This is a genomic window from Microbacterium oxydans, assembly GCF_006540085.1.
Lineage (GTDB): Bacteria > Actinomycetota > Actinomycetes > Actinomycetales > Microbacteriaceae > Microbacterium > Microbacterium oxydans.
This window is the reverse complement of the sequence record NZ_BJOG01000002.1, coordinates 1-111,950: the sequence shown is the minus strand read 5'-3', so window position 1 is coordinate 111,950 and position 111,950 is coordinate 1. Positions and strand designations below refer to the sequence as shown.

Below are 111,950 nucleotides of genomic sequence, written 5' to 3'. Positions count from 1 at the left end.
CTTCTCAAGGGCACGGACCGTTTTCTCGTCATCCGTAGCTGGGTCTACCCTCCGCAGCTGTGCCCATCTGACCGTGGCGTCGATCCGGTGGCGTTGTTTCGGAGTGAGCCGAATGATGAGGTCGCGGGACCACGGCGGCGCGTCGATCACTTCTATCGCGTCTTCCGATATCTTGAAGCGCCCATCCATGATGCGGGCTTCGCGGCCACATCTTGGGCAGCTCTCAGCGTTGCCTACCAGCGTGACCCCTGCGCTCCCGGGTCCGCTGATCGCAAGGCCCTGGGACTCGAAGTCGTGACCACAACTGTCGCAATGCGCATAGACCGGCATCCCTGGATTATAGTGCTCACACCGAAAACGACCCCGCCCAGCAGAAGCCGGGTGGGGTCGTATGCCAGCGTTCGAGTGCGCTCACTCGTACTAGGCAGAGTTCGTGAGGTGATTATGGAAATAATCAGTTGGCGTCGTCGCCTTCTGTGACCGCAATAGCCCACATATTCGAGTTCTCCGCGGTGCCGCGCACGGTAACCTCTTCTGGGTTGAGCACTTGAATCTGATTTCGGGTGCCCGGATCCGTTTCGTCGGTCAAGCATTGTTGAGTCATCTTTGCCGATCCAACCACGTCGACGGTGACGACGCCTGTGCCGTAGCACTTGATATAGACCACCACATAGCTGGCCGTGGTCGAGACTGGGCCGATTTCGTCGGCTCCTCTCACGGAGGACAACGCCCCGAGTGGCTTTTCGGCACTGGCCCACATTGCGTCTACCGTTGCAGGCGGAGTTGCGGGCGCCGCGGGTTCTGCAGCGGGAGGAGTGGACGGTGCGGACGTCGGCTGCGGGGTGGGCGTGCCGCCTCCTAAGGTGCACCCGCTCAGCGCAACCGCCAAGACTCCGACGAGAGCGACACCACGTGTACGACTCACGCGGGGCTCGTGCTTGTGTCCCAACCCACCCGGAACGCAGCCCGAACCAGGGACGCGTTCTTCCTCTCGGTGATGTTGCATACCGTGCCAATTCCTTGCCAGTACTGTTCTTCGCCTCGGATCGATGAGTTCCAGATCCCGTACTCACCGTATCCGTATGACCGTGGAGGCACGGTGATCTCGATCGTGTTGCCGATGCCGGCCGTTACGCTCCCTTGGAAAGTCACGCCGTACTCCGCGCTCGCGGAAGCGAGTTTGGCATCGATGCCAACATTGAAAGAGCCGCCGGCGATCGCTGTCATCGTTGCTTCCGCCGTTGAAGTGAAGGTCACCTTGGCGGGAGCGTCCGTGCCGTTGTGGTTGAACTGCATCGGCCCGACAGGGAGCCACCCGTCCACCACCTCGCGCTCGAGTGGCAGCCAGCGCCATCCGCTCGAACAAACCCCCTGTCGGTTTTCTGTTTGATCATCAGTTACGCTATCTTCCGCAAGTGCGGGCACGGCGCCGCTCAGGCTCACTATTGCAGCGATAACTCCAGCGGCTAAAATATTGGACTTCTTCACAGTATTTCCATTCGTCGATGAATATCACGACGAGAGAATTCCAAGCTGTCAGATGCTGACACTTTGAAGAACCTCGTCACTTCGACGCTATCGACGGCTCCCCGACCTGTCTGTAGGCCGTTCGGGGGACAACTTCTTACAACAAGCGCGAAATGCAGCGCGGCCGAACGACGAAAACCCCACCCAGCCTGGCGGCTGGGTAGGTTTGTTCCACGAACATTTGCGGTCAGATGACCGTGGGCGAGGTGCGCTGTTCGAGCTCGGTCGCGCTGTTCTTCGTGATGAGCGCGTAGCTAACCTGAGCGACGACGATCGCGAGCATTACGAGCGCCGGCCACGTGGGTACGGTGTCGCCGGTGTAGACGAAGTAGAAGGCGAGCACGATGGCAGTGAGCACGATCGGGATGAAGATGGCGAGGATCCTCTTGACCGTCGGCGACCACTTCGGACGCCGGATGAGCGCCTGCACGTAGGGTGCCGCGAGCGCGAGCAGCACGAGCACGCCGGAGGGGATGGTGGGCAGTTCGATGTTTACGACTTCTCCGTGTTGGTGATCGCATCGGTCAGCCGACCGATGTCCTTTCTGAGGCCACGCACGTCCGCGCACCTCGCCTATTTCGAGCCGCCCCGCCTGTACGTCTCTTGCGAGCGAGAGCTCGGGCTGCGGCGACGGCGGCAGAGTGTCGCGCGCGCGGATGCGGAGCATTCTTGATCGAGCGCTCGAGCGCTCGAGCGCATCGGCGACACTCTCGTCAGCGAAACTCGCCATGCCTGTCACCTCCTATACGCGCGCGACCCCCTATCGCCGAGTCCGGGGAGAGAGGAACCGACCGCGCGGGGGGTGTTCCGGGCGCAGCAATAGCTAGAAACTCAACCGTCCCTTCCCCTCCCTTTGGAACTCTTGTGCCAGGGAAACTAGGACGGCATGCATACGGACATGTCACTTTGGCCCGCGTGGATGCGCTACACATCGGAGAAAGCTCGACACCCGGACTTCGCATCGCAAGGAGCGAACACTCACGTCGATGCGGCATCGGATGTCATGACGGCGATTGCTGGGATTACTCTGCGTGGCCCGAAGGAAGGCGTCGTCTGGCGCGGACAGGCTGACGAAGCCTGGCGGCTGGTGTCGAAGGCCGGCCGCGAAGGCCTCCCGTCTACACAAATTTACGACAACGAGCGAGCCATGATTCGAAAGGCTCGTCGACTGGGTATCGACGGAGCCCAGCGGATGGGAGATTGGGAGATACTCGCTCGGCTGAGGCACCACGGTGCGATCACGCGTCTCATCGATTGTTCGACTGACCCGTTCGTAGCGCTTTGGTTCCTGTGCGATGACGACTCAAGCGATAACCAAGGCCGAAGCGTCAGAGAAGTCGACGGGGTCTTACTGGCGATGAAGCGTTCGCAATTCACGGAGATCGATCGTCCGTATAGCGCTGACACGTATGAGGCTGCGTTTGATAACTCGCATCACCCGGCGCGGATGCTCTACGCAACACCACCGATAGATGCTCGGATCGCGGCGCAACGAGGCGTGTTTGCCTTCTACAGTGCGCCGGAGTCATCGTCCGTATGGCCTGAATCCGAGCTCGGACCGCTTTCTCTGCCCTCGCAGAAGTGGGGCGAATCGCCTCACCGTCGTCTCGAGAAACTCTGCGGCCCGTCTGGCCTCGCCAACGAGCGCGGGCGGCGTCAGACCGTTTTCCCGGACGTTATAGCCGTTACCGTGCGAGCAGAGGTGAAGCCGATTTTGCTGGCCATGCTCGAGCAGAACTTCGGCTTCACACGAGACACGATGTTTCCTGATTTCGCTGGGATGGGACAGTACTCTTCTGCCGTGGGGGTCTAACCACCGGCCCAAGCGCGCTTTTCAGCTCTCACGTCCATGCCTGGCTCGGGATACCGAGGCCAGGGCGAGGCGGTCCGTTCGACCGGGCGTTGTTGCACCCGTGCGCGGACGGGCGGAAGTTCGCAGGGTCCTCCTGCAACTCCTCATGTGTCGACACCGGGTAGAAGTGATCGAGCTCGAAGCGGTCATCGTTCGCGTAATCGTCGTGTGGGGCTTCGTAGTCGATGTGATCCTGACCGCACAGCCAGCACGACGCGCGTTCCGCCCGGCACTGCTCACGGAACTCGTCACGCAGCTTGATGAAGCGACGCGTGATCTTCCGCTTGCCTGCCACTACGGCTCCGATCAAGAGTGTCCGGCCCCCTCAGGCTGCGCGCGAAGTAGGTGCACCACAGCGAAGGCAGGCCGGAAAGATGAACAAGCGCCCGACGCGAGCTGGCGTAATACGATCGGCGGCATGCTGGCACTTCTAGCGGCCATCGTGCCGATCGTCGCGTCCATCTACGCGGGCCTGTCGTTCATGGCGGAGGTCGCCGACCAAGCTCGGATAGTGCGTGCTTACGAACGCGTCGAGGCCTGGTATCGCCCCCGCTACAGCGCTTTGATGGCGGAAGCTCGTGACCCCGAACGCCACGGAGGTGCGGACCTCATCATGCGTCGAACCAACGAACTCAACGCTCGTCGCGGGATGCTGCTCGGGTACAACGGGATCAACCCATCGACCAACACGTGTGGGCACCTGAACAGGTTGATGACACCAGCCGCCGCTCCACGAGGCGAAGTGCGGCGCCAATGGGCGATTCTCTTCGGTGCTATCGCTGGCGTGATCCTGCTAGCGCTCGACGCGCTCACCGAGCTTTGAAAACTGTGCCCCGCCGCCCACCGCCGCTCGAGTGTGCGCATCATGCGACCAGCCCAGTGCTGCTCACGCGACGGCTCCCGAACTCATGTCGGCAGCGTGAGGTCATGGCTAGCGGCGGTCGCTCTGCAGAGGGATGTGAGCGTGTGGCGGCGGGACTCACCCGAGAACGACGAAAGCCCCGCCAGATCGGCGAGGCTTCGGGTCATACTTCAGGCGCGAGCACGGCTTAACACGATTGGGAGAAGGCATGGAAACTACTAGATTTCGGCAGCGTCCTCGAGATCCTCCGTGAGGTGCGCGAACACCGTGTCAAGCTTCTCTGCCGCCTGCACGAAGTTGGAGGTTAGCGAGGCACTGATGTTGATGTTCTCGACCTCATGCGCGAGCTCGTTACGCAGGCGCTGGAGACTCCGCGCAATCTCGGCGCTCTCGTGACTGATGAGCTTGCGGTCGAGCAGGCCTGCGCTAAGCACTCCGAGGTTTCTCGCGGAGCTCGGCGGGAGACCGATGAGCATCCCGAGCTTCGTTGCTCTCGCTTCGAGGTGCGCCCAGGCAAGCATCATGCGGCCATACCTCTCGGGGTGGCGGTCGTCGTCGGGGTAGACCAAGCCCAGCCGCGCAGCCGTTTCTGGGTTCGACTCCCAAAAGTTGCGAATCGCCGCAGGACTCCAGACCCGCTTGAGCTCAGCCATGGGATCCGGGATTTCTTCTCTCGATGGCGTCTCGGGCTCTTTGAGTTCTGGTGTGTCGGCCGAGGGGTCGACCGACTCGCGCGTCTCGGCTACGAGCTCAGGCAGGTTCGCCTCATTCAATGACCGAGCGCTCTGCTCAAACCCCTTCTCGAGTTCTACCGTCGCGCCAAAGCCCGCCGCTTTGTGCAGACGGCGCAACACCTCGATGAGTGGCTTCCTGTACACCAGCGCGAGGATAAGGACCACAGCAGGCCAGGCGAATACCTTAAGGTATTCGAGCACCGTGTCGAGCCAGTCCTGTAGTTCCATCAGGTCAGTATGCCCGAACGCCTGCATCGCGACCGGAGAAGGCGGCCCATGCGCGCATCACTCCCCCGGACCCGGCGGACAGGGCCGAGAACTCGTCCTGCGGCTCGGCACCGAGCAAATCGAACACCCAGCGGCAGAACACCGCCGGCTTTGCCCCAGTGACCCGGCTGGGGTCCGTCGAGCGGACACCAGGCCGATAGGTGAGCACGTCGACGCGTCGCGCGGATCCAGACGACGCATCCGTAACGCCGGCACCAGAGCAGCGCATGCTGGAAGAGATCGGTGACTGGTTCGACGGACGCGCCACCGCTGCAGATATCTGCAGAGCCGCCACTGACCGGTTCTGAAGGCTCATCGGTGAACTCCGTACTGCGTGGCGATCGCGCGGTTGATGTTGAGCATCGAGTTCACCTTGGTGTGTAGCGCGCGCTCGGTGCCCTCGGCGTAGTGGTACTCGGCCTTGACGTTGTGCCAGGTCTCGAGTTTGGCCCGGGCGTCGGTGTTCGGCCATCGCGCGGGCGAAGGTCGCGGGGACGTTGTTACGTCCGTAGTGGGCGAGCTGCCGCCCCTGGACCGCTTCATCACCTCGCTGACGAGGTCGTCCGGCGCAGGGTCGACGACGACTGCCCACGTGGTGCTTCGTGGAATGTTCACTCTCGCCGCGCGTCACGGCGCCGTGCGCCCCAGCCCCATGACAGACGTGCCCGCACGGGAGAAGGCGAGGCGAGTTGCGAAGCGCGCCGCGCCAAATCTCGACGTCGTGCGCTCGATGCGTGCTCGGTTCGAAGAATGGGACGCAGGCACTGAGCCACGGTCAGCAGACGATCGGCGGCGTCGGCGTCCGCGCGCGAACGAGCTGCTCAACACGACAGACATGATCATCGGCACAGGCGTACGCACCGGTGAGCTGCTCGCGCTGCAATGGGACCAGCTCGACCTCGACGCGAAGCGCGTCACGGTCCGGCAGACGATCGCGCAGGACCGCGGCGGGAAGCTCTTCGTCCAGGGGTTCACGAAGTCGGATGCCGGCTACCGTGAGCTTGAGCTTCCCGACCACGTTGTCGACATGCTGCTGCGTCGCCGCGTCGCGTCGTACTCCGCGTTCGTGTTCGCGTCGAGCGTCGGCACCTTCCGCCACCCGAACAACTACCGCACCTCCTGGCGCGAAGCGCTTCGCGATACGCCGTGGAAGGGGACGACCCCGAAGAGCTTCCGCAAGACTGTCGCGACGGTCATGCGGGATGAGCTCGGCATCCAGGCAGCGAAGGAGCAGCTCGGGCACGAAGACGAGCGCACCACGCGGTTGCACTACGCCGACGAGGTGCACCGCGGACCCGCAGCCGGACTTGTTCTGGCGAAGCTGTTCATCTGAAAACCATGGATAAACAACGAATCGCCCCGACTCCGTGAAGAAGTCGGGGCGATTTTCTTTGTTTTGATCTGGTGTTTCTTGAGCCGACTACGGGACTCGAACCCGTAACCCCCGTATTACAAGTACGGTGCGCTACCAATTGCGCCAAGTCGGCGGATGCCATCCATCAGCTTAGCGATGGCATCGACCACACCTCGACCTAGGAGGCAGGCGTGGTGGTCGGAGTCGGCGTGGGGGTCGGCGTCTCGCGAGAGGCGTCGCTGGCCACGCTGAGCACGAACTGCGAGAACTCGGCGGGATCGTCGAACGCACCGACGTATGCCTCGCCGTTCGCGACGATCATGGGCGACGCGTTCAGCTTGAGGTCCTTGGAACCGGACAGTGGTCCTTCGAGCGCGCGGGTGGTCGCTTCCTTCGCCCAGCTGACGAAGTCCCCGTCCTCGATGCACGAGCGCACGGCCTTGGTGTTGTCGGTGCCGACGGCGGCTGCGAGGTTGGCGAGATCCTCATCCGACATGCCGTCGCTGCCCACGTCGGGCTGCTTGTCGAGCAGGTCGTGATTGAACGCATAGAACTGTGCAGGCGAGTGACTGGCCACGCAGGCGGCAGCCGCTGCGGACCGCAGCGAGTACTTCGTGCCGTTCGAGCTCGCGGTGAGCAGAGCGACCGGGTGGTAGCTGACCGTGACCGCTCCCTCGCTGATCCAGCCGGCCAGCTGGCGGGCGTTGGCCCGCTCGAACTTGCCCGCGTCCGGCGAGAGGTAGTCGACGTAGACGTGGATGTCGACCTTCTCGGAGGCCGTGGCCTCGGGCGTCGGCTCCACCGGGGCTGCGGCATCGGACGGCTCCTCCGAGGGCGATACCGGCACCTCATCGGACCCCGCCACGGCGGTGATGTCGGTGACGACCACGCCGTCCGACTCCATTCCGGTGGGGGTGAGCTTCGGCTTCGACACCTGTGCTGACACCGCAAGGGTCACCGCAGTGCCGATCGCCCCTACGGCGACGATCGCGACGGCACCGATGATGATCCGTCGCATGAGGCGCGCCCTCGACTGCTGGGCGTGCACTTTCTGAGCCTTCTCCCGCACGACCTCGCGAGAATTGCGAGGTGTGGGGACGTTCGGCGTTTCGTCGCTCGACATCGTTCCTCTTGTGAGTCTGAGGGGGTCCGGGTTGGCCCCGACCGCCGCTCGGCGACGATCGCCGCTGGGCGCGGCCGAGTTCGATGCTAGCCAGTGAGGCTGAGAAATACCCAGGTACCGCTGTTCATGTCATACTGACTTCGACCCAAAGACGGGTCACGGTGGCTCATCCCACCGCTTCATCACTACGGATCGTCCGGCACGTACCTGCCGGTGAAGGAGAAACGACAATGGCATCTGTGACTTTCGACGAGGCCACCCGCCTGTACCCCGGTGGAACCCGTCCCGCTGTCGACAAGCTGAACCTCGAGGTCGGTGACGGCGAGTTCCTCGTCCTCGTCGGACCTTCCGGTTGCGGTAAGTCGACGTCCCTCCGCATGCTCGCCGGCCTGGAAGAGGTCAACGCCGGCCGCATCCTCATCGGTGACCGCGACGTGACCGACGTGCCGCCGAAGGACCGTGACATCGCCATGGTCTTCCAGAACTACGCGCTGTACCCGCACATGACCGTCGCCGAGAACATGGGCTTCGCGCTCAAGATCGCCGGCGTCGGCAAGGAGGAGCGTGCGTCGCGCGTCCTCGAGGCCGCCAAGCTCCTCGACCTCGAGCAGTACCTGACCCGCAAGCCGAAGGCGCTCTCGGGTGGTCAGCGTCAGCGTGTGGCCATGGGCCGCGCGATCGTCCGTCAGCCCCAGGTCTTCCTCATGGACGAGCCGCTGTCGAACCTCGACGCCAAGCTCCGCGTCCAGACCCGTACGCAGATCGCGTCGCTGCAGCGTCGCCTCGGCGTCACCACGGTCTACGTCACGCACGACCAGACCGAGGCGCTCACCATGGGCGACCGTATCGCCGTGCTCAAGGACGGCCTGCTCCAGCAGGTCGGCTCGCCGCGCGACCTGTACGAGAAGCCCGAGAACGTCTTCGTCGCCGGCTTCATCGGCTCGCCCGCGATGAACCTGTTCTCGGCCGACCTGGCCGACGGCGGCGTGCGCTTCGGCACCGAGGTCGTGCCGCTCGACCGCGACACCGTCGGCCGCGCCAACGGCTCGCAGGTCACGGTCGGCGTCCGCCCCGAGGACATCACCGTCGGCCCGGCAGACGGCAAGGGCCTCTCGGTCGTCGTCGACCTGGTCGAGGAGCTCGGCGCAGACGGCTACCTCTACGGTCACACCGACATCAACGGCAAGCGCACCGACCTGGTCGCCCGTGTCGACGGCCGCAGCCACCCGAACGCCGGCGAGACGGTCACGCTGGCTGCCAACGCGGGTCACGTGCACGCGTTCGACAGCGAGTCCGGCGTGCGACTGAACGACAAGCCGGTCGTCTCCGCCTGATCGGATCCACAGACGCGGCGCGGGCTGACCTCGGTCACCTGCGCCGCGTCTCTTTTTCCTCACCGCCCGCCATCAGGGAGCACCATGCAGGACTCGCTGCGGATCACCGCCAGCAAGATCGATCCGGGACTGCTCGCGCTCCCCTGGTCGACCACCCTCGCCAAGTGGCCGTCCGAGCACATCGTGTCGCTCCCGAAGGGGCTCTCCCGCCACCTCGTGCGATTCGCCGATCTCTCCGGTCGCGTCGTCGCCGTCAAGGAGACCACTGCGGAGATGGCCCAGCGCGAATACGACATGCTCGGCAACCTGGCGCGCCTCGATGTGCCCTGCGTCGACAGGGTCGCCGTGATCGCCGGCCGCACCGATGCCCATGGTGACCCCCTCCCCGCCGCCCTGGTCACATCACACCTGCGCTTCTCGATGCCGTATCGCGCGCTGTTCACGCGGGTGCTGCGCCCTGACACCGCGAACCGTCTCGTCGACGCGCTCGCGCTGCTTCTGGTGCGCCTGCACAACGTCGGCTTCTACTGGGGCGACGTCTCGCTGTCGAACACCCTCTTCCGGCGCGATGCCGGTGCGTTCGCGGCCTACCTCGTCGACGCGGAGACCGGGGAGCTCCACGAGGAGGGCCTCACTGACGGCCAGCGCGCGTATGACCTCGACCTCGCCCGCACCAACATCGCCGGCGAGATCATGGACCTCGCGGCGGGTGGACGTCTGGAGCACGGAGTGGATGCCGTGGCGATCGCGGACGGCATCGTGTCGTCGTACCGGTCGCTGTGGGCCGAGCTCACCGCTCAGGAGTCGTTCTCCGCGGCCGAGACGTGGCGCATCACGGAACGGGTCGAGCGCCTCAACGCCCTCGGCTTCGACATCGACGAGATGTCCATGTCCACGACAGCCGACGGCACCGTCGTGGAGATTCAGCCGAAGGTCGTCGACGCAGGGCATCACCAACGGCGCCTGATCCGCCTCACAGGCCTCGACGTCGAGGAGAACCAGGCCCGTCGCCTGCTCAACGACCTCGACGAGTTCCGCGCCCGCTCGACCAAGCAGTGGGCGGACGAGGAGATGTACGCCCACGAATGGCTCACCCGTGTCTTCGAGCCCGTCGTCCGTGCGATCCCCTATGAGCTGAGGGCCAAGCTCGAGCCTGCCGAGGTCTTCCACCAGGTGCTGGAGCACCGCTGGTACCTGTCCCAGGCGGAGGGACGCTCCATCCCCCTCGCCGAGGTGCTCACCAGCTACATCAACGAGGTGCTGCGCCATCGCCGCGACGAGGCCACGATCATGGGCCCGCCCACCGAGACGATGAGCCTTCCCGTCATCACGGGCGCGACGCCGACCGCCGACGACGATGATGACGTCGACTGGCGCGATCTGGTCTGACCGCTCCGAGGCGTCGGGGCCGCGACTCAGTAGCCGACGGTGAACCGCTCGCGATGGTGGTTGCCCTGCTCGATCTCATCGACCACCGCGACCGCGAAGTCGGCCCCCGAGATGAACGACTTGCCCTCGTCGTCGCGGACGATCACATCGCCGCCGTCACGGTAGTGTCCGGTGCGCTCGCCCTCTGCCCACGGACCGAAAACCTCGGCGGGGTGCACGAAGAACCAGTCCAGACGCGGATCGGTGGCTTCGAGCAGTGCGAGCGAGTCGATGCCGACCTGCGCCTCGTGCTTGTACTCCTCGGGGAAATCCTGATCGAACAGACGCGGCCCACCGGGAGCGACGAGACTGCCCCCAGCACCGCCGATCACGCCCAGGCGCGTCTCCGTCCCGGTGAGTCGATCGGCGAGCCCGCTCAACGCCTCCAGGACCCTGTTCTCCATGTCGCCGCGAGGAGACAGCGCGGACACCACCGCATCCGCTCCGTCGAGCGCCGGGGCCAACGAGTCGAGGTCCAGCGCCGTGCCCTGCAGATACGCAGCGCCGGCGACGGGATCCGTCGGTTCCGAGCGCGACAGGGCGATGACCGCATGACCGCGCGACACCGCCTCGGCGACGATGTGACGGCCGGCGTAGCCGGTTCCTCCGAGGACGACGATGCGAGCCATGCGGTTCTCCCCTAGTCAGACGTATGTGGCGATGGAATCACTTCGCGGCGCGGAGCGACGCGACCTGGTACAGCGCGACGGACGTCGCGATGCCGGCGTTCAGCGACTCGGTGGCCGCGGAGATCGGAATCGAGACGATCTGGTCGCAGGTCTCGGAGACGAGACGGGACAGCCCCTTGCCCTCGGAGCCGACCACGATCACGACGGGGCGATCGGCCAGCTGCAGTTCCGGAAGCGACACGTCGCCGTCACCGTCGAGCCCGAGCACGAAGACACCCTGCTTCTTGAACTCCTTGAGCTGCGTGGTGAGGTTGCTCGCGAGAGCCACCGGGGTGCGGGCGACCGCTCCGGCGCTGGTCTTCCAGGCCGCGGAGTTGACGCTCGCCGAGCGACGCTGAGGAAGGATGACGCCATGGCCGCCGAACGCCGCCGTGGAGCGGATGATCGCGCCGAGGTTGCGGGGGTCGGTGATGCCGTCGAGCGCCACGAACAGCGGCACGTGGCCCTGGTCGATGACCTGCTCGAGCAGATCCTGGGGGTGCGCATACTCGTACGGGGGCACCTTGATCGCGACGCCCTGGTGCACGCCGTCGAAGCCGGCCATCCGGTCGAGCTCGGGACGCGTGACCTCGAGCACGGGGATGCCGCGGTGGGTCGCGATCGAGAGCATCTCCTTCACACGGTCGTCCATCTCCACGCGCTGCGCGATGTAGAAGGCCGTCGCCGGGATCTTCGCCCGCAGTGCCTCGAGCACCGAGTTGCGACCCGTGACGATCTCGGTGTCGTCTCCTGCCTTGGCCTTGGACGCGCGGTTCCCGCCGCCAGCCCCGGGACGTCCGCCGCCCGGCCGCCCCTTGCCGCCGGTCGCCGCGGCGTACCGCTCGGCCGCAGCCTTGCGCTTGCCCGCCGGGTGCCAGGCGCGGTCCTCCGCCTTCGGCGTCGGTCCGCGACCCTCGAGCGCCTTGCGCCCGAGTCCGCCGGTGCCCTTGGTCGGGCCCTTCTTGTTTCCCTTGCTCGCGCCGGGGCGCCCTGGCTTAGCCATCGATACTCCAATGAGTTCCGGCCGGAGTGTCCTCCAGCGTGATTCCTGCGGCGGCGATCGCATCTCGGATGCGATCGGCCGCCGCCCAGTCCTTGTCAGCGCGTGCCTGTGCGCGCTGGGTGATCATCGTCTGGACGAGAGCGTCCAGCACAGACTCCGACGCGTGAGTCCTCGCGCCGGATGAGGCGGTGAGACCGAGGACGGAGGTCATCGCCAGCACGGCCCGAAGAGCGTGCAGCGCGGCTTCCGTCTCCCCCGCATCGAGCGCCGAGTTGCCCGCGCGCACCGTCTCGTGCAGCACAGCCAGCGCCTCCGGAACCCCGAGATCATCATCCATCGCGGCCACGAAGGCCTCGGGAAGACTCTGCGACACGAAGAATCCGATGCCCCCTTCGGCAACGCGTGCGGCACGCTGCTGGAACGTCGCGATGCGACCGAGCGCGGCCTCCGCCTCCGCCCACGACGACTCGCTGAGGTCGAGACTCGAACGATAGTGCGCCGAAGCGAGCGCGTAGCGCACCACCAGCGGCTCGTGCGCGGCGAGGACGTCGGCGGCCAACGTGAAGTTGCCGAGCGACTTCGACATCTTCTGCCCGTCGACGGTCACGAGGCCGTTGTGCACCCAATAGCGGGCGAAGCCGTCTCCTGCTGCGGTCGACTGCGCGAGCTCGTTCTCGTGATGGGGGAAACGCAGATCGAGCCCGCCGCCGTGGATGTCGAACTCCGCGCCGAGATAACGCTTCGACATCGCGGAGCATTCGATGTGCCATCCGGGACGGCCGGTCCCCCAGGGCGATGCCCAGGTCGCATCGGACGGCTCCTCGGGCTTGCTCCCCTTCCAGAGCGCGAAGTCCTGCGGATTCCGCTTGCCTCGGGGATCCGCGTCCTCCGCCGCTTCCATCGCGTCCAGCGACTGATGGGTGAGCGAGCCGTAGTCGGACCAGGAGCGCACGTCGAAGTAGACGTCCCCCGATCCGTCCGGCGCAGGGTAGGCGTGGCCGCGCTCGATCAGCAGCGCGATGAGCTCCTGCATCTGCGGAACCGACGCCGTGGCTCGGGGCTCGTAGGTCGGCGGGAGGATCCCCACGCCCGCATAGGCAGCGGTGAACTCGCGCTCCATCCGGTAGGCCAGCGCCCACCACGGCTCGGACTCGGTCGCGTTGGCGAGCACCTTGTCATCGATGTCCGTCACGTTGCGGACGAACGTCACGCGACCGTGGCGGTACTCGAGCCAGCGCCGCAGGAGATCGAAGCTGAGGGCCGCTCTGACGTGCCCGATGTGCGGGCCCGACTGCACGGTGGGTCCGCACACGTACATCGTGATGTTCTCAGGATCGAGAGGCACGAAGTCGCGCAACTGCTGCGCGCGGGTGTCGTAGAGGCGGACTGTCACCGCTCAAGCTTACCGGGAGCGTCGTTCCTGAGCCTGGGCGCGTGCGAATGCGTCATCCATGACGGGCGAACTCAGTCCACGGGGAAGATCTGTCCCGTCTGCACGCCGAGGACGCTCTTCGCGTACGCCATGCCGACCCGGTACGAGGACACCGGGACGAACCCGGGGAACGACGAATGGTAGGAAGGCGCGTCCTCGAGCACTGAGGGGCTGACGGCGTTGATGCGGATCGCACGCGGGAGCTCGGCGGCTGCGCCCAGCACGAACGCCTCGATCGCTCCGTTCGCGAGCGAGGCCGCGGCACCCGTGGCGATCGGCTCGCGGGCCAGGATGCCGGAGGTGAGGGTGAAGGAGCCGCCGTCACGCACGAACCGCGTACCGATGCGGACGATGTCGAGCTGGGACAGCACCTTGCCACGGAGCGCGGATTCGAAGTCGTCACGCCCGAGCTCGGCCAGCGGTGCGAACGGGACGCTGCCGACAGCGGCGATGACCGCATCCACGTGGCCCACATCGTCGAAGAGCCGCTCGATGGATGTCGGGTCCGTCACGTCGACGGACGGAGCACCGCTCCGCGAGGCGGCCACGATGTCGTGCCCTTCGAGCGCTCCGACTGCCGCCCGTCCGACATTCCCACTGGCTCCGATGATGAGGATCTTCACTGCGGCTCCTTCTGTGATGGTCTCGTCGACAGGAAACGATCCGCACGGACCGCGCATTCCCCCGCCGAGTCAGAGCGGGAAGACGGTCGCGATCGCGGTGACCGCGATGCCCTCCGCCCGCCCGGCGAATCCCAGCCCGTCAGTCGTGGTGGCTGTCACGGACACCGGAGCGCCGAGGATCCCACTGAGGAGCTCCTGGGCTTCCGACCGTCGCGGGCTGAACTTCGGACGGTTCCCCTGGAACTGGACCGAGACGTTCCCGACCGCGAAGCCGGCTTCCCGGAGCAGCTCGCGCGTGCGGGCCAGGAAGACCTCGGCATGGGCCCCCGCATACTCGGGATGGGCGGTGCCGAAGTGCTCGCCGATGTCGCCGATGCCCGCCGCTCCCAGGAGCGCATCGACGATGGCATGGGCGACCGCGTCTCCATCCGAATGGCCGGACAGAGGCTGCTCCCCTGGCCACTCCAGACCGGCGAGCCAGAGGTCGCCCTCGCCGCCGAAGGCGTGAACGTCCGTGCCGATGCCCACCCGCGGGATGCCGGCGCCTGCGTTGTGCGAGCCCAGAAGGTGTCTCGCGCGCTCGAGGTCGGCCGGCGTGGTGATCTTGAACGCGCGTTCGGAGCCGTCGATGTGCCGCACGGGGCGGCCTGTCGCCGCGAACAGCGCCGCATCGTCGGTGTACTCGACCCCGCTCTCACGCGCGGCGGCGTAGGCGACCTCCAGCGCTGCCCGCGGAAAGCCCTGTGGCGTCTGCGCCGCTGCGAGCTCGGAACGGTCGACGGCGGCCGCCACGGTTCCATTGACGACCCTCTTGAGCGTGTCGACGACGGGCAGCGTCGGAATCACGCCGACCCCTGCGGCCACAGCCTCTGCGACGGCATCGATCTGTGAGGGAGGGGTGAGCGCACGTGCGGCGTCATGCACCAGCACCGTCTCGATGTCGCCCCAGAGCGCGCTCAGACCCGCGGCCACCGACTGCTGCCTGGTCGCGCCGCCGGTGACCACGCGCCCCAAGTCGGCGCGCTCCCCCGCCGCTTCGCGCAGCTCGGTCTCGGCGTCGCCCTCCCAGCCTGCGGGGGCGACCACGACGACCTGGGCCGGCGCGGCGGCGAACACCCCGTCGAGCGCATGGCGGAGCACGGAACGGGAGTCGACGCCGACGAAGGCCTTCGGGGCGCTCGCCCCCAGTCGGGTGCCGGAGCCTGCGGCCACGACGATGATCGCTGTGCGTGGAACGGGAAGGATGGTCACGGCTTCACGTTACCGGCCGAGACGACGAAAGGCGGGTGCCGAAGCACCCGCCTTTCGTCGTGGAAGAGCTCAGGAAGCGAGAACCTCGTCGAGCAGTGCGCCCGCCTTGTCCTCGTCGGTCTTCTCGGCGAGCGCCAGCTCCGAGATGAGGATCTGGCGAGCCTTCGCCAGCATCCGCTTCTCACCCGCGGACAGACCGCGGTCCTGGTCACGGCGCCACAGGTCGCGCACGACCTCGCTGACCTTGATCACATCGCCGGAGGCGAGCTTCTCGAGGTTCGCCTTGTACCGGCGCGACCAGTTCGTCGGCTCTTCTGTGAAGGGTGCTCGCAGCACCTCGAAAACATGATCGAGGCCCTCCTTGCCGATCACGTCGCGAACGCCGACCAGGTCGACATTCTCCGCGGGGACCTCGATGATGAGATCTCCCTGGGTGACGTTGAGCTTCAGGTATTTCTTCGCCTCACCCTTGATGATGCGCTCCTTGACCTCGATGATGGTCGCAGCGCCATGGTGGGGATAGACGACGGTCTCGCCAACCTCAAAAAGCATAAAAACGTGTCCTTTCGGCAACCTCAAGGATACCACAGGGGACATGCGCTAAGGTTCGCGCCCCCAGGGCCGCAGGAGCCCTCACGACTTACGCATAGAATGGTTCCGGATATCCCCGCCGGACCTCAGGAGGACCCGTGAAATCGCGCCTTGTTGCGTCTGCAGCCCTCAGCGCCCTCGTTCTGCTCGGTACGACCGGGTGCACGTTCATCACCCCGCAGTCCACCAAGACCGAGTACGCCGCCTCCGACGGAGTGAACGTCTCCGACGAAGACGGGCCCATCGACGTGCGCAACGCCCTCGTGGTCGCCACGGAGGACGGTTCGGTCGGCAACTTCGTCGCCGCGATCGTGAACCCGACCGACGAGAAGGCCACGCTCACCGTCACCGTCGAGGGTGTCGACCCCTTCGCCATCACGGTCCCGGCGAACGACACCGTGAGCCTCGGCTCTGACGCCGACCCGGTGCGCATCGTGGGCCTCGACACCAAGCCCGGCGCTACCGTCGAGATCCACTTCCAGTCGGGAGATTCCACCGGAGTCAAGACCCAGGTGCCGGTGCTCGACGGCACCCTCCCCTACTACTCGGATCTGGTCCCCAGCGAGAAGGCACCCACATCGTCGCCGACCCCGCTGCCGACCGATACGGCAGCCCCGGCGCCCTCGAACTGACGCCGCACGCAGCGAGAAGAGGCCGGCACCCCTCGGGGTACCGGCCTCTTCTGCGTCTCACCGGCAGCATGCGCCACCGATCGGACGCTCAGCCCTCGAAGCGGTACCCCAGACCACGCACCGTGACGAGCATGACGGGCTCGCTCGGGTTCTCCTCGATGCGCGAGCGGATGCGCTTGATGTGCACGTCCAGCGTCTTGGTGTCGCCGAAGTAGTCGCTCCCCCACACGCGGTCGATGAGCTGCCCCCTGGTCAGGACGCGTCCCGAGTTGCGCATCAGCACCTCGAGCAGCTCGAACTCCTTCAGCGGCATGTTGATCTGCGCACCTGCCACGGAGACGGTGTGTCTGTCGATGTCGAGAGACACACGTCCACCGTCCAGCACACGCTCGTCCAGTTCACCGTCCGCCTGGACCACCCGGCGCAGCACCGCCCGCATCCTGGCGAGCAGCTCCCGGGACGAGTAGGGCTTCGTGATGTAGTCGTCCGCTCCGAGTTCGAGGCCGACGACGATGTCGACCTCGGAGTCCTTGGCGGTGAGCATGATGATCGGCACAGCAGAGGTCGAGCGGATCTGCCGACACACCTCGGTGCCCGGCATCCCCGGCAGCATCAGGTCGAGCAGCACGATGTCGGCACCGCGCTCCCGGAAGGCCGCGAGTGCGCCGGGGCCGTCCTCCGCGATCTCCACCTCGTACCCCTCGCGTCGGAGCAGGTAGGCGAGCGGGTCGGCGAGGTCGGGCTCGTCTTCGACGAGAAGGATTCGGGTCATGCTCTCTCTCCGTTTCGCACGCGGGCGGACGCGGCGTTCTTGGCCGCCTTGCGCGCGCGCTTCTTCTTGTTCTTCTTGCCCGCGTCGCGATTGTCTGGGGCATCGATCCGAGGAAGCCGGATCGTGAACGTGGACCCGCGACCGGGACGGGACCACAGCCGCACTTCGCCACCGTGACGCTGGGTGGCGTGCTTGACGATGGACAGGCCGAGGCCCGTGCCGCCCGTGCGCCGCGATCGGGCTTCGTCGGCCCGATAGAACCGCTCGAAGATGCGCTCGCGATCTGCTTCCGCGATGCCGATGCCCTGATCCGACACCGCGATCTCGACCACACCGTCTTCCGCCCGTACGCCCACGCCCACTCGGGAGCCGCGCGGCGAGTAGACGATGGCGTTGGCGATCAGGTTGCCGACCGCCTCGATCAGGATCTGCGCATCGCCGCGCACCCAGACACCACGGTCTCCACCCCTGGCGAGTTCCACACCGGCGGAATCGGCCTGCACGACATGGGCCTCGATGGAGGAGGCGATCACCTCGTCGATCGCGACCGGCCCCACCGTGGACAGCCCGTCCTCGGCCTGGAGCCGGGACAGGCTCATGATGCGACCGGTGAGCTGACCGAGACGACCCGCCTCCGCCGAGATGCGCGCGGCGAAGATGCGCACCTGGGAGGGATCGTCGGCCGCCGACTCGATCGCCTCGGCGAGCAGGCTCACCGCACCGACCGGCGTCTTCAGTTCGTGGCTCGTGTTCGCCACGAAGTCGCGACGCATCTGGTCCAGTCGTTCCTGCTCCGTGACATCACGGATGATCAGCAGAACGAGGCGGCTGCCGATCACGCTGGCCCGAGCCGAGACCAGGCGGGGGTCGAGGCTCACCCCGCCGCGCGTGATGCGCATCGACTCGGTGACGGAGCCGCCGGCCTCTCTGACGCCGCGGACGAGCTGCCGGAGCTCCGGGTTGTCGAGAGTCGAGCCGACATCGATCCCGAAGCGCGTCGCGGCCTGCGATGCGGCCAGCACCAGACCGGAGGCGTCGACGATCGCCGCCGCATCGTCCATGCTGTGCAGGACGTCGGTGATGCCGGCGGGGATCGCCAGCGACGTCTCCTCCTGCACTCGAGCCCGCGCCCGGTACGCCCACACCACGAGGAGCGACAGGCCGACGCCGATCACGAGCCCGATGGCGAGCGAAGACAGCGCGAGCTGCGGCAGGGTCATGACTCCAGCGTAGAGTGCGTTCACCGTCCGTCCGGCGGGTTTCCGCGCCCTGGCGGGAACAGGAGAAGTACTATTCACGTGCTGGGCACCGTTCGTTAACCTTCGAAGCAGACAATCGCTTCGGGCCTGTGCGGGAGCACAGACCTGCTCTCGTGCGGACGACCCGCCGCCTCGCGCTGATCCAGCCGAGATCCGAATGAAAGGTTGCGCCCCAACATGCGCGAAGTCTTCCACCAGTCCCTCGAGGACCTGCAGAACCGCCTCGTCGAGATCGCCGACCTCGTCACGGTGTCCATCGACAAGGCCACCAGGGCGTTCGCGACGAGCGACGTGGCTCTGGCCGAAGAGGTCATCGCCGACGACGCGAAGATCGACGAGCTGGCCGTGGCCCTCGACGAGCAGGCCATCGAGATCCTCGCGCGCCAGCAGCCGGTCGCCCGCGACCTCCGCATCGTCGTCACTGCATTGCGCGTGAGCGCCTCGCTCGAGCGCATGGGCGACATGTCGGAGCACATCGCCCAGCTCGCCCGCCTCCGCTTCCCCGAGCGCGCCATTCCGAAGGGCCTCAAGGGCACGTTCGTGAAGATGGGCGAGCTCGACGTCGAGGTGGCCCGCACCCTGTCCGAACTGCTGCGCACGCAGGACCTGCGTTTCGCCGACGCCATCCGCAACGCCGATGACGACGTCGATGAGCTGCACGCCACCGTCTTCGAGAAGGTGCTCAGCGACAACTGGAAGGGCGAGGCCACGGCCACCGTCGATGCCACGCTCGCCAGCCGGTACCACGAGCGCTTCGCCGACCACGCGGTGGCCGTCGCGAAGAAGGTCGTCTACCTCGCCACGGGCGACTGGGCGGTCGAGGAACACGACATCCCGCTCGCCGTCGAGCAGCAGGAGCTCGGTCAGCAGGAGTTCGGCCACGCTTGACACCCACTCGCGGATACGACGGAGCCCCCGATGCCATCGCATCGGGGGCTCCGTCGTATCCGCAGGGGGCTTCTACTTCTTGCCCTGCGCCGCGACGGCGGCTGCACCGGCGGCGGCGGCCTCGGGGTCGAGGTAGCGGCCGGGGCCGGTGGGGACGTTGTTCTCGTCCAGCTCGTACACCAGCGGGATGCCGGTCGGGATGTTCAGCTCGGCGATGTCGTCGTCGCTGATGCCCTCGAGGTGCTTGACGAGACCACGCAGCGAGTTGCCGTGCGCCGTCACGAGCACCGTCTTGCCGGCTTCGAGGTCGGGGACGATCGCACTCTCCCAGTAGGGCAGCAGGCGGTCGATGACGAGCTTGAGCGACTCGGTGCGCGGCACCTCGCCGTCGATGTGCGCGTAACGGACGTCGTTCACCTGGCTAAACTCGCTCTCGTCGTCGAGCACGGGCGGCGGCACATCGAACGAACGACGCCACAGCTGGAACTGCTCCGGGCCGAACTCTTCCAGCGTCTGTGCCTTGTCCTTGCCCTGCAGCGCGCCATAGTGACGCTCGTTCAGGCGCCAGGAGCGCGTCACCGGGATCCACAGACGGTCGGCGGCATCCAGGGCGATGTTCGCCGTCTGGATGGCACGGCTCAGCAGCGAGGTGTGCAGCACGTCGGGGAGGATGCCGGACTCCGCCAGCAGCTCGCCGCCGCGGCGTGCCTCCTTCTCGCCCTGCGCATTGAGGCGGACGTCCACCCAACCGGTGAACAGGTTCAGTTCGTTCCACTCGCTCCGGCCGTGGCGGAGCAGGATGAGGGTGCGCGTCGCAGTCATGCCGTCAGTTTATCCGTCCGGGGCTGAGCACCCGAGTCGGATGCTGGGAGGATGGAGACATGGCGTCATCTCCCCTCGGTCGGCCGACCCGCGGCACCACGGGGACGAACCGCCTTCGGCGAAACGACCGCTGGATCGCCGCGAGTGAGGCGCTGCGCCGAGCATCCGACCCGTTGGTCGTCGACCTCGGCTACGGCGCCAGCGGGGTCACGGCCTTCGAGCTCGCCACGCGCCTGGTCCGGGTGCGTGACGACGTGGAGGTGCGCGGACTGGAGATCGACCCCGCCCGCGTCGCGACGGCCGATGCGCAGCTCGACGAGGTGCGCGCGGGCCGAACCTCCTTCGCGTCCGACCTTCCGGTGACGTTCGCGCGCGGCGGTTTCGAGGTTCCGCTTCCCGATGGGCGCAGAGCAGCCGTGATCCGCGCGATGAACGTGCTGCGTCAGTACGACGAGCGGGATGTCCCCGGCGCCTGGTCACGGATGGCCGCCCGGCTGGCGCCCGGTGGCCTGCTGTTCGAGGGCACCTGCGACGAGATCGGCCGCGTCTCGAGCTGGGTCGACATCGATGCACAGGCGACCCCGCTGCGGTTCACGCTCTCGCTCCGGCTCGCGGACCTCGAGCACCCGAGCATCGTCGCCGAACGCCTGCCCAAGGCACTGATCCACCGCAACGTCACCGGCGAACGCATCCATGCCCTCCTGGTCGACCTCGATCGCGAATGGGACCGCGCCGCGCCGTTGTCGACCTTCGGGGCGACGCAGCGTTTCCTCGCCGCGGTCGGTTCACTGCGTGATCAGGGTTGGCCCGTGATCGGTGGGCGCACGCGCTGGCGTCTGGGCGAGCTCACACTGCCATGGGCGGCGGTCGCTCCGCGCGCGGACTGACTCCGGGCCGGCGACGTCGGCTCAGCCAGCGTCGCGTGCGTCGCGCGGGTCGGGCGCCGCCGGCCGTCGCGACAACCGTGTGAGGCGCGGGATGTCGGCCACGGAACCGGCATCCGCCGGGACGATCACCTGCTGGGACGCAGCGATGTCGATGCCCTCCGCACGCACGACGAGGTCGCCGACCGGTGCGCGCCGGGAGAGGATCGCGAGCGCGATCGGGCCGTCTTCGTGGTGCCGGGCCACGGAGGTCAGGTGGCCGACCTCGTCATCGCCCGCGAAGACCGGCGCACCAGGCTCCGGCAGGACGGCATCGCTGCCATCGAGGTGGAGTGCGGCCAGCCGTCGAGGCGGATGCCCGAGGTTGTGCACCTTGGCGACGGTCTCCTGGCCGCGGTAGCAGCCCTTGTTCAGGTGGACCGCGCTGCGGATCCAGTCGGACTCGTGGGGCAGCGAGCGCTCGTCCACCTCGGTCGTCCACCGAGGACGCCACGCCGCGACCCGCAGCGCCTCGGCCGCAAGAGTCCCTGCGAGGGCTTCCCGATCGAGGGAACCGGCGAGAGCACGAGCGGATTCCTCCGTGACGACGGCCACCCGCCAGGCGAAATCGGTGGCAGGATGCTCTGCGACCTCCGCGTACTGATGACCTCCGACGCTGATGCGCTGCCACGGGTCTGCCCAGACGAGGGCGACGCCGTTCGGGGCGAACGCGGCAGCGGTGATTCTCGCTCCGACGGTCCCGCCGTCGATGTAGCCGACCAGCTCGAGGTCGGAGCGCACCTCTACCGTCGCCTGGGTACGGAACTTCATGCGCGTCAGCCAGGCGGCGAGCGCTTCCGCATCGCCGCTGTCGGCGATCAACCACGCCGATGAGCCGTCGTCGAGGATTCCGGCGGCGTGCTCGACGCGACCCTGCGGGTCGAGGATCAGCAGCTCCGTGCTGTCTCCTGGCGCGAGACGCCCCACCGACTGCGAGGTGATCGAGTCGAGCCAGGTGAGGCGCTCGGGACCCGCCACCTCGATGACCGTGCGATCCCCGAGCGGCGCAAGGGCCGCGCCGTCGGCGAGACGCCGCTGCTCGCGGAAGGCATCACCGAAATGAGTGATGACCTCGCCGTCGGAGACCGCACCGTCGACCTGGTGGAAGGCGGACACGTCAGACCTTGGCCAACCGGGCCGATGCATGCGAGCGCAAAGGCGTGCCGAGGGCGGCGATGTCCCACGCCCACAGCAGATGACCGTCTACGAGGCCGTACATGCGGGAAGAGGCGGTGTGGACCTTCGCGCCGGCGCTGCGCACGACGGCATCGGAGCCGATGTCGATGCGCGGCCCGTTGATCTCGCCGATGTAGAGCTCGAGGGCACCGTCGGCGTGTGCGAGAGAGACCTCGATCGGGAATCCGCCGCTCGGAGCGCGCAACTCCTCCACGTCGTCGACTGTGCGGGTCACGGCCGGCGCGGTGGGAGGCAACAGCGCGGGGCCGGGATCAGCCGCTGCCGCCGGACGCGCGAGTCGCCAGAATCCGGTCTCGGCGAGCAGTGCGGCCGCGGGAGCACCCTCCTCGGTCAGAAGGGTGGCCGTTCCGGAGTAGTTCAGGAAAGGACCGCCGTCATGGCTGAAGCTGACCCGGTGCGTGAACTCTCCCTGCAGACGCTCGTCGCCGACCGGATAGTCGATGACGCCGGTGCCTTCCCAGACGCCGATCAGCCACGCGAAGGGGACGAGATCGGCCGGAAGGTCGACGGGAAGCTCGAGCATCGTCGAGTCAGCGCTGGCCGCGGAAGAGGTTGCGCAGCACCACCGCCGAGACGAAGACGATAGCGAGGCTCGCAAGGCCCAGCAGGCCGATGAAGAAGATTTCGAGCGCCATGAGGTCCATGTGCTCCACCTTACCGCGCCGCGCCGCCGTCCGGCGGGGATCAGGCGGGAATCAGGTCGGGATCAGCGCTGCGAGGCCGAACCCGACCGAGATGATCCCCATCAGCAGCAGAGCGCCGATCACGCTGCCGGCCACCCGGAAGATGAACCCCTGAGTCCGCCCGTACCAGAGCTGCACGGCGAACGACAGGAGCACGACGCCGCCGAAGCCGACGAGGAGCCACGGCACACGCCACTCCTCCGGCACGAAGATGCCGATGACGACGGTCGCGAGGAAGGCCGTGGCCCAGACGACGAGCACACCGACGAACGCGTTGCGCGGTGCGAGTGCGGGATCCGTCATGTCTCCATTGTGACCTATCGCTCCCGGTATCATGGCGGCACGACGTCGATCCGCGTCTGTGAGGAGTGCGTGTGGCCCAGGTCCTGGTTCTGACCAACGCTCCGCTCTCCGAGCAGGTGCTCCCCGCGCTCGAGCTGTTGAGCCACCGCACGCGCCAGATCCCCGCAGAGCCCTCGCAATTGATCAGTGCGCCCGATCATGATGTCGTGATCGTCGACGGCCGTCACGACCTCGTCGGGGCGAAGTCGCTGTGCCGTCTGCTGCGGACGGCAGGACAGGACTCCCCGCTGCTGCTCGTCGTCACGGAGGGCGGGATGAGCGCCCTCTCCGGCGACTGGGGCATCGATGACGTGCTCCTCTCCACCGCGGGTCCGGCGGAGATCGATGCCAGGCTGCGTCTCGTGCTGGCACGACGCGACGAGGTCGCCGAACCCGCACGCGTGCAGGCATCCGGCGTGACCATCGACGAGCAGTCCTACTCGGCGAAGCTGCGCGGCAGACCTCTGGACCTCACCTACAAGGAGTTCCAGCTGCTGCATTTCCTGGCGACCCACCCGGCTCGCGTCTTCACCAGGGAGCAGCTGCTGAGCGAGGTCTGGGGTTACGACTACTTCGGGGGCACCCGCACCGTCGATGTGCACGTGCGACGACTGAGGGCGAAGCTCGGCGATCAGGAGCAGATCATCGGAACGGTGCGCAACGTCGGCTACCGCTTCAACGTCAACGAAGACGAAGGTCTGGCCAGCGCGGGGTGAGGCGACTCCGTTCACACGCGTGTCACTTCTCGGTGCTTAGATGTACCCCATGATCGATCCCGCACTCGCCGACGCCGGGCTGGGTGATGCCGAAGACGACGACTTCGACGCCATCGAGTCCTACGACGCCCAGCTCCCCGACCACCGCTACCTGGATCGCGAGCTGAGCTGGCTCGCCTTCAACCAGCGCGTGCTGGAGCTCGCCGAGGATCCGTCGCTCCCCGAACTGGAGCGGGCCAACTTCCTGGCGATCTTCGCGAGCAACCTCGACGAGTTCTTCATGGTGCGCGTCGCTGGCCTCAAGCGACGCATCATGACCGGCCTCGCCGTGCCCACCAACATCGGCCGCTCCCCCGTCGACGCCCTCGCCGACATCTCGCGCGAGGCACACGCGCTGCAGCTGCGCCATGCCGACGCATGGACGTCGCTGGTGCGACCCGCTCTCGCCGAATCCGGAATCGAGATCGCCGATTGGTCGGAGCTGACCGACGACGAGCGCACGGCGCTCTCCGAGTACTTCTCCGCACAGGTCTTCCCGGTGCTGATGCCCCTCGCCGTGGATCCCGCCCACCCGTTCCCGTACATCTCCGGTCTGTCGCTGAACCTCGCGATCCGCATCCGCAACGCCCGCACGGGGCGCCAGGAGTTCGCGCGTCTCAAGGTGCCGCCCATGCTCCCCCGCTTCGTCGAGGTACCGGGCGGCGGCGAGATCAAGCGCTTCCTGCGGCTCGAAGAGCTCATCGCCAACCATCTCGGCGATCTCTTCCCCGGCATGGAGGTGCTCGACCATCATGCGTTCCGTCTCACCCGCAACGAAGACGTGGAGATCGAGGAGGACGAGAGCGAGAACCTGATCCAGGCGCTCGAAGCCGAGCTGCTGCGTCGTCGGTTCGGGCCTCCGATCCGGCTCGAGATCACCGACGACATGGACGACGTGACCATGGACCTGCTGGTCCGGGAACTCGACATCACCGACCTGGAGGTCTATCGCCTTCCAGGGCCGCTCGATCTGCGCGGACTCTTCGACCTGTCGCGGATCGACCGCCCCGACCTGCGGTACCCGCCGCACCTGCCCACCACCGCCGTCGCCTTCCAGCCCGCGGGATCGAGCACCCGGGCCGACATCTTCAAAGCGATCCGCAAGTCCGACGTGCTCGTCCACCACCCGTACGAGTCGTTCACCACCAGCGTGCAGGCGTTCCTCGAGCAGGCCGCCCGCGACCCGCACGTGCTCGCCATCAAGCAGACGCTGTACCGCACCTCCGGAGACAGCCCCGTCGTGCAGGCGCTCATCGACGCGGCCGAGGCGGGCAAGCAGGTGCTCGCTCTCGTCGAGGTGAAGGCGCGATTCGATGAGGCGAACAACATCGTCTGGGCCCGCAAGCTGGAGAAGGCCGGCGTGCACGTGGTGTACGGCCTGGTCGGACTCAAGACGCACTGCAAGCTCGCCCTCGTGATCCGCGAGGAAGACGGCAAGCTCCAGCACTACTCGCATGTCGGCACCGGCAACTACAACCCGAAGACCAGCCGCATCTACGAGGACTTCGGACTGTTCACCGCGGATGCGCAGGTCGGAAAAGACCTGACGCGTCTGTTCAACGAACTCAGCGGCTACGCGATCGAGAAGAAGTTCAAGCGCCTGCTGGTCGCCCCTCTGCACCTGCGCAAGGGGCTCGTGCGTCAGATCGACGCGGAGCGCAAGAACGCCGAGGCCGGCATCCCCGCGCACATCCGCATCAAGGTGAACTCGATGGTCGACGAGGAGATCATCGACGCTCTCTACCGGGCGAGCGCGGCAGGAGTGAAGGTCGACGTCTGGGTGCGCGGCATCTGCAGTCTCCGCACCGACCTCGACGGCATCAGCGACAACATCACGGTTCGCAGCATCCTCGGGCGTTACCTGGAGCACTCGCGTATCTTCGCCTTCGAGAACGGCGGCGACCCGCAGGTCTACATCGGCAGCGCCGACATGATGCACCGCAACCTGGACCGTCGTGTCGAGGCCCTCGTGCGCGTCACCGACCCCGCCCACCTCAAGGAGCTCAGCACGTTCTTCGACCTGGCGATGGACGACGGCACCTCGTCGTGGCACCTCGGCCCTGAGGGAGTCTGGACGCGCCACGCCACGGATGCGGACGGCAAGCCTCTGATCGACCTGCAGGATAAGACCATGGGGTTGATCCAGCGGCGCCGTCGGGCTCGGGCGGTTCGATGAGCGGCCGGCAGCTGCAGCTCCCGGCCGACACGACGACGAGCGCGAAGTGGACGGACAAGGCGGTGTACGCGGCGGGCGCCGTCGTGTGGCGTCTGGTCGACGGCAAGCTGCGCATCCTGCTGATCCACCGCACCAAGTACCGTGACGTCACGCTGCCCAAGGGGAAGGTCGACCCCGGCGAGATGCTCGCCGAGACCGCCGTCCGCGAGGTGCACGAGGAGACCGGCATCCGGGTGTCGCTGGGCGTCTCGGTCGGCGTGAGCCGGTACCTGCTCGCCTCGCAGAAGCAGAAGGTCGTGCACTACTGGGCCGCGGAGGCGACGGACGTGGCCATCCGCGAATCGACCTTCGTGCCGAACCGGGAGATCGCCGCGCTCGAGTGGGTCAGCGTGAAGAAGGCCCGCGCACGCCTGAGCTACCCGGTCGATCTCGAGATCCTGGACTTCTTCGCCAAGCTCGTCGACGACGGTGTGCTGCGCACGTTCCCGGTGATCGCGCTGCGCCATGCGAAGGCCACTCCCCGCTCGGAGTGGGACGGATCCGATGCCTCCCGCCCCCTGACCGACCGCGGACGGAAGCAGGCGAAGTCGATCGTCGGACCGCTTCGTGCCTTCGGCGTGCGCCGGATCGTGTCGAGCGATGCGGTGCGCTGCGTCGAGACGGTCACTCCGCTCGCGCGCGCGCTGGATCGCAAGATCGTGAAGACCGAGAAGATCAGCCAGGACGCCTGGGAGGACGGAGACTCCGATCTGCGTTCCGTCGTCGGCCGCCGGATCCGCGCAGGCAAGCCGGCCGTGGTGTGCAGTCACGGCCCCGTGCTGCCGGGCCTGCTCTCGGAGATCGCGCTGGCGACCGGCACCATCCAAGGGTCGTATCTCAGCAGTGCGTCGGACCTCGAACCGGCGGCGTTCTCGGTCGTGCATCTCTCTGCGACCAACCCCGGATCCGGGATCATCGCGATCGAGACGCACGTCCCCAAGGTCTGACGCTCCGACAGGCTCAACGGCCCAGGGCCGGAATCCCGCGGGAGACCCCCAGAGAGTCGCCCGCCGTTCACCTGCCGTTCACCTGCTCGGGAGAGTCTCGTTAACCGTCGCCCATAGCGTCACTGTGTGCCCTGCACCGGGCCCCACCCATTCCAGATCGAAGGATCCACAGTGAAGATCTCCCGAATCGCACGAATCGGCGCCATTGGCGCCGTCGCCGCTCTCGCACTCGCCGGCTGTGCCGCGAACGAAGCAGGCACCGGTTCCACCGACGCTCCCACCTCCGACAGCGCAGCGGTCAGCGGCTCGCTCGTCGGCGCCGGCGCCTCCTCGCAGCAGGTCGCCATCCAGGCCTGGACCGCGGAGTTCCAGAAGACCAACCCCGACGCCCAGGTCGAGTACGACCCGCAGGGCTCCGGTGGTGGACGCGAGTCCTTCCAGCAGGGCGCGGTCAACTTCGCCGGTTCCGACCGTGCATTCAAGACCGACGAGATCTCGGCCGGCGGCTTCGGCGCCTGCGTCGACGGCTCCGACCTCGTCGAGATCCCGGCCTACGTGTCGCCGATCGCCATCGTCTTCTCCCTCGACGGGGTCGACGAGCTGAACCTCGACCCGACGACCATCGCGTCGATCTTCGCCGGCAAGATCACCAACTGGAACGACCCGGCGATCGCCAAGGACAACCCCGACGCGAAGCTCCCCGACCTCGCGATCACCCCCGTGCACCGCTCCGACAAGTCGGGCACCACGGGCAACTTCACCGACTACCTCGCGCAGACCGCGGGTGACGTGTGGACCGCAGGCAGCGTCGAGGAGTGGCCGGCCGACCTCGCCGGCGAGTCCGCGGAGAAGACCTCGGGCGTCGCCAACGCCGTCAAGGGCGGTCAGGGCCTCATCGGCTACATCGACTCCTCGCAGGCGGCGGACTTCTCGTCGGTCAACGTCAAGGTCGGCGACGAGTTCGTGCCGCACTCGGCCGAGGGCGCCGCAGCGACGCTCGACGCCTCGAAGATCGAGGAAGGCCGCACCGACGGCGACCTCGCCTTCGCGATCGACCGCACCACCACTGCCGAAGGCGCCTACCCGGTTCTCCTCGTCAGCTACCTCATCGGCTGCGCCGAGTACGAGGACGAGAACGTCGCCGCACTGACCAAGGCGTTCTTCACGACCGCGATCAGCGCCGAAGGCCAGGAAGCCGCCGCGACCAACGCCGGCAGCGCCCCGATCTCGGACGACCTGCGCACGCAGGCACAGGCTGCGATCGACCTCATCAAGTGAGCTGGTGACGGTCTCCGGGATGCCCCGCGGCATCCCGGAGACCGTCTGCTCGCGTCAGACACCCGATCTCCACTGAGCAGGAAGCAGCTCCCATGACAGCCACGACCTCGCCGGCGTCGACGCGCATCGTCGCGAAGAAACGCGCCGGTGACCTCTGGTTCTCCGGAACGGCGGTCGCCGCCGGATCCATGATCATGATCACGCTGGCCGCGGTCGCGATCTTCCTCATCGTTCAGTCGATCCCCGCCTTCACCGCGACGGCCGAAGACGCCTCGCTCCTCAAGACCAACTTCTGGGACTACGTCGGCCCGCTCCTGTTCGGGACCGTGTGGGCGGCTTTCCTCGCCCTTCTGCTGGCAGTCCCCCTCTCGCTCGGGGTCGCGCTCTTCATCACGCACTACGCCCCGCGCCGCCTCGCCCAAGGGCTCGGCTACGTGGTCGATCTGCTGGCCGCCGTCCCCTCGGTCGTGTTCGGCCTCTGGGGAATCCTGGTCCTCGCGCCGGCGGTTCAGCCCATCTACGTCTGGTTGAACACGAACGCCTCCTGGATCCCCTTCTTCGACGGTGTGGTCTCGCCCACGGGCCGCACGATCCTCACCGCCGCCATGGTGCTCGCGGTCATGGTCGTCCCGATCATCACGGCCATCTGCCGCGAGATCTTCCTGCAGACCCCTCGCCTCCACGAGGAGGCAGCCCTCGCCCTGGGAGCCACCCGCTGGGAGATGGTGCGGATGGCTGTCCTCCCCTTCGGCCGCTCCGGAATCGTGTCCGCCTCGATGCTCGGCCTCGGCCGCGCGCTCGGTGAGACCATGGCCGTCGCGATGGTGCTCTCGGTGAGCAAGGCGGTCACGTTCGAACTGCTCACCTCCACCAACCCCTCCACGATCGCCGCCAACATCGCGCTGACGTTCCCGGAGGCCTACCAGGTCAACATCAACATCCTCATCGCGACCGGTCTGATCCTGTTCGTCGTGACGTTCGCGGTGAACGCTCTCGCACGCTGGTTCGTGAACCGCCGCAAGGAATTCTCGGGAGCGAACTGACATGACCGTTACCGCCCCCGAGTCCGCTCGCACGGCCAGCGCGGCCCCCTCTCAGCTCTCGCTCAGCTCGGGACACCTCCCCCGCTGGGCGCCCTGGGCCCTGCTCGCCGTCTCGCTCCTGATCGGATTCACGCCGTTCGCCCTCGAGGCCGTCGCCAGCGGATCCGACCTCAACATCGCCGGCTCCGTCGTGCTCGGCGCTGTGATCTACCTCGTGCTCATCTACGTGATGTCGCGCATCGTCGAGGGTTCCAGGAAGGCGCTCGACCGTCTGATCACCGGCATCGTCACCTCGGCGTTCGCGATCGCGATGGTCCCGCTGGTCTCGGTGGCGATCACCGTGGTCGCCAACGGCGTCGCCCGCTTCGACGGACTCTTCTTCTCCTCGTCGATGCGTGGTGTGCTCGGCGAGGGAGGCGGCGCCCTGCACGCGGTGATCGGCACGCTGCTCGTCACGCTGGCTGCTGCGATCATCTCGATCCCCATCGGCCTGATGACGGCCGTCTATCTGGTCGAGTACGGCAAGGGCGGACGGATGGCACGCACCATCACGTTCCTCGTCGACGTCATGACGGGTATCCCCTCGATCGTCGCTGGTCTCTTCGCCTACGCGGTGTTCGCGCTGATCTTCGGGCCCGGTGTGCGTATGGGTATCGCGGGCTCGGTCGCCCTGGCCGTGCTCATGATCCCGGTCGTCGTGCGCTCCACCGAGGAGATGCTGCGGCTGGTGCCGAACGAGCTGCGCGAGGCGTCTTACGCGCTCGGCGTGCCGAAGTGGCTCACGATCGTCAAGGTGGTCCTGCCGACGTCGATCGCCGGCATCACGACGGGTGTGATGCTCGCCATCTCCCGCGTGATCGGCGAGACCGCGCCGCTGCTGCTCACGGCCGGATTCACCGACGCCATGAACTACAACCTGTTCAGCGGTCGCATGCAGACCCTCCCGGTGTTCACGTATTCGCAGTACGCGTACCAGGGCATTCCCGCTGAGGCATACGTGGAACGAGCATGGGCCGCCGCCCTGACGCTCATCATCATCGTCATGCTGCTCAACCTGATCGCGCGGCTGGTCGCGAAGATCTTCGCCCCCAAGACCGGCCGCTGAGCCTCGACCCGAAAAGCAAGGAACTGCAGTGTCCAAGAGCATCGAAGTCAACGACCTGAACGTCTACTACGGCGACTTCCTCGCCGTGGAGGGCGTCTCCCTCGACATCCAGCCGCGCAGCGTGACCGCGTTCATCGGCCCCTCCGGCTGCGGCAAGTCCACCTTCCTGCGCACGCTCAACCGCATGCACGAGGTCATCCCCGGTGCCCGCGTCGAGGGAGAGGTGCTGCTCGACGGCAAGGACCTCTACGGCCCCGGCATCGACCCGGTGCTGGTGCGTCGACAGGTCGGCATGGTCTTCCAGCGCCCCAACCCGTTCCCCACGATGTCCATCAAGGAGAACGTCCTCGCCGGCGTGAAGCTCAACAACAGCCGCATGTCGAAGAGCGATCAGGATGCGCTCGTCGAGAAGTCGCTCACGGGTGCGAACCTGTGGAACGAGGTCAAGGACCGCCTCGACAAGCCCGGCTCCGGCCTGTCCGGCGGTCAGCAGCAGCGTCTGTGCATCGCGCGCGCGATCGCCGTGTCGCCGCAGGTGCTGTTGATGGACGAGCCCTGCTCCGCGCTCGACCCCATCTCGACCTACGCCATCGAGGAGCTGATCGGCGAGCTCAAGAACGAGTTCACCATCGTGATCGTGACGCACAACATGCAGCAGGCGTCCCGAGTCTCCGACAAGACGGCGTTCTTCAACATCGCCGGTACCGGCAAGCCCGGCAAGCTCATCGAGTACGACGACACCACGAGCATCTTCACCACTCCGTCCGTGCAGGCCACCGAGGACTACGTCTCCGGCCGCTTCGGTTGAGCCCACTGCTCTCCCCTACTGCTGATTCCCCTCCCCTGCCTCCCCTGCTGCTGTTCCTCCAAAACCCAGACCACTCGAGTGGCTGCCGGCGTGTCAGCCGTTGACACGCCGTCGCACCGTCGGATGGTCTGGGTTTCGGCTTACCCGGGTCGAGGTGCACTGTGCCTGCACCGGCGCGGAATGCAGGGAGTTGTCCATAGCTCGTGCGGTTTCGGCCTCGACCGATGGCGTGCTCAGGGCAGTATCGGGCGATGTCCTTCGTGCGCGCCGCTTCTGTGCTGGGCGCGCTCGGGCGGATGGCACGGACATCGGAGCTTCGCCGGAGGGGTGTGAGCCGCGATGAGCTCTCGCGCGCGGTGCACTCCGGTGAAGTACTGCGACCGCGTCAGGGTGTCTATGCGCTGCCCGACACTGCGGAGGCTTGGATCCATGCCGCGTCTCACGGAGGAACGGTCGGATGTGCCCAAGCGGCAGCGGCGCACGGGCTCTGGGTGCTCGAGCTTCCTTCCACGAATCACATCTGGATGGGAGCTGCAGGGACTCCACGATCGCAGTGCGACGCCTGCGTGCTGCACTGGGATGAAGGCCACGTTCGCGTCGGAGAAGCCGCTCCCGTGCCGAATGCGCTCCTTCAGATCGCGGCGTGCTGCGGCGAGGACACGTTCTTCACCGCGCTCGAATCGGCTTTGCGACAATCACTGCTCTCCCCCGCTGGGCTGATCTGGCTTCGACGCCATCTTCCGACGTCGATGCGCTGGCTCGTCGCCTTCGCTCGTGCGGATGCGGACAGCGGACTCGAATCGCTCATCCGGCTTCGGCTGCACCGGATCGGGATATCGGTCAGGACCCAGGTTCACGTCTCCGGTGTCGGGGAGGTCGACCTCGTCATCGGCGACTTCCTGATCGTCGAGGCCGACGGCCGGGAGAACCATGCCAGGGAGAAGGAGCGGAGCAAGGACCTACGGCGTGACGCCGCGGCTGCCGCTGCCGGGTATACGACTCTGCGCTTCACCTATGAGCTGATCGTCGACGAGTGGCATCTCGTCGAGGCCGCGATCCGCGGCGCCCTCGCACGCGGAGCCCACCTCGCGCCGGCGGTCTGACTCCACCACCCCGTCCCCAGCCATCCCCGTCCTCCCAGCCACCCCGTCCTCCTGCCAAAACGGAGACCAGTTGCGAAGGTGATGGCGCGTCGCGCCCAGACACGCCGTGCAGCGGACGGGTGGTCTCCGTTCTGGCGTCGCCGTGCGGGCACGGTGGGGCGGCATGGTGAGCGCGCGGTAGGTCGGAGAGGTCAGGTGCGGGGAGAGAGGAGGTAGCGGTTCAGGGCGGCCGTGAGGGTGCGGTCGACCGGGAGAGGCGTGCCGTCGACGGAGGTGATGGCCGTCGCGAGGCGCACGCTCGACACGAGCCACGCAGCATCAGCCCGCGTGAGGTCGGTCGCGGGGATGCGGTCGTAGCCGGTCTCGAAGCCCTGAGCGGCGAGATGCTCATAGACGCTGAGCTGTGTCGTCCCGTGCAGGATGCCACCGGTCGGGGCCGGTGTCAGGAAGCGGTCTCCGAATCGGAGGATCAGCGAGGCGGTCGGGGCCTCGAGCACGAAGCCGTCGCTCGAGAGGAAGATCGCATCGTCCGCTCCCCGTCGATGCGCCTCACGAAGAGCGGCCATGTTCACGGCGTACGACAGCGTCTTCGCTCCCAGCAGCAGCCACGGAGCCCGCTCTGCGGCGTCCAGGTCGTACCCGCGGTCGAGAGTGACCACCCGCACCCCGTTCTCCCTCACGGCGGTGAAGTCGGCCGCCGGCGCAGCGGTGACCCACGCGGTCGGAGTGGGTCCGTGCTCGACTCCTCGGCTGAGGATGAGCTTGATGACGGACTCGCCCGCGCCGAGCTGTGACGCTGCATGATCGATCGCCTGTCGCCACTGCGCGAGATTCGGCACCGGGAGGTCGCACAGCCGAGCGGAGTGCGCGAGACGCTCCAGGTGCGGAACCACCTCCTGGGCATGTCCATCGATCACGCCGATGGATTCGAAAACACCGTCACCGCGCTGCGTGCTCAGCTCCCCGACGCTGAGCGCGGGCGCAGCGGCGTCCACCTGCGTGAACGTGTCCGCGAAGTCGGAGCGCTGCACGTCGGCAGCCACGGGATCGATCATGAGTGCGAAGCGCCCGGTCATGATCCGAGCCTAGAGGGCGGGAATACCCATCGCCTCATCGCGTTACAATTGAATGGCCGGGCCGCATAACCCCGGGCTCCAATTTTTGCCGCTGCGAGCGGCCTTCCGCCGAGAGGCGTTCTTGCGGCCCGGTCTTTTCATATCCGGCCGGTCTTTTCGTATCCGGGTTCCTCACGCCCTGAGCATCCTGCGCGCTGAGATCGGCTCAGGCGAGGGCGTCCGTGCGCCACAGCACGGCAGCGGCCGCCAGATCCTGGCCGTAGCTGCTGAGGCGAAGGGCCCGGGTGGTCAACTCACTGGCCCGAGCCGGCTCTGTCGGCTCGTAGTCGTCCGCGGTGTGAGTCGCACCTGACGCCTGCACCCGGCAGAACGCCGCGGCGCGGTCGAGCGCGACGGCGAAGTCACCGCGGAACGCCCCGCGCAGGATCGTGTCGATCAGCACGACCAACTCGTCGGGGCTCGCCGGCACAGGCGCCCCGGCGATCACCGCATCCGCAGACGGCAGCTCAACGCGCCCACGGTCGTACAGGAGAGCCGCCGTGTGCGGGTCGCCATGGATCGCGAGCTGCAGGACGTAGAGACGCCACAGCGCGCCGGGCAGCGTGCGCGACGGCGCCTTCGACCAGAGCTCGGCGATCTCGTCGATGCCGTGCTCGGCAGTGAATGCCACCAGGCGTTCCGCACTCGCACCGCTCTCGTCCGCACGGACGCGCGTCAAGAGGGCGGACGCCGTGGCGTGCGCGATACGAGTCTCCTCGGCGGGATCGTGCGCGCCGACGATGTTGTCGAAAGCACTCGTCGGACGACGAACGGGGCGATGGTGCTGCTCGGGCATCCCTTTAGGGTACGCGCGATCGGAGCAGCTCAGGCCGTGGGGATGACGATCACGGGGTCGGTCGTGGGCTGGCCGGTGGGTGATCCGCCTGCCTGCTCGACCGTGACGGCGATCGCGTCGCCCGCCTGCATGTCGCCGGCGAGCAGTGCCGTGGCATCACCGCCGTCGACATCGAAGACACCGGCGGACACCGGCGCATCGCCGCGCACGAACCACAGCTCGTACGTCTTGCCGTCGCCGGCGCTCGGAAGACCATCCGCCACGAGGACGGCCTTGCCCGCAGAGCCGGACCAGTGCGCGGTCGCGGTTCCGCCACCGTCGAGTTCCACCGTCGCCTGCTGAGCGTCTCCTGAGGCCTCGATCTCCTGCAGAGCGACAACGCTCGCCGGCGGGTTCAGCTGCTGGTTGAGAGCGATCGCTCCGACTCCGACTCCGACCAGCAGAGCGAGGCACGCTGCCAGGGCGAAGATGGTCCGCGTCCAACGGCGCGGCTTCTCGCGTTCGGGCTGACCCTCAGGCGCGGACCCGTTCGATGGCTCGAGCCGAGGCGCATCATCCGAGACCTCGCGATCGGTTCGATCCTCCCCGTCTTGAGGGATGGTGGCGATCTGGGCGAGCAGGGCGGAACGGATGTGCGCGGGGGGCGTGACGGGCTCCACGGAGTCTGAGAGGAGCGCAGCCGTCGCGATATCCGCATCCACCGTTTCCTCCCCCTCGAGGTGCTCTGCGAGGGCGGCTCGATAGCGACGTTCGTCGTCAGCGGAGAGCGCATGCAGGGCGGCACCTGCCGCGAGCTCCTCGAAGTCCTTCTCGTTCATGCCGTCACCCCCATCGCCGTGCGCAGACGGCTGAGCCCGTCTCGCATCCGTGTCTTGATTGTCCCCAGCGGCGCCCCGACGAGGGCCGCGATCTCGTTCTGACTGTAACCGCCGTAGTAAGCGAGGACGAGTGCTTCCCGCTGCGCTTCCGGAAGCCCCGAAAGCGCCTCGACGACCTTCCCTCCCTCGATCCCCAATTCGACCTGCTCCGCCACACTGTCGTGCGCGATGCCGATGTCCTTGAATCCTGCCCGTACATCCCGGTCGGCACTCGACTGCGATGCTCGCACTCGATCGACGGCCCGGCGATGAGCGATCGTCATGATCCACGCTCGTCCTTGACCTCTGTTCGGAGCGAAGCGCGAAGCGGATTGCCAGATCTCCAGAAAAACCTCTTGCAGCACCTCTTCGCTCTGAGAGCGGTTGACCAGCACGCGGAGGATGAGACCGAACACGCGAGAGGAGAGGGTGTCGTAGAGAGTCGCGAAGGCAGCCTGATCACCGGACGCGACGCGGACGAGGAGGTCGGCGACAGCATCCTGCGTCGCTCCTTCGTCGGGAACGTCGAAACCATCGATGACCATCTCTCACAGCATGCCGCATCAGAGGCTCTATCGCGCGCAGGCGTCACCTGAATGTGACGGATCGGAGCACCGATCAGAAACTTTTCTCAGATTCGTCCCATCCGATCCGGATGGGGCTCCGAACAGCACTCGACGCCACGGAGAGGCCGTGGCTCAGTTCTGAAGGAGCTCGACATGTTCAGCACCAAGAAGAAGGTCACCGCGGCAATCACCCTCGGCCTGGCGAGCGCGTTCCTGCTCTCCGCCTGTTCCATGGGCAGCGGCAGCACCTCGGACTCGTCGTCCGAGCCGAAGGCACCGGAGACGTCGGAGTCGACGCCGATGGAGATGGACCCGGCCGCCAACCTGGTCGGCCCCGGTTGCGCGGCATACGCCGACGCTGTGCCGGACGGCGCGGGCTCGGTCGCCGGTATGGCTGAGGACCCGGTGGCGGTTGCCGCCTCCAACAACCCGCTGCTGACCACGCTGGTCGCTGCGGTCAGCGGAAAGCTCAACCCCGACGTCGACCTGGTCGACACCCTGAACGGCGGCGAGTTCACCGTTTTCGCTCCGGTGGATGACGCTTTCGCGAAGATCGACCCGGCCACCATCGAGGCTCTCAAGACCGACAGCGCGACGCTGAGCTCGATCCTGACGTACCACGTGGTCCCCGGCCAGATCGAGCCGGCCGACATCGACGGCACGCACACTACGGTGCAGGGTGCTGACCTCGAGGTCACGGGCAGCGGCGATGACCTGATGGTCAACGACGCCAAGGTGATCTGCGGTGGAGTCAAGACCGCGAACGCGACCGTGTACCTCATCGACACGGTTCTGATGCCCCCGGCTTCCTGAGCCTGGGACAGCCGGGTGGGAGGACACCCGGCACGCGCCCTTCTCGGGGCAGGGGGAGGAACCCGGGAAGGAAAGGGGCCGTCGGCGGTGCTGTGTCGCCGACGGCCCCTCGTCGTGCGCACTAGACTTGACGCAGGGGCCTCTAGCTCAGTTGGCAGAGCATCGGACTTTTAATCCGCGGGTCGTGGGTTCGAGCCCCACGGGGCCCACCGCACGTCGTTGTATCCGACCGACGACCTTCCTGTACCACCGGCTCTTCGCATCGGCCACCCCCTTTCTCCTCCGCCTGACCTGAGAGATGGTCGAGTCGTCCCCGAACGGCGGACGACACTCCAGGAAAGGATGAACGATGACCCTCAGCGGCAGCCGCGTGGCATTCCTCGCAACGGACGGATTCGAGGACAGCGAACTCACCAGTCCCTGGGAAGCGGTGACGGCAGAAGGCGCGAGCGCGACCATGATCGCCCCGGACGGCGCAGCCATCACCGGCAAGAACGGGCACGAGCAGGCCGTGGATCTGCACGCGTCGGAGACGACAGCTGATCAGTTCGATGCCCTGGTCTTGCCCGGAGGCGTCGTCAATGCGGATCACCTGCGCATGGACAAGGCCTCCATCGAACTGGCGCGGGCTTTCTTCGAGCAGCACAAGCCGGTCGGCGTGATCTGCCACGGCGCCTGGATCCTCATCGAGGCGGGCGTCGTCGATGGGCGGACACTCACCAGCTATCCGAGTCTGACCACCGACCTGCGCAACGCGGGCGCGACGTGGGTCGATGAGGAGGTCGTGGTCGACGAGGGGCTCGTCTCCAGTCGAACCCCCGACGACCTCCCGGCGTTCAACGCGAAGCTGGTCGAGGAGATCGGCGAAGGCAAGCACGCCGGGCAGACCGCCTGACGACAGGGCTAGGCCCGCGCCCGATGCCGACGCACCGCCGCACGGTTGGCGCAGCGCACGGAGCAGAAGCGTTGACGACCGTTGCGCGTCACATCCGCGACGACGTTGGTGCAGGGCGCGGCCTGGCAGCGGCTCAAGCGGTTCATGCCCCGGGTGACCAGGTGCAGCGAGGTGCCGAGGCTGATGATCGCCCTCAACACGAAGGGCAGCGACGGCACGTCGTCCCGATAGTGCAGGTGCCACCCCTCGCCGTCGTGGTTCGTCAACCGGGGGTAGGCGGCCGCGACGGCGAGTTGCGCGTTGAGGAGGGCTGCTCGCGCGTCGGGGTCGGGCTCATCGACGATGGCGAGCCATTCGTCGATGACGTCCCTGACCCGCTCGTAGTCGCCGGGAGCCGCCGGGAAGGTCATCGTCATCCCCTGCGCGAGTGTGCGCTCCTCGATCCCGGCGCGGTCGGCCGGCCAGTCGTTGGCGAGAGAAGCGGCGAGCAGTACCGCGTATTCACCGTAAGGGTTGAGATGCATAAGACCATTACATCACGCTGGATGCATGACCTCGCAGAGCACTCTTCCCATCCCGCGCATCCACCCGTCGACCGCCCCCCACGAACACGCCTGGACGGTGGAGTCCCGGCACCCGACGAGCGAGGGCATCGTGCTCTACGTGCGATGCACGAGCTGCCGCGTACACCGCGTCGACGTGCAGCCGCACCCTCACACGCCGCCGACGGCGCTGAGTGCGGAACTGCCGGGCGTCATGCCGTGAGCTCGATGAGCTTGCGCGTCGTCCTCAGATTTCGAGCCGTCCCCGCGACGCCCAGTGCACGGTCCAGCACCGCCTTCGTGAGCTTGGTGGAGTGCACGCCGCCCTCCCCGTAGTCGATCCACAGATCGTTCCCGATCAGCGCGATGCGCTCCGCCGGGAGCAGGCGGTGCTGCAACGCGTCGATCGCGCCTGCAGCGGGCGCCCCCTCCAGGAACATCGCGTGCACGAACTTCTGATCCCCCTCGGGGAACGGCTGCGCGGACTCGGACTCGAGCAGCTGCGCGTGCGTGCGGTGGATGACGGGCGTGTCGACCCCGAACTCGTCGTGGATGACCACCCGCACAGCTGCACACGCGACGGCGGGATCGTCCGGTGTCGCGCACACGATGTTGCCGCTCGCGATGTACGTGGAGACATCCGACAGGTCGGTTTCGGCCGCGAGCACTTCGCGGAGGCGCGCCATCGGCACGCTGTTACGGCCGCTGACGTTGACCGCCCGCAGCAGCAGGACGCTGCGCCTCACTCGCGGGCGCTCTCGACCAGCTCCGCCCCCGCATGGACGAGTTCGGCGAGGGCTGCCTCGCTGGGCTCCGCCGCGACGCCGGCGACGAGGTCGGTGAGGATACGGACCCGCACCCCGTGAGCGATCGCATCGAGGGCGCTCGCCCGCACGCAATGATCGGTCGCGAGGCCGACCACGTCGGCGCTCGACGCGCCTGCTTCCGCAAGTATCGCGCCGACCGTCTCCCCCGCCTCCGTCCGCCCCTCGAACATCGAGTAAGCCGGTATCCCCTGCCCCTTGCGGACATGGTGCATGACGGCATCGGTCACGAACAGAGGGTCGTACTCGGCACCCTCGGTCCCCGCGACACAGTGCACAGGCCAGGAGTCGACATAGTCGGGGTCCTCCGCGAAGTGCCCGCCGTTGTCGCCATCGGCATCGTGCCAATCCCTCGACGCGACGATCACGTCGTAGTCGGCCGCGTGGAGGGCAAGGAACTCGGTGACGGCAGCAGCCACCGCATCACCGCCCGCGACGGCAAGGGCGCCGTGCTCGGTGAAATCGTTCTGCACATCGACGATGAGAAGCGCTCTGCTCATGTTTCGAGAGTACGCGGTGAGGAACGGGAAAGGCCCCGTGATGTTCTTCGCATCACGGGGCCTTCAGAGCCGCTTGTCAGAATCGAACTGACGACCTTTTCATTACGAGTGAAATGCTCTGCCGACTGAGCTAAAGCGGCGTGCGACGCGTGAGCGGCGCGATCACCGATATTACCCTGTCTCGCGCTCACTCGCGAATCGAGGCCTCCTCATTCGCAGCGGAGCCCGTCTTCCGGTACGACATCGTCGAGCAGGAACGCCTCGACCGCGTCGTCCACGCAGGCGTTGCCCTTGTTGTATCCGGTGTGCCCCTCGCCGACACGCGTGATGAGAACACCTTCCTCGAGCTGGTTCGCGAGCGACTCCGACCACTCGTAGGGGGTCGCCGGGTCGTTCGTCGTGCCGATCACCAGGATGGGGCCGGCGCCTTCAGCCTTGATCTCACCTCGCGTGCCCGTGGGCGGGTAGGGCCAGACCGAGCAGGAGTCAGGCCCCGCCCAGTAGGGCGCGATCGTGGGCGCGCCTTCGGCGATCTTCGCGTTCGTCGCGGCTTCAGCCGCCGGGTCATCCTCGACCGGGTAGTCCATGCAGTTGTAGGCGCGGAAGGCCTCGGTGGAGTTGTCGGTGTAGGTGCCGTTCTCGCGTCCGTTGTAGAAGTCGGCGAGGAACAGAGCCGAGGTCGGGTCGCCCTGCAGTGCCTCATCGAGCGCCTGCGTGAGGTAGCCCCAGCTGTCCTGCGAGTAGAGCGCGGCGATGATGGCGGTCATCAGGGAGTCCGCACCCAACATGCGGCCGTCTCCGCTCTTCAAAGGGGTGCTGTCGACACTCGCCAGCAGCGCCCCCAGATCGGCCATGGCCTCATCCACGCTGCCGTTGAACGGGCACTCCCCTGAGTCGAGGCAGTCCTGCATGTAGGCGCGCAGCGCGGACTCGAACCCGAGCGCCTGCGTCGCGCCGACCTCGAGCCCGGGGACAGCGGGATCGATCGCGCCGTCGAGCACCAGGCGGCCGGCCTTCTCGGGGTACAGCTTCGCGTAGGTCGCACCGAGGAACGTGCCGTACGAGTAGCCGAGGTAGTTCAGCTGCTTGTCGCCCAGCAGCGCGCGGATCAGATCCATGTCCCTGGCGGCGTTGACCGTGGTGATGTACGGAAGGATCCCCCCGCTGTTGGCATCGCACGCATCGGCGAACTTCTTGTGCGAGTCGAGCAACTCGGCCTCCCACTCGGCCGTGCCTCGTGCTGCCGAGGGAATGCCGTACAGGTAGTCGTCCATCTGCGGTGCGTCGTAGCAGGTGACCGCGGTGGAATCTCCGACGCCGCGCGGGTCGAACCCGATCACGTCGAAGTTCTCGATGAGGTCGGCGCCGACCGCGAAGTCGAGGCTGTTCAGGATCAGGTCGACACCGCTGGCCCCCGGACCGCCCGGGTTCGTGAGCAACGAGCCGACGGGGGTGCCCTCGGCGCGGTGTCGGACGACCGAGAGGGTGATCTCACCCTTCCCCGGGTCTTCCCAATCGAGTGGAGCGGTGACATCGGTGCAGTCGAAGCCGACACCGCACTCCGTCCAGGTCAGTTCCTGCGAGTAGAAGGGCAGCAGGTCCTCGGCGACGCCCTCGGTGTCCGGCGCACTCGTCGTCGACGGCCGTGACGACTGCTCGGGAATCATCGCGTACAGACAGCCCGACAGGGCGACGGAAGCGGCGGCGAGCCCTGCGATGACCGCGGCGGCGCGGCGCAGGCGGGAAGTCGATCGATTGTTCACGGTTTCCTCCCGCTCGTGATCGTCACGAGCAAGCTCTCCAGGGCGAGCAGCGGGGCGACGTTGCGCTCCAGCGACTGCCGCGTCTCGGCAAGGTGGTCAAGTACGACAAGAGTACGGGTCTCGGGCCAGGCGGAAGCGAGGTCGGACAGCTCGGTGCGCAACTCGCTGTTGATGAGACCTTCGCTCTGCCCGAACTGCAGCATCACGACGTCGCGGTACAGCGACTGAAGGTCGGTGAGCACACGGTCGATCCCGTCGCGCAGGCTCCGCGTGGCCCGCTTCTTCTGATCGTCTTCGAGCGCCGAGAGCTGTGTCCGCAGCGCCGGCGGCACCGCCTGGCCCTCGGCGATGCCGATCGTGCGCAGCAGCGAAGCGCGCTCCTGAGCGTCGCGCTCGGCGGTGAGAGCCTTCGCGTCCTCCGTGGCCGCCTGGATGATCCGTCCGGCGACCTCGACCGCATCGCCCACTCCTCTGACGCCGAGTACCGAGCGGAGCGTCTCGTCTCGCCGGCGCCTGGCCGCATCGTCGGTGGCGAGCCGCTGGGCCATGCCGATGTGGCGCTGCGCATGCCGTGCCGCCTGCTCGGCGACGGCTTCATCCACCCCCGTGCGAAGGCTGATGAGCCTGGCCACGTCGGCGACATCGGGCTCCCGCAACCGCAGCGATCGCACGCGCGATCGGATCGTGGGCAGCAGATCGGCCTCGCTCGGCGCGCACAGGATCCACACCGTCTGCTCCGGAGGCTCTTCGAGCGCTTTCAGGAGCACGTTGGAGGTGCGCTCGACCATGCGGTCGGCGTCTTCGACGACGATGACCCGATAGCGGCCGGCGGAGGGGGCGAAGTAAGAGCGCTCGACGAGACCGCGAGCCTCGGCGATCGTGATGATGACCTTGTCGGTGCGCAAGGCGGTGACATCCGGATGGGTGCCTGCGAGCACCTGCCGCATGACGGTCTCGTCGTCCGGCCGATCCGCGATGAGTGCGGCTGCGAAGGCGTACGCCAGAGTCGAACGGCCGGAGCCGGGCGGTCCCGTGATCAGCCAGGCGTGCGAGAGCGCCGACGGATCGGCTGCCGCGGCACGGAGCGTGTCGACGGCAGCGTCCTGCCCCCACACATCCGCCCACGGGAAAGGGGCCGGAACGGTCTGGGGCATGCACTCAGCCTAATCGTGACCACCGACGTCGGAAGCACGGAGAGGTGCCACCGCGCTGGTCAGTCGAGAAGGGCGCCGATTCTCGCCCTGATCTGCTCCGCGATCGCATCCGGGGCCGCTGCGGCATCGACGACGAGGAACCTGTCCGGCTCGGCTCTCGCAAGGTCGAGGAAGGCGTCGCGGACGCGTCCGTGGAAGTCCGACTGCTCCGCCTCGAGCCGGTCGAACGGCTTGTCGGCGGAGTCCAGCCGAGCCCGCGCCTCGCTGGGGGCGAGGTCGAGCAGGATCGTCAGGTCGGGCAGCGCACCCTCGGCGGCCCAGAGCGAGAGGTCGCGGATCTCCGTCGCATCGAGCACCCGACCCGCGCCCTGATACGCCACGGACGAATCGAGGTAGCGATCCTGCAGCACGATGTCGCCCCGACCGAGCGCCGGGCGTACGACGGTGGCGACATGGTGCGCCCGGTCCGCGGCGTACAGCAGAGCCTCCGCGCGCGGTGCGATGTCGCCGCGATGGTGCAGGACGATGTCGCGGATGAGCTGACCGACCTCCGACCCGCCGGGCTCACGGGTGCGGACGACCGTGCGTCCGGCCCCTTCGAGCCAGTCCGCGAGCAGGTTCGACTGTGTGGTCTTGCCCGAGCCGTCGCCGCCCTCGAGAGTGATCCACACCCCGCGGCCTGAGGTCACGAGTCCGCCTTCTCCGCTGCCTTCGCCGCGGCGTTCGCGGCACGCGTCGCGGCGGCCTTCTTCGCCGCCGCGGAACGCGCAGCGGACGTGGCGGCCGTCGTCTTCTTCGCTGCAGGCTTCTTGGCCGGTGCCTTCTTCGCTGCGGGCTTCTTCGCGGGTGCCTTCTTCGCGGGTGCCTTCTTGGCGGGTGCCTTCTTGGCGGCACCGCGCTTGGGGGCGGGGCCCTTGGCGCGCTTGTCGGCGAGCATCTGCACTGCGATCTCGAAGGTGATGTCCTCGACCTTCTGCCCACGCGGAATCGTGACGTTCGTCTCGCCGTCGGTCACGTACGCACCGAAGCGGCCGTCACGGATCCGGATCGGCTTGCCGCTGACCGGGTCGGCCTCGAACTCGGCGAGCGCGCTGGAGGCCCTGCGTCCGGCGCCGTACTTCGGCTGGGAGTAGATCTCCAGCGCCTGCTCGAGCGTCACGTCGAAGATCTGCGACTCCGACTCGAGCGATCGCGAATCGGTGCCCTTCTTCAGGTACGGTCCGAACCGCCCGTTCTGCGCCGTGATCTCATCGCCGGATTCGGGGTCGACGCCCACGACGCGCGGGAGGCTCAGCAGCTGCAGCGCCGTCTCGAGGTCGATCTCGTCGACGGACATCGAACGGAACAGCGACGCGGTGCGCGGCTTGGGAGCCGCTTCCTTCTTCGCGCCCCGCTTCGGCTTCGGCTTGTCGACGACCTCGCCGGTCGCCTCATCGACAGCGGCATCCTCCGACACGGGATCGTTCTCCTGAACGTACGGCCCGAACCGGCCGTCCTTCACGACGATGATCTTGCCGTTCTCGGGATTCTCCCCGAGAACGCGGTCACCGGCGACGGGAGCGTCGATGAGCTCCTGCGCCTTCTCGGCGGTCAACTCGTCCGGCGCCAGGTCTTCCGGAACGTTGACGATGCGCGGCTTGGCCTCGGGATTCGCCGGGTCGGCCACCTCGAGGTACGGGCCGTACTTGCCGAAGCGCAGCGTGGCGGTGTCGGTGATGCGCGTGGAGTTCAGCGCGCGGGCATCGATCTCGCCGAGGTTGTCGACGACCTGGCGTAGCCCGACGTGGGCGTCAGAGCCGAAGTAGAACGACTTGAGCCACTCGACGCGGTTCTGCTCGCCACGGGCGATCGTGTCGAGGTCGTCTTCGAGCGCAGCCGTGAAGTCGTAGTCGACGAGGTCGGCGAAATGCTCTTCGAGCAGACGCACCACGCTGAACGCGAGCCAGGTCGGCACGAGCGCCTGCCCGCGCTTGACCGCGTATCCACGGTCGAGGATCGTCTCGGGGATCGAGGCGAACGTCGAAGGACGTCCGATGCCCTTCTCCTCGAGGACCTTCACGAGGGAGGCCTCGGTGTAGCGCGGCTTCGGCGTGGTGCGGTGACCCTTGGCCTCGGCATCCGACACGGCGAGCTGGTCGCCGACCGCGACGGCAGGCAACGACTGGTTCTCCGCGGCGTCGGCATCTCCGCGCTTCTCGTCGCGACCCTCCTCGTACGCCTCCAGGAAGCCCTTGAACGTGTAGACGGTTCCGGATGCCGTGAACTCGGCCTTCCTCTCCCCCGCGTCGACGGCGATGGTGACCGTCGTGGTCTCGTACTTGGCGTCGGACATCTGGCTGGCGACGGTGCGCTTCCAGATGAGGTCGTAGAGGCGCTGCTCATCGCGATCCAGCTCGGATGACAGGGAAGCCGGCGTGCGGAAGTTGTCGCCCGAGGGGCGGATGGCCTCGTGGGCCTCCTGGGCGTTCTTGCTCTTCGACTTGTAGACGCGCGGCTTCAGCGGCACCGCTGCATCTCCGTAGAGCGAGACCGCCTGGCTCCGTGCCGCCTGCACCGCCTGGGTGCTCAGCGACGTGGAGTCGGTACGCATATAGGTGATGTAGCCCTTCTCGTACAGACGCTGGGCTACACCCATGGCCTGCTTGGCTCCCATCGACAGCTTGCGGCCCGCCTCCTGCTGCATCGTGGAGGTCGTGAACGGCGCGTAGGGGCTGCGCGTTCCCGGCTTGGCCTCGACCTTGGTGACGTTCCCGGTGCCGACGGCGTCCACAGCTGCGGCGAGCGCGGTGGCCGCGGCCTCGTCGAGGATGACGACGGCCTTCTTGAGCTTGCCGTCGTCGTCGAAGTCCGAGCCGCGTGCCAGCTGGCCGCCGTCAACGCGGACGAGTCGGATCTTGAACGAGGTACCCGTCGCCGCGGCTGCCGCATCGACGTCCCAGTACTCGGCAGAGGTGAACGCCATGCGCTCGCGCTCGCGGTCGACGATGAGGCGCGTCGCGGCGGACTGCACACGACCCGCCGAGATGCCGGTCTTGACCTTGTACCAGAGCACGGGCGAGACATCCCACCCGTACAGGCGGTCGAGGATGCGGCGGGTCTCCTGCGCGTCGACGAGGTCGTGGTCGAGTTCGCGGGTGTTGCCGACGGCGGCCTGGATCGCGTCCTTGGTGATCTCGTGGAACACCATGCGCTTGACCGGGACCTTGGGCTTGAGGGTCTCCAGCAGGTGCCAGGCGATCGCCTCGCCTTCGCGGTCCTCATCAGTGGCGAGTAGGAGTTCGTCGGCGCTCTTCAGCGCACGCTTGAGCTCGGCGACCGTCTTGGTCTTCCGATCGGAGACGACGTAGTACGGGTCGAACCCGTTGTCGATGTCGATGGAGTACTTCCCGTACGCCTGCTTGTCCGCAGCCGGGATGTCCTTCTTGTCAGCGAGGTCGCGGATGTGGCCGACGGAGCTGAGCACCTCGTAGCCGTCGCCGAGGTATCCCTGAATAGACCGCATCTTCGTCGGGGACTCGACGATGACGAGCTTCTTACCTTCAGCCAAGGGTGCGTCCTTTCTTCGAAGCACACCATACACACCACTGTGTGGGGTCGTTCACAGTGAGCGAGGTCGCGCTGCCGTCGCTATCCCTCGGGTGGCCCGGCACGGGCTCGGGAGACGGCTGCGAGTCCAGCGTACGCCGCCTGCACCTCCACGGTCGCCACGAAGCCCTCGAGGACGCAGCCGGTGAGGGTCGCGCCGGCAGCGAGCGCGACCCTCTCGGCGAGTGCGCAGGGCTGCTCGGATGTGGTCACGGCACCGCTCGCCGCATCGGCAGCGGCGAGCGCCGCAGCATCGGCCGCACCCGCCGCTCGTTGCGCCGTCACGGCCGCACCTCCGACAGCGGCGAGACCCAGGGAGATGGTGGCCGCGACCGCGAGTATGCCAGCCGCCAGCGCCGAACCGGCCATCAGAGTCCTCCCTCGAGTGCGCAGCTCGAGGCCCGCAGCGGCATGCGGATCAGCGCGCCGACGGAGACATCGACGGAGGTGGTGACGCATACGAGGTCGCCCCGGGGCGAGGACGACATCTGCGCCCCTGGCACGGCAGCATGAACCACCCGCTCTGCCGCACCGTGTCCCTCGCCACGTCCGAGAAGACGAGCCGCGTCCGCGGAGGCGTCCTGCAGCGCGACCTGGCGAGACGCCGCTCCGAGCGCCCCTGCCCCGAGAAGGAGCGCGAGCACGACGGCGGGAAGCGCGAGTGCCAGCTCCGCTGCGGCGGATCCGCGCTCGTCCGCATGTCGCGGCGTCGGCGCCGCATCGCCACCGCCAAGCTCGGTCATCGCGCGTCTCCCTGCCCACATCACGACACCGTGAGCGCGCGCCGCACGAGGTCCGTGAGGATGCCGCGGACTTCATCGGAGCGCATGATGACGACGAGGAGCCCGGCGAAGGCGACCGCGGCCATCGTGGTGATCGCGTATTCGGCTGTGGCCGCCCCGGTGTCGTCGCCGAACAGCATGGCCGCGCGTCGGCGGTCGAGCGCAGGGATGTTCTTCATGGTGTTCCTTCTTTCTCTCTGGGCGATGCATAGGCATCGGATGGTGCTGATGGACTGTTGGCGGTCACAGGGGCATCGGAGTGGATGCGAGGACGCTGAGCAGGAGAGGCGCGACGCCGAGGAGCAGGAAGGCGGGCAGCGTGCAGATACCGAGCGGGAACAAGAGCCGTGTCGAGAGCTTCGCCGCACGGAGCTGCCCCTGGACCCTCGCGGCATGCCTGTCCTGGGCGGCCGCTGCCCGCAGGAGCTCTGCGGCAGGCACCCCTGCAGCGCGGGACAGCTCGAGCACGGCGGCGACCCGCTCGTCGCCGCCTCCTGAGACGGATGTCTGCGAGACCAGGTGCAGCGCGCGGTCGATGGAGGCGCCACCGGCGAGCGCGATCGCGACCAGTTCTGCCCGCATGCCGGGGGTGCCGGGTTCCGGCGCCGCTCTCCTCAGGAGCAGCGATGTCCACAGCCGCGCCGCCACCACGAGGAGGAGGCCGAGAATCACGCAGGCGGCCCCGAGCACACTCCCGAAGATGACACTGGGGGTGTCGAAGCCGAGCGCGAAACCGAGGAGCAGCCCGGCCATGGGCATCCAGAGCAGCAGACGCGCCGTCCCGGCCGGTTCCGCGAGAGCGATGCGCACATCATCGGCAGCAGCGGCGGCATCCCGCAACGTCTCCGCGATCATGCGGAGAACTTCGGCGAGCGGGGCCCCGACCGTCGTCGCGACCTCCCAGGCCGCGGCGAGATCGACCCAGGCCCCGCCCTCTGCTTCGATGGCGTCGAGGAGCGGGATGCCACGATCGAGCCGATCGACGACGGCGCGTGCTGGCACGTCGTCGGTGGCGGCGAGATGCCGCCACGCGACGAGGGGGACCGCTCCGGCCTGCAGCAGCACAGCCAGCGTCTGCACCGACGTCGCAGCGTCCGCTGAGGTCGCATCCCGCCGCTGCGCCGCGCGAGGAGATCGCCTCACCGCCACGGCTGCACCTCCTCGATGTCGAGCCGATCCGCTGCGATGACGAGCCGGCCCGCCTGGCGGATCCGACGGATGCCGCCGGGGGCACGGTCGAGATGGAGGACGATGGTGAATGCGCTCACGGCCTGTCGCGCGAGTGCCACCGCATCCATGCCGGCGAGGGCGCCCAGTGCTTCGAGGCGGGCGGGAACGTCACGGAGCCCGCTGGCGTGCAGGGTGCCTGCGCCGCCATCGTGTCCGGTGTTGAGTGCGGTGAGCAGCTCGCGGACCTCTTCTCCGCGACACTCGCCGACCACCAGGCGATCCGGCCGCATGCGCAGAGACTCACGGACCAGGCGGCTCAACGTGATGCCGCCGGCGCCCTCGAGATTCGGCTGCCTCGCCTCGAGAGCGACGTGGTGCGGATGCCTCGGCCGCAGTTCGGCGACGTCTTCGATCGTCACGATGCGCTCCCCCGGCGCGACCTCGGACAGCAGAGCGGAGAGCAGCGTGGTCTTGCCCGTTCCCGTTCCCCCGGTGATGAGGATGTTCGCCCGCTCGGCCACCAGGCCGAGAAGCCAGGCCTCTTGGCGCGCATCGAACGCGCCGAGCGCAGAGAGGGATCGAAGGTCCGCGGCGCGCACCCGGGGGATGCGTATCGAGAGCGCGGTTCCTGTCGTCGACACCGGAGAGAGCACGGCATGCACACGGACGCCCGAGTCGAGGCGGACGTCGACGCAGGGCGCCTGGTCCTAGAAACCAAGTTTTAGACATATTCCTGATCAGGGGTTTTCCCGAAACGTCCCGTTTTGGGTCGACTCCGATGGAGTTGCCCGCCGCACGTCACCAGCGAGCCGTACGCAGCCTCGCGGACGGCGTGGCACAGATGCATCACGGCCCCGGGGGAGGTCTCCGGGGCCGTGAGGATTGGGGTGGGGCGAGTGCTACGCGGCGCGCCCGATCAGCGCTTCCGCGGCGTCCCGAAGCTCTCCGAGGTCGAGGTGGCCCCACGGCTCGCGGTTCGGCGCGGTGCCCGAGGGGAGCGCCGCCCAGCCGATCAGGCCGTCGATGTTGGTCAACGACCGCAGGTGCGACGGCACGCCGAGGAAGGATCGGATGCTGAACGTCATCGCCGAAATGCCGACGCCGTGCGCCTGGTCGATGGCGTGGTCGCACCGAGGGCAGACCACGCCGTCGAGAGAGTCGGCCCGACCGGGGCCGCCTATGCTCGCGGAGTCCGCGGACATGAGCGTCCAAACGCTCTCCGCGTCATCTCGGAATGCCTGGACTGCGCCGACGCCGCAGAGCATGCATCCCGACGGGCTGCCGTCGTAGTCGACGCACTGCACGTCCACGGGCTTCTCGATGCGGCGCGCCAGGAGCCCCGCTGCCGTGTTCCGGAGCTCCCGGCGCTGTTCAGGGGAGATGTGCGACCAGCGAGCGCGTGAGGCGGGCGTCGAGGGCGCGTTGGCGAAGTCCGCATCACGCACGAGCGCCGCCCACCGAGCGTGGACGCCAGGCGCGGTGAGCGCGTCCATGAGGCGGAGCAGATCCGCGCCGGTCGTGGTGAGAAGGTCGATCGTCTTGGCGTCGGTGGTGCCCAACGCGTCGAGGGCGCATAGCGCGGACTCGAGGCGGTGAACGGCGATCTCGGCCGCGCCGATCCGCTGGCGCACCGCAGGGTGAGCCCCGAGGAGGTCGACGGCGCTGTGACGGATCAGTCGGCACTCATCGCAGCGCGTCACGTGCAGGTCGTGGCGCGGAGGTGCGTATCCCTCGTGCCGGGTCCGGCCGAACACCTGGAGGACTTCGACCTCCGTCTCGGAATTGGCGCTCACGGCGACGCCGCAGCTTGCACAGGGAAGAGTCCCCGAGGGGAAAGACGTCCAGGGAGAGCGTTCGATGGTAGTGGTCATGATCGGTCCTATCGCTCGAAGTTCAGTAGCCGTAGGCGCTGGGGTCAGCACCCGGCGGGAGTTCCGCGATCTCACGCGCGATCTGCGCGCTCATCTCACGTTGAGCAGCGCGGAGGCGTCGCTTCACCTGGGGGTCAGACGTGCTCTGCAGCGCTTGGTCGAACATGCCGAGCACCGCCGACTTCTGCGGCGGCGCGGGCGGCTGCAGCCCTCGGGGCACGCGACCGTACTTCGGAATCGGCGCCACCTCGGGCTCGGGCTTCTGCTCCCACGCGGCCGGCGCGGGCGTGCTCTCGGGGGCGGGGTCCGGTCGCTGCATCTCGCGGTATCGCTCGGCGCTCTGGGTGACGTGGTGTGACGCCGGGATGAGCCGCGGCGCGTACTTCCTGGTCATCGGTCGTCCTCCTCGTGACTCGCGTGTAGGGCCGGGAACCATCGCGAGTCGCTGGCGTCGAAGGTCGCGGGGCACCCCTCGTCGTGGCGCACGTCCACGACTCCCGGTGTCAGCACGTCCACGCCCGCCGCGCGCCCGCAGAGCGGGCAGCACCCGGTGGCGGTCGCGAGGACGCGAGCGACGACGCGATCCAGAACGACGGCGGGCGCGTTGTCGTCCAAGGTCGGCATGATCACGACGTGCCGGTCACCGAAGAGTGACCCGACCGCCCATGCTGAGTATCCGACTGGCGTACCGGCAGGCGGGGTTCCGAGGAGGCCGACGATCGGCACGGAGCTCGCGGCCTGCTGGCTGCTCACCAGACGGGCGCGGAGGTCTGCCGGGGTGCTCATCGCTGAGCGATCCTTGCCTTGACGCGCTCAGCGCAGAACTCGATGCGGTCACCGCAGACGCCGCGTGCGCCGCCTTCACCGAGGCGGTAGCAGGGCTCTCCGACCGCGGCGTCATGGACGGTGCAGGGGACGGTGATGATCGAGGGGACCAGCGCCGTGCGTCGGATGCCGTGACGCACCTGCTCGGGCGTCGGCTCTGGTCGAGGATGCCCGCCGCGCGCGTGCAGTCCCGTTTCCACGCGCGCGACGGGCTGGGGTCGCCCGGGATGCCTTACCGAGACGACCGACGCGTCAACGCCGCGAGCGGGCGGCGCGGACGCGGGCTTGGAGGGGTGGGAGGATGTTGCGTTCGTGGGCATCGGCGGGCCTGTCAATCAGGCTCCGGCCCTGCTGCCAGACGAGCGTCTTCGAGGGCTGAGGCATCATGCCCTCTAGACGCCAGCGTACTACAGCAGGTTTTTCCGTGATACCCGATGGGGGTACGAGGTACTCTTGTGGTCTGACCACATGCACGTCCGAGGGATGGAGACCCGATGAGCACTCAGCAGATGACCGCACGCACGATGTCGATGACCCTCGACCCGATGCGAGCCAATCCGGTGACGTCCGCCGTCGCCTCGATCCGCGACCTTCAGACGTCGCTCGCCCCCTCGGGTGGTGCCGTCCGAGAGACTGGCCGCCGCCAGGTTGATGCTCTCGTCGCCACCGGCCTCTACAGCGTCACTCCCCGCCGCTAGCCCTCTGCCGGGCCGCGGTGGCGCGTGCCCTGCACTGCCCTGCCCTAGCACCCCTCTACGAAGTAGAGAGGGGTGCAGGGCATGGGCAGGGCAGGGCGCTAAGCCTCCGTGGCACGGCTTTTGCGGAGACTCTGGGCGGCCTCGATGGTGTTCTTCGCAGGACGCCCGGGCAGGCCATGAGTCAGGCGCAGCGCCTCCCGCTGGCTGGCGGTCGGCGGCACCTCGTGCTTGTCCAGCCACGCCGCGGCCTCATCGGTCGTCATCGCTGCCGAGGCGGTCACTGCGGGTCGCTTGGTGGCGGCACCCAGCACCTTCCGCGCCCAGTCGCGGCGCTCCGCGAGCATGTCGGCGGTCGTGATCGTCGTGTCGTCGACGCGAACCTGATTCCAGTGCGCCGCTGCCGCCTCCGGGAATTCGAGCCATGCGAACGCCTCCGCCTCGTCCCGCAGGCGCAGAACCTGATCCAGCACGAACGACAGCGGCGCCGTCGAACCGATCACTCCGAGGGCTGGATCGAACCGGTGGCGGAGACCATGCCCGGGCTGGTGCCGCCGACTGGTCTCATCGGCTTCACATCTCGGGCAGGTCAGCAACCACCTCTCGATCAAGTCGGGGTAGCAGCCCTCGCACGCTGAATCGGGATCCACTGTGACCCAACCGGTGTCCTCCACGATCAGCCGCAGATGCGCGAGATTGCGCCGGTCGGCGGTGCGATGCTCGAACGGGCACGGAAGGTCGATCACGAACGGCAACGTGCGGGTGCTCGCGCCGTAGCCGTCCCAGCCCTTCCGAGCCTTCGAGTATCCCGCCGCCTTCAGGGCCGCGATCCACGTCTCGGTGAGCATCGAGGCCGTGAGCCTCCGCTCCCCGAGGTGCAGGTACGTCGCCCACAGCAGAAGGACGGTCTCGAACGATGGAAACGACGACCGCTCAATGTCGTTCATCGTCAGTCCTCCTCGCCGTACCACTCACCGCGAGCGCGGCGATCTTCGAACTCGCGCAGGGCTTCGTCAGCCTCCGCGCGCTCCTGCTCGCTCAGCCGGAGCGGCGACGACTTCGGGAGCGAGAGGCGATGGAACTCCGCGATGCCCTCGGCGCGCATGCGCTCTGCCTCGGCGATCTCGGCGGCGAGGCTCTCGTCAGCGGCGCTCATGATGCTGCCTTCCTCGGTATGCCCGACGACAGCAGAGCAGCGATCCGGGCGCACTGGTCATCGGTGAGCGGCGGCATCGCTGCAGCAGCCTCGGCGGGCGTCGGGGTCATGATGGGCGCGATCACTGGTCGCCTCCCTCAGCCACGACGACGGCCACGACGCGACCCTTCGCGCCGCGCTTGCGTCCGTCGCGCATCTTGCTCGGGCCGTAGACCTTGAACGCGCGCTCGATCTCGTCGAGGTCGAACAGCAGCGGTCCGGTGCCGTTCAGCCGGAAGGCGCGGATGTACCCACGGCTCAGCCAGTTCTCGATGGTGTTGGGATGGACGAGGAAGTGCCGAGCCGTGAAATCGGCTTCATGCAGACGCTTGGCGTCCGCGGTTGCTTCGGACATGCGAAAAGCTCCCTGTGGGTGCTCAGCGATGTCGTCGCGCCTTTCAACGGCAGTCCGCGCGACTTCATCTCATCTCGCACCACAGGGAGCTCGGGAGAGTCCTGTTGGCTGGCCTTGCGGCCTCTGGGTCGGTGTGCGGAGCTCGATTCCGCCTGACGCCCGTCCGTCTATTTCGCGTACTCGCCTGGTGTGCGGCTTTCTGCTCTGACCTCAATCCCTTGGAGCGCTCCGACGGCTGGCTCGGGGACCTCGGGACGGTGCCTGCGGCACGTCGTCCCGATACTGTCCATTCTAGTCGATATGGGCGGTTTGGGCGCTCTGTGAACGTGGCCAGAGTGCCCATTCCCCGCCGTTCTGACGTCCGATAATGGCCAGAGCGGGCGGGGATGCCGAACGCCGGAGAATGGCCATTCTGACCGCGTTCTCGACGCGCCCCTAGACGGCGGGGCTCAAGCGCAGGCGCGCCGGGGACCATGCGAGTCCCCGCCGCTCCTGTGGCACGACCTCGACGCGCAGCACCGTGCTGAGCACGGCGCGCTGCACGTCGACGGGAGACTCCAAGAACGCCTGGCCGGGATCCTGCGCCCGAAGGATCGCCGCTGCCGCCGTCGTGCGCAAGAGTCGCGCCGAACGGGCGTCGATGTCCGCGATCTCTGCGGCCACTCTGTCGGTGGCGCGCTTCAACTGCTCCGCCCTGATCTTGCCCGCGGCGTAGTCGTCCTCGAACTGCTGAAGCCGTAGGGACAGGGCGGCCCGCTCCTCGCGGTCAGCCGCCAACTGCGGGTCCGCATTCGGGGCCAACGCGGCCTGGATGCGCGGATCGCGCACCATCTCAGCCACGACGCCCCGCACGTAGTCATCTGTGAAGCTCGCGCGCACCGTCAGATGCGCGCTCGTCACGCATCGATAGATCGTGTGGCGACTCCCCGGCTTGCTGGGCGTGCCGCCGTTCGGCGCCGTCCGCATCTTCCCACCGCAGCCCTCGATGCCACAGCGGTAGATGCTCGACCCGAGGTGCTTGGACTCCCGCAGGTTGCCGTGGTAGGTCCGACGCCCGGGGTCGGTGAGCAGCGCTACCAGGGCTCGCCACTTCTCCTCGGGGACGATCGCCGGCCAAAGAGCGGGGCCGATCTCCTCGTACGGACGCGTGCTGTTGTTCGTCGTCGCGTTCCGATTCGGGAGGCCGCGAGCGACGATGCCCGCGTTCCTCGGCTTGAGGAGCAGGTCGCGGAGGTTGTTGTACGTCACCGGCTTGCCCTGGGTGCCCGTGACCCCACGCGCGCGAAGTTCACGCGCCAGAGAGGCCAGTGTCCGCCCCGACAGCAGAGCGTCGGTGCACTCGCGCACGATTGCCGCTTCGCTCTCCCGGATGACCATGCCGCCCTTCTCGTACCCGAAGGGCCGCAGTCCCCCTGCGGGTCGACCCTCCTTCGCGCGCTGGTCGACAGCCGCCTTGATCCGCTTCTTCGTCTGATCGACCTCGTAGCGGGCCGCGACTCCGAGCATGCGCGCCACCATGAGCCCCGAGGGTGTCGACAGGTCGAGCTCCCCCGCCGTCACGGTCTGAATCAGCGTGCCGTGCCTCTCCACAATCGCGATGAACTCTTCAAGTTCGGTCGGGCGGCGGTGCAGCCGGTCCGGGTGCCAAGCCAAGATCGCGTCGATGTGCTTCGCCTTCACCGCCTCGAGCATCGCTCGGTACTCCGGCCGCAGCTTGCCGCTGGCGGCGCTGATGTCGTTGTCCACGTAGACCTCTACGACATCCCAGCCCAGCCGCTGGGCGAGGTCTCGACAGTCGCGCTCCTGTCGGTCGACGCCCTCCCCGGTGCCCTTTCGGTCACTGCTGATGCGCGCGTAGATCGCAGCACGGACGGTCACGGCGCGGCCTCGATGCAGGCGTCGATCTCGTCGGCGTACTCGTCGTTCGTCGTGCCGAGAACGAACGCGCACCGGGTCATCTGCGCGTACTCCTCATCCCACTGGTCGATGAAGCCGTCTTCCCCGACCTGATCCACCCACCGCTCGCAGCCCTCTTCGGGCGTCTGCATGACGTACCCCTCGCCGTCCTCGGCTTTCGCCTCGTACGGCTCGGGGTGTGACCACACGCACCGATCCCAGGCGACGTCGAACGCGTCCGGTGTGGGCGTCGGTGACGCGACGGGCGGGGTCGCAGAGCACCCCACCAGGAGGGCGATAGAGGCGGCGGCGAGTGCTACCGCCGAGAGGGTCGTTCGCGGCATCTTAGGCATATGTCTATTTTATGGTTTCTAGTCGTCGAGATGGCGTCCGCCGAGCCCGACCAGTGCGACGGCGAGGTCACGAACCTCACGCTCCGAGGCCCTCCAGGCGGCAGCCGGCTCGGCGCCATTCCCCCGGTCGACATAGAGCCCGCCCGCACCGTTCACGAACACATCGGTCACCGCGTCGTCGATGTGAGGAAGAAGCGGTCCGAACACGGGATCCAGACGGAGGGGTGCCGGCGACGTGGTCTCCTCGGACGCGAGCGAGCGCACTCCCCTGGGCTGGATGACGAAGGAATCAGGCATGACGGCGACGTTATGCGCAGTCGCGGAGGGGGAAGTCCCGAGAAATCCGGATCCTCCAGCGCCTGTGGAGAAGCCGGTTCGTCACCCCGTGGTGCAGTGCCTGGCTGCCGGCAGGACCCGAGGATGCTCCGAGGACGCAGAGAGCGCTCCCAAAGGAATGGGCGGCATCTCACGGGGGGAATGAGATGCCGCCCACGACGTTCCACGATTGGGGGAATCGGGCACGCCAAGGCCGGAATGAGAATTCGGCTGTCGTCGAGTGTACGCAAGGCGACCGTCCTGACAAAACCGGCAACACTACCGACTTTCGGCAGTATGCGCAGCGAGGCTGCAGGGATAGATTCGCCCTGACCTGGTCGCCCACCCCCACGACCATGCTCGCAAGACCCGTATGCCGCAAAGGAGCGCCTGCCGATGAGCAGCCAGATCGACCATCTTCTCGACGAGACCCGGAAGTTCGCACCGTCGGAGGAGTTCGTCGCCCAAACCATCTCGTCGCCCGAGCTCTACGAGCGGGCGGCCGCCGACCGCGAGGGCTTCTGGGGCGAGCAGTCCCGTGAGCTGGTGCACTGGCACAAGCCGTTCACGCAGGTGCTCGACTGGACCAACCCGCCCTTCGCGAAGTGGTTCGACGACGGCGAGCTGAACGTCGCGTACAACTGCCTCGATCGCCACGTCGAGGCCGGCAACGGCGACCGCGTGGCGCTGCACTGGGAAGGCGAGCCCGGCGACTCGCGCCGCATCACCTACGCCGAGCTGACCGACGAGGTCAAGCGCGTCGCGAACGTGCTGGAGGGACTCGGCATCGGTCAGGGCGACCGCGTCGCGATCTACCTGCCCATGATCCCCGAGGCGATCGCCTCCATGCTGGCCGTCGCCCGCCTCGGCGCCATCCACTCCGTGGTGTTCGGAGGATTCAGCGCCGACAGCCTCCGCTCGCGCATCGACGACGCCGGCGCCAAGCTCGTCATCACGGCGGACGGCGGCTACCGGAAGGGCCGCGTCTCCGCACTCAAGCCCGCGGTCGACCAGGCACTCGCCGACCGCGGAGACGGCGAGCAGCAGACCGTGGAGCACGTCCTGGTCGTCAAGCGCGGCGAGAACGAGGTCGACTGGATCGAAGGCCGCGACATCTGGTGGCATGACGCCGTCCCCGCAGCCTCCGCCGAGCACACGGCACAGGCCTTCCCCGCCGAGAACCCCCTCTTCATCCTCTACACGTCGGGCACCACCGGGAAGCCCAAGGGCATCCTGCACACCTCCGGCGGGTATCTGACCCAGGCGGCGTACTCGCACAAGTACGTCTTCGACCTGCACCCGGAGACCGACGTGTTCTGGTGCACGGCCGACATCGGCTGGATCACCGGGCACAGCTACGTCGCCTACGGACCCCTCGCCAACGGTGCGACCCAGGTGCTCTACGAGGGGACGCCGGACGCCCCGCACCCCGGCCGCTGGTGGGAGCTCATCGAGAAGTACAAGGTGTCGATCTTCTACACCGCGCCGACCGCGATCCGCTCGTTCATGAAGATCGGCCGCAGCGTCCCCGCGAAGTTCGATCTCTCGTCGCTGCGACTGCTCGGCTCGGTGGGAGAGCCCATCAACCCCGAGGCGTGGATGTGGTACCGCGAGGTCATCGGCGCCGGCAAGACGCCGATCGTCGACACCTGGTGGCAGACCGAGACCGGCGCGATCATGGTGTCCGCCCTCCCCGGCGTGACGGAGACCAAACCGGGTTCGGCTCAGGTGCCGCTCCCCGGGATCTCGATCGACGTGGTGGACGAGCAGGGCGTCGAGGTCGGCAACGGCAGCGGCGGGCTGCTCGTGATCACCGAGCCGTGGCCGAGCATGCTCCGCGGCATCTGGGGCGACCCCGAACGGTACCGCGAGACCTACTGGGAGAAGTTCGAGGACCAGGGCTACTACTTCGCGGGCGACGGCGCGCGCCTCGACGACGACGGCGACCTGTGGCTGCTGGGCCGCGTCGACGACGTGATGAACGTCTCCGGCCACCGCCTGTCGACCGCGGAGATCGAGTCCTCCCTGGTCGCGCACGAGGCGACGGCGGAGGCCGCCGTGGTCGGAGCCTCGGACGAGACCACAGGACAGGCCGTGGTGGCCTTCGTCATCATCAAGGAGAGCTACCTCGCCGCGCACGAGCCCGCGGGCCTCGCGCAGCAGCTGCGCCTGTGGGTCGGCGAGCAGATCGGCGCCATCGCCCGTCCGCGCGACGTCTACATCGTCGGCGAGCTGCCGAAAACCCGCTCCGGCAAGATCATGCGTCGCCTTCTCCGCGATGTGGCCGAGGGCCGCGAGGTGGGAGACACGACGACGCTCGCCGACACGGCCGTGATGAGCATCATCTCGGCGCAGGTGAAGTAGGACGAGCAGCAGGCAAGAGAAACGCGCCTCCCCATCTCGGGGAGGCGCGTTTCTCTTGCGGACACGGCGGAGGACGCCGCCGGGACGCATTCAGGCGAGGAGGAACGTCACCTCGACCTCGACCGGACTGCCGAGCGGGAGCTCCGCGACGCCGACAGCCGCGCGTGCGTGGCGCCCCGCATCACCGAAGATCTCACCGAGCACCTCGCTCGCGCCGTTGATGACGGCGGGCTGCCCCGTGAAACCGTCCGCGGATCCGACGAACCCGCCGACGCGGAGCACACCGCCGATGCGGTCGACACCACCCGCGGCATCCGCCGCCGCGGCCAGAGCGTTCAGCGCACACGTGCGGGCGTAGGTCTTCGCATCCTCGGCGGAGACGTCGGCGCCCACCTTGCCCGTGGCCGGCAGCGCACCGTCGACGAACGGTAGCTGGCCCGAGGTGTAGACGAGGCCCCCGTGCACGACCGCAGGGACGTAAGCGGCGACCGGGGCGGCGACCGGAGGCAGCTCGATGCCGAGCTCGGCGAGGCGGGCGGAGACGCTCATGCCTGGCCTCCCTCGAACTGACGGGCGGCCTGCTCTGCGGCGGCGAGGCCGGCATTCGTCGACGCGTCGGACGTGACGGGGCGCTTCAGGTAGGCGACGAGCCCACCTTCGGGCCCCTGCACGACCTGCACGAGCTCCCAGCCCTGCTTGCCCCAGTTGTTGAGGATGGCTGCCGTGTTGTGGATCAGCAGCGGCGTGGTGAGGTACTCCCACGTGGTCATGGCACTCCTGTCGATCGGGGCGCGGCACCGGAAATCCGGGGCGGGCTCGTCAAAGGCGGTATTCAGGGAACTCCCCTACGATCAAGCGTATGCCCCAAAAGAATCGCACGGTGAGAGGCGTGCTCGGCGGTCTCGTCGGGCTCGTCGGCCTGAGCGCCGTCGCCGGTCTCCTCGTCACGGCCAGCGTCACCCCGGTGCTCGCGATGACCGGCCTCGCAGGCACCCAGGCTCTCACCCTCTTCGATCAGCTCCCCGAGAGCCTCGACCCGAGCACGCCGATGGAGCAGTCGACCATCTACGCGACCGCCCCCGACGGTTCGCAGGTCGAGCTCGCGTCGTTCTACGAGCAGAACCGCGTGCCGGTGACCTACGAGCAGGTCTCCCCCACCCTCTACGACGCGATCCTGTCGAGTGAGGACAAGAACTTCTACAGTCACGGCGGCGTCAACATCGGCGCGACCGTGAAGGCCCTGGTCGACAACGTACGAGGCACCTCCAGCCGTGGTGCGTCGACGATCAGCCAGCAGTACGTGAAAAACGTCCTGATCCAGAAGTGCGAGCAGGACGTCGACACCACGTCTGACACCTACTCGGAAGACCTCCAGCAGTGCTGGCTCGACGCCACCAACGCGACAGGGGCGAAGGGCATCGAGCGCAAGCTGCAGGAGATGCGCTACGCGATCCAGATCGAGAAGGACTTCTCCAAGAACGACATCCTCCTCGGCTACCTGAACATCGCCAACTTCGGTGGAACCGTGTACGGCATCGAGGCGGCCGCGAACTACTACTTCTCCACGACGGCCGCGAACCTCACGGTCGCGCAGTCGGCGACTCTCGCCGGCATCGTGCAGAACCCGAACACCTACCGGATCGACAAGCCGGAAGGCACGATCACGAACTCCGAGGGCGTGGCGCTGAACACGGCCGCGGATGGGTACGCACTCACGAAGGACCGCCGTCACTACGTGCTGGGTCGCATGCTCGCCGACGGCAAGATCACGCAGGCACAGTACGACGAGGCCGACGCATCGGAGATCACGCCCGCGCTCAACCCCCCGACGCAGGGGTGTGCATCCGCCGGAACCAGCGCGTACTTCTGCCAGTACGTGAAGTCGATCGTCCTGAACGACGAGGCCTTCGGGAAGACGCAGCAGGAGCGCACGGATCTGCTCCGCCGCGGTGGCCTGAAGATCTACACCACGCTGGACTACCGCATCCAGAACCCGGCCGCCGAGAGCATGTCCGAGATCGTTCCCGCCAACGCCGACAACCAGAACTTCGGCGCCGCCGGCGTCTCGGTCGAGGTCGGCACCGGACGAATTCTCTCGATGACGCAGAACACCATGTTCACCGAGACGCCCACCGACGACCAGGCCTACACATCGCTGGTGTTCGCCGGTGACAAGGACCACGGCAACTCTGGGGGCTTCCAGGTCGGATCGACCTACAAGCTGTTCACGCTGATCGACTGGCTCGAGAAGGGCCACTCCGTCAACGAGGTGCTCAACGGAAGCGTCCAGACGAATCTGAGGATCCCCGTGTGCGGCGCCAAGCAGAGCACCGACACGAAGAAGATCGGCAACTTCGGCGGCGGCGGCGGCGGGACGAGCTCGGTGCTGAACTTCACGAGGAACTCCCTCAACAGTGGGTACTTCGCGATGGCGTCGAAGCTCGATGTCTGCGACATCAACAAGGTTGCCGACCGCATGGGTGTGACGCTCGCGAACGGTGGCAAGGTCACCGACGAGAACGTCCCCTTCGATGTGCTGGGACCGAAGAACATCTCTCCTCTCGCCATGGCGAACGCCTATGCGACCGTCGCGAGCGGCGGAAAGTACTGCACGCCTCGCGCGATCGATCGCGTGGTCGGCGCCGACGGTAAAGACCGCGAGTTGCCCGCGTCGTCCTGCACCGACGGCGTGCTGCAGCCCGAGATCGCGGCGACTGCCGCCTTCGCGCTGCAGAGCGTGATGAGCGGCGGTGGCACCGGATCCCGCGCCAACCCGAACGACGGCACTCCCCTCATCGGCAAGACCGGTACGCACGACCGCTGGTCGACCATGATGATCGAGTCCAGCACCAAGGTCACCACCGCCGTCTGGGCGGGTCGCTGGCAGGGTCAGGCCAACATCTACCAGAAGCGGGCCAACGGCTGGAACCTCAACGACATGCGATACCCCCTGGCCAAGGCCGCGCAGGGGGCAGCCAACGCCGCGTACGGCGGAGACGCCTTCCCGAAGCCGGACGGCAAGCTGACCCGACAGCAGCTGACGACGGTTCCGAGCGTCGTGGGCAAGTCCGTCGAGGAGGCGACCGGCATCCTCACCGACGCAGGCTTCCAGGTCTCCGTCGGAGGGGCGGTCGACAGCGATCTCGCCGCCGGTCTGGTCGCCGGTCAGGACCCCACGGGGGAAGCTCCGAACGGCGCGACGGTCACGCTCACGACCAGTAACGGCCAGGGGACGACCGTCCCCGCGAACCTCGTGGGGATGTCGAGAGCTCAGGCGACCGCTGCGCTCGGGGCGGCCGGCTTCACGGACATCGAGTTCGACAACTCGTGCAATCCGCCGACATCTGTCGTGGGCAACTCCGACCCTGCGCCGGGCACTGCGGCCAGCAAGTCCACCGCCGTGCGTGTGACGTGCCAGTAGCGGCACGACGCGGCGCGCACCCGGCCCTCATCGCGCTCGGCGCGGTGGGGGCCGTGGGTGCCGGCGCTGCCATCTGGGGCATCGGCATCGAGCGGTACCTGTTCACCGTGCGCGAGGCCTCAGCAGTGGCCCTCCCGCCCGGCGCAGCACCGCTGCGCATCCTGCACATCTCCGATGCGCACATGGCGCCGTGGCAGCATCGCAAACAGGACTGGCTCGCCTCCCTCGCCGAACTGAAGCCCGACCTCATCGTGAACACCGGGGACAACCTCGGCCATGAGAACGGACTCGACGGCATCCGGCGTGCCTTCGCTCCTTTCGCCGGTATCCCCGGCGTGTTCGTGCACGGCTCGAACGACGTGGCAGCGCCGTCTCCGCGGAACCCCTTCCGCTACTTCCTCGGCCCATCCAAGAAGAACCACAAACCGGAGCTGCTCGACACCGACGCGATGGACCGGTACTTCACGGATGAGTTGGGCTGGACCGACCTGAACAATGCCGCAGCACGGTTGCGCATCGCAGGCACCGACGTCGATCTCTTCGGCGTCGACGACGCCCACCGTGACTGGGATCGGCTGGACGAGCTTCCCGACGCGATCTCGGCACTCGGCGCTCGTGACGCGGCGACGCCCGTCCTCGGCGTCACGCACGCGCCGTATCAGCGGGTGCTCAACGGCTTCACCGATCTCGGCGCCGATGCGATCCTCGGAGGCCACACGCACGGCGGTCAGGTGTGTATTCCCGGGTACGGGGCTCTCGTGGCGAACTGCGACATCCCGCTCAAGCAGGCCAAGGGGCTCAGCACCTGGTCGCACGGCGGACGCACCGTGCCGCTCAACGTCAGCGCGGGGTGCGGACACTCCATCTACGCGCCGGTCCGCTTCGCCTGTCGACCCGAGGCGACGCTTCTCACGCTCACGGCACAGCCTCGGCGCTGAGCGCGCCGGGTGACGCAGTTGCTTCCGCACGGCGAGGCGAAGACGGCACGGACCGCAGCCTTCGGGGCGAGCGCGATGTACCTCCTGATCCCACTGACGTTCTCGGTGCTCGCTCTGCCCCTCGTCAGTGAGGCCACGCGCCCACCGCTCGGACTGGCGGATTGGCCTCGATCCGCCCTCACTCTGCTCGCGGTGTCCATCATCGGTGTCCTGCTCCCCGCGATGGCTCTCCTCCGTGGAATCCGCTCGCTCGTGCGTCCCCCCTGCGCGCGTGCTTCTCGCCGCTCTCGCATTCCTGTTCACGCTGATCTGGGGTGTGATCGTCGCGTGGGCCATCGGTCTGGGCGCCAGCAAAGGGAACAGCGAAAGTGCCGTCGGGATGCTGTCCGTGTGGGTGTTGACGACGTCGAATGTCTGGCCCATCCTGGTCACAGCCGGTTGCATGGCTCTGCCACGCGGGCGTGCGCGCCTCATCACGCTCGCGGTCTCCACGGGCGGAGGACTCCTGCTCCTGATCGTCGCGCTCATCACCGTACGCATCACCGCACAGGTGTGATCCGGCCTCGATTCGGCGCGGGGAGCATTTCCCTGTAGACTCGGAGGGTTGCAAACGGGGTGTGGCGCAGCTTGGTAGCGCGCTTCGTTCGGGACGAAGAGGTCGCAGGTTCAAATCCTGTCACCCCGACCAGTAACACCGGAAGGCCGCCCTCAGGGGCGGCCTTCTCTGTACCGGGACCGTGCACGAAGGGAACGCATGAGCTCTCTGCTCCCACCGCCGCGCCGGTTCACCCGGGTATGCGGGCTCGCCCTCAGCGTCCCCTTCCTGATCGGCCTCGCCGCCCTCACCCTCACGCCGTCGAAGGTCGAGGACTCGATGCCGAATCTGCTCGACGTCATCCTCACGACCACACACCGTCTCGGCTGGGAGTGGCTCGACTTCACGCGGCTCGAGATCATCGCGAACATGCTGGTCTTCGTGCCGGTCGGCATCCTCGCCTTCCTGCTCCTCCCCCGTCGCGTGTGGTTCCTCGCACTGTTGGTGGGACCGCTGCTGTCCACGATGATCGAGACCGCTCAGCGCGTGGCTCTTCCCCACCGCGCAGCGACCGTGAACGATGTCGTGGCCAACTCGACGGGCGCGATCCTCGGCGTCGCCGTCGCGGTCGTCTTCACCCTGCTGCTCGCCCCGAGATCTTCTCAGCGTCCACGTTCTAGGCTGGAGACATCATGACCACGCCCACGCTCGTCGCCTTCGATCTCGATGACACGCTCGCCCCTTCGAAGGGTCTGATCGACCCGAGGATCGCCGATCTGCTGCGCGCGCTCCTGCGCACCGTCGACGTCGCCATCATCTCCGGCGGCAACGAGGCGCAGTTCCGATCGCAGGTCGTCGCCCGACTCGGCGATGCGGATGCCGCTGACCTCGCGCGCCTGCACCTGCTGCCCACCTGCGGCACCCGCTACCTCCGCCACGACGGCACGGACTTCGCACCGGTCTACGCGCACGATCTCAGCGACGCAGACAAGCAGGCGGCTCTCACGGCTCTGCGCGAGGAGGCCGAGCGCCTTGGGCTGTGGGAAGCCGAGCCGTGGGGCGACATCCTGGAAGACCGCGGATCCCAGATCACGTTCTCGGCACTCGGGCAGCGCGCACCGCGCGAGGCGAAGCACGACTGGGACCCGACGGGCGCCAAGCGGAGCGCTCTGCGGGACGCCGTCGCCGCACGTCTGCCCGGCCTCGAGGTCCGCTCCGGTGGATCGACCTCCATCGACATCACCCAGGCAGGCATCGACAAGGCCTTCGGCATGCGGCAGCTCGCCGAACACACCGGCATCGCCCTCACCGACATGCTGTTCTACGGCGACCGGCTCGATGAGGGCGGGAACGACTATCCGGTGCTCGCGATCGGCGTGCCCTCCATCGCCGTGGAGGGTTGGGAAGACACCGCCGACAGACTCGACGCACTCCTGCTGACCCTCTGATCCACATGGTGTCGTGCGGCACGCCACCGCCGCATGGTCCTAGCATGGCGTCATGGATGCCCTGCTGATCGTCATCGTCGTCGCCGCGGTCTCCAGTGCGGCCTGCTGGGTGCTCTCCCTGATCACCCGTGACACCTCCTGGGTCGATCGCGCCTGGTCGATCGTCCCCGTCGCCTATGTGTGGATCTTCGTCGCCGGGGCCTTCGTGAACGGCGAGGGTTCGGCACGCGTCGTCCTGATGGGTGTCCTGGCGACGGCGTGGGGAGCCCGGCTGACCTTCAACTTCGCCCGCAAGGGCGGCTACACCGGGATGGAGGACTACCGCTGGGCGATCCTCCGAGGACGCATGCGTCCCTGGCAGTTCCAGATCTTCAACCTGCTGTTCATCATCTGCTACCAGATGGCGCTGCTCGTGCTCATCACGCTGCCGGCTGCCCTCGCCGCCCGGAATCCGTCTGCGCTCACCGGATGGGATGCGCTGTTCATCGCCGCGTTCCTCGCGTTCCTGGTCGGCGAGACGATCGCCGACCAGCAGCAGTGGGTGTTCCATCAGCGGAAGAAGAAGGCGGGCGGCACCCTCCCTCCCGGCTTTGCCACGACCGGACTGTTCCGGTACAGCAGGCACCCCAACTTCTTCTTCGAGCAGGCGCAGTGGTGGGCCTTCTACGCGATCGGTGCGACGGCAGCGGTCGCGGGTGGCGCCGGAGTCATCGGCGGCGTGCTGAACCCGACGATCATCGGACCCGCGCTCCTCACCGTGCTGTTCATCGGCTCGACGATCTTCACCGAGTCGATCACCGCGTCGAAGTACCCGGCATACGCCGACTACCGCCGCACGACATCGATGCTCGTGCCGTGGCCTCCACGCACGCGATCCGTGGCCACGCAGTCCTGAAGCCGGCGCCCACCGGGTGCTGACGCTCAGGCAGGATCTCAGCTCACGCGGGCCTCCGCGGCGGCGCGTGCGACGGGAACCAGCCTGGTCAGCTGGGTCACGTGCGCGGGCTCGAGCTCGGCGAGGGACGCGACACCCAGCAGGCGCATCGTGCGCTCGATCTCGCTGCGCAGGATCGCGATCGTGCGGTCGACGCCCTGACGTCCACCCGCCATCAGACCGTAGAGGTAGGCCCGCCCGATCAGCGTGAAGTCCGCGCCGAGCGCCACCGCGGCGACGATGTCGGCGCCGTTCATGATGCCGGTGTCGATCATGACCGTGAAGTCGTCGCCGACCGCCCGACGCACCTCCGGCAGCAGATGGAAGGGGATCGGCGCGCGGTCGAGCTGACGCCCTCCGTGGTTCGAGAGGACGATGCCGTCGACTCCGGCGTCACGCAGGCGCACCGAGTCCTCGACGTTCTGCACGCCCTTGATGACGATCTTGCCCGGCCAGATGTCGCGGATCACCGCGAGATCGTCGTAGCTGATCGTCGGGTCCATCGCCGCATCCAGCAGCTCCCCCACCGTGCCCCCTGTGGTGCTGAGGGAGGCGAACTCGAGCTTCGGCGTGGTGAGGAAGTCATACCACCACCACGGCCGCGGAATCGCGTTGATGATCGTGCCGAGCGTGAGCTGAGGCGGGATGCTGAAACCGTTGCGCTTGTCACGAAGGCGCGCACCGGCGACCGGGGTGTCGACCGTGAACTGGAGGGTGTCGAAGCCCGCCGCCGCCGCACGACGGGTGAGTTCGTAGGAGATCTCGCGGTCGCGCATGACGTAGAGCTGGAACCAGTTGCGCCCCTGCGGGTTGGCAGCCTTGACACCCTCGATCGAGGTGGTGCCGAGCGTGGAGAGCGTGAACGGGATGCCGGCGGCCGCGGCAGCTCCGGCGCCGGCGGTCTCCCCCTCGGTCTGCATCAGGCGCGTGAAGCCGGTGGGCGCGATCCCGAAAGGCAGAGCGGACGGACCGCCGAGGATGTCGACGGTCGTGTCGACCGTGGGAGCCGGACGCAGGATGCCGGGATGGAACTCCACGTCCCGGAAAGCCTGACGGGCCCGGGTGAGGGACAGCTCGCCCTCCGCGGCTCCGTCGGTGTAGTCGAAGGCCGCCTTGGGCGTGCGTCGCTTGGCGATCAGGCGCAGGTCGTCGATGGTGAGGGCCCCCTCCAGCCGTCGCTTGCGGCCGTCGAGCTCCGGCTTCTTGAACTTCATCAGCTCGAGGAGTTCGGCGGGGTTCGGGAACTGGCGCTGCACCATGATGTGCCTCTCAGATCTGGGGGTGAATCTCACGGGTGAGGCCCGTGGACGTGTAGTAGCCGGTGATGTGCGTGTGGATCAGGGACCGCGCGGCATCCACGTCGCCGGCATCGATCGCGGCGACCAGCGCGCGGTGCTCGGCACGGAGCCGGGCCGACATCGCCTCCCAGTCCGGGATGGTGGCGACACCCGCCTGCACGTAGGACTCGATCGAGGAACGCAGGCCAGCCATCATCGCGGCGATGACCGTGTTGCCGCTGGCCTCGGCGAGCGAGAGGTGCAGCTGAGCGTCGAGGGCGAGGAACTCCGATGGCGAGAGCAGGGGTTCGTCCATCGCGGCGAGCAGTTCCCGCGCGCGGCTCGTGTCACGCTCCGGTGCGCCGGCCATCGCCACCACCACCGCATCCTCGAGCACCAGACGAGTCCGCACGACATCGTCGAGGGGGAACCCCTGCGCCGCGACCTGAAGCCTCAGCAGCGCTGACATGCCTCCCGTGGGCGTCGCGATCACGATGGCCCCCGACTGCGGGCCGGAACCGGTCGCGGTGCGGATGAGCCCCATCACCTCGAGCACGCGGAACGCCTCACGGACGCTCGAGCGCCCGACGCCGAGCTCGGTGGCGAGATCCCGCTCGGACGGCAGTCGGTCACCCGGGCCGAGGCGCGCGTCGAGCAGGTCGCGTTCGATGTGCTCGAGCACGAGGCGCCAAGCGCGTGCCGGCTGGTCCGCCATCGATCCTCCTGTGGTCTGACCACAGAGTACCGCGTGTGGTCAGACCACGCAAACAGGGTCGCCGACACACCCGCTGCGCCGGGCGCGGGTGGAGGGCGGCGGGCTCAGCCCAGGCGTCCGCCGGATTCCTCGAGATAGCAGGTGCCGCACAGCGACTCGTAAGTGGTCAGCTCGGGCGACGCCGACCCGGTCGCGCCCTCGTCGATGGCGACCTGGTCGCCGTCGAACACGAAGCGCCCGCCCACGACGCGGCCGTTGAACACGGCCTTCCGTCCGCACCGGCAGATGGTCTTGAGCTCCTCCAGCGAGTGCGCGATCGCGAGCAGGCGCGCGGAACCGGGAAAGGCGTGCGTGAGGAAGTCGTTCCGGATGCCGTAGGCGATCACCGGGATGCCGTCGACGACGGCGATACGGAAGAGGTCGTCGACCTGAGTCGGGGTGAGGAACTGCGCCTCGTCGATCAGCAGGCACGCGACGTCGCGCGGGCCTTCGGGAAGCAGCTCGTCGTCGGTCGCATGCTGCATGCGCTCACGATGCTTCGCGAACACCCTTCGTGCATCGTCGTCGGGGGCGATGAGGAAGTCGACCCGGCGCGTGACGCCCAGCCGACTCTCGATCTCGGACGCGCCCTTGGTATCGATCGCCGGCTTCGCGAGCAGCACCCGCTGCCCACGCTCCTCGTAGTTGTAGGCAGCCTGCAGCAGAGCAGTCGACTTGCCCGAGTTCATCGCGCCGTAGCGGAAGTAGAGCTTCGCCACGGGACGATCTCAGACGTTGATGCCGAGGACGGCTGCCGTGGCTTCGGTCGACTTCTCCGCGAGCTCCGGGTTCTCGTTCAGCTTCTCACCGAATGTGGGGATCAGGGCACGCAGCTCCGGCTCCCACCCCGGGTACTCGGCCGGGAAGCACTTCTTGAGCAGGTCGAGCATGATCGGGACGGCGGTGGATGCTCCGGGCGACGCCCCCAGCAGGCCCGCGATGGAACCGTCGGCCGCCGCGACGACCTCGGTGCCGAACTGCAGGATGCCACCCTTCTTCGGGTCCTTCTTCATCACCTGGGCGCGCTGACCGGCATCGATGAGGGTCCAGTCCTCATCCTTGGCCGTGGGCATGAAGGTGCGGAGGCTGTCGACCTTCTTGGCGTGGTTCTTCAGCAGCTCGCTCACGAGATACGTGATGAGGTCGGGGTTCTTCACCGCGACCTGCAGCATCGGCAGCAGATTGTGCGCACGCACCTGGGTGACGATGTCGAGCATCGAGCCGTTCTTCAGGAACTTCGGGCTGAAGGTCGCGAACGGTCCGAACATGAGCGAGGCCTCGCCATCGACGACACGGGTGTCGAGGTGCGGGACCGACATGGGCGGAGCGCCGACCGACGCCTGCGAGTACACCTTCGCCTTGTGCTGAGCGACGATGGTCGGGTTCGTGGTCTTGAGGAACTGCCCGCCGATCGGGAAGACGCCGTAGCCCTTGATCTCGGGGATGCCGGAATTCTGCAGCAGCTTGAGCGCCCAGCCACCCGCACCGACGAACACGAAGCGGGCCCTGACCTCGCTCGGGGTGTGACCGATGCTGTTGCGGTACTTGACCAGCCAGGTTCCGTCCTTCTGCTTCTTCAGGCTGCGCACCTCGTGATTCGTGCGCAACGACACGCCAGCGTCGGTCAGGTGGTCGAAGAGCTGGTGCGTGAGGGAGCCGAAGTCGACATCGGTACCGGCGGGCACACGCGTCGCAGCGAAGGGCTCGCCCTTGCGCCGCTGCTGCATGAGCAGCGGCGCCCACTTGTTGATGACGCGAGAGTCCTCGCTGTACTCGATGCCCGCGAACAGCGGTTGCTTCTTCAGCACCTCGTAGCGGTTCTTGAGGTAGGCGACGTCCTTCTCGCCCCGCACGAACGTCATGTGCGGTGTCGCGTTGATGAAGGTCGACGGCTCGTCGAGCACGCCCCGCTCCACCAGAGACGACCAGAACTGACGGCTCTGCTGGAACTGCTCGTTGATCGACACCGCCTTGGCGGGGTCGAGGGGAGCGTCGCCCTGCTGGGGCATGTAGTTCAGCTCGCACAGGGCGGCGTGGCCCGTGCCGGCGTTGTTCCACGGGTTGGAGCTCTCCTGAGCCACCTCGGAGAGTCGCTCGAAGGCGACGATCTTCCACTCCGGCTGCAGCTCGTGCAGGAGAGTACCCAGGGTGGCGCTCATGATGCCACCGCCGATCAGGACGACATCGACGTTTTCAGTCACCGAGCCAGTCTAGTTCGCGGGCGCGCTGCCGCCGACCATGCGGCGGGTTCCACCAGACCGCTTCCACATGACGGGGATGCAGTCAGGCTATGACCGCCAGGCGCTCGGCCAGGATCTCGGCGATCTGCACCGCGTTCAGCGCGGCACCCTTGCGCAGGTTGTCGTTGCTGAGGAACAGCACGAGCCCCTTGCCCTCGGGGGCGGACTGGTCGGCACGGATGCGACCCACGAAGCTCGGGTCCTGCCCCGCAGCCTGCAGCGGCGTCGGCACCTCGTCGAGCACGACGCCGGGCGCAGCGCTCAAGACCTCGCGTGCACGCTCGGGCGTGATGTCGTCGGCGAACTCGACGTTGATCGACAGCGAGTGCCCGGTGAAGACCGGTACGCGCACGCAGGTGCCGGCGACGCGAAGATCGGGGAGTTCGAGGATCTTGCGGCTCTCGTTGCGGAGCTTCTTCTCCTCGTCCGTCTCGTTGTCGCCATCCTCGACGAGGTTGCCGGCGAACGGGATGACATCGAACGCGATGGGCGCGATGTACTTCTCCGGCTCGGGGAAGTCGACCGCGGATCCGTCGTGCACGAGGCGCAGGGTGTCGCCCTGAGCCAGCACTCCCTCGACCTGACCGAGGAGCTCCTGGGCACCGGCGAGACCGGACCCGGAGACGGCCTGGTAGGTGGAGACGATCAGACGCTCGAGACCGGCCTCCGCGTGCAGCGCCTTCAGCACGGGCATCGCGGCCATCGTGGTGCAGTTCGGGTTCGCGATGATGCCCTTGGGGCGCTCGTCGATCGCGTGCGGGTTGACCTCGCTGACCACGAGCGGCACCTCGGGGTCCATGCGCCAGGCGCTGGAGTTGTCGACGACCACGGCGCCGGCTGCGGCGAATCGGGGTGCGTAGGCACGGCTCGCCGTGGCACCGGCCGAGAACAGGGCGATATCGATCCCCGCAGCGTCCGCGGTCTCGACGTCTTCCACGATGACGGTGGCGCCGCCGAACTCGATCGCCGTGCCGGCAGAGCGCGCGGACGAGAACAGCCGCAGATCGCGGATCGGGAACGACCGCTCGGCGAGAATCTCGCGCATCACGGTGCCCACCTGGCCGGTGGCGCCGACGATGGCGACGGAGAGTCCTGAATCGGAGATGCGGGTCATGATGTTCCTTGGCGTCGTGCGGTACTGCGTACGAGGCTTCGGGCGCGGCGTCGGGGTGCTGAGGCTGCGCCTGGCGCCGGTGTCAGGGTTGCGGTGAGTCTACCGCGACCGGAAGGAGTGCCGGCTCTCCGCTCCCCGCACTCGAGTCGTCGGCAGGAAAACGAGGGGGAACGGCAGAGATCAGCGGCCGGTGCCGGCGTGGACCGTGGCCTCGGCGTCGCCGTCGAGCCCATAGGCGGTGTGCACGGTGCGAGCGGCCTCGGTGAGGTCGGTGTCGCGGAGCACCACGGAGATGCGGATCTCGGAGGTCGAGATCATCTCGATGTTGATTCCTCCGGCGGAGAGCGCCTCGAAGAGCGTCGCGGAGACGCCCGAGTGCGTGCGCATGCCCGCCCCGACGACCGAGAGCTTGCCGATCTGGTCGTCGTGGATCAGGTTCTGGAACCCGACCTCGGTCTGCTCCCCCGCGAGGGCCTTGAGGGCACCGGCGGCATCCGCCTTCGGCACCGTGAAGGAGATGTCGGTGCGTCCGGTCGCCGACACGTTCTGCACGATCATGTCGACGTTGGCGCCCGACTTCGCGACGATCTTGAAGATCTCGGCGGCCTTGCCCGGCACGTCGGGCACGCCCGCGACCGTGATCTTGGCCTGGCTGAAGTCGGTGGCGACGCCGGCGACGATCGGTTCTTCCATTACTGCTCCCTCGGCTTCGCGAGGGTTCTTCATGCCCTCGCCCAGAACGTACGTGCCCTCGGACGACGAGAAGGTCGACCGGGCGTGAATGAGGACCCCGTGGCGGCGGGCGTACTCGACGGCGCGGATGTACAGCACCTTGGCCCCGTTGGCTGCGAGCTCGAGCATCTCCTCGCTCGAGACGTGGTCGAGCTTCTGCGCCTTCGGGATCACACGCGGATCGGCGGTGAAGATGCCGTCGACGTCGCTGTAGATCTCGCACACGTCGGCGTCGAGCGCGGCGGCGAGCGCGACGGCGGTGGTGTCGGATCCTCCACGACCGAGGGTCGTGATGTCGCGGGTGTCGCGGTTGAAGCCCTGGAACCCGGCCACGATCACGATCGCCCCTTCGTCGAGGGCTTCACGCAGGCGCACCGGCGTCACGTCGACGATGCGGGCGGCACCGTGCTGCGAGTCGGTGATCATGCCCGCCTGGCTGCCGGTGAAGGAGCGCGCCTCGAAGCCCATCGAGTGGATCGCCATGGCCAGCAGCGCCATCGAGATGCGCTCCCCGCTGGAGAGCAGCATGTCCAGCTCGCGCGGAGCAGGGATCGGTGCGACCTCGTTCGCGAGGTCGAGCAGCTCGTCGGTGGTGTCGCCCATGGCGCTCACGGCGACCACGACGTCGTGTCCTGCGCGACGCGTGTCGACGATGCGCTTGGCGACGCGCTTGATGCTCTCTGCGTCGGCGACGGATGAGCCGCCGTACTTCTGCACGATGAGGGCCACGATCACTCCCTGGGATGATGGGCGGATCCGCCCACGCTCATTCTACGATCGGCGCGCATGCCCCGCCGCGCATGTGACGCCTGCCGGGTGCGCGGCGAGCAGGCGTCAGAGCGAGGGCGGGAGCGCCTGGGGCGAGACCGGACGGAGGCGGCCGCCGGTGGCAGCGAACCAGCATCCGACGATGATCAGCGGGAAGCCGAGCAGCAGACCGGGAGTCAGGGGTTCGGCGAGGACGATGGCACCGAGGATGATCGCGACCACCGGATTCACGTAGGTGAACAGCGGGGCGCGCACCGGTCCGACCTCACGGATGAGCGCGAAGAACGCCAGGAACGCCACCGCCGTGCAGATCACTGCGAGTGCGAGAAGCGCGGCGATCGACGGCAGCGTGGGCACCTCGTGCTGGGTGAGCGCTCCGATCGGCAGATAGAAGATCCCGATCATCAGCAGGGACAGGGTGATGGTGCCGAGCGAGGGGACGTCGTTGAGCTTGCGCGCCACGATGAACGGCGCGATCGCGTACAGCACGGCGACCAGGAGCACCTCACCAGCGGCGAGAAGGCTGACCTCGCCGCCGAAGAGTCCAGGACCGGCGACCACGACCGCCACGCCGACGAAGCCGACCAGCAGTCCGATGCCGCGGGCGGGCCTCAGCACTCCGCGGTCACCGCCGCCCAGGGCGATCAGGGCGGCGAACAGCGGCACCGTCGCCACGAGCAGACCGGTCATGCCCGAGGGCAGCGTCATCTCGGCATGCCCGAGCAGCACGAAAGGCCCTGCCATCTCGACGGCACCGAAGGCGAGCACCCAGGGCCAGTGCTTAAGAGCGGCTCGCAGCGCTCCGCTGCGGATCGCGAAGGGCAGCAGCAGGAGAGCCGCGATGAGAGTGCGCCCCGCCACGATCGCCGGCGGGGAGAACGACTCGACCGCGACGCTGATGAACAGATACGGCACTCCCCACAGCAGCGCCATGGCACCGAAGAGGAGCCAGCCGCGCCGCGAGAAGCCCGCGTTCGGGCTCACAGGATGCGCCGGCCCTCGAAGGCACGACCGAGGGTGACCTCGTCGGCGTACTCGAGGTCTCCGCCGACGGGCAGCCCGGAAGCGAGGCGGGAGACCGTGATCTGCATCGTCGTGAGCAGACGGCTGAGGTAGCTCGCGGTCGCCTCCCCCTCGAGGTTCGGGTTGGTGGCGAGGATGACCTCCTGCACCGTGCCGTCGGCGAGGCGTGTCATCAGCTGGGCGATGCGCAGATCGTCCGGACCGATGCCGGCGATGGGGCTGATCGCTCCGCCGAGCACGTGGTAGAGCCCGCGGAACTCCCTGGTGCGCTCGATCGCCGCGACGTCTTTCGCGTCTTCGACCACGCAGATCAGCGCCTGACTGCGGCGCGGATCGCGGCAGATGGCGCAGCGCTCCTGCTCGGCGACGTTGCCGCAGACCTCGCAGAACCGCACGCGGGTACGGATCTCGCCGAGCAGCTCGGCGAGACGCGCGACATCGAACGTCGGCGTCTGCAGGATATGGAATGCGATGCGCTGGGCGGACTTGGGCCCGATACCGGGAAGCCGTCCGAACTCGTCGATCAACTCTTGGACGATGCCGTCATACATCAGGAGAACCTCGTCGGGGGCTCGTAGGGCTCTTCGCGCACGAACGTCGCGCCGAGCACCTGGCGGATCACGGCCTCACCGTAGCGCTGCACTCCCCCGGCGGAGGGCTGGCGCTCGACGACGACCGGCGGGGCGGCGGCGGCGACAGCGGTGCGCTGCGTCTGCGGCGCGGACCGCGCAGGAGACGCCTGCCGCGGGAGCGGCGACTCTGCGGGCGGCTCGTACGAAGGGTCGTACGGCGGCTCATCGTCGAAGGCCGGAGCCTCGTCATCGCCGGGCAGCGGGGGCTCGTCTCGGTCCACGGCACCGTCGGAGGGGGGCGCGGGAGCCGAAGCGGCAGCCTCGACCTCTTCGGGCTCGTCGTCGACGGCGAGGGGCGCCGTCGGAACCGGAGCCTGGTTCACCGGCCGCTCGGTCGCGGTCGGGATCGGCGCGACAGCCCATTCCGTCACCGCCGAGGCGGAGGCGCTGCGGGACTGCGGACGGGGGGAACCCGCTGACGCAGGCTCCGATGCGGGAGCGGCATCCGCCGGCGTCGACGCCCCTGACGGCGAGGGCTGACGCGGAGCACCTCCCGCCGGCATGGGCGCCGGCAGGTACTTCACGCGCACGCCGAGCTCGTTCTCGATCGCCGACCGCAGGTGATCGGAGGGACCGGAGCCGGGGGTCGTGCCCTTGAACTTCGCCACATCGTGCTGGCTGGTGAACCCGAGGGTCAACACCTCGGTCTCGGTGACGTAGGCAAGCGGCTGCACGGCCGTGGCCAGCAACCAGGACGTGCGGCTGATGCTCTCAAGACGCGTGAGCACCGCCGGCCACGCTGCACGGATCCGCTCGAAGGTGACCGGCCCCTGCGGTGCGGCGACCTCGGGGGCTGCTGCTTCGGGAGCGACGCCGGCGGTCTCGTCTGCGCCTCGCGCGCCTTCTCCCTGCTCGTCTGCGGGGCGCTGATCGGCAGGGGCGGACTCCGCCGCGGTGGGCGCCGGTGCCGCGGGCTCCGCTGCAGCGGCGGCGGGCGCCCCCGAAGGAGCGGCGGACGGAACCGATGCAGAAGCCGCCGGAGCTGGGGCTGCCGGGGGTGCAGACGGTGCTACCGCTGCCGGGGCCGGAGCTACCGGGGCCGGAGCTGCCGGGGCTGGGGCTGCCGCGGCCGGAGCAGCAGTCGGACGGGCCGAAGCCGTGGCCGCGCGCTCGCCTCCAGCCACGGGCGCCGACGCGGCGGTGTCGGTCGCTCCGGCGAGGACGCGCGCGACCATGAGCTCGAGGTGCAGCCGTGGCGAGGTGGCACCGGACATGTCGTCGAGGGCGGCGCTGACCACATCGGCCGTGCGCGAGAGCCTGGCGGAGCCGAATGCGTCGGCCTGAGCCCGCATGCGCTCCAGGTCGTCTTCCGCGACCCCGCGCAGGACGGCGGAGGCTCCGGGCCCGACCGCCGCGATCACGATGAGGTCGCGCAGACGCTCGAGCAGGTCGTCGACGAAGCGGCGAGGGTCCTGGCCGGTCTGCACCACACGGTCGATCGCGGGGAAGGCGGATGCGGCGTCGCCGGCCGCGAGCGCGTCGACGATCTCGTCGAGCAGCGCAGCGTGCGTGTATCCGAGCAGGGCGACAGCGCGCGCGTAGCCCACCGTGACCGTCTCGGACCCGGCCGGAGCGTCCGACCCGGCGATCAGCTGGTCGAGGAGCGAGAGGGTGTCACGCGGCGAACCGCCACCCGCGCGGACCACGAGCGGGAGCACACCCTGCTCGACGATCACGCCCTCCTCGGCGCACAGCTTGGCGACGTACTCGAGCATCGCGGCAGGCGGCACGAGTCGGAACGGATAGTGGTGGGTGCGCGAGCGGATGGTGCCGAGCACCTTCTCGGGCTCGGTGGTCGCGAAGATGAACTTGACGTGCTCCGGCGGCTCTTCGACGAGCTTCAGCAGCGCGTTGAACCCCTGGGGCGTCACCATGTGCGCCTCGTCGAGGATGAAGATCTTGTAGCGGTCGCGGCTCGGGGCGAAGGTGGCCCGCTCACGCAGGTCGCGCGCGTCGTCGACGCCGTTGTGGCTCGCGGCGTCGATCTCGACCACGTCGAGCGATCCACCGCCGGCGCGCGACAGCTCGACGCAGCTCGGGCACACTCCGCAGGGCACGTCGGTCGGCCCCTCGGCGCAGTTCAGGCACCGCGCCAGGATGCGCGCAGACGTCGTCTTCCCGCACCCGCGAGGACCGGAGAACAGGTAGGCGTGGCCGACCCGGTCGCCTCGCAGCGCCGTCATCAGCGGATCGGTCACCTGGGACTGCCCGATCATCTCGCCGAATGCTTCGGGGCGGTAGCGGCGGTAGAGGGCTGTGGTCACCACAACAGCCTACGGCGTGCCACCGACCTTCGGCGGGCCGAGCGGTCAGTCGATCGGTTCGATCACCGGGATCGCCGTGGTGATCACGGGAACGGACGCCGACATGCGCGTCCCGTCCTCGCGTCGGGCGTCGGCGAACTGCCGGAGGGTCGGCCGTCCGGGGATCAGCGGACCCTGATCGGCGAGCGGCACGACGACCTCATCCTCCACCGTCGCGATGTAGGCCGTGTCCCGCACGCTGAACGGCACGGGCGGCCCGTTGCGCACTTCCACGCGGAGCTCGTCCTTCGTCACCGTCACCCTCAAGGTCGACCCCTGCCACTGCAGCGGGAACGACAGCGACGGCCATCCGGCAGGGAGCCTCGGGTCGAAGCTGAGGTCGCCGGCATAGTCGCGCATACCGCCGAAACCGCACACCAGCGCTGTCCACACCCCGCCCGCCGACGCCACGTGCACGCCGTCAGCCGCGTTGTGGTGCAGGTCGTGCAGGTCGACGAACAGCGACTGCTCGAAGTACTTCTGCGCGAGGTCCTGGTACCCCACCTCGGCCGCCAGGATCGACTGCACGACGGCCGACAGCGTCGAGTCGCCGGTGGTCAGCGGGTCGTAGTAGTCGAAGTCGGCCTTCTTCTCCTCCGGCGTGAAGTGATTACCCTGCAGGAACAGCGCGAGCACGACATCCGCCTGCTTGAGCACCTGGAACCGGTAGATCACCAGAGGGTGGAAGTGCAGCAGGAGCGGACGCTGTTCGGCCGGGGTGTTGGCGAGGTCCCAGACCTCGCGCTCGAGGAACAGCGAGTCCTGCGGGTGGATGCCGAGCCCCTCGCTGTAGGGGATGTACATCGCCTCGGCCGCGCGGTCCCAGGCCTCGGCCTCTCCTGGTCCGAGTCCCGTGCGATCGACGAGCTTCACGTAGTCCTCGGGATAGCTCTCGCGGATCTCGCGCACGACCTTGGCCGCGTAGCGGAGGTTGTAGCGCGCCATGACGTTCGTGTACAGGTTGTCGTTGACGACCGTCGTGTACTCGTCAGGGCCGGTGACGCCATGGATGTGGAACGTGTCGATCCCGTCGCCCGCCCCGGTCTCCTCGACCAGACGCGAAGCACGCCAGAACCCGAGCGTCGCCCACAGCCGCGCGGTCTCGATCGCGATGTCCGCGCCCTCGCGGCGCAGGAACTCCTCGTCCCCGGTGGCACGCACGTACTTGCCGAGCGCGAAGCTGATGTCGGCGTTGATGTGGTACTGCGCGGTGCCGGCGGCGTAGTAGGCGGAGGCCTCCTCGCCGTTGATCGTGCGCCACGGGAACAGGGCTCCCGCCTCGTTGAGCTGGGCCGCCCTGCGCCGTGCGGCCGGCAGCATCCCCACCCGTGCGCGGAGGGCGTTGTAGGCCCACCGGGGCGACGTGTAGGTGAGGAAGGGGAGCACGTAGATCTCGGTGTCCCAGAAGTAGTGGCCGCTGTATCCCGAACCCGAGACGCCCTTGGCCGGCACTCCGGCGCCGTCGGCGCGCGCCGATGCCTGAGCGAGCTGGAAGAGGCACCAGCGGGTGGCCTGCTGCAGGTCGTCCCTTCCTCCGATCTGCACGTCGCTGCGGTCCCAGAACGCGTCCAGCCACTCCCTCTGACGACGGAACACCGTCTCGACGCCCTCGTCCGCAGCCCGATCGAGCGTGCGCCGGCACCGGTCGACCAGCTCCCTCGGGGGCACGCCACGCGACGTGTGGTAGCTGACGAGCTTGGTCACGGTGATCGGCACACCGGCCTTCGCCTGCACGCGGAAGACGTTCTTCGCGATGTCGGGCTCGACGAGCGTGCGGGCGTTGAACTCGTTCTCGGTCTCCACCACGTGGTCGGCGACCACCGCGACCGTCATCCCCGAATCGGCGACGCGGTAGGAGAGCGCAGAGCGCAGCCCGTCCTGCCAGTGCTCGGCGGGCTCCAGCACGCGATCGGCGATCTTCTCGGCCTTGCGGGGGTCGAACGCCGCGGCCTTGGTGCCGATCGGCGTACCGGCGTAGACACCTGCGCCGTCCTGCCTGTTCAGCAGCTGGCAGCTGATCGTGACCGGCGCATCCGCGTTCTCGACCACCACCTCGAGTCGCAGTACCGCGAGGTGGCGCTCCTCGAAGCTCACGATCCGCTCGTCACGCATCCGCACCCGCTTGCCCGACGGCGTCTCCCACACGACGAAGCGCTCGAGCACGCCGGTGCGCAGGTCGAGGGTGCGACGGTACTCGCGCACGTCGGCGTCGTCGAGCGAGATCGGCTCGTCGTCGACGTACACCCGCATGACCTTGGCATCCGGTGCGTTGACGATCGTCTGCCCGACCTCGGCGAAGCCGTAGGCCTGTTCGGCATGGCGGATCGGCCACGTCTCGTGCAGCCCGTTGATGAAGGTGCCGTGCTCCTGGGCGCCGCGACCCTCGATGTGGTTGCCGCGCAGACCCAGGTAGCCGTTGCCGACCGAGAACAGCGTCTCGCCGACGCCTTCCTCCGAGTAATGCGTGTCGATTAGACGCCACGGGTCGACGGGGAAGCGGTCGCGATCGATCATGCGGACTCCGGGGTCTCGGTGCGGGAGGCGGGAAGGAAGACGGCGAGGTCGTCGACGACGACGGTCGCACCGGCGGCCCGGAGGGCGTCTGCGCCCGTGCCCCGGTCGACGCCGACGACGGTCGCGAAACCGGCTGCGGCGGCGGAAGCGGCGCCGGACGTGGCGTCTTCGACGGCTACGGCGCGGGCCGGGTCGACGCCGAGGGCGGCGGCACCGGCGGCGAACATGTCGGCTGCGGGCTTGGAGGCCAGACCATCGCGCTCGGCGACGACGCCATCGACCACGATGCGGAAGAAGGAGCGGATGCCGGCGGCGCCGAGGACCTCTTCGGCGTTCTTGGAGCTCGAGACCACCCCGAGCGGGATGCCGGCCTCGTGCAGAGCCTCGACGAGGGCGAGCGAGCCGGGATACGCGGCGATGCCCTGACCGCGCAGCGATGCGGCGAACGCGGCGTTCTTGCGGTTGCCGATACCGCACACGGTCTCGGCTGAGGGGTCGTCGTCGACGTCGCCCCATGGCAGCTCGACGTTGCGACTGCGCATCAGGCTCGCCACGCCGTCGTAGCGCTTCTTGCCGTCGACGTAGTCGTAGTAATCGGCATCGTTGTACGGCGGAGTGATGCCCCATCGGGCGAAGACGTCGTCGAAGACGGCCTTCCACGCACGCATGTGCACCTCGGCCGTGGGGGTCAGCACGCCGTCGAGGTCGAACAGCACGCCGTCAGCGTGGAACAGGTCGGGCAGTGCTTCGGGCACAGAGCCTCCAGGAGAAGGGCGATCGTCGGGCCGGCACCTCTCCGTGCCACTGTGCAAGCGTAATGCGGTGACGCGCCACGGGGTAACCCCCGAGAGCGGATCAGAGCAGCTCGGCCGTCTGCCTGGCGATCTGCAGTTCCTCGTCGGTGGGCACCACCAGCACCGTGACGCGAGACGCATCCGTGGAGATGCGCCGGATGCCCCGCTCGCGCGCCTCGTTCCTCGCCCCGTCGATCTCCACACCGGCGAACCCGAGCGTCGCCATGGCCGCAGCGCGCACCGGGGCCGCGTTCTCGCCCACACCGGCCGTGAAGGCGATGACGTCCACTCCCCCGAGCTGTGCGATGTAGGCACCTGCGTACGCACGCAGGCGGTGCACGTAGACGTCGAAGGCGAGGATCGCCGCGTCGTCCTCGGCCTCGACACCGGCGAGGATGTCGCGCATGTCACTGCGCCCCGCGAGGCCGGCGAGCCCGCTGCGGGTGTTGAGCAGGGAATCGAGGTCGTCGATCGACAGGCCGGCGCGGCGCGACAGGTGCACGAGCGCCGCCGGGTCGATGTCTCCGGAGCGTGTGCCCATGACCAGGCCTTCGAGCGGCGTGAGGCCCATCGAGGTCTCCACCGACCTGCCGCCGTCGATCGCGGTCACCGACGCGCCGTTGCCGAGGTGGAACACCAGCTGACGGAGCTCGGAGATGTCGCGGCCGAGGAACGCGGCGGCCGACTCGCTCACGTACTGGTGGCTCGTGCCGTGGAAGCCGTAGCGTCGCACCCGATGCTCCGCGGCGAGCGCGGCGTCGATCGCATAGGTGTAGGCGGCGGGCGGGAGCGTCTGGTGGAAGGCGGTGTCGAACACCGCGACGTGCGGCACCTCGTCGAACACCGCCCGCGCGGCACGGATACCGGCGAGGTTCGCGGGGTTGTGCAGCGGCGCGAGCACCGCGAGCTCGTCGATCTGACGTTCCACGTCGGCGTCGATGAGGGTCGGGGCGTAGAAGCGCGCACCACCGTGGACGACGCGATGCCCGACCGCGACGGGGCGGTGGTCGTCGAGCGAGGGGCCGTGAGCGGCGAACTGCTCTCGCATCACCTCGAACGCCTCAGCGTGGTCGGCGATCGGCCGCTCGCTGCGGAAGGTGGCATCGAGCATCGTCGGCACGGCATCGCCGTCGACGACGGGGCGCACGGTGTGGGCGACCGGGCTGGCCTGCTGACCGATGCGCTCGATCAGTCCGCTCGCGAGCAGGTTCTCCTGCTCGATGTCGATCAGGCTGTACTTCAGTGACGAGGATCCGCTGTTGATGACCAGGATGGCGCTCATGCCGGGTCCTCCGTCTGCTCTGTCGTCCGCTCTGCTCCCTGCGCCTGGATGGCCGTGATCGCCACCGTGTTGACGATGTCGGCGACGAGCGCACCACGGGAGAGATCGTTTATGGGCTTGTTGAGGCCCTGCAGCACCGGTCCGATCGCGACGGCGCCGGCCGAGCGCTGCACGGCCTTGTACGTGTTGTTGCCGGTGTTGAGGTCGGGGAACACGAACACGGTCGCCCTGCCCGCCACGGCAGAGTCGGGGAGCTTGGCCTTGGCCACTGCCGCGTCCGCCGCCGCGTCGTACTGGATCGGGCCCTCGACGGGAAGCTCGGGGGCGCGCTCGCGCACGAGAGCCGTGGCCGCGCGCACCTTGTCGACATCGGCACCGGAGCCGGACTCCCCCGTCGAGTACGAGAGCATCGCCACCCGTGGATCGATGCCGAACTGCCGGGCGGTCGTCGCCGACGAGATCGCGATGTCGGCGAGCTGCTCGCTGGTGGGGTCGGGGATCACGGCGCAGTCGCCGTAGACGAGCACGCGGTCGGCGAGCGCCATCAGGAACACGCTGGAGACCACGTTCACACCCGGCTTCGTCTTGATGATCTCGAACGACGGGCGGATCGTGTGCGCCGTGGTGTGCGCGGCGCCGGACACCATGCCGTCGGCGAGTCCGAGATGCACCATCATGGTGCCGAAATACGACACGTCGGTCACGGTGTCGGCGGCCTGAGCGATGGTGATCCCCTTGTGCGCCCGCAGCCGTGCGTACTCCGCGGCGAAGCGCTCGACGAGGCCGGGGTCGTTGGGACTGAGCACCTGAGCCGCAGCGATGTCGATCCCCAGCTCGGCCGCCCGACCACGGATGGCCGCCTCGTCGCCGAGGATCGTCAGATCGGCCACCTCTCTCGCCAGCAGCGTCGCCGCGGCGCGGAGGATGCGGTCGTCGTCCCCCTCCGGCAGCACGATGCGACGGCGGTCCGCGCGGGCGCGCTCGATGAGTCCGTACTGGAACATCAGCGGCGTCACCACGTGCGCTTCCGCGAGCCCGAGCTGCTCCGTCAGTTGCGTGATGTCGACGTGGGCCTGGAAGAGGGCGAGCGCGCGGTCGTACCGTGTTCGCGAGTCGGCGGAGATGCGTCCTCGAGTGCTCATCACCCGGACTGCCGTGTCGTAGGTGCCCAGATCGGTGGTGATGATCGGCACCGACGACGCGAAGCCGTCGAGCAGCTGCACGATGGGCTCAGGCAGCGGGAACGGTCCGTTCAGGATGATGCCGGCGATGCGCGGGAAGGTGCCGGACGAATCGGCCAGCAGCGCGGCGAGCAGCACCTCGGTACGGTCGGCGGGGATCACCACCACGGCCTCTTCGGTGAGCCGCGGCAGCACATTGACCATCGACATGCCGGCGACGACGATCGTCAGCGCCTCTCGCGTCAGCCGGCCGTCATCGCCTTTGAGCAGGGTGCCGTCGACGGCGGCGAGGATGCCGCGGATCGAGGGCGCGACCAGTGCGCGGTCCTCAGGGATCGCCCACACGGGTGTGCTCTCGGCCGGCAGGGCTGCGTGCACGGCAGCGACGATGTCGTCGAGCGCTGCGGGATCGGCGCGGTTCACGGCGACGGCGAACAGCTCCGCACGCTCCTCCGCGAGCTCGGACAGGGCGAGAGCGGCGATCTGCGCGATCGCCGCGGCCGGACGAGCCGTCGTCGTGCCCAGCTGCTCGGCCTGACGCTGTTGGTCGCGGCCGCTGAGCACGAGCAGCACCGGCGCACCGAGGTTCGCCGCGATCCTGGCGTTGAAGCCGAGCTCGGCGGGACTCGCCACATCGGTGTAGTCGCTGCCGACCACGACCACGGCGTCGCACTGCGCCTCGACGGCCTTGAATCGCGCCACGATCGTCGACAGCGCGGCCTCGGGGTCGGCGCGCACATCGTCGTAGGTGACGCCGATGCAGTCGTCGTAGTCGAGGTTCACCCCGTCGTGGGCGAGCAGGAGCTCCAGGATCTCGTCTCGTTCCGTGACCGACCGGGCGATGGGCCGGAACACGCCGACCCGCGGCGAGACGCGCATCAGGGCATCGAGAGCCCCGAGGGCGATCGTCGACTTGCCGGTATGGCCTTCGGCCGAGGTGATGTAGATGCTCTGCGCCACGGCTTCAGCTTAGGCGCGGCGTCGATGAACGCACCGAGCGTCGCACCGGATCAATTGTCTGGCGTCACTCGCACGGTCCGGACAGGGCGTCGACGACAGCCGTGGCGTCGGCCCCGAACCGGGAGTAGTAGTCGCGGTCGGTGTTGATCTGCACCCGATGGATCGCGTGCGACGGCTCCATCGTCTGCCAGTCGGGGAGCCGTCCGAGCCGCTCGAAGAACAGCGTCGCCGCCGTCGCGGGATCCATCCTCTGCTCGGCGCTGCCCCACCACTCCTGCTGCTGGAACAGTCCGATGCTGGTGGTGCGCGAACCGTCGGGGTTCGTGAATCCGCGCGTCTCCCAGTCGCCGTAGTCGATGTTGCGCAGGCTGCTCTCGCCCATCGCCGTCATCACACCGAGGATCTGCCCGTCCCGTCCGAAGCCGAGCGCCCCCGCCGTGCGGATGATCGTGGCGGCGTTCTCGAGCTGCTCGCCGCTCCAGCCCTCGATCCCCGCCGTGGGGAACGTCTGCGGATCGTCGATGCAGATCGGTGCGGGATCGCGCGCGAGACCGAGCGGGATCAGGACGAAGAGGCCGACGGCCACGATGAGCGCACCGGCGGAAAGCAGAAGGCGCTGCGCGATCTTCCGGCGCCGGAGGCGATTCGCCGCCTGGCGTCGAGCACCGGGCTTGCGCCGGCGCTTCGCGGTTCCTCGCCGCGTCGTCTTCCTCGCCGCCGGCTTGCGCTTCGCCCGCGACGCCGGTGCGGCACTCATACGGGCAGGGCTCCGCGCTCGGCTCTCGGGCGGCGACCGACGAAGGCGGCCACGCCGCCGCCGATGGCGCCGAACAGGTGCCCCTGCCAGGAGATGCCCTCGGCGACACCGAAGACGCCGGCGAACATCGATCCCCCGTACACCCCGATCACGACCACGGCGATCACGGCGTAAAGGATGCGGTGCGCGACGCGGCCGGGGGCGAACACCCGCATGACGACATAGCCGAAGTAGCCGAACACCAGCCCCGATGCGCCGACCGTGAGTGTGCCCGGCGCGTTGAACACCCAGGTGCCGATGCCGCCGACGAGCGCGACGACGGCCGTGACGGCCCAGAACCGGCGGGTGCCCTCCACGGCGACGAGGCACCCGAGCACCAGGAACGGCACCGAGTTCGCGATGAGATGCTGCCAGTTCGCGTGCAGGAGTGGCCCGAGCACGATGCCCCCGAGTCCGGAGGCGTCCCAGGAGCGCAACCCGAAGCCGGTGAAGGAGCCGGGGAGGATCGCGTCGGCGAACTGCACGACCCACATGGCGACGAGCAGCAGCACCGGTGAGGCGAATCGGCCGAGCGGGTGCTGCGCCTGAGGCGGGGTGACGGTCACCGGACGATTGTCGCAGGTGCAGCCAGGAGACGACTGAGCGTCGGACGGACCCGCCCGCCGGAAATGAAAGTGACCCTCCGCGCACCCAGCAGAGCCCGGTTACCCTTGCTGCGTTTCCGCCCTGGGGGAATTGGCCTGGATGCCGCCACGCGGAGAGCCGTCAACCATCCTAACCCGACCGGCGCCGCGTTTCGAACCGCGCTCCCCTGCGCGCCTATCCGGTGCACGCATCCTCAGGGGAACCTGCCAGAGCGGCGCATCGTGCGCAGGGTTACGATCGAGTGACGCGCACCGCAGCGCCGCGATGTGAGAGGGAACGCATGCCAGAGAACGCCCCCCTGATGCCGGTGACGATCGACGCCGAACGCTTCGCCGCGCAGACGTCGGCCATCCTCGGTTCGATCGGCCAGGTCATCGACGGGAAACCGGATGCGGTGCGCAGCGCTCTCGTATGCCTGCTCGCCGAAGGGCACCTGCTCATCGAGGACGTTCCCGGCGTGGGGAAGACGATGCTCGCCAGGGCTCTCGCCGCCAGCGTGGACGCGACGGTGCGACGCATCCAGTTCACCCCGGATCTGCTGCCGGGCGACGTCACGGGCGTCTCGGTCTACAACCCGGTCGACCTCGAGTTCGAGTTCAAGCGCGGTGCCGTGTTCGCGCACATCGTGATCGCCGACGAGATCAACCGCTCCTCCCCCAAGACGCAGTCCGCCCTGCTGGAGGCGATGGAGGAGGGCCAGGTCACGGTCGACGGCTCCACCCACCAGCTCCCCCAGCCGTTCCTGGTCGTCGCGACCCAGAACCCCCTGGAGATGGAGGGCACGTACGCCCTCCCCGAAGCGCAGCGCGATCGGTTCATGATGCGCATCTCGATGGGATACCCCGACGCCGCGGCCGAGGCCCTCATGCTGCGCCAGCGGGACGTGGTGAGCCCGCTCGCCGCCGTCTCGCCCGTCGCCGATGCGTCCTCGATCTCGCAGCTCATCGCATGGGCACGGTCCGTGCACGTCGCGCCGGCCCTCGAGGAGTACACGGTCGCCCTCGCGCAGGCGACGCGCAACGACCCGAACCTCCACCTCGGCGCCAGCCCCAGGGCCACGCTGCAGCTGGTCAGGGCGGCGAAGGTGTGGGCGGCGCTCGACGGCCGCGACTACGTGATCCCTGATGACATCACTGCCCTGCTCATCCCGGTCCTCGCGCACCGTCTGCTTCCGGCGCGCGGCGCACATCGCACGGGAGCCCAGCCCGTCGAGGCCGCTCTCACCCAGATCGTCGAGCGGGTGCGCGTACCCGTCGCGACCCGTTCCTGACACACCGATCATGCGACGACGACGAGCCCTCACCGGTCGCGGCGCCGGAGCGCTCGTCGCCGCGCTCTGCTGCATGATCGCCGCGAACCTGCTGGGCACCCGCATCCTGCTGTACCTCGGCATGCTGCTGGCGGCGGTCACGCTCTTCTCCCTCCTCGCCGTCAGGCTGCCCCGACGATCCGGCACCGTCACGCGGCAGATCTCCACCGATCTGCTGACGGTGTCCGAGACGTCCCGCGTGACCGTGCGCTTCTCGCTGCGCGCGATCCGCGTCCCCCGCGGGCTCTGGCACGATGTGCTCCCCGACGCGGTGTCGGGCGACTCCGGCGGCGAGTATCCTCCGGAGAACGGGCAGCTCAGCTACCTGATCACCGGTGTCAGAAGAGGCGTCTGGCCGTTGGGTCCGCTGATGCTGCGCACCGTCGACCCGTTCGGGCTGGCCCAGCGTGAGCAGGCGTTCGGCGAGACCCGGAGCGTCACCGTGGTGCCAGAGGTGTTCGCCCTCGCCCCGCTCGCCGTGCGGGTCGGGGCGGCCGGGGGGACAGCGCACACCTCATCGACCAGGCTCGGACAGGGCAGTGACAACCTCTCGCCGCGCGGCTACATCCCGGGGGATTCGATGCGGCGCATCCACTGGCGTGCCACGGCACACCGCGGTCAGCTCATGGTTCGCCAGGAAGAAGAGGAGTCCAGCCCCGACGCGGTGGTCGTGCTGGACCGGAGCGGGCGCCGCTGGGATACCCAGGGGAGCGACGTCGATCCTGCCTTCGAATCCGCCGTCTCGCTGTGCGCTTCCGCGGCCGTGCATCTGGCCTCCGAGGGGTACAGCGTCGACGTGATCGACAGCGCAGGCACGTTGCTCGGCGCCCTCCGCGGGCACGAGGACGACCGCGACAGCCTGCTCGCAGCGCTCGCGATGGTCACGCCTCGCGGGGAGAACCGCGACCTGATGGCACTCATCGGAGGCACGCCTCCCGGACCGCTCGTCTACATCACCGGGCGCCTCGATGAGGAGGACGCCACACTGCTGAGGTCGGCGGGCGCCGCAGCGCCGATGCTGTTCAGCACCGAGCTTCTTCCGGGGGCCACCGAAGCGGCGGCACGTCATGGGTGGACCGTCGCGCCCCTCGGCGAGGACATCTCGGCCGCGTGGGAGGATGCCGTCTCCGCACGGATCGGAGTCGGCGATGTTCCGCGCTGAGCACGCTCCGCCGAGCCCCGCCGCCGTCGAGCGCAGGCCGGCGTTCTGGCACCGCGACCACGACGATCCCCCCGGGGCCGTCGGTCCCGGGGCGCTCGCGGCGACGGCGGCACTCGTGGCCATGTGGCCGTTCACCTCGGTGATCGCACCCGGGGCGTGGTCGTTCACCGTGATCGCGGTCATCGTCGCCGTGGCCGGGTCGGGAATGCTCGCGCGGCACCTGCTGCGTCACCGGGCTGCCTGGGTGCAGGACCTCGCCACGCTCGCTGTGCAGATCGTGGTCGCCGTCGCCGTGGTGACGCTGCTCATCGCCGGCGATACGGCTCTCTTCGGCATCATCCCGACGTCGGAGACCGCGACGCTGTTCGGCGTGCTGGGCGCCTCCGCGGTCGAAGCGGTCGTGTTCGGGTCCGCTCCTCTGGACCCGTCCCCCGGCCTCGCGGCCGCGATGGGCGTCGGCTTCGCGGTGGTCGCCATCCTGCTCGACCACCTCGTGGCGCACCGGTCGGCCGTGCTGGCGGTGCTCCTGACCGGAGTCGTCGGCGCGGTGCCGATGATCGTCACGCTCGGCGACACCAACGTCGCCTGGTTCGTGCTGTTCGGCGTGATCGCACTGCTGCTGCTCCGCTACACGGCCAGGAAGCATCCCGAGTCCCCTCGCCGTTCGTCGACGTCTCTGGCCGTGGCGGTGGGGGCTGCCGCGCTTGCGACGACCGTGGCCATCGCCCCACTGCTTCCCGTCACCGCGAGCCTCGCCGGCAACGGAACCGGGGTGACCGTGGACGCCTCGCTGCGCCTCGGTGACGATCTGCGACAGCCGAACCCGGTCGAGGTGCTCACGGTGGCCGCCGAGGGCGAGACCGCGCCCTACCTGCGCCTGACCACCCTCTCCCGCTTCGACGGCCGCGTCTGGCAGCCCGACGACAGCGATCTGCAGGCGCAGGACGACGGGTTCGGGCCCCCGGAATGGGCGGAGGACATCGCGACGGAGGAACAGAACACCTCGATCAGGGTGCTGCGGATGTCGAGCTCCTGGCTTCCCGTGCCCTATCCCGCCACCGCCGTGCAGGGCCTCAGCGACGCGTGGAGGATCGCTCCGGACAACCGCACGCTCTACTCCCGGGGCGCGGACGCCGTCGGCAACGACTACACGGTCACCTCCACGCGGCTCATCCCCACCCTCGAACAGATCAGGGCGGTCGATGCCGCGTCGCCGGTGGTCGACCCCGACGCGGAGCCGGTCGAGCTGCCGGACATCATCAGCGAGCTCGCCGACGACGTGACCGCGGCCGCGAGCACCGACTACGACCGGCTCGTCGCGCTGCAGAACTGGTTCCGCTCGCAGTTCACCTATTCGCTCGAGACGCCGGTGGACGAGGGCTTCGACGGGACGGGAGCCGACGCCGTCGCGGAGTTCCTCGACGTCCGCTCCGGATACTGCGTGCATTTCGCCGGGGCGTTCGCTCTGATGGCGGAGAGCCTCGACATGCAGGTGCGCATCGTGGTGGGGTATCTCCCCGGCTCCCTCACCGACGAGAAGCGCGGCAGCGAGTCGGTGTTCTCCGTGACCAGCGACCGGCTGCACTCCTGGCCGGAGGTGCTGTTCCCCGGCATCGGATGGGTGCCCTTCGAGCCCACCGCCTCCCTGGGCGTGCCCACCGCGTTCCGTCCCGGAGCGACGCAGGGCGGCAGCGCCGGAACCCCGTCGACACCCGCTCCGACCACGGCGCCGCAGGCCGAGGAGACGTCCGGTCCGGAGATCGATCGCAACGACGCCGGAGGCGACTCGGCCAGCAGCGACGAGCTGCGTCGCCTCGACCCGACGCCGGTCGTCTTCACTGCGTTCGGCGTCGCCGTGGTGCTCCTGCTTCCTGCGATGATCCGCCTCGTGGAACGCCGCATGCGCCTGAGCAGAGCGCGCCGAGGGGACTCCGCGGCTGCATGGGCCGAGTTGCGGGATACGCTGATCGACCTGCAGATCCCCGTCTCGGACGCCGACACCCCCCGAGTGCGCGCAGCCGGCCTGGTGGCACAGCATCAGGTCCCTGCCGAGGCGATGCGGCAGCTCACGGACGCGGTCGAGCGCTCGAACTACGCCCGCGCCGACGAGAGGGCCGACGATCTCTCCGAGCCCCTGAAGGAGGTGCTGACCGGATTGCGTCGGAGCGCCGACCGCAGGACGAGGGTGCAGGCGGTGGTGCTGCCGCGTTCCCTGTACGCTCCGCGAGCCGCCGAGCCGGGGGTGACGACGGCCTGAGCAGTGCCGCGGTGCCGACCGCTCAGGCGGCGTGAGCGGTGCAGCGCACGGCGTCGCAGCCTTCGCAGACCACGAACTGCGATCGACACGACAGATCGGGGCAGTTCGCGGTGCGCTTGGTCGGCGCGCCGCACCCGACGCATTCCCCGATGACGGCTGCGTGGTCGGAGAAGTCGACGGACCCTCGACCATCGAACACGTAGAGCGATCCGTCCCAGAGCCCGTCGTCGCCGAACTTCTCGCCGTATCGGACGATGCCGCCTTCGAGCTGATACACCTCACCGAACCCGCGGGCCGTCATCAGGCTGGAAAGCACCTCGCAGCGGATGCCACCGGTGCAGTACGTGACGACGGGCTTGCCCTTCAAGTCGTCGTAGACGCCGGAGTCGAGGAGCTCGACGAAGTCCCTGGTGGTCTCGGTGTCGGGCACGACAGCCCCGCGGAAGCGCCCGATCTGCGCCTCGAGGGCGTTCCTCCCGTCGAAGAACACCACGTCGCCGCCGCGCTCTTCCACGAGGCCGTGCAGTTCCTCCGGGGTCAGCCGGGTGCCGCCGCCGACCACACCGTCCTCGTCGACGCGAAGCTCCCCCGGTGCGCCGAACGACACGATCTCGTCACGCACCTTGACGCTGAGCTTCGGGAAGTCGAGGCTGCGACCCTCGGCGTCCAGACCGGTCCCCTCGCTCCATTTGATGTCAGCACCGGCGAACGGGCGGTATGAGCGGAACGAACGCAGCCACTTCTTGAGCGCGGTGATGTCGCCGCCGAGCGTGCCGTTGATGCCGTCCTTCGAGATGAGCAGGCGTCCGCGCAGGCCGAGTGCCTCGCCGAGGTCACGCTGCCAGACGCGCACGGCATCCGGGTCGGCCAGAGGGGTGAACGCGTAGAAGAGGACGATCTTTGGTGTTGCCACCTAGGGATTTTACGTCGTCCGCCTGCGCCACCCGCATTCCCCGTGGCGCGGTCATCTCACGTCGCGGGAAAGGAAAGCGGCTCCTCCCGCGATCAGCGCGGCGAGCACCCATCCGGCGGAGACCAGGAGAGCGACAGGCCCGGTCAGCTCCTGATGCGGTGGGATCCCCACTGCGTCCATGTCGAACCGGAAGGCCTCGAGCAATGTGAGAAGCGGCAGATACGCGGCACCGGCGCTCCAGAACATCGCGACGATGACCGCCACCCCCATCGAGAGAGCCGAGACGAAGAGTGCCGCGAGGTGGGCTTGCACGATGAGTCCGATCCCCATCCCCCAGAGGGAGGCGAGCGCGCCGAGCACGAGGCTGGAGAGAAGCACCGACCACTCCACCGGGACTCCTCCCATGACGATCGTCAGCGCCGAGTGTCCGCCGAGCACGGCCGCGAGCGCGACGACGGCACCGCCCACCGCGCACGTGATCGTCCTGACCAGGAGCATCACCCACCGTCGCTGCATCGTCAGACGTTGCGCGACGACCCCGTCCCGACGGTCGATCGTGTACCGGAACGAGCCGTAGACGGCGGCGAGGATCCCCGCGTAGGTCGCGAGGACGGTGCTGAGCGGGGCTGCGAGCTCCGCGCGGGCGTCGACGGAGGCATTCGCGACCTCGGACGGGATGCTCGCCGCCAGCGTCAGCGACATCGCGAACGCCGCGACCGCGACCCCGAGGAGGACGACATCGCCCGCGAGGCTGCGCGTCTGAGCACGCAGCGCCCGACCGATCACGCAGCGCTCCGGCGCCCTCGCACCCAGGCGATCGCGAGCAGCCCGAACGTCCACGCGAGCCCGACGGCGACGGCAGGGGCGAGCTCCAGCAGCCTGCCCTGATACCCGGGCACACCGATGGCGGCGATGGCCAGGCCGGGCGAGAACTTCGCGACCTCCGGCGCCGTGCGCAGCAATGCGAACTCCAGCGCCATCGGGAACACGAGGACGATGATCGCCGTGGCGTAGTAGTTCTGGGTGATCCAGCCGATCGCGCCGCCGATGAGCGCACCGAGAATCGTGCCGACCAGAGCCCCCGCGTAGATGCGCCAGGCTTCCTGGGTGAGGGTCGGAGCCACACCGTCCTGAACGAGGAAGACGAAGACGCCCGCGGTCCACAGCGCGAAGACACCGAGCGACAGGGCGACGGCCACTGCCACGCCTGCCACGAGTTTTCCGCCGAAGGTTCGCGGGAACCCCACTGCCGTGAGCGTCCTGTCCATCGACGCGTAGTAGTACTCCCTGGTCACCGCGTAGGCGCTGACGAACGCGGCGGAGATCACCGACCACGCCAGCGGCTCGAGGAGACGAGAGGTCGCCACGCCGGCGGCGACACCCTCGAGGTCGAAGCGCGACCCGTCGGAGAAGAGCACGAACAGCGGCATGAGCACCGCGACGAGATAGACGGCGAGAACCGAGGGACCGCTCACGGACCGCAGCATCTCCCCGCGGATGACACCCCTCATGCCGATGCTCCCTCGACGAGATCGAAATACCTGCTCTCGAGCGAGTCGACGTCTCCCGCCACGAGCTCGCTGAGCGGGCCGGCGAAGAGCGCGCGACGCTTGATGACCACGACCTGGTCGACGACCTGTTCGAGTTCCGGGAGCTGATGGCTGGAGACCAGGACCGTCCCTCCCCGCGCGACGAAGTCACGGAGGAAGCGGCGGAGCCAGCGGATGCCGTCGGGATCGAGGCCGTTCGCCGGCTCGTCGAGGATGAGGGTGCGTGGAGAGCCGATCAGTGCGGCCGCCAGACCGAGTCGCTGCGTCATGCCCGTCGAGAAGGCCTTCACCCGACGACGGGCATCATCCGCGAGGCCGACCTCTTCGAGCACCTCGTCCACGCGTCGACGGGGCGCGCCGGCTGCGAGTCGGCAGATCTCCAGATGCCGCCGCGCGGTGATGCCCGGTTCGAACCCGAAGCCGTCCATATGCACTCCGACGCGCGACGCCGGATCGCGCCGCGCCGCGAACGGCTCCCCGTCGATCAGACAGTCGCCGCTCGTGGGCCTGAGCAGACCGACGATGGCCCGCAGGGTCGTCGATTTGCCCGCGCCGTTCGGCCCGAGCAGACCGACGATCGAACCGCGCGGCACGGCGAACGACAGGTCCTCGACCGCCGCCCGATGCCCGAACCTCTTGGTGAGCGCTCGCACCTCGATCGCAGGCTGGTTCGTCTTCATTGCCTCTCCTCCTCTTCTGCCCACAGGGGCGACAGCGGCGCCATCACACCCCGCATCCAGAGCATCTGCCACACGTTGGTCGTTCCGAGGTCGATACGGGCCTGGCCGGTCGACGGGAGTCTCCGCTCCGGCATCTCCACGTCGACGGTCCCGACGACCACGGCGGGAACAGTCAGTCCCTCGGCTCTGACGGGGAACAGGGCGTCCACGGGAACCGTGATCGGTTGCGGCGGCTGGGGGCGGACACTGCCCACCCCCAGCGGTTCGTTCATGAGGATGCCGCGACTGCTCAACAGCACGCGGGCGCCGTCGGGCACCTCGACCGCGGTCCTTTCGCCTCCCTGGACGAGGCTCACCCGACCGTCGTCGGCGACGAACCCGAACGTCGCCGTGGCGGGAACGGGCAGCAGCGTGCCGGTGATCACGACCGCCGCAGCCAGGGCGACACACACTCCGACGAAGCGGACTCGGGAGACGCCGGAGCGCAGCACGCGGGAGAGCGCGCGCACCAGCAGGCCGCAGCCCACCAGGACGACGACGGCTTCGAGCGCGACCACGAACAGACCGAGCACCGGTCCCCCGTCGGCGAACGCGTGCACCGTCCTGGTCACCACGAGCACGACCATCACGACCGGGGCGAGCAGGCTCGTGAGACCGAACGGCACGCTCCACCACGTCTGCACGCTCCGGTTCACCGGCGCTCCGCCGAACAGCCGGCGGCTCAGCACGTTCGCACCGTCGCTGATGGTCCTGGCACGGAGGTTCGGCGTGTCGAGGGCGTTCATCAGGGCGATATAGCCGTCGAATCGCACGAACGGGATGAGGTTCACGAGCACGATGACGACGCAGGACGTGGCCAGAAGCAGCAGCACGTCTCTGACCGTGGACCGGGGCGCGGCGAGCGCGAGCAGCACCGCGGCCGCCGCCACGACGGCGTGCACCGCCGGACCTGCGAGCGCGACGGCCACGCGGTGTCGTCGGTCGGCGAGACGCCATCCGTCCGTGACGTCGACGAAGAACGCGGGTGTGAGATAGAAGATCATGAACCCGGCTCGTCGGGGACTGCCGCCGAACCTGGTGAGGGTGAGCCCGTGAGCACCCTCGTGGAGCAGGGTGATGAGCGAGAGCAGGACGATCAGCGTCAGCACCGCACCCAGCGGCAACGGCCGGGTGAGGACGTCTCGCAGGTCGCCGGCCTGCAGGATCGCGGCCACTAACCCGGCGCAGAGGAGCACGGCCACAGATGCCACAAGCACGCGAGAGGACGGGCGGAAGACTGCGCCGTCGAGACGTGCGAAGAGGGTGGGCGCGCGAAGGGTCGCGAATTGCAGGGTGAACGGCGGCCGGTAGCTGATGCGCCCGGGTGCGCGCTTCGCACCGCCCTCGAGCAGTCCGTTGTCCCGGAACCGTCCGACCAGTCGCAGAAAGCTCTCCGGCGATTCCGACGCGGCGAACCGTCGGTGCAGGGCCTGCACCGTGGTCCCGCCGTCCATCGCCGTCAGCAGTTCGATGACCGCGGGCGACACCCTCGACGATGGCACCCCGTCGACGACGGCGATCCACGCCGCGTCCTCGCCCGTGCTCTCGAAGACGACACCGTGGGCCAGCAGCGGGCAGGTGTCGGCTCCCAGCGGCTCCGTCGCCGGGGATGCCCGCCTACGGGAGAGCTTCCGAAGAACCGCCGTCATCCCGTGCCTCCCGGGGAGCGACCTCGCGATGTCGTGAGCAGGAGGATGTCCGTTCCCCCCGGCGAACGGACGGGAGCGACATCGGGCGCGGCGAATCCCGCCTCGACGAGTTCGCTCGACAGGACCTCGTGACCGAGTACGTGCAAGCGGCTGGTGAGCACGGGCACCGATGCACCGGCGTCGATGTCGGACGCTCGAACCCAGTTGACCACGCGGACGGCGCCGCCTTCCTCGATCTGCTGCGAGAAGAGATAGGTGTCCGTTCCGGCGGGTCCGGGGACCGTGATCTCCTCGTCTCTCGCCGACGCCAGGCTCTCCGCGGCGGCGCCACCCGCGACGGTCAGGGCGAAGACCCCGTCCGGGGTGAGGTGCTCATGCACGCGCGCGAACAGCAGCGATCGATCCTCGCGGTCGAGCAGGGTCACGGATGTGGCTCCGAGCACGATGAGCCCGTAGCGGCGTCCGAGGTGGAAATCGCGCATGTCCGCGACGATGCAGTCGAGCCTCGGGTGGTCGGGCATCGCACGGCGGAGGTGCGAGAGCATGTCTCGCGAGGTGTCGATCGCGGTCACCTGCTTGCCGGATCTCAGCAGCGGGATCGTCAGTCGCCCGCTCCCCGCCGCGATGTCGAGCACGGGGTCGGCGGTGACTCTCGCGAGCCCCAGCACCTCGCGGACCTCCACGCGATCAGGGCCGACGAGCCGCTCGTAGAAGTCCGTCCCCGCCCCGGTGTACAGGTCGAGCGGCTGCGCCACGGCATCGGCGCCGTCGAGCAGTGCCGATACGGTGTCGGTGATCAGGTCTGGCATTTCGGTTCATGGCCTCTCTGGGATCGGAGGGGAAGTGCGGGCGAGAGGACCCGCCCGCACTCCGGTCAGGTCGCGATGGCTGCCGCCCCGCCGATGATGGCGATGATGTAGCTCGCGTGCTCCCACCATTCGGTGGGCGCGTCGATCTGTTCGAGTTCCGAGAACTCCAGCGACGTCGTCTGCACAGTGCACCTCCTTCGATTGGTCCGTTCGGCAGCTGTCTAGGTCAGAGCGAGAATTCCGATGATGACGCCCACGGCGAATCCCCGCATGTAGTCATCGGTGTCGTTCAGCGCGTCCATGGCTTCGAGCTCTGTGAATTCGAGCGTCGGCATTGCGGCTTGCATGTTTCCTCCTTTCCGATGTCGACCACCTCGTCGGGATCGCGTCAGGTGGCAGCGGCCGCGCCGATCCCGATGAGGACCAGAGCACCGATCACGCCCTGATAGAAGCTGTCCCAGCTCGGCGCCTCCATCGCGTCCAGCTCCTGGAACTGGATCGTCTTCTGCGTGTTCTCCTTCATTCACTTCACCTCCTTCGGCTCGAACATCGACGGTCGGTCACCTGCACCGACCGCGTGGCTGCTCCAGCGGGATTCGCGGAGCACGTCGTGGAAGTCGCCTTCGACCAGGCCGGGCAGCATCGGCTGACGGTTTCCCCATGCGCGCTCCGTGGTGAGTGCGATGTGGCGCATCTCATGGGCCGCGGGGCGTGACGGAAGCGGGATCCGCCATCGCTCGACGAGTGCCTCGATGCCGGTGGCGGGATCGACGGGCAGGTCGATCACGCCGGCGACCTCGGTCCAGAAGCGCTCCAGGCTGCGCGCATCGCCCCATCGTGAGTCCCCGGCGCCGATGCGGCGCCAGACGGCGCCGCAGACCGCCGCCGTGGCGACCATCTTGCGAACGCCCAGTCGGAACGCCACCTCGTTCGCGAGGTACCAGTGCCGCGCGCTGAAGGGATCGCCGCCACGCAGCGCCGATGTGCGCTGCGTGGCGGCGCTGAGACGTGCCAGACGCGATCGTCCCGCAGTCGAGACGGTGTCGTGCGACGCCGCCGCGAGGAGGGCCCTGCCGAGGACGCTGGCGTCTCTGCGCGCTCTGTCCGTTCGCCGAGGACTCGTCGAGGCACCGGCGACACGGAGGAACGCCTCCAGCGCCCCCTCGGTCACCGCCGCGGAGGGGAGGGAGCTCAGCTGGCGCGGATCGAGCACGGCATGCCGCGGTCGCAGAGCACGGCCGACGATGAGACGGTAGCCCTGGTCGTTCTCGAGAACGGCCACGCAGTTCGTCTCCGACGAGGTGCCGAGCGTGGTCGGCACGGCCAGGAGGTCGACAGCCGGCGCCGCATCGGGCAGTACGGTGAGGGCCGATCGCGACGCGTGGCCGATGGCGTAATCGAACATCCGTCGAGACACGAGCACGAGCGCGGCGATCTTGCTCGCATCGAGAATGCTCCCGCCCCCGACGGCCACGACCCTCCGCGGCGGACGGCGGATGATCTGCCGCGCGATCTCCCGCACGGTCGTCACGTCCGCCCGTTGCGCGTCGACGTCGATCCGCCGTGCCGCGCATCCGGCCAGGTGCGACGACGGGACGGCCGTGTCCGCGATCACGAGGGTGTCGTGTCCGGCGGTGAGGCGCGTGATCGTGCGCGATGCGCTCCCGTCTCCGTACCACAGCGTGGGCACACGCGCCGAGAAGTCCGTGATCATGCCGCTGCACCCCGCGTGTGGGCGAGCCCCGCTCGCACCGCGGTCTCGGTCTCGCGGAGCTCCGCCGCGTCGAATCCGTACGCGGGTATCAGCTCGATGGAGCTCGGGCCCGGCTGCACCAGCACACCGCAGCGGGCGATGGCCGAGACGACCTCCAGCACCTCCGGGCCGGACAGCCCCGTCTCGTCGGGGTGTCGCAGACCCAGACCGACGAAGCATCCGCTCCCGGTGATCTCGGTCACCACGCCGTCCGCTTTCAGCCGCGCGGCCAGGTCCTGCACCTCGGTCGCGAGCGCCTGGGTGACGGTCTCCACGTCGATGCGCCGCAGTTCCTCGATCACCGCGACGATGGCCGCGGCACACGCCGGGGTTCCGGCCTGCGTCTCACCGTGGACGAACGTCCACCCGCCTCGGATGAATGCCGTGGCGATACGCGGACCGATCAGGAGGGCGGCGGCGCCCATCACGCCGTTCGTCAGCGCTTTCGAGAGGATGAGCACGTCGGGCGGCGCGGCCCACCTGTCGGTGGCGAACATGATCCCGGTGCGCCCGAATCCCGTCGCGACCTCGTCCGCGACGATCAGGAATCCGTACTGTTCGCGCAGCGCGAGAAGGCGCTCGACGAACGCACGGGACAGCGCATATGCGCCGCTGCCGAGCACGGGCTCCACGACGACCGAGGCCACTCTGGTGCCTTCCCGCTGCAACAGCGCGGCCAGCTCCTCGCCGTCGTCGGCGTGGGAGACGTGGCGGACCGCGCGACGGTCGACGCCGTAGACGGACTGCAGCAGGTCGTCCCCGCTGAGGACGTGGCTGCCGTACATGGTGCCGTGATAGCTGCCCTTCAACCCCACGACCAGCGACCGAGCCGCCGAGCCGGTCTGCGCCCAGTACTGCCGTGCGAGCTTCATGGCCGCGTCGTTCGCCGCACCACCCGAGGTGGAGAAGATGACCCGGTCGTACCGGCCAGGACCGGCGAGCTCGATGAGGGCATCCGCCGCGTCTTCGGCGTAGCGATGCGGCGCCCGGAACAGCGACAGGTACGACGCGTCATGCGTGACCCTGGCGACGGCCTCGCCGATGGCCGGGTTCCCGAAACCGAGCGGCACGTTCCAGAGGCCGCTCGTGGCGCACAGGCGCGTGGAGCCGTCGGCGAACGCGATCCGGTGTCCGGTGGCGCCGACGGCGACGCGATCCGGCGCGAAGGTCGTGTCCGCGGGGAGCATCGACGTCCACAGGGCGTGCGGTGCGGTCATCGTGGCGCCTCCTCTGTAAGCCGTCCGGAGAGAGGTCTGCCGCCGTGGATCCCCAGCGCGATAACCGCCTCGCGGCACAGCGCTCTGGCGTGGTCGTCCGGAATGCCGAGCGCGCGGGCCACGCGTTCCGTCGCGCGGTCGGGTGTGCTCGAGGTCTGGACGAGGGCCACGACGCGGGCCGTCTGCGGTGAGAGCAGCTGACGACGCAGAGTCGTCGTGTCCGCGAGCACGAAGCCTTCCGGGGTGTCGAGGAGGAAGGGGTCCGATGAGCGGGGCTCGGCGTCGGCGAGGTCGTCGTCGACGAGCAGCCAGCCGAAGCCCGAGATCCGCGCCGTCCCGTTCCCGAGCCCGAGCATCTTGATGAGGTCGGTGGCCCGGAGGTAGCGCCCGATCCACTCGTGAGCTCCGAGGTCGCCGGCGATCCGCTCCCTCGGCGCGATGCCGGACAGGGAGGCCGCGCGCGGCAACGGGGTGGCGAGGATCGCAGGCAGGTCGCCGACCTCTCCGAGCACCTCGCCCTGCACGCCGGCTCTGACGGCTCCGTCGTCACCGATGTGCAACGCGCTCGGGACATCGGAACCGTCGGGCACCGATAGCGTGTGCCGATCGGCCAAGAGCACGCGCGGATCGATCAACGCCGTCGGGAACACCCCCGTGTCCCGAGCGAGTTCCGCGTCGTCGATGAAGGCCTGCCAGCTGGAGGCATCGAAGAACCGGACCGCCGTGGGCCCGATGATCTGGATGAACGCCGCGGCGACGTAGTCCTGGAGCTCGACGCCGCGCTCACCGAAGAACACCTCGTCCCCGGGCTCACTCACGGCGCCGTCGTACCTGCCGACGCCGGCGACGCCCTCCCACGACGGGGTGCCCTCGGGCAGCAGGACCAGGTCGTCGCTCCCCGCCACGTGGCGGACGGCATCCGTCTCAGCACCGCGCTCCACGAAGAAGATCCGTGAGTGATGCTCCCGCTCTCCGGTGATCCACTCCCGGAATGCTCGCGCTCCGAGGAGGTGCGGATCCGTCGCGTTCTGCCCGGGCATCAGGAGGCGGCCCGCCGACTCGCGCCGAGATCGATCCCCGCATCGCGCAGCTGGTCGCCGAGTCTGTGCATCAGCGGCGCGATGCCCGTCGGCCGCACGCCGAGTTCGAAGGCCAGCAACCCTGTCGCCGATGACTCGTCTCCGGTGGCCAGCAGGCATTCGGTTGCCCGCGCAGCATCGATTCCGAGTCGGAGATGTATGCGGCGATGCGGATCGACCAGGACATACTCCTCTCCGTCGTCCGTCATGAGCAGAGGAGCGTCGGCCGACACGACGACGGGAAACGCCGCACTCTCGTCCAAGGCTCTGATGAGGTGTCCCCCGAAGCCGGAGATGGTCGGACGGCCACGGCTCCCGCGCCAATCCCGCAGCGCATCGAGCGCTGCCAGGTAGCGCCCGAACCACGGACGGTCGTCGAGGTCGGCATCGAGCACGCGAGGATCCATGATGCGGGCGAACGGCCTTCCGCGTCCGCCGACTCCGTCGGCGGCGACCCGCACTTCCGCTCTCGCGTCGCCCACCTGGCCGAGTAGCGCTCCGTCCGGGCCGTCGCGATACTCTCCGTCCGCCGTCACGTGCACGCGGACGAGGCCGCCACCGCACGCAGCGCTGGCGAGGAACGACGCGCGGGATTCCAGAGTCGCCATGGGGCTCAGCAGCTGGCCGACGAAGATCCCGTCGTCTCTGGCCGTGTCGGCATCGCTGAGGAAGGCAGCAAGCCCTTCGGCGCTTCCCTGACGGATGACGGTGGGCGAGACGATCGAGAGGAACGGCGCGGCGACGTACTCCTGCAGCTCGACGACGTGATGAGCGTCGAGCACCAGTCGGTCACCCGGCTCGCGGAAACGACCGCCGTACTCCATGACGTTCTCCTGCGCGAAGGAGGTCGAACGCGACGGCGTGAACACGACGTCGTTCCGCCCCGCCTCCCGGAGCACATCGGCCAGATGCGTCGCCGTCTCGAGGAAGAACACCGCCCCATCGCCGAGAGCACGCCGTCCGCTCACGTATTGCTCGAAAGCCGTCACGGTGCGGTGGCTGCGTCTCGTCATCGTCGAACTCGCCTGCATGCTTCCCCCAGAGAAACGTCGTATCGCGATCGAAGACGATACGTCCTCACATGAGGCTATACACGTGACGGGTGACGTGCAATATTTCACATCGATGGACGTTCGCGCGCGGACTCCCGCCCTGTCACGCAGCCCTCCCCGCATCGGATAGGATGGACAGGTTGTTCCTTGGTGACGTGTCCGAGCGGCCGAAGGAGCACGCTTGGAAAGCGTGTGTTGTGCAAGCAACCGCGGGTTCGAATCCCGCCGTCACCGCCGAAAACGAGAAAAGCCTCCGCGCCAGCGGGGGCTTTTCTCGTATTCATCGAGCGCTGGGGATTCGGGGAGGCGCGAGCGCAGCGAGCACCGGAGTCCCGCCGTCACCGCCGAAAACGAGAAAAGCCTCCGCGCCAGCGGGGGCTTTTCTCGTTCGTGTCGGGCGCGGTCCTCCGCTCAGTCGTCGAAGCGCACGCCGTAGATCTGTCCGCCCGGTTCCGCCGGCAGTCGCGTCATGCCGAGGCGCTCGTAGAAGGCGGCTGCGCCCGTGTTGTCCGGGTCGATGCCGAGGTGCAGGCCGCGCACTCCGCGTCGGGTCAGCTCGGCGAACAGCGTCTCGATGAGTAGGCGCCCGAGTCCCTGCCCCTGGGTCTCCGGAAGCAGATCGATGTGCAGGTGGGCGGGGTGGTCGACGACGTTCGGCTCGATGCCGGCCGCGCGGCTGTAGCCGTAGTCGATCATCCTGTCCTCGCGGGTGACGATCTCGGCCGGTCGCGGGTAGCGGGCCTCGAGGGCGGGCCACCACTCCTCTCGGAACCACGTGTAGAAGTCGTCGGTGTCGTCGGTCGCCACGATGTAGCCGATCGTCCGCTCGTCGTCGCTCTCGACCACCCACGCGAGGTCCGGATGACGCTCGGCGTAGGGCACGGCGAACAGGTCGCCCCACAGCGAGTCGTCGGAGAGGACGCCGGTGGCATCCGCTCCGGCATCGGCCGTCTTCACGCAGATCTCGTACAGCGCGGCACGATCGGTGGGGCGGTACGGACGGATGCGAGACAAGACGACTCCTCTGGAGGGAACGGGGCCTCTCAGCCTATCGGCGCCTCGACCGCCGGCTTCCCGTTCTGCTGCACCCACGGAAGCAGCCAGGCGGCGAGCACCAGCACGACGCCGGCACCGACCAGAGCGCCGCCGAGGGTGTCGCTGGCCCAGTGCACCGACAGGAAGGTGCGCGAGAGCGCCATTGCGAGGATCCACGCCGCACCGACGATCGCCACCCAGACCCGCGGGAACAGCACCCAGAGCACGACGGCGATGGTCGCGGCGTTCGCGGTATGCCCTGAGGGGAAGGAACCGTAGTCGCTCACCACCAGCATGTCGTCCGGCCGAGCGCGGCCGAACAGCTGCTTGAGCACCTGCACACCGGCGGCGCTCGCGGCGAAACACAGCGCGGCGAACAGCGCACTGCGCCACCGACGCGCCAGCACGAGCGCCAAGATCACCAGCAAGGGCACCCCGAAGATCGCGACCCATCCCCCGCCGACCCAGTTCAGGACGAGGGCGAAGTCGACCATCCAGTCGGCCCTCGCTCCCGCGACGGTGTCGTTCCACCAGTTGTCGAAGCCCGGCGTCTGCGGGTAGGCGAACACCACCACGGCGCCGAGAATCGTCGCGAGCGCGAGGAGGCCCACTCCCCACCACAGCAGCATCCGCCTGTTCATCGTCCCATTCTGTCGGACGATGCCTGAACGCTCAGGGAGCGAGCATCCCGACCGTGCGCGGGCGTACCACGAACCAGAGCGACAGGATGCCGATCGCGGCGCAGCCGACCATGACGGAGGCCATGGTGGTCGCGGTGATACCCGCGTCATGCGAGAGCCAGCCCACGACCGGCGAGATGAGCCCGGCGACACCGAAGTTGGTCGCACCGATGATCGATGCGGCGGTCCCTGCGGCCTTCCCATGACGGTCGAGCGCGAGGACCTGCACGTTGGGGAACGTGAATCCGCAGGCCGTCATGAAGACGAACAGCGGGATGACCGTACCCCACAGCCCGAGACCGAGCTGGTCGGTGACGATGATGGCCGTTCCGGCGATGAGCAGCACGGCGGTGGAGTAGGCCATGACCCACTGCGGCCCGAAGCGCGCGGCCAGACGTGACGCGGTCTGGACTCCGACGACGACGCCGAGCGAGTTCACCGCGAACAGCAGACCGTACTGCTGCGCGTCGAGCCCGTGCGTCACCTGGAACAGGAAGGGCGATGCCGACAGGTACGAGAACAGACCGGAGAACGTCATTCCGCCGATCACGAGCACGCCCAGGAACACCCGATCGGACAGCACCGAACGGTACCGCTGCAGCATGGTGGCACCGCCACGGTCCTGACGCCGCGCGACGGGAAGGGTCTCCGGGATGAACAGGATCGTCGACAGCAGCATCACGATGCCGTAGGCCGCGAGCACCCCGAAGATGCCGCGCCACGGCATGAGCGTGAGGAGCCAGGAGCCGATGAGCGGCGCGATGACCGGAGCCACACCGGAGACCAGGGCGAGGCGCGAGAGCATGACGACGAGTCGACGCCCGCCGAAGAGGTCGCGCACGATCGCCATGGCCACGACTCCTCCGGCCGCAGCGCCGATACCCATGAGCACGCGTGCCACGCTGAGCAGCGCGAGATCCGGGGCGAAGGCTGCGCCCACACTGGCCAGCACGTGCAGAGCGGTCACCGCGATGAGCGGCACACGGCGCCCGACCTTGTCGCTGAGCGGACCGACCACCAGTTGACCGAGCGCGAAGCCGATCATCGTTCCGGTCAGGGTCAGCTGGATGGCGGCTGCCGTGGTCTGGAAGTCCTGCTCCAGAACCGGGAAGGCGGGAAGGTAGAGGTCGATCGTGAACGGGCCGAGGGCCGTGAGCGCGCCGAGCAGGATGATGTACAGCGTGCGACGGCCGAGGGAGATGGCATCGCCCGGGTGCAGCATGATCGGCGCGGTCGCGGGGTTCGCGCCGAGGGTGCGGATGGCGCCGGTCGCGGTCGGGATGCGGATGCTTCCCGTCGCGGTGCGTTCCGGCGGCGAGATCTTCGGTGCGTCATCGGCGGAATCCTCCGCCTTCACGACGGGGAGGGAATCAGTGCGGGGAGCGTCGGACACGACGTCCTTCCAGAGTTCAGGGGATGCAATGGTCGAATCGATTCGACCAGGGGAAGCCCCCATGTTACCGCCGCCCGGACCGCTTCCACACGGACGAGAACGGAGAACGCACCCCCGCGGATCCGCGGAGGTGCGTCTCAGAAGGCGCCTCGATCAGCGCGAGATGCGGTCGAGTCCCTGCTCGAGGTCGGCGATCAGGTCGCCCACGTCTTCGATGCCCACCGAGAGCCGCACGATGTTCTCCGGGACGGCGAGCTCGGTACCTCGTACGGACGCGTGCGTCATGTCCGGCGGGTATCCGATGAGCGACTCGACACCGCCGAGCGACTCTGCGAGCTGGAACACCGAGGTGCTCTCGACGAAGGCGCGCGCCGCGTCGGCGCCGGCCGCGAGACCGAACGACAGCATCCCGCCGAAGGCGCTCATCTGCTTCGCCGCGATGTCGTGGCCGGGGTGAGAGGCGAGACCGGGGAAGTACACCTGGGCGAACTCCGGGCGGGCCTGCGCCCACTCGGCGATGGCCTGAGCGTTCTCGGAGTGCTGGCGCATCCGCAGCGCGAGCGTCTTGATGCCGCGGGTCGTCAGCCAGGCATCCAGCGGTGCGGAGACCGCGCCGACCGCGAACTGCTGGAACTTCACCTGCTCGAAGAACCGATCGTCCGCGAACACGACCGCACCGCCGAGCACGTCCGAGTGGCCGCCGAGGTACTTGGTCGTGGAGTGCACCACCAGGTCGGCGCCGAGCGCGAGCGGCTGCTGCAGCGCCGGCGAGGCGAAGGTGTTGTCGACGACGACCGTGAGACCCGCCGCATGCGCGATCTCGGCGATCTGCGCGATGTCGACGATCTTCAGGAGCGGGTTGCTCGGCGTCTCCAGCCAGACGATCTTCGTCTCGGGGCGGATGGCGGCTCGGAGCGCGTCGATGTCTGCGAGCTCGACCGTCGTCGTCTCGATACCCCAGGGCGCCAGCACCCGGGTGAGGAGCCGGTACGTTCCGCCGTAGACGTCGTTGCCGAGCAGGACGTGGTCTCCCGGCTTCAGGATCCCGCGCAGCAGCGCGTCCTCCGCCGCGAGCCCCGAGGCGAAGGACAGCGCGCTCGCACCTCCCTCGAGAGCCGCGAGCTGCGTCTCGAGCGAAGAACGTGTGGGGTTCCCCGCACGGTTGTACTCGTACCCTGAGCGCAGGCCCCCGACGCTGTCCTGCACGTGCGTGGAGGACTGATAGATCGGCGGGATGATCGCGCCCGTGACGGGGTCTGGCGCTTGTCCTGCGTGGATGGCTCGGGTGGCGAAGGCGTGATCGGACATGCTCCTCAGCCTACGTCCGCGCTCGCACGGACGGCCGTCCGGTTATGCCCCGGGTCGGCCGATATCCCGACATCCTCAGCGCGACAGATAGGCGAGCAGATCCTGACGCGTCAGCACCGTGTGCGGCTTGCCGTCTTCGGTCACCAGCAGCGCGTCGGCATCGGCGAGCGCTGCCTTGGCCTGAGCGACGGGAGCGTGGATGCCGACGAGCGGCAGCCTCTCCCCCACGTGCGCCCCCACGGCGTCCGTCGCGTTCGCCTCACCACGGAACAGCAGGTCGAGCAGCCCCTTCTCGTCGACGGTGCCGACCACCTCGCCCATCATCACGGGCGGCTCGGCGCTCAGCACGACCAGCTGCGAGACGTCGTACTCGGTCATCATCCCGATGGCCTCGAGCACGGTGTCGGTGGGATGGGCGTGAACCAGGTCGGGGATGCCCGCGCCCTGTCGCGACGGACGAGCGGCGAGCACGTCGGCGACGGTCTCTCCCTCCTCCAGCTCGCTGAAGCCGTAGGAGCGCATCCATCCGTCGTTGAAGATCTTGCCCAGGTAGCCGCGCCCGCCGTCGGGGAGCAGCACCACCATCACGGCATCCGCGGGCAGATCCCGCGCGACGCGCAGCGCACCGACCACGGCCATGCCGCTCGATCCGCCGACGAGGATGCCCTCCTCGCGGGCAAGCCGCCGCGTCATGGCGAAGGCCTCTGCGTCTCCGACCGCGACGATCTCGTGCGGCACGGTCGGATCGTAGGCACCGGGCCAGATGTCCTCGCCCACGCCCTCCACCAAGTACGGACGACCGGTCCCGCCGCTGTAGACGCTCCCCTCGGGGTCGACTCCGACGATGCGCACCCGTCCGTCAGAGACTTCACGCAGGTAGCGACCCGTGCCCGTGATCGTGCCACCGGTACCGACGCCGGCGACGAAGTGCGTGACCTCGCCGTCGGTGTCGCGCCAGATCTCCGGCCCCGTCGTCTCGTAGTGGCTACGCGGGCCGTTCGGGTTCTCGTACTGGTTGGGCTTGAAGGCACCGGGGATCTCACGCGCGAGCCGGTCGCTCACGCTGTAGTACGACTCGGGACTGTCGGGGGCCACCGAGGTCGGCGTCACGACGATCTCGGCGCCGTAGGCCCGCAACACGTCGATCTTGTCCTCGCCGACCTTGTCCGGCAGCACGAAGACGCAGCTGTAGCCGCGCTGCTGAGCGACGAGCGCCAACCCCACTCCGGTGTTGCCGCTGGTCGCTTCGACGATCGTGCCCCCGGGCTTCAGGTCGCCCGACGCCTCCGCGGCATCGATGATCCGCGCGGCGATGCGATCCTTCGACGACCCGCCGGGGTTCAGATACTCCAGCTTCACGAGCACTGTGCACGCCACACCCTCGGTGACGTGATTCAGCTTCACGAGGGGCGTGTCGCCGACGAGGTCGACGATCGAGTCTGCGTACTTCATGACTTCAGGGTAGACGCGCGGATGCCGCGACCGGGGCTGTGTTGCACCCGACCGCGGCATCCGTCCTCTCGAAAGGCCCCCGGTGTCTCTCGAAGGTCAGCCCTTCGTCGATCCGGCCAGCAGGCCGCGGACGAAGTAGCGCTGCAGAGCGAAGAACACGATCAGCGGCACGATGATCGACACGAAGGCGCCCGCCGTGAGCAGATACCAGTCGTTTCCTCTGGTTCCGGTGATCTCGGCCAGCAGCTTCGTGATCGGCGCGGCAGCTCCATCGGCGAACACCAGTCCGACGAGCAGGTCGTTCCAGACCCACAGGAACTGGAAGATCGCGACGGATGCGATCGCCGGCATCGTCAGCGGCAGCACCACGCGGAAGAAGATCTGGCCGCGGGACGCACCGTCGACGCGGGCCGCCTCGATGATCTCCCCCGGGATCTCCGACATGAAGTTGTGCAGCAGGTAGATCGCCAGCGGCAGCGCGAACATGGTGTGCGCGATCCACACCTGCGCGTAGCCGTCCGACGCGCCGAGCGGCTGCGTCACCTGGAGGCCGAAGAGATTGATCCCTCGCGAGAACGAACTCAGCAGCGGCACCAGGGCCATCTGGATCGGCACGATCTGCAGGGCGAACACGAAGATGAACAGCGCGTTGCGGCCCTTGAAGTCGATCCACGCGAAGGCGTAGGCCGCCATCGAGGCGATCATCAGCGGTACGAGCGTGGCCGGGATCGTGATCGCGATCGAGTTGACGAACGACTCGAGGATCGTGAGCTGCGTCGTGCCGGACTGCAGCACGTCGACATAGTTCTCGATCGTCACCTGCGGATCGGCGAAGAACGTCCACCATCCGCTCGACTGGATCTGATCGCGCGGCCGGAACGAGGAGATGAACAGCCCGAGCGTCGGGATCGTCCAGAGCACCGCGATCACGATGGAGGCGACGGACGCCCAGGGGCGCGACAGCTTCTTGCGAGCGCGTCCCGCGGAGCCTTCGATGCCGCCTCCGGTCGTGATGGCGCGGGTGCTGACAGCGGTTTCGGACTTCACGGTGTCGGTCATCGGATCTCCCGCTGCTTCTTGATCTGGCGTGCGTTGTAGATGACGATCGGCAGCACCAGGATGAACAGGATCACGGAGAGCGCGGCACTGCGTCCGGCCTCGAACTTCGAGAACTGGGTGTACATCTCGTTCGCGAGCACCGAGGTGCCGTAGTTGCCGGCGGTCATCGTCCTGACGATGTCGAACACCTTCAGCGAGGCGATCGAGATCGTCGTCAGCACCACGATCAGTGCGGGGCGGATGGAGGGGATCGTCACCGAGATGAAGCGCTCCCAGGCATTCGCACCGTCGAGCTCCGCCGCTTCGAGCAGTTCCTGCGGCACGCCCTTGATCGACGCGGACAGCAGCACCATGGCGAAACCGGTCTGCACCCAGATGAGCACCACGATCAGGAACAGCGTGTTCCACGGCTCGTTCAGCAGCCACTGCTGCGGCTCACCGCCGAACCACACCATGATCTGGTTGAGCAGACCGATCTGCTCGAACTGGGGGCCGCGGTACTCGTACATGAACCGCCAGATGATGCCAGCCCCGACGAAGGAGATCGCCATGGGCATGAACACGAGGACCTTGTAGATCTTCTCGCCGCGGGTGCGGTCGATGAACACCGCGTAGGCGAGACCGACGATGGTCGACACGGTCGGGACGAGCAGCACCCAGATGATCGTGTTGACGACCGAGGTGATGCCATCGGACTGCGTGAAGATCCACAGGTAGTTGGCGAACCCGACGAAGTCCTTCCCCGACGAGTTCAGGAACGACGAGTACATCGTCTGGATGGACGGCAGGATCAGGCCGACCAGCAGCAGCAGGATGGCTGGTGCCATGAAGGCGACGAGCTGGATCAGATAGCCGGCGCCGTCGCGTGATCGATAGTCGAGCCAGAAGAACAGCGCCCCGACCGCGACCGCCACTCCCATCGCCCAGTAGTAGGAGTTGAAGAACCACATCACGGCGAACGGGATGAGCAGGCACATCGCCAGCCGGATGCCGGTGTAGAGCGCTCCCCTGCGTGGAGCGATGTCCACGAGGAACAGGATGAGCGCCACGACCACCGCGAAAGCGATGACGACGGCGACCGCCTGCAGGATCGGCGGGAGCGAGCCGATCCACTGGAAGAAAATAGTCGCGTTCACGGATTCCCCTTCATCACGCGGAGCGTAACGACGACCGCGCATCGGCGTGCGGCGTCGAGAGAAGAGGAGGGCTGCCTCCCAGAGGGCAGCCCTCCTCGTCTATCAGCTGGCGGGCCAGCCCGTCTGGATCTGCGTGAGGACGTCGTCCGTCGGCGTGCCGTTGACCCAGGCCACGATGCCCTTCCAGAACGTGCCGGCGCCGACGGCACCCGGCATCAGGTCGGACGCGTCGAAGCGGAAGGTGGTGTCCGGGTCCTGAAGGATCTTGATGGTCTCCTGCAGGATCGGATCCTTCGCGTTCGCCGGGTCGAGCCCGTTGTTGGCCGAGGTCACGCCGCCGAGGCTGACGCGGCTGTTCGCCCACTCAGGGCTCGAGAGGTACTCGAGCACCTTCTGGGTGGCCTCGGAGTCGGTGAACGCTCCGACGATCTCACCGGCACCGGTCACGGCCTTGTCGTCGGCGCTCTCACCCGGGAGCATGAACGCCCAGACGTCGCCGTCCTCCGCGACCGTCGTGCCGTCGGGGAAGAAGCCCGAGAGGAACGAGGCCTGGTGCGTCAGCGCGCACTCGCCGGCGGCGAGCTTGGGAGCGACGTCACCGAACGCGGTGGAGTTGATCGAGCGGACGTCACCGAAGCCGGCGTTGACGTTGGCCGGGTTCAGCAGGACCTCGCCGACCGAGTCGAACGCCTGCTTGATCTGCGGGTCGGTGAACTTGACCTCGTTGGTGACCCACTGGTCGTAGACCTCCGGACCGGACTGACGCAGCACGTAGTCCTCGACCCAGTCCGTGCCCGGCCATCCGGTCGCGGTGCCCGACTCGAAGCCGGCGCACCAGGCGGGCGTGCCCGTCGCAGCCTGGATCTTGTCGGTGAGGGCGCTCATCTCATCGAGCGTGGTCGGAACCTCGACGCCCCATTCCTTGAACTTCGCGGGCGAGTACCAGATCCACCCCTTGACGTTGGCCATGAGCGGAGCGCCGTAGAAGGTGCCGTCGACCGTGCCGTAGTTGACCCAGTCCTCGGTCCAGTACTCGTTGGCGTTCTTCTCGACCGCTTCCGGAGCGGGCTTCAGGTAGTCGCGGTTGGCGAAGTCGGCGAACAGGCCCGGCTGCGGGAAGATCGCGATGTCCGGCGGGTTGCCGCCCTGTGCGCGGGTGCCGAGCTGCGTCTCGAAGTCCTGGCTGCCCTCGTACTTGATCGTGATGCCGTTCTCGTCGGCCCAGTCCTTCCAGGACTCCTGGAGGAGCTTCGCCTCATCGTCGACGATCGTGCCGTAGATCGTGACGGTGGCGTCGCCTCCGTCTCCTCCGCCGGTGCTCGGTGCTCCACCGGGAGCCCCGCATCCGGCGAGCGCGATGCCCGCGACCCCCAGCAGGGCGAGCGGCGCGTAACGCCGGGAACGCTGTGACAGAGTCATGTGAATTCTCCTCTTCGAGTACAGGTTCCCGACTGGTGCGACGCCACCCCGGGGCATCGTTAGGGAACCGATTCCAGGCCAACCTACTGGCGATCAGCATCACCGCACAACACGCTAGGGTCACAAGCTCGCAACCATTCGCGGTGCTCGCATCACACACATGGGAGCGCTCCCTCGCCGAACGCCTGGAACCGGTTCCTTTTTCGCGTGCCGGCGGCTACGCTGTGACGCGGCGCGCACCCTGCGCCGGGTCCACGCAGCCGCGTGATCAGGTCGAGGAGGACCGATGAGCACGATCGCGGACGTCGCGTCACGTGCTGGCGTGTCGAAGGCCACCGCGAGCCGCGCCCTGAGCGGCCGTGGGTACGTGTCGACAGCGACCAGGCAGCGCGTCGCGGACGCTGCGCGCGAACTCTCCTACGTCGCCCATTCGTCCGCGACAAGCCTGGCGACGGGGCGCACCCGCACCGTGGGAGTGGTCATGCCCCCAGTGGACCGATGGTTCTTCGCCGAACTGCTCGCCGGAGTGCAGGAGTCGCTCTTCGCTCTGGACTACGACCTGTCGCTGTACGGCGTGCCCGAGGGCTCGAAGACCAGGGAGCGGCTGTTCGAGAGCATCCTCCCCGGGCGCCGCTTCGACGGCATCATCGCGGTCGGCATCCAACCGAGCGCCCGTGAACTCGAGCGACTGCAGCAGGCGGGGCGCCCCCTCGTCAGCGTGGGGCCCTACAGCGAGGGGTCAAGCGCCGTGTCCATCGACGACACCGCCGCCGCGCGTATCGCCACCGAGCATCTCATCGAGCTCGGGCACACCGACATCGCCTTCGTCGGCGGATCGACGGATGCCGCGGAGCTGAGCTTCGGCGATGCACAGCGACTCGACGGCTATCGTGGCGCCCTGCGGGCCGCTGGTCTCTCGGCGCACGCCCGCATCGCCGGCGCGGCCCCGACCATGCCCGGCGGCTATACGGCTGCGGCCGGACTGCTCGGCGACAGACGCCGACGCCCGACCGCGATCGTCGGAGTGTGCGACGAGGCCGCGATCGGCGCGATCATCGCGGCCAGACGTCTGGGGATCGCCGTTCCGACGGAGCTCAGCGTCGTCGGAGTCGACGATCACGAACACGCGGACATGTTCGCGCTGACCACGATCGGCCAGTCGCCGCGCGACCAGGGCCATGAGGCCGTGCGCCTGCTGACGCAGCAGATGGAGGACCCGGACGCTCCGCTCGAGCGCGTCGACGCCGCATCCGCCCTCGTGGTTCGCAGCTCTACTGCTCCCCCGCGCTGAGCTCGCAACATTCCGGGATGCCGGCGGCGGTGCCGTTGCCGGCAGCCCTCGGTGCCGTCGGCGCGAGCAGTCTGGGACGCCTGGAACATCGGGAACGCCCCGGGCACGCACGAAGGCCCCGGGCGAACCCGGGGCCTTCGATCAGAAACGCGTGAGCGTCGCGATTACTTGAGGGTAACCGTTGCGCCTGCCTCTTCGAGAGCAGCCTTGGCCTTGTCGGCGGTCTCCTTGTTGGCGCCCTCAAGGACGGCCTTCGGGGCACCGTCGACGACAGCCTTGGCCTCGCCGAGACCCAGCGAGGTGAGCTCGCGGACGGTCTTGATGACCTGGATCTTCTTGTCGCCAGCGGCCTCGAGGATGACGTCGAAGGAGTCCTTCTCTTCCTCAGCCTCAGCAGCGCCTGCGCCACCCGCAGCACCGGCGACGGCGACGGGAGCAGCAGCGGTGACCTCGAACTTCTCCTCGAACGCCTTCACGAACTCGTTGAGCTCGATGAGGGTCAGGCCGGCGAACTGCTCGAGCAGTTCCTCGGTGGAAAGCTTCGCCATGATGTATCTCCTAGATAGATGGGGTTTGTAGACGAGATCGCCGGTCGCTTACGCGGCCTCTGCGGTCTCCAGCTTTTCGCGAAGAGCATCGATGGTGGCCGCAGCCTTGCCCATCGTCGCCTTCATCATGCCCGCAGCCTTCGCCAGCAGAACCTCACGGCTCTCCAGCGCGGCGTACTTGTTGACCTCGTCCGCGGTGAGGGCGTTGCCCTCGAAGATGCCGGACTTGATCACGAGAAGCGGGTTGGCCTTGGCGAAGTCACGCAGAGCCTTGGCGGTGGCGACGAAGTCACCGTGCACGAACGCGACGGCCGACGGACCCTTGAGGTCGTCGTCCAGCGCGGAGATGCCAGCCTTGTTGGCGGCGATCTTGGTCAGCGTGTTCTTCACCACGGCGTACTCAGCGTCCTGACGGATGCTGTTGCGCAGCTCCTTGAGCTGGGCAACCGTCAGACCGCGGTACTCGGTCAGCAGAACGGCAGTCGAGTTCTCGAATGACTTCGTGAGCTCGGCGACCGATGCATCCTTCTGCGCCATGGTCACTCCTTGGTGTGTACGAGGCGCCGCACGGTGGTGAGGCGCCGACCTGGACCACCTGCAAAGAGAAAAGCTCCGGCGCAAGCGCACGGAGCTTTGGAAAGTTCGTGTCCTGCGCGGGCCCCTGCGATGCAGAGCTTCGATCCTGTGCACTCACGCGCACACGATGACCAGCGGTCTTCGGTTCCCGACAACTCTACCCCACCCCCGCCTCTCCCCCCAAATCCCCCCTCCCCCGTCCCCCTCCCTCTCCCTCCTCACCCCCTCGTCTCCGCCGAGACCCACGTTCCGTATCGAGACCCACCCTCGGATGCGCGTT

Annotated in this window: 115 protein-coding genes, 5 tRNA genes, 1 other RNA gene and 1 pseudogene (1 of these 122 running past the window's edge); 34 read left to right on the top strand and 88 right to left on the bottom strand. The window is 68.1% G+C overall.

Annotated elements, in window-relative coordinates; translation table 11 throughout:
* The 4 genes from MOX01_RS06360 to MOX01_RS06345 all read right to left on the bottom strand — a co-directional run.
* On the bottom strand, positions 1 to 330 hold the 5' portion of the coding sequence (locus tag MOX01_RS06360; RefSeq protein ID WP_141368935.1) for a zinc ribbon domain-containing protein. The gene continues 300 nt to the left of window position 1, outside the view; 330 of the gene's 630 nt are visible here — the first part of the coding sequence; it begins with the start codon at positions 328 to 330; its stop codon lies beyond the left edge, outside the window.
* Between the two features lie 124 nt (positions 331 to 454).
* Complete coding sequence (locus MOX01_RS06355; RefSeq protein WP_141368933.1) at positions 455 to 760, bottom strand: hypothetical protein; 306 nt, start codon at positions 758 to 760, stop codon at positions 455 to 457.
* Positions 761 to 921: 161 nt separating this feature from the next.
* Positions 922 to 1,488, bottom strand: a complete 567-nt coding sequence (locus MOX01_RS06350) for a hypothetical protein (RefSeq protein ID WP_141368931.1) — start codon at positions 1,486 to 1,488, stop codon at positions 922 to 924.
* 226 nt (positions 1,489 to 1,714) lie between these two features.
* Positions 1,715 to 1,990: a hypothetical protein gene (locus MOX01_RS06345; RefSeq protein WP_230977816.1), complete on the bottom strand. Its 276-nt coding sequence runs from the start codon at positions 1,988 to 1,990 to the stop codon at positions 1,715 to 1,717.
* A 435-nt stretch (positions 1,991 to 2,425) separates the two neighbouring features.
* Here MOX01_RS06345 and MOX01_RS06340 point away from each other — a divergent pair, with 435 nt between their 5' ends.
* Together MOX01_RS06340 and MOX01_RS19115 are read left to right on the top strand one after the other, a co-directional pair.
* Positions 2,426 to 3,340, top strand: coding sequence for an FRG domain-containing protein (locus tag MOX01_RS06340; protein ID WP_170224163.1), 915 nt, complete (start codon positions 2,426 to 2,428; stop codon positions 3,338 to 3,340).
* Positions 3,341 to 3,506: 166 nt separating this feature from the next.
* Positions 3,507 to 4,202 (top strand): hypothetical protein, encoded by a 696-nt coding sequence (locus tag MOX01_RS19115; protein ID WP_170224161.1) that lies wholly within the window; start codon positions 3,507 to 3,509, stop codon positions 4,200 to 4,202.
* 257 nt (positions 4,203 to 4,459) lie between these two features.
* Here MOX01_RS19115 and MOX01_RS06325 read toward each other — a convergent pair whose 3' ends face one another.
* A complete protein-coding gene (locus MOX01_RS06325) occupies positions 4,460 to 5,203 on the bottom strand; it encodes a hypothetical protein (RefSeq protein ID WP_141368925.1) in 744 nt (247 codons plus the stop codon).
* A 351-nt stretch (positions 5,204 to 5,554) separates the two neighbouring features.
* Positions 5,555 to 5,857 (bottom strand): hypothetical protein, encoded by a 303-nt coding sequence (locus MOX01_RS06320; RefSeq protein WP_141368923.1) that lies wholly within the window; start codon positions 5,855 to 5,857, stop codon positions 5,555 to 5,557.
* On the opposite strand from MOX01_RS06320, the gene MOX01_RS06315 reads away from it, so the two are divergent.
* Positions 5,850 to 6,575 carry a site-specific integrase gene (locus tag MOX01_RS06315; protein ID WP_141368921.1) on the top strand — a complete coding sequence of 242 codons (726 nt, stop codon included), beginning with the start codon at positions 5,850 to 5,852 and terminating at the stop codon, positions 6,573 to 6,575. The genes MOX01_RS06320 and MOX01_RS06315 overlap by 8 nt on opposite strands.
* Before the next feature lie 81 nt (positions 6,576 to 6,656).
* Here the strand turns inward: MOX01_RS06315 and MOX01_RS06310 are convergent.
* Positions 6,657 to 6,729 (bottom strand) — tRNA-Thr (locus MOX01_RS06310).
* Between the two features lie 45 nt (positions 6,730 to 6,774).
* Complete coding sequence (locus MOX01_RS06305; protein ID WP_058630991.1) at positions 6,775 to 7,719, bottom strand: thioredoxin domain-containing protein; 945 nt, start codon at positions 7,717 to 7,719, stop codon at positions 6,775 to 6,777.
* A gap of 230 nt (positions 7,720 to 7,949) precedes the next feature.
* Here MOX01_RS06305 and MOX01_RS06300 point away from each other — a divergent pair, with 230 nt between their 5' ends.
* Together MOX01_RS06300 and MOX01_RS06295 are read left to right on the top strand one after the other, a co-directional pair.
* Positions 7,950 to 9,053 carry an ABC transporter ATP-binding protein gene (locus MOX01_RS06300; RefSeq protein ID WP_046746531.1) on the top strand — a complete coding sequence of 368 codons (1,104 nt, stop codon included), beginning with the start codon at positions 7,950 to 7,952 and terminating at the stop codon, positions 9,051 to 9,053.
* Between the two features lie 84 nt (positions 9,054 to 9,137).
* Positions 9,138 to 10,442 (top strand): DUF4032 domain-containing protein, encoded by a 1,305-nt coding sequence (locus MOX01_RS06295; RefSeq protein ID WP_046746530.1) that lies wholly within the window; start codon positions 9,138 to 9,140, stop codon positions 10,440 to 10,442.
* 26 nt (positions 10,443 to 10,468) lie between these two features.
* On the opposite strand, the gene MOX01_RS06290 is transcribed toward MOX01_RS06295, so the two are convergent.
* The 6 genes from MOX01_RS06290 to MOX01_RS06265 form a co-directional block, all read right to left on the bottom strand.
* Positions 10,469 to 11,110, bottom strand: coding sequence for an NAD(P)-dependent oxidoreductase (locus MOX01_RS06290; protein WP_046746529.1), 642 nt, complete (start codon positions 11,108 to 11,110; stop codon positions 10,469 to 10,471).
* Between the two features lie 37 nt (positions 11,111 to 11,147).
* Positions 11,148 to 12,152: a 23S rRNA (guanosine(2251)-2'-O)-methyltransferase RlmB gene (gene rlmB, locus MOX01_RS06285; protein WP_058630990.1), complete on the bottom strand. Its 1,005-nt coding sequence runs from the start codon at positions 12,150 to 12,152 to the stop codon at positions 11,148 to 11,150.
* Positions 12,145 to 13,545, bottom strand: coding sequence for a cysteine--tRNA ligase (cysS, locus tag MOX01_RS06280; protein WP_141368919.1), 1,401 nt, complete (start codon positions 13,543 to 13,545; stop codon positions 12,145 to 12,147). The genes rlmB and cysS overlap by 8 nt, the downstream gene beginning before the upstream one ends.
* A 71-nt stretch (positions 13,546 to 13,616) precedes the next feature.
* Positions 13,617 to 14,207, bottom strand: coding sequence for a short chain dehydrogenase (locus MOX01_RS06275; RefSeq protein ID WP_141368917.1), 591 nt, complete (start codon positions 14,205 to 14,207; stop codon positions 13,617 to 13,619).
* Positions 14,208 to 14,276: 69 nt separating this feature from the next.
* A complete protein-coding gene (gene ispD / locus MOX01_RS06270) occupies positions 14,277 to 15,458 on the bottom strand; it encodes a 2-C-methyl-D-erythritol 4-phosphate cytidylyltransferase (RefSeq protein WP_141368915.1) in 1,182 nt (393 codons plus the stop codon).
* Between the two features lie 69 nt (positions 15,459 to 15,527).
* Positions 15,528 to 16,010 carry a CarD family transcriptional regulator gene (locus MOX01_RS06265; protein ID WP_017201416.1) on the bottom strand — a complete coding sequence of 161 codons (483 nt, stop codon included), beginning with the start codon at positions 16,008 to 16,010 and terminating at the stop codon, positions 15,528 to 15,530.
* Between the two features lie 137 nt (positions 16,011 to 16,147).
* Between MOX01_RS06265 and MOX01_RS06260 the strand changes: the two genes are divergently transcribed.
* On the top strand, positions 16,148 to 16,681 hold the full coding sequence (locus MOX01_RS06260; protein WP_141368913.1) for a DNA modification methylase: 534 nt from the start codon (positions 16,148 to 16,150) through the stop codon (positions 16,679 to 16,681).
* 88 nt (positions 16,682 to 16,769) lie between these two features.
* On the opposite strand, the gene MOX01_RS06255 is transcribed toward MOX01_RS06260, so the two are convergent.
* On the bottom strand, positions 16,770 to 17,453 hold the full coding sequence (locus MOX01_RS06255; RefSeq protein ID WP_045263359.1) for a response regulator: 684 nt from the start codon (positions 17,451 to 17,453) through the stop codon (positions 16,770 to 16,772).
* Positions 17,450 to 18,673: a sensor histidine kinase gene (locus MOX01_RS06250; protein WP_046746523.1), complete on the bottom strand. Its 1,224-nt coding sequence runs from the start codon at positions 18,671 to 18,673 to the stop codon at positions 17,450 to 17,452. Before MOX01_RS06250 ends, MOX01_RS06255 begins: the two co-directional genes overlap by 4 nt.
* A 216-nt stretch (positions 18,674 to 18,889) precedes the next feature.
* Here MOX01_RS06250 and phoU point away from each other — a divergent pair, with 216 nt between their 5' ends.
* A complete protein-coding gene (phoU, locus tag MOX01_RS06245; RefSeq protein WP_046746522.1) occupies positions 18,890 to 19,600 on the top strand; it encodes a phosphate signaling complex protein PhoU in 711 nt (236 codons plus the stop codon).
* Positions 19,601 to 19,672: 72 nt separating this feature from the next.
* Here phoU and MOX01_RS06240 read toward each other — a convergent pair whose 3' ends face one another.
* Positions 19,673 to 20,422, bottom strand: coding sequence for a phosphoglyceromutase (locus MOX01_RS06240; RefSeq protein ID WP_046746485.1), 750 nt, complete (start codon positions 20,420 to 20,422; stop codon positions 19,673 to 19,675).
* A 59-nt stretch (positions 20,423 to 20,481) separates the two neighbouring features.
* Here MOX01_RS06240 and MOX01_RS06235 point away from each other — a divergent pair, with 59 nt between their 5' ends.
* Complete coding sequence (locus MOX01_RS06235) at positions 20,482 to 21,309, top strand: class I SAM-dependent methyltransferase (RefSeq protein WP_141368911.1); 828 nt, start codon at positions 20,482 to 20,484, stop codon at positions 21,307 to 21,309.
* A 21-nt stretch (positions 21,310 to 21,330) separates the two neighbouring features.
* On the opposite strand, the gene ygfZ is transcribed toward MOX01_RS06235, so the two are convergent.
* From ygfZ to MOX01_RS06220, 3 genes are all read right to left on the bottom strand, one after another.
* Positions 21,331 to 22,461: a CAF17-like 4Fe-4S cluster assembly/insertion protein YgfZ gene (gene ygfZ / locus MOX01_RS06230; protein ID WP_174799757.1), complete on the bottom strand. Its 1,131-nt coding sequence runs from the start codon at positions 22,459 to 22,461 to the stop codon at positions 21,331 to 21,333.
* Between the two features lies 1 nt (position 22,462).
* Entirely contained in the window at positions 22,463 to 23,065 is a 603-nt protein-coding gene (locus MOX01_RS06225) for a heme-binding beta-barrel domain-containing protein (protein ID WP_058630984.1), read from the bottom strand.
* 172 nt (positions 23,066 to 23,237) lie between these two features.
* The gene (locus MOX01_RS06220; protein ID WP_046746481.1) at positions 23,238 to 23,528 is read right to left on the bottom strand and encodes a hypothetical protein; all 291 of its coding nucleotides are present in this window, start codon (positions 23,526 to 23,528) and stop codon (positions 23,238 to 23,240) included.
* Between the two features lie 71 nt (positions 23,529 to 23,599).
* Here MOX01_RS06220 and MOX01_RS06215 point away from each other — a divergent pair, with 71 nt between their 5' ends.
* The 8 genes from MOX01_RS06215 (at position 23,600) to MOX01_RS06180 (ending at position 32,821) form a co-directional block, all read left to right on the top strand.
* A complete protein-coding gene (locus tag MOX01_RS06215; RefSeq protein ID WP_046746480.1) occupies positions 23,600 to 24,283 on the top strand; it encodes a winged helix-turn-helix transcriptional regulator in 684 nt (227 codons plus the stop codon).
* Between the two features lie 49 nt (positions 24,284 to 24,332).
* Entirely contained in the window at positions 24,333 to 26,498 is a 2,166-nt protein-coding gene (locus tag MOX01_RS06210; protein ID WP_046746479.1) for an RNA degradosome polyphosphate kinase, read from the top strand.
* Complete coding sequence (locus MOX01_RS06205; RefSeq protein ID WP_061015210.1) at positions 26,495 to 27,484, top strand: NUDIX hydrolase; 990 nt, start codon at positions 26,495 to 26,497, stop codon at positions 27,482 to 27,484. Before MOX01_RS06210 ends, MOX01_RS06205 begins: the two co-directional genes overlap by 4 nt.
* 171 nt (positions 27,485 to 27,655) lie before the next feature.
* On the top strand, positions 27,656 to 28,762 hold the full coding sequence (gene pstS, locus MOX01_RS06200; RefSeq protein WP_058633070.1) for a phosphate ABC transporter substrate-binding protein PstS: 1,107 nt from the start codon (positions 27,656 to 27,658) through the stop codon (positions 28,760 to 28,762).
* Between the two features lie 92 nt (positions 28,763 to 28,854).
* Positions 28,855 to 29,805 carry a phosphate ABC transporter permease subunit PstC gene (gene pstC, locus MOX01_RS06195; RefSeq protein ID WP_021199103.1) on the top strand — a complete coding sequence of 317 codons (951 nt, stop codon included), beginning with the start codon at positions 28,855 to 28,857 and terminating at the stop codon, positions 29,803 to 29,805.
* Position 29,806: 1 nt separating this feature from the next.
* Positions 29,807 to 30,910: a phosphate ABC transporter permease PstA gene (pstA, locus tag MOX01_RS06190; protein WP_058633071.1), complete on the top strand. Its 1,104-nt coding sequence runs from the start codon at positions 29,807 to 29,809 to the stop codon at positions 30,908 to 30,910.
* Positions 30,911 to 30,938: 28 nt separating this feature from the next.
* A complete protein-coding gene (gene pstB, locus MOX01_RS06185; RefSeq protein WP_017828973.1) occupies positions 30,939 to 31,718 on the top strand; it encodes a phosphate ABC transporter ATP-binding protein PstB in 780 nt (259 codons plus the stop codon).
* A gap of 251 nt (positions 31,719 to 31,969) precedes the next feature.
* Positions 31,970 to 32,821 carry a type IV toxin-antitoxin system AbiEi family antitoxin domain-containing protein gene (locus tag MOX01_RS06180; protein ID WP_230977815.1) on the top strand — a complete coding sequence of 284 codons (852 nt, stop codon included), beginning with the start codon at positions 31,970 to 31,972 and terminating at the stop codon, positions 32,819 to 32,821.
* Positions 32,822 to 33,012: 191 nt separating this feature from the next.
* On the opposite strand, the gene MOX01_RS06175 is transcribed toward MOX01_RS06180, so the two are convergent.
* The 4 genes from MOX01_RS06175 to sigK form a co-directional block, all read right to left on the bottom strand.
* Positions 33,013 to 33,897, bottom strand: a complete 885-nt coding sequence (locus MOX01_RS06175) for an aminodeoxychorismate lyase (RefSeq protein ID WP_113680764.1) — start codon at positions 33,895 to 33,897, stop codon at positions 33,013 to 33,015.
* Between the two features lie 205 nt (positions 33,898 to 34,102).
* Complete coding sequence (locus MOX01_RS06170) at positions 34,103 to 34,732, bottom strand: hypothetical protein (RefSeq protein WP_046746474.1); 630 nt, start codon at positions 34,730 to 34,732, stop codon at positions 34,103 to 34,105.
* 29 nt (positions 34,733 to 34,761) lie between these two features.
* The gene (locus tag MOX01_RS06165; protein WP_046746473.1) at positions 34,762 to 35,550 is read right to left on the bottom strand and encodes an anti-sigma factor; all 789 of its coding nucleotides are present in this window, start codon (positions 35,548 to 35,550) and stop codon (positions 34,762 to 34,764) included.
* The gene (gene sigK / locus MOX01_RS06160) at positions 35,547 to 36,134 is read right to left on the bottom strand and encodes an ECF RNA polymerase sigma factor SigK (RefSeq protein ID WP_045262427.1); all 588 of its coding nucleotides are present in this window, start codon (positions 36,132 to 36,134) and stop codon (positions 35,547 to 35,549) included. Before sigK ends, MOX01_RS06165 begins: the two co-directional genes overlap by 4 nt.
* A 174-nt stretch (positions 36,135 to 36,308) precedes the next feature.
* Here sigK and MOX01_RS06155 point away from each other — a divergent pair, with 174 nt between their 5' ends.
* From MOX01_RS06155 to MOX01_RS06145, 3 genes are all read left to right on the top strand, one after another.
* Positions 36,309 to 36,968 (top strand): fasciclin domain-containing protein, encoded by a 660-nt coding sequence (locus MOX01_RS06155; RefSeq protein ID WP_046746471.1) that lies wholly within the window; start codon positions 36,309 to 36,311, stop codon positions 36,966 to 36,968.
* Positions 36,969 to 37,104: 136 nt separating this feature from the next.
* Positions 37,105 to 37,177: transfer RNA gene (locus tag MOX01_RS06150), tRNA-Lys, on the top strand.
* 140 nt (positions 37,178 to 37,317) lie between these two features.
* Positions 37,318 to 37,863, top strand: a complete 546-nt coding sequence (locus MOX01_RS06145; protein WP_046746470.1) for a type 1 glutamine amidotransferase domain-containing protein — start codon at positions 37,318 to 37,320, stop codon at positions 37,861 to 37,863.
* A gap of 8 nt (positions 37,864 to 37,871) precedes the next feature.
* On the opposite strand, the gene MOX01_RS06140 is transcribed toward MOX01_RS06145, so the two are convergent.
* The gene (locus tag MOX01_RS06140) at positions 37,872 to 38,387 is read right to left on the bottom strand and encodes a CGNR zinc finger domain-containing protein (protein ID WP_058632077.1); all 516 of its coding nucleotides are present in this window, start codon (positions 38,385 to 38,387) and stop codon (positions 37,872 to 37,874) included.
* 25 nt (positions 38,388 to 38,412) lie between these two features.
* Between MOX01_RS06140 and MOX01_RS06135 the strand changes: the two genes are divergently transcribed.
* On the top strand, positions 38,413 to 38,628 hold the full coding sequence (locus tag MOX01_RS06135; protein WP_046746468.1) for a hypothetical protein: 216 nt from the start codon (positions 38,413 to 38,415) through the stop codon (positions 38,626 to 38,628).
* On the opposite strand, the gene MOX01_RS06130 is transcribed toward MOX01_RS06135, so the two are convergent.
* The 16 genes and pseudogenes from MOX01_RS06130 to MOX01_RS06055 all read right to left on the bottom strand — a co-directional run bounded on the left by MOX01_RS06130 (position 38,618) and on the right by MOX01_RS06055 (position 51,079).
* Positions 38,618 to 39,151, bottom strand: a complete 534-nt coding sequence (locus MOX01_RS06130) for a DUF1697 domain-containing protein (protein WP_141368909.1) — start codon at positions 39,149 to 39,151, stop codon at positions 38,618 to 38,620. The genes MOX01_RS06135 and MOX01_RS06130 overlap by 11 nt on opposite strands.
* Complete coding sequence (locus tag MOX01_RS06125) at positions 39,148 to 39,729, bottom strand: isochorismatase family protein (protein ID WP_141368907.1); 582 nt, start codon at positions 39,727 to 39,729, stop codon at positions 39,148 to 39,150. The genes MOX01_RS06130 and MOX01_RS06125 overlap by 4 nt, the downstream gene beginning before the upstream one ends.
* A 67-nt stretch (positions 39,730 to 39,796) precedes the next feature.
* Positions 39,797 to 39,869: transfer RNA gene (locus MOX01_RS06120), tRNA-Thr, on the bottom strand.
* A 69-nt stretch (positions 39,870 to 39,938) separates the two neighbouring features.
* The gene (locus MOX01_RS06115; RefSeq protein ID WP_141368905.1) at positions 39,939 to 41,492 is read right to left on the bottom strand and encodes an alpha/beta hydrolase; all 1,554 of its coding nucleotides are present in this window, start codon (positions 41,490 to 41,492) and stop codon (positions 39,939 to 39,941) included.
* Positions 41,489 to 42,646 (bottom strand): DNA polymerase III subunit delta', encoded by a 1,158-nt coding sequence (locus tag MOX01_RS06110; protein ID WP_046746466.1) that lies wholly within the window; start codon positions 42,644 to 42,646, stop codon positions 41,489 to 41,491. The genes MOX01_RS06115 and MOX01_RS06110 overlap by 4 nt, the downstream gene beginning before the upstream one ends.
* Before the next feature lie 59 nt (positions 42,647 to 42,705).
* On the bottom strand, positions 42,706 to 43,335 hold the full coding sequence (gene tmk / locus MOX01_RS06105) for a dTMP kinase (protein WP_058632082.1): 630 nt from the start codon (positions 43,333 to 43,335) through the stop codon (positions 42,706 to 42,708).
* Positions 43,332 to 46,193 (bottom strand): type I DNA topoisomerase, encoded by a 2,862-nt coding sequence (gene topA / locus MOX01_RS06100; protein WP_058632083.1) that lies wholly within the window; start codon positions 46,191 to 46,193, stop codon positions 43,332 to 43,334. Before topA ends, tmk begins: the two co-directional genes overlap by 4 nt.
* Before the next feature lie 80 nt (positions 46,194 to 46,273).
* Entirely contained in the window at positions 46,274 to 46,600 is a 327-nt protein-coding gene (locus MOX01_RS06095; protein WP_058632084.1) for a hypothetical protein, read from the bottom strand.
* Positions 46,600 to 46,974, bottom strand: coding sequence for a TadE family type IV pilus minor pilin (locus tag MOX01_RS06090; protein WP_170224158.1), 375 nt, complete (start codon positions 46,972 to 46,974; stop codon positions 46,600 to 46,602). The genes MOX01_RS06095 and MOX01_RS06090 overlap by 1 nt, the downstream gene beginning before the upstream one ends.
* Before the next feature lie 20 nt (positions 46,975 to 46,994).
* Positions 46,995 to 47,192 (bottom strand): DUF4244 domain-containing protein, encoded by a 198-nt coding sequence (locus tag MOX01_RS06085; protein WP_046746461.1) that lies wholly within the window; start codon positions 47,190 to 47,192, stop codon positions 46,995 to 46,997.
* Between the two features lie 64 nt (positions 47,193 to 47,256).
* A complete protein-coding gene (locus MOX01_RS06080) occupies positions 47,257 to 48,162 on the bottom strand; it encodes a type II secretion system F family protein (protein ID WP_141368903.1) in 906 nt (301 codons plus the stop codon).
* A pseudogene (locus tag MOX01_RS06075) lies at positions 48,153 to 48,890 on the bottom strand (TadA family conjugal transfer-associated ATPase); the annotation flags it as partial. The pseudogene MOX01_RS06075 and the gene MOX01_RS06080, both read right to left, overlap by 10 nt.
* Positions 48,891 to 49,082: 192 nt before the next feature.
* Positions 49,083 to 49,976, bottom strand: coding sequence for a hypothetical protein (locus tag MOX01_RS06070; RefSeq protein ID WP_151485312.1), 894 nt, complete (start codon positions 49,974 to 49,976; stop codon positions 49,083 to 49,085).
* 100 nt (positions 49,977 to 50,076) lie between these two features.
* Positions 50,077 to 50,448 (bottom strand): hypothetical protein, encoded by a 372-nt coding sequence (locus MOX01_RS06065; RefSeq protein WP_045263252.1) that lies wholly within the window; start codon positions 50,446 to 50,448, stop codon positions 50,077 to 50,079.
* Positions 50,445 to 50,840 carry a hypothetical protein gene (locus tag MOX01_RS06060; protein WP_141368897.1) on the bottom strand — a complete coding sequence of 132 codons (396 nt, stop codon included), beginning with the start codon at positions 50,838 to 50,840 and terminating at the stop codon, positions 50,445 to 50,447. Before MOX01_RS06060 ends, MOX01_RS06065 begins: the two co-directional genes overlap by 4 nt.
* On the bottom strand, positions 50,837 to 51,079 hold the full coding sequence (locus MOX01_RS06055) for a hypothetical protein (protein ID WP_141368895.1): 243 nt from the start codon (positions 51,077 to 51,079) through the stop codon (positions 50,837 to 50,839). Before MOX01_RS06055 ends, MOX01_RS06060 begins: the two co-directional genes overlap by 4 nt.
* Positions 51,080 to 51,373: 294 nt before the next feature.
* On the opposite strand from MOX01_RS06055, the gene MOX01_RS06050 reads away from it, so the two are divergent.
* Positions 51,374 to 51,577: a hypothetical protein gene (locus MOX01_RS06050; RefSeq protein ID WP_141368893.1), complete on the top strand. Its 204-nt coding sequence runs from the start codon at positions 51,374 to 51,376 to the stop codon at positions 51,575 to 51,577.
* A gap of 98 nt (positions 51,578 to 51,675) precedes the next feature.
* Here MOX01_RS06050 and MOX01_RS06045 read toward each other — a convergent pair whose 3' ends face one another.
* The 6 genes from MOX01_RS06045 to MOX01_RS06020 form a co-directional block, all read right to left on the bottom strand.
* On the bottom strand, positions 51,676 to 52,521 hold the full coding sequence (locus MOX01_RS06045) for a hypothetical protein (protein WP_141368891.1): 846 nt from the start codon (positions 52,519 to 52,521) through the stop codon (positions 51,676 to 51,678).
* Positions 52,522 to 52,523: 2 nt separating this feature from the next.
* The gene (locus tag MOX01_RS06040) at positions 52,524 to 52,730 is read right to left on the bottom strand and encodes a hypothetical protein (protein ID WP_141368889.1); all 207 of its coding nucleotides are present in this window, start codon (positions 52,728 to 52,730) and stop codon (positions 52,524 to 52,526) included.
* A gap of 121 nt (positions 52,731 to 52,851) precedes the next feature.
* Positions 52,852 to 53,124, bottom strand: a complete 273-nt coding sequence (locus MOX01_RS06035; RefSeq protein WP_141368887.1) for a hypothetical protein — start codon at positions 53,122 to 53,124, stop codon at positions 52,852 to 52,854.
* A 435-nt stretch (positions 53,125 to 53,559) separates the two neighbouring features.
* A complete protein-coding gene (locus MOX01_RS06030; RefSeq protein ID WP_170224150.1) occupies positions 53,560 to 55,002 on the bottom strand; it encodes a recombinase family protein in 1,443 nt (480 codons plus the stop codon).
* The gene (locus MOX01_RS06025) at positions 54,999 to 55,373 is read right to left on the bottom strand and encodes a hypothetical protein (protein WP_141368883.1); all 375 of its coding nucleotides are present in this window, start codon (positions 55,371 to 55,373) and stop codon (positions 54,999 to 55,001) included. Before MOX01_RS06025 ends, MOX01_RS06030 begins: the two co-directional genes overlap by 4 nt.
* An 18-nt stretch (positions 55,374 to 55,391) precedes the next feature.
* Positions 55,392 to 55,670, bottom strand: coding sequence for a hypothetical protein (locus tag MOX01_RS06020; RefSeq protein ID WP_174799756.1), 279 nt, complete (start codon positions 55,668 to 55,670; stop codon positions 55,392 to 55,394).
* A 414-nt stretch (positions 55,671 to 56,084) separates the two neighbouring features.
* Here MOX01_RS06020 and acs point away from each other — a divergent pair, with 414 nt between their 5' ends.
* Entirely contained in the window at positions 56,085 to 58,052 is a 1,968-nt protein-coding gene (gene acs, locus MOX01_RS06015; protein WP_058632087.1) for an acetate--CoA ligase, read from the top strand.
* Positions 58,053 to 58,142: 90 nt separating this feature from the next.
* Here the strand turns inward: acs and MOX01_RS06010 are convergent, their stop codons facing one another.
* Together MOX01_RS06010 and sp36 are read right to left on the bottom strand one after the other, a co-directional pair.
* Positions 58,143 to 58,601, bottom strand: a complete 459-nt coding sequence (locus MOX01_RS06010; RefSeq protein WP_061016521.1) for a RidA family protein — start codon at positions 58,599 to 58,601, stop codon at positions 58,143 to 58,145.
* A complete protein-coding gene (gene sp36 / locus MOX01_RS06005) occupies positions 58,598 to 58,822 on the bottom strand; it encodes a Sp36 family protein (RefSeq protein WP_021199127.1) in 225 nt (74 codons plus the stop codon). The genes MOX01_RS06010 and sp36 overlap by 4 nt, the downstream gene beginning before the upstream one ends.
* An 89-nt stretch (positions 58,823 to 58,911) precedes the next feature.
* Here sp36 and MOX01_RS06000 point away from each other — a divergent pair, with 89 nt between their 5' ends.
* The 7 genes from MOX01_RS06000 to MOX01_RS05970 all read left to right on the top strand — a co-directional run bounded on the left by MOX01_RS06000 (position 58,912) and on the right by MOX01_RS05970 (position 65,289).
* On the top strand, positions 58,912 to 61,473 hold the full coding sequence (locus tag MOX01_RS06000; protein ID WP_046747915.1) for a transglycosylase domain-containing protein: 2,562 nt from the start codon (positions 58,912 to 58,914) through the stop codon (positions 61,471 to 61,473).
* Positions 61,464 to 62,411 carry a metallophosphoesterase gene (locus MOX01_RS05995; RefSeq protein ID WP_082738470.1) on the top strand — a complete coding sequence of 316 codons (948 nt, stop codon included), beginning with the start codon at positions 61,464 to 61,466 and terminating at the stop codon, positions 62,409 to 62,411. The genes MOX01_RS06000 and MOX01_RS05995 overlap by 10 nt, the downstream gene beginning before the upstream one ends.
* A 271-nt stretch (positions 62,412 to 62,682) precedes the next feature.
* Positions 62,683 to 62,967 carry a hypothetical protein gene (locus MOX01_RS05990; RefSeq protein WP_141368881.1) on the top strand — a complete coding sequence of 95 codons (285 nt, stop codon included), beginning with the start codon at positions 62,683 to 62,685 and terminating at the stop codon, positions 62,965 to 62,967.
* Between the two features lie 55 nt (positions 62,968 to 63,022).
* Positions 63,023 to 63,099 (top strand) — tRNA-Pro (locus MOX01_RS05985).
* Between the two features lie 66 nt (positions 63,100 to 63,165).
* Complete coding sequence (locus tag MOX01_RS05980; protein ID WP_141368879.1) at positions 63,166 to 63,642, top strand: VanZ family protein; 477 nt, start codon at positions 63,166 to 63,168, stop codon at positions 63,640 to 63,642.
* On the top strand, positions 63,639 to 64,394 hold the full coding sequence (locus MOX01_RS05975; protein WP_058632091.1) for an HAD-IIB family hydrolase: 756 nt from the start codon (positions 63,639 to 63,641) through the stop codon (positions 64,392 to 64,394). The genes MOX01_RS05980 and MOX01_RS05975 overlap by 4 nt, the downstream gene beginning before the upstream one ends.
* 52 nt (positions 64,395 to 64,446) lie before the next feature.
* The gene (locus MOX01_RS05970; protein ID WP_058632092.1) at positions 64,447 to 65,289 is read left to right on the top strand and encodes a DUF1295 domain-containing protein; all 843 of its coding nucleotides are present in this window, start codon (positions 64,447 to 64,449) and stop codon (positions 65,287 to 65,289) included.
* Positions 65,290 to 65,327: 38 nt separating this feature from the next.
* Here the strand turns inward: MOX01_RS05970 and MOX01_RS05965 are convergent, their stop codons facing one another.
* The 16 genes from MOX01_RS05965 to ffs form a co-directional block, all read right to left on the bottom strand.
* Positions 65,328 to 66,587 carry an alpha-hydroxy acid oxidase gene (locus MOX01_RS05965; RefSeq protein ID WP_046747911.1) on the bottom strand — a complete coding sequence of 420 codons (1,260 nt, stop codon included), beginning with the start codon at positions 66,585 to 66,587 and terminating at the stop codon, positions 65,328 to 65,330.
* Between the two features lie 10 nt (positions 66,588 to 66,597).
* Positions 66,598 to 67,320 (bottom strand): FadR/GntR family transcriptional regulator, encoded by a 723-nt coding sequence (locus tag MOX01_RS05960; RefSeq protein ID WP_046747910.1) that lies wholly within the window; start codon positions 67,318 to 67,320, stop codon positions 66,598 to 66,600.
* A 104-nt stretch (positions 67,321 to 67,424) separates the two neighbouring features.
* Positions 67,425 to 68,078: a thymidine kinase gene (locus MOX01_RS05955; protein WP_046747909.1), complete on the bottom strand. Its 654-nt coding sequence runs from the start codon at positions 68,076 to 68,078 to the stop codon at positions 67,425 to 67,427.
* A gap of 9 nt (positions 68,079 to 68,087) precedes the next feature.
* Positions 68,088 to 69,560 carry a malate:quinone oxidoreductase gene (locus MOX01_RS05950; protein WP_046747908.1) on the bottom strand — a complete coding sequence of 491 codons (1,473 nt, stop codon included), beginning with the start codon at positions 69,558 to 69,560 and terminating at the stop codon, positions 68,088 to 68,090.
* An 82-nt stretch (positions 69,561 to 69,642) separates the two neighbouring features.
* The gene (locus MOX01_RS05945; RefSeq protein ID WP_061016510.1) at positions 69,643 to 70,713 is read right to left on the bottom strand and encodes an aspartate-semialdehyde dehydrogenase; all 1,071 of its coding nucleotides are present in this window, start codon (positions 70,711 to 70,713) and stop codon (positions 69,643 to 69,645) included.
* A 180-nt stretch (positions 70,714 to 70,893) separates the two neighbouring features.
* Positions 70,894 to 72,174, bottom strand: coding sequence for an aspartate kinase (locus tag MOX01_RS05940; RefSeq protein WP_046747949.1), 1,281 nt, complete (start codon positions 72,172 to 72,174; stop codon positions 70,894 to 70,896).
* 105 nt (positions 72,175 to 72,279) lie between these two features.
* Positions 72,280 to 73,197, bottom strand: a complete 918-nt coding sequence (locus tag MOX01_RS05935; protein WP_113681260.1) for a DMT family transporter — start codon at positions 73,195 to 73,197, stop codon at positions 72,280 to 72,282.
* Positions 73,194 to 73,787 carry a recombination mediator RecR gene (gene recR, locus MOX01_RS05930; protein WP_046747905.1) on the bottom strand — a complete coding sequence of 198 codons (594 nt, stop codon included), beginning with the start codon at positions 73,785 to 73,787 and terminating at the stop codon, positions 73,194 to 73,196. Before recR ends, MOX01_RS05935 begins: the two co-directional genes overlap by 4 nt.
* On the bottom strand, positions 73,787 to 76,132 hold the full coding sequence (locus MOX01_RS05925) for a DNA polymerase III subunit gamma and tau (RefSeq protein ID WP_174799755.1): 2,346 nt from the start codon (positions 76,130 to 76,132) through the stop codon (positions 73,787 to 73,789). The genes recR and MOX01_RS05925 overlap by 1 nt, the downstream gene beginning before the upstream one ends.
* Before the next feature lie 45 nt (positions 76,133 to 76,177).
* Entirely contained in the window at positions 76,178 to 78,685 is a 2,508-nt protein-coding gene (locus MOX01_RS05920) for a glycoside hydrolase family 65 protein (RefSeq protein WP_046747903.1), read from the bottom strand.
* A complete protein-coding gene (locus tag MOX01_RS05915) occupies positions 78,682 to 79,440 on the bottom strand; it encodes an HAD-IA family hydrolase (protein WP_058632098.1) in 759 nt (252 codons plus the stop codon). The genes MOX01_RS05920 and MOX01_RS05915 overlap by 4 nt, the downstream gene beginning before the upstream one ends.
* Before the next feature lie 100 nt (positions 79,441 to 79,540).
* Complete coding sequence (locus MOX01_RS05910) at positions 79,541 to 80,761, bottom strand: acetate/propionate family kinase (protein ID WP_046747901.1); 1,221 nt, start codon at positions 80,759 to 80,761, stop codon at positions 79,541 to 79,543.
* Positions 80,758 to 82,902, bottom strand: a complete 2,145-nt coding sequence (gene pta, locus MOX01_RS05905) for a phosphate acetyltransferase (protein WP_141368875.1) — start codon at positions 82,900 to 82,902, stop codon at positions 80,758 to 80,760. The genes MOX01_RS05910 and pta overlap by 4 nt, the downstream gene beginning before the upstream one ends.
* A gap of 64 nt (positions 82,903 to 82,966) precedes the next feature.
* Positions 82,967 to 83,659 (bottom strand): hypothetical protein, encoded by a 693-nt coding sequence (locus MOX01_RS05900; RefSeq protein WP_141368873.1) that lies wholly within the window; start codon positions 83,657 to 83,659, stop codon positions 82,967 to 82,969.
* Positions 83,656 to 84,264, bottom strand: a complete 609-nt coding sequence (locus MOX01_RS05895) for a rhomboid family intramembrane serine protease (protein ID WP_061016496.1) — start codon at positions 84,262 to 84,264, stop codon at positions 83,656 to 83,658. The genes MOX01_RS05900 and MOX01_RS05895 overlap by 4 nt, the downstream gene beginning before the upstream one ends.
* A 65-nt stretch (positions 84,265 to 84,329) precedes the next feature.
* An RNA gene (gene ffs, locus MOX01_RS05890) (signal recognition particle sRNA small type) lies at positions 84,330 to 84,426 on the bottom strand.
* Between the two features lie 158 nt (positions 84,427 to 84,584).
* On the opposite strand from ffs, the gene MOX01_RS05885 reads away from it, so the two are divergent.
* The 3 genes from MOX01_RS05885 to MOX01_RS05875 are packed head-to-tail and all read left to right on the top strand — an operon-like array spanning position 84,585 to position 89,032.
* Positions 84,585 to 85,574 (top strand): AAA family ATPase, encoded by a 990-nt coding sequence (locus MOX01_RS05885; RefSeq protein ID WP_141368871.1) that lies wholly within the window; start codon positions 84,585 to 84,587, stop codon positions 85,572 to 85,574.
* A 10-nt stretch (positions 85,575 to 85,584) separates the two neighbouring features.
* Positions 85,585 to 86,775, top strand: a complete 1,191-nt coding sequence (locus tag MOX01_RS05880) for a DUF58 domain-containing protein (RefSeq protein WP_141368869.1) — start codon at positions 85,585 to 85,587, stop codon at positions 86,773 to 86,775.
* A complete protein-coding gene (locus tag MOX01_RS05875; RefSeq protein WP_141368867.1) occupies positions 86,762 to 89,032 on the top strand; it encodes a transglutaminase TgpA family protein in 2,271 nt (756 codons plus the stop codon). The genes MOX01_RS05880 and MOX01_RS05875 overlap by 14 nt, the downstream gene beginning before the upstream one ends.
* A 22-nt stretch (positions 89,033 to 89,054) precedes the next feature.
* Here MOX01_RS05875 and trhO read toward each other — a convergent pair whose 3' ends face one another.
* The 13 genes from trhO to mpaB (MOX01_RS05825) all read right to left on the bottom strand — a co-directional run bounded on the left by trhO (position 89,055) and on the right by mpaB (MOX01_RS05825) (position 99,734).
* Positions 89,055 to 89,945 carry an oxygen-dependent tRNA uridine(34) hydroxylase TrhO gene (gene trhO, locus MOX01_RS05870; RefSeq protein WP_058632105.1) on the bottom strand — a complete coding sequence of 297 codons (891 nt, stop codon included), beginning with the start codon at positions 89,943 to 89,945 and terminating at the stop codon, positions 89,055 to 89,057.
* Positions 89,946 to 89,996: 51 nt separating this feature from the next.
* Positions 89,997 to 90,731, bottom strand: coding sequence for a hypothetical protein (locus tag MOX01_RS05865; protein WP_141368865.1), 735 nt, complete (start codon positions 90,729 to 90,731; stop codon positions 89,997 to 89,999).
* Positions 90,728 to 91,420, bottom strand: a complete 693-nt coding sequence (locus MOX01_RS05860; RefSeq protein ID WP_230977813.1) for an ABC transporter permease — start codon at positions 91,418 to 91,420, stop codon at positions 90,728 to 90,730. The genes MOX01_RS05865 and MOX01_RS05860 overlap by 4 nt, the downstream gene beginning before the upstream one ends.
* Before the next feature lie 32 nt (positions 91,421 to 91,452).
* Positions 91,453 to 92,175: an ATP-binding cassette domain-containing protein gene (locus MOX01_RS05855; protein WP_046747893.1), complete on the bottom strand. Its 723-nt coding sequence runs from the start codon at positions 92,173 to 92,175 to the stop codon at positions 91,453 to 91,455.
* The gene (gene mpaP, locus MOX01_RS05850; RefSeq protein ID WP_141368861.1) at positions 92,172 to 93,863 is read right to left on the bottom strand and encodes a daptide biosynthesis intramembrane metalloprotease; all 1,692 of its coding nucleotides are present in this window, start codon (positions 93,861 to 93,863) and stop codon (positions 92,172 to 92,174) included. The genes MOX01_RS05855 and mpaP overlap by 4 nt, the downstream gene beginning before the upstream one ends.
* Positions 93,860 to 94,672 carry a daptide-type RiPP biosynthesis methyltransferase gene (gene mpaM, locus MOX01_RS05845; RefSeq protein ID WP_141368859.1) on the bottom strand — a complete coding sequence of 271 codons (813 nt, stop codon included), beginning with the start codon at positions 94,670 to 94,672 and terminating at the stop codon, positions 93,860 to 93,862. The genes mpaP and mpaM overlap by 4 nt, the downstream gene beginning before the upstream one ends.
* A 65-nt stretch (positions 94,673 to 94,737) precedes the next feature.
* On the bottom strand, positions 94,738 to 94,857 hold the full coding sequence (mpaA3, locus tag MOX01_RS19535) for an MpaA3 family daptide-type RiPP (protein WP_307723493.1): 120 nt from the start codon (positions 94,855 to 94,857) through the stop codon (positions 94,738 to 94,740).
* 36 nt (positions 94,858 to 94,893) lie between these two features.
* Complete coding sequence (mpaA2, locus tag MOX01_RS19490) at positions 94,894 to 95,019, bottom strand: MpaA2 family daptide-type RiPP (RefSeq protein ID WP_257021928.1); 126 nt, start codon at positions 95,017 to 95,019, stop codon at positions 94,894 to 94,896.
* Between the two features lie 41 nt (positions 95,020 to 95,060).
* A complete protein-coding gene (gene mpaA1 / locus MOX01_RS19485) occupies positions 95,061 to 95,195 on the bottom strand; it encodes an MpaA1 family daptide-type RiPP (protein ID WP_257021926.1) in 135 nt (44 codons plus the stop codon).
* Positions 95,196 to 96,386: a daptide-type RiPP biosynthesis dehydogenase gene (gene mpaC / locus MOX01_RS05840; protein WP_061016479.1), complete on the bottom strand. Its 1,191-nt coding sequence runs from the start codon at positions 96,384 to 96,386 to the stop codon at positions 95,196 to 95,198.
* Entirely contained in the window at positions 96,383 to 97,642 is a 1,260-nt protein-coding gene (gene mpaD, locus MOX01_RS05835; protein WP_141368857.1) for a daptide-type RiPP biosynthesis aminotransferase, read from the bottom strand. The genes mpaC and mpaD overlap by 4 nt, the downstream gene beginning before the upstream one ends.
* Positions 97,639 to 98,682: a daptide biosynthesis RiPP recognition protein gene (mpaB, locus tag MOX01_RS05830; protein WP_061016475.1), complete on the bottom strand. Its 1,044-nt coding sequence runs from the start codon at positions 98,680 to 98,682 to the stop codon at positions 97,639 to 97,641. Before mpaB (MOX01_RS05830) ends, mpaD begins: the two co-directional genes overlap by 4 nt.
* Complete coding sequence (mpaB, locus tag MOX01_RS05825; protein WP_230977812.1) at positions 98,682 to 99,734, bottom strand: daptide biosynthesis RiPP recognition protein; 1,053 nt, start codon at positions 99,732 to 99,734, stop codon at positions 98,682 to 98,684. Before mpaB (MOX01_RS05825) ends, mpaB (MOX01_RS05830) begins: the two co-directional genes overlap by 1 nt.
* Positions 99,735 to 99,922: 188 nt before the next feature.
* Here mpaB (MOX01_RS05825) and MOX01_RS05820 point away from each other — a divergent pair.
* Positions 99,923 to 100,007 (top strand) — tRNA-Ser (locus MOX01_RS05820).
* Positions 100,008 to 100,184: 177 nt separating this feature from the next.
* Here the strand turns inward: MOX01_RS05820 and MOX01_RS05815 are convergent.
* The 8 genes from MOX01_RS05815 to MOX01_RS05780 form a co-directional block, all read right to left on the bottom strand.
* The gene (locus tag MOX01_RS05815) at positions 100,185 to 100,787 is read right to left on the bottom strand and encodes a GNAT family N-acetyltransferase (RefSeq protein ID WP_058632115.1); all 603 of its coding nucleotides are present in this window, start codon (positions 100,785 to 100,787) and stop codon (positions 100,185 to 100,187) included.
* Positions 100,788 to 100,816: 29 nt separating this feature from the next.
* Positions 100,817 to 101,449 carry a phosphatase PAP2 family protein gene (locus tag MOX01_RS05810; protein ID WP_230977811.1) on the bottom strand — a complete coding sequence of 211 codons (633 nt, stop codon included), beginning with the start codon at positions 101,447 to 101,449 and terminating at the stop codon, positions 100,817 to 100,819.
* Positions 101,450 to 101,480: 31 nt separating this feature from the next.
* A complete protein-coding gene (locus MOX01_RS05805) occupies positions 101,481 to 102,881 on the bottom strand; it encodes a multidrug effflux MFS transporter (RefSeq protein WP_171011033.1) in 1,401 nt (466 codons plus the stop codon).
* A 153-nt stretch (positions 102,882 to 103,034) separates the two neighbouring features.
* Positions 103,035 to 104,189: a cystathionine gamma-synthase gene (locus MOX01_RS05800; protein ID WP_127012555.1), complete on the bottom strand. Its 1,155-nt coding sequence runs from the start codon at positions 104,187 to 104,189 to the stop codon at positions 103,035 to 103,037.
* 75 nt (positions 104,190 to 104,264) lie between these two features.
* Entirely contained in the window at positions 104,265 to 105,641 is a 1,377-nt protein-coding gene (locus MOX01_RS05795) for a cystathionine beta-synthase (RefSeq protein WP_141368855.1), read from the bottom strand.
* Between the two features lie 96 nt (positions 105,642 to 105,737).
* A complete protein-coding gene (locus MOX01_RS05790) occupies positions 105,738 to 106,700 on the bottom strand; it encodes a carbohydrate ABC transporter permease (RefSeq protein WP_046747883.1) in 963 nt (320 codons plus the stop codon).
* The gene (locus tag MOX01_RS05785) at positions 106,697 to 107,836 is read right to left on the bottom strand and encodes a carbohydrate ABC transporter permease (RefSeq protein ID WP_197073161.1); all 1,140 of its coding nucleotides are present in this window, start codon (positions 107,834 to 107,836) and stop codon (positions 106,697 to 106,699) included. The genes MOX01_RS05790 and MOX01_RS05785 overlap by 4 nt, the downstream gene beginning before the upstream one ends.
* Before the next feature lie 102 nt (positions 107,837 to 107,938).
* Positions 107,939 to 109,255, bottom strand: coding sequence for an ABC transporter substrate-binding protein (locus tag MOX01_RS05780; RefSeq protein ID WP_046747882.1), 1,317 nt, complete (start codon positions 109,253 to 109,255; stop codon positions 107,939 to 107,941).
* Between the two features lie 286 nt (positions 109,256 to 109,541).
* Here MOX01_RS05780 and MOX01_RS05775 point away from each other — a divergent pair, with 286 nt between their 5' ends.
* Positions 109,542 to 110,546, top strand: a complete 1,005-nt coding sequence (locus MOX01_RS05775; RefSeq protein ID WP_046747881.1) for a LacI family DNA-binding transcriptional regulator — start codon at positions 109,542 to 109,544, stop codon at positions 110,544 to 110,546.
* Between the two features lie 164 nt (positions 110,547 to 110,710).
* Here MOX01_RS05775 and rplL read toward each other — a convergent pair whose 3' ends face one another.
* Both rplL and rplJ read right to left on the bottom strand, forming a co-directional pair.
* Positions 110,711 to 111,094 carry a 50S ribosomal protein L7/L12 gene (gene rplL / locus MOX01_RS05770; RefSeq protein WP_046747880.1) on the bottom strand — a complete coding sequence of 128 codons (384 nt, stop codon included), beginning with the start codon at positions 111,092 to 111,094 and terminating at the stop codon, positions 110,711 to 110,713.
* A gap of 48 nt (positions 111,095 to 111,142) precedes the next feature.
* Positions 111,143 to 111,631: a 50S ribosomal protein L10 gene (gene rplJ / locus MOX01_RS05765; protein WP_017829129.1), complete on the bottom strand. Its 489-nt coding sequence runs from the start codon at positions 111,629 to 111,631 to the stop codon at positions 111,143 to 111,145.
* Positions 111,632 to 111,950: the final 319 nt, after the last annotated feature.

Coding starts and splice junctions, on each gene's coding strand:
- MOX01_RS06140 (WP_058632077.1), bottom strand. CDS start 38,387: ATGCATCTCAACCCTTACGGTGAATACGCGGTACTGCTCGCCGCTTCT.
- MOX01_RS05945 (WP_061016510.1), bottom strand. CDS start 70,713: ATGACCCGCATCTCCGATTCAGGACTCTCCGTCGCCATCGTCGGCGCC.
- MOX01_RS06165 (WP_046746473.1), bottom strand. CDS start 35,550: ATGAACGAGAAGGACTTCGAGGAGCTCGCGGCAGGTGCCGCCCTGCAT.
- MOX01_RS05980 (WP_141368879.1), top strand. CDS start 63,166: ATGAGCTCTCTGCTCCCACCGCCGCGCCGGTTCACCCGGGTATGCGGG.
- mpaA1 (WP_257021926.1), bottom strand. CDS start 95,195: ATGAAGGAGAACACGCAGAAGACGATCCAGTTCCAGGAGCTGGACGCG.
- MOX01_RS06135 (WP_046746468.1), top strand. CDS start 38,413: ATGACCTCGCAGAGCACTCTTCCCATCCCGCGCATCCACCCGTCGACC.
- MOX01_RS06155 (WP_046746471.1), top strand. CDS start 36,309: ATGTTCAGCACCAAGAAGAAGGTCACCGCGGCAATCACCCTCGGCCTG.
- MOX01_RS06325 (WP_141368925.1), bottom strand. CDS start 5,203: ATGGAACTACAGGACTGGCTCGACACGGTGCTCGAATACCTTAAGGTA.
- MOX01_RS06045 (WP_141368891.1), bottom strand. CDS start 52,521: ATGAACGACATTGAGCGGTCGTCGTTTCCATCGTTCGAGACCGTCCTT.
- mpaB (WP_230977812.1), bottom strand. CDS start 99,734: ATGACGAGACGCAGCCACCGCACCGTGACGGCTTTCGAGCAATACGTG.
- MOX01_RS05900 (WP_141368873.1), bottom strand. CDS start 83,659: ATGAGTGCCGCACCGGCGTCGCGGGCGAAGCGCAAGCCGGCGGCGAGG.
- MOX01_RS06095 (WP_058632084.1), bottom strand. CDS start 46,600: ATGGCCGGTTCGGCGCTGGCGGCTGGCATACTCGCGGTCGCGGCCACC.
- MOX01_RS05875 (WP_141368867.1), top strand. CDS start 86,762: ATGTTCCGCGCTGAGCACGCTCCGCCGAGCCCCGCCGCCGTCGAGCGC.
- sigK (WP_045262427.1), bottom strand. CDS start 36,134: ATGGTCATCGATGGTTTCGACGTTCCCGACGAAGGAGCGACGCAGGAT.
- MOX01_RS06340 (WP_170224163.1), top strand. CDS start 2,426: ATGTCACTTTGGCCCGCGTGGATGCGCTACACATCGGAGAAAGCTCGA.
- MOX01_RS06050 (WP_141368893.1), top strand. CDS start 51,374: ATGAGCACTCAGCAGATGACCGCACGCACGATGTCGATGACCCTCGAC.
- MOX01_RS06210 (WP_046746479.1), top strand. CDS start 24,333: ATGATCGATCCCGCACTCGCCGACGCCGGGCTGGGTGATGCCGAAGAC.
- MOX01_RS06025 (WP_141368883.1), bottom strand. CDS start 55,373: ATGCCTAAGATGCCGCGAACGACCCTCTCGGCGGTAGCACTCGCCGCC.
- MOX01_RS06300 (WP_046746531.1), top strand. CDS start 7,950: ATGGCATCTGTGACTTTCGACGAGGCCACCCGCCTGTACCCCGGTGGA.
- rplJ (WP_017829129.1), bottom strand. CDS start 111,631: ATGGCGCAGAAGGATGCATCGGTCGCCGAGCTCACGAAGTCATTCGAG.
- MOX01_RS05970 (WP_058632092.1), top strand. CDS start 64,447: ATGGATGCCCTGCTGATCGTCATCGTCGTCGCCGCGGTCTCCAGTGCG.
- MOX01_RS06020 (WP_174799756.1), bottom strand. CDS start 55,670: ATGCCTGATTCCTTCGTCATCCAGCCCAGGGGAGTGCGCTCGCTCGCG.
- mpaP (WP_141368861.1), bottom strand. CDS start 93,863: ATGACGGCGGTTCTTCGGAAGCTCTCCCGTAGGCGGGCATCCCCGGCG.
- acs (WP_058632087.1), top strand. CDS start 56,085: ATGAGCAGCCAGATCGACCATCTTCTCGACGAGACCCGGAAGTTCGCA.
- MOX01_RS06220 (WP_046746481.1), bottom strand. CDS start 23,528: ATGACGGATCCCGCACTCGCACCGCGCAACGCGTTCGTCGGTGTGCTC.
- MOX01_RS05775 (WP_046747881.1), top strand. CDS start 109,542: ATGAGCACGATCGCGGACGTCGCGTCACGTGCTGGCGTGTCGAAGGCC.
- MOX01_RS05810 (WP_230977811.1), bottom strand. CDS start 101,449: ATGAACAGGCGGATGCTGCTGTGGTGGGGAGTGGGCCTCCTCGCGCTC.
- recR (WP_046747905.1), bottom strand. CDS start 73,787: ATGTATGACGGCATCGTCCAAGAGTTGATCGACGAGTTCGGACGGCTT.
- MOX01_RS05780 (WP_046747882.1), bottom strand. CDS start 109,255: ATGACTCTGTCACAGCGTTCCCGGCGTTACGCGCCGCTCGCCCTGCTG.
- MOX01_RS06240 (WP_046746485.1), bottom strand. CDS start 20,422: ATGACTGCGACGCGCACCCTCATCCTGCTCCGCCACGGCCGGAGCGAG.
- MOX01_RS05880 (WP_141368869.1), top strand. CDS start 85,585: ATGCGACGACGACGAGCCCTCACCGGTCGCGGCGCCGGAGCGCTCGTC.
- MOX01_RS05855 (WP_046747893.1), bottom strand. CDS start 92,175: ATGAAGACGAACCAGCCTGCGATCGAGGTGCGAGCGCTCACCAAGAGG.
- MOX01_RS06175 (WP_113680764.1), bottom strand. CDS start 33,897: ATGACCGGGCGCTTCGCACTCATGATCGATCCCGTGGCTGCCGACGTG.
- MOX01_RS05960 (WP_046747910.1), bottom strand. CDS start 67,320: ATGGCGGACCAGCCGGCACGCGCTTGGCGCCTCGTGCTCGAGCACATC.
- mpaM (WP_141368859.1), bottom strand. CDS start 94,672: ATGCCAGACCTGATCACCGACACCGTATCGGCACTGCTCGACGGCGCC.
- MOX01_RS06290 (WP_046746529.1), bottom strand. CDS start 11,110: ATGGCTCGCATCGTCGTCCTCGGAGGAACCGGCTACGCCGGCCGTCAC.
- sp36 (WP_021199127.1), bottom strand. CDS start 58,822: ATGACCACGTGGGAGTACCTCACCACGCCGCTGCTGATCCACAACACG.
- MOX01_RS06265 (WP_017201416.1), bottom strand. CDS start 16,010: ATGCTTTTTGAGGTTGGCGAGACCGTCGTCTATCCCCACCATGGCGCT.
- MOX01_RS05795 (WP_141368855.1), bottom strand. CDS start 105,641: ATGAAGTACGCAGACTCGATCGTCGACCTCGTCGGCGACACGCCCCTC.
- MOX01_RS05975 (WP_058632091.1), top strand. CDS start 63,639: ATGACCACGCCCACGCTCGTCGCCTTCGATCTCGATGACACGCTCGCC.
- MOX01_RS06035 (WP_141368887.1), bottom strand. CDS start 53,124: ATGTCCGAAGCAACCGCGGACGCCAAGCGTCTGCATGAAGCCGATTTC.
- mpaC (WP_061016479.1), bottom strand. CDS start 96,386: ATGATCACGGACTTCTCGGCGCGTGTGCCCACGCTGTGGTACGGAGAC.
- MOX01_RS05965 (WP_046747911.1), bottom strand. CDS start 66,587: ATGGTGCAGCGCCAGTTCCCGAACCCCGCCGAACTCCTCGAGCTGATG.
- MOX01_RS05910 (WP_046747901.1), bottom strand. CDS start 80,761: ATGAGCGCCATCCTGGTCATCAACAGCGGATCCTCGTCACTGAAGTAC.
- MOX01_RS06355 (WP_141368933.1), bottom strand. CDS start 760: ATGTGGGCCAGTGCCGAAAAGCCACTCGGGGCGTTGTCCTCCGTGAGA.
- MOX01_RS06040 (WP_141368889.1), bottom strand. CDS start 52,730: ATGAGCGCCGCTGACGAGAGCCTCGCCGCCGAGATCGCCGAGGCAGAG.
- MOX01_RS05885 (WP_141368871.1), top strand. CDS start 84,585: ATGCCAGAGAACGCCCCCCTGATGCCGGTGACGATCGACGCCGAACGC.
- MOX01_RS06180 (WP_230977815.1), top strand. CDS start 31,970: ATGTCCTTCGTGCGCGCCGCTTCTGTGCTGGGCGCGCTCGGGCGGATG.
- MOX01_RS06085 (WP_046746461.1), bottom strand. CDS start 47,192: ATGAAGAACATCCCTGCGCTCGACCGCCGACGCGCGGCCATGCTGTTC.
- MOX01_RS06235 (WP_141368911.1), top strand. CDS start 20,482: ATGGCGTCATCTCCCCTCGGTCGGCCGACCCGCGGCACCACGGGGACG.
- MOX01_RS05800 (WP_127012555.1), bottom strand. CDS start 104,189: ATGTCCGATCACGCCTTCGCCACCCGAGCCATCCACGCAGGACAAGCG.
- MOX01_RS06000 (WP_046747915.1), top strand. CDS start 58,912: ATGCCCCAAAAGAATCGCACGGTGAGAGGCGTGCTCGGCGGTCTCGTC.
- MOX01_RS06010 (WP_061016521.1), bottom strand. CDS start 58,601: ATGAGCGTCTCCGCCCGCCTCGCCGAGCTCGGCATCGAGCTGCCTCCG.
- rplL (WP_046747880.1), bottom strand. CDS start 111,094: ATGGCGAAGCTTTCCACCGAGGAACTGCTCGAGCAGTTCGCCGGCCTG.
- pstA (WP_058633071.1), top strand. CDS start 29,807: ATGACCGTTACCGCCCCCGAGTCCGCTCGCACGGCCAGCGCGGCCCCC.
- MOX01_RS06205 (WP_061015210.1), top strand. CDS start 26,495: ATGAGCGGCCGGCAGCTGCAGCTCCCGGCCGACACGACGACGAGCGCG.
- MOX01_RS05920 (WP_046747903.1), bottom strand. CDS start 78,685: ATGATCGATCGCGACCGCTTCCCCGTCGACCCGTGGCGTCTAATCGAC.
- MOX01_RS06170 (WP_046746474.1), bottom strand. CDS start 34,732: ATGCCCGAGCAGCACCATCGCCCCGTTCGTCGTCCGACGAGTGCTTTC.
- MOX01_RS06250 (WP_046746523.1), bottom strand. CDS start 18,673: ATGACCCTGCCGCAGCTCGCGCTGTCTTCGCTCGCCATCGGGCTCGTG.
- MOX01_RS06255 (WP_045263359.1), bottom strand. CDS start 17,453: ATGACCCGAATCCTTCTCGTCGAAGACGAGCCCGACCTCGCCGACCCG.
- mpaB (WP_061016475.1), bottom strand. CDS start 98,682: ATGCCCGGGCAGAACGCGACGGATCCGCACCTCCTCGGAGCGCGAGCA.
- phoU (WP_046746522.1), top strand. CDS start 18,890: ATGCGCGAAGTCTTCCACCAGTCCCTCGAGGACCTGCAGAACCGCCTC.
- mpaA2 (WP_257021928.1), bottom strand. CDS start 95,019: ATGCAAGCCGCAATGCCGACGCTCGAATTCACAGAGCTCGAAGCCATG.
- MOX01_RS06295 (WP_046746530.1), top strand. CDS start 9,138: ATGCAGGACTCGCTGCGGATCACCGCCAGCAAGATCGATCCGGGACTG.
- MOX01_RS06315 (WP_141368921.1), top strand. CDS start 5,850: ATGTTCACTCTCGCCGCGCGTCACGGCGCCGTGCGCCCCAGCCCCATG.
- MOX01_RS06145 (WP_046746470.1), top strand. CDS start 37,318: ATGACCCTCAGCGGCAGCCGCGTGGCATTCCTCGCAACGGACGGATTC.
- MOX01_RS06090 (WP_170224158.1), bottom strand. CDS start 46,974: ATGACCGAGCTTGGCGGTGGCGATGCGGCGCCGACGCCGCGACATGCG.
- mpaD (WP_141368857.1), bottom strand. CDS start 97,642: ATGACCGCACCGCACGCCCTGTGGACGTCGATGCTCCCCGCGGACACG.
- MOX01_RS05790 (WP_046747883.1), bottom strand. CDS start 106,700: ATGACCGACACCGTGAAGTCCGAAACCGCTGTCAGCACCCGCGCCATC.
- MOX01_RS06305 (WP_058630991.1), bottom strand. CDS start 7,719: ATGTCGAGCGACGAAACGCCGAACGTCCCCACACCTCGCAATTCTCGC.
- pstC (WP_021199103.1), top strand. CDS start 28,855: ATGACAGCCACGACCTCGCCGGCGTCGACGCGCATCGTCGCGAAGAAA.
- MOX01_RS06125 (WP_141368907.1), bottom strand. CDS start 39,729: ATGAGCAGAGCGCTTCTCATCGTCGATGTGCAGAACGATTTCACCGAG.
- MOX01_RS06060 (WP_141368897.1), bottom strand. CDS start 50,840: ATGAGCACCCCGGCAGACCTCCGCGCCCGTCTGGTGAGCAGCCAGCAG.
- MOX01_RS06110 (WP_046746466.1), bottom strand. CDS start 42,646: ATGCCCCAGACCGTTCCGGCCCCTTTCCCGTGGGCGGATGTGTGGGGG.
- rlmB (WP_058630990.1), bottom strand. CDS start 12,152: ATGGCTAAGCCAGGGCGCCCCGGCGCGAGCAAGGGAAACAAGAAGGGC.
- MOX01_RS06225 (WP_058630984.1), bottom strand. CDS start 23,065: ATGCTCGAGCTTCCCGTCGACCTTCCGGCCGATCTCGTCCCCTTCGCG.
- MOX01_RS06065 (WP_045263252.1), bottom strand. CDS start 50,448: ATGACCAGGAAGTACGCGCCGCGGCTCATCCCGGCGTCACACCACGTC.